Raw genomic sequence first — 115,343 nt, forward strand, 5'->3', positions numbered from 1 at the left:
ACGTCGATCCGTTCGCCGGTCTCGGCGTTGATCACGATGGTGGCGTACCGGTGGCGGCGCTTGAGCGCGAAGTCGTCCACGCCCAGCACCCGCGGCACCCGGCGCGGAGGCAGTGGCAGTCGCATGAGCATCCGCAGGGCGGTCTAGCGCGACACCGCGGTGGCCAGAGCCCGGGAGAGGCGGGCGCCCGCCCGGCCCGCTAACTCCTGCACTACGCTGCCGAGTTGGTCGGTGATCCGGTTCGTCCGGCGCTGGTAGCGCCCCAGCAGGCCGGGCACCTGCTCACGAAACGTCTGCCGCGGACAGCCCAGCACCGGGCACATCAGGCGCCGCACCCTTACCGACACCACCATCCGCCTGCCGTCCACCGCCACGTCCGCCACCGTCCGGCCGTGAAAGCCGTGCACCCGCCCGGTCGGCGTCCCGCACACCGGACATGGCACCGGATCATCGCGGGTACGCGCCACCACCCGGACCAGCTCACCCTCATCCGCCACACCCTCGATGACCAGGGCAGACAAACCCGAAAATCGGCGGAAGGTCGGCCACAGGGGTACGTCCACCTCGGCGAAGCCATCTTCGTCAGGCCGGGGGTCGGTGGTGGCCGTGCCGGTGCTTCCGATGCGGCGGATGCCGTCGCAGACGGTCGTGGACCGGCCTTCCGGGTGCATGTCGCAGAGGCGGACGAACACGTCGGCGCTGCGGGCGGAGGAGCGGAAGCGGATCCGGGCGACCGGCTCGCCGGCGACGACGACGACGTCTTCCAACGGCGTGCTGCGGAAGACGGTGACGTCGTCGCGGCGTTCGTGTGCGGTGCTGTCGGTGGGCCCTGCCTGCGGGTGCAGGCTGGGGCCGCCGACAGCGGGGGTGGGACTGTCGGGATCGTAGGTGTATCGGGTGCTGCCACCGCCCGGGAGGGCTGTACCGAGCAGGCCGGACGCGTGCAAGTGCCAGGGCCGCACGGTGGTTCCGGGCGGTGGCCGGGCCGGCAGGTCGTGCCACTGCCGGGCACCGGTGAGGTAGGCACGGACGGGCGCGACGCGGCTGCCGGGTGCGCCGGCGAAGTGCTCTTTCAGGAACGCGACGGACTCGGCGAAGGCAGGGCCCCCGCCGCCGGTGATGTGGTTCCAGGGGCCGACCGTCAGTCGCGGCGGCCGGCCCGCGGCTGCGAGCTGGGCGTAGTTGCGCAGCTGCCAGGGCAGGAAGATGTCGTACCAGCCGGTGCCCATGTACACGGGTGCGGTGACGTAGGGCACCGAGGCGGTGTGTGACTGCCGCGTCCAGTAGTCGTCGGTGAGTTTTTCGTGGGTGAGCCAGTCCTGGTACCAGTCGATCGGCTGGCCTGCGGCGGCGGTGTCGCCGGCGCCCAGCGGGAGCACGTCGAAGGCCTTGGCCAGCTTTCGGTCGGGCAGCCGAAGGACCGCCCGTATCGCGGCCAGTGCGCGGCGGCGGTCCATCAGGTCCATCATCCGCGACCAGCCGAGCGCGTTGCTCAGCGAGAAGGCTCCGTTGTCCCACGTGATCGCGCCGAAGTCGGGCATCGTGTTGATCAGGCAGAGCGCGTCGGGTGCGCTGTCAGGATCCTCGCGACGCATCCGGCCGGCCACTGCCCACTGCGTGTATCCCAGATAGCTCGGGCCGAAGGTCGCGACCGCGCCGGTGAACCACGATTGGCGCCGGACCCAGCGGTGGGTGGCCATCCCGTCGCGTTGCTCGCCGAGCTGGGGTGCGAACTTTCCCGCGAATCCCCAGGTGCCGCGGCAGCTCTGGACAACCACGGTGAACCCCTCGCGGGCGAGCGCCGGCGCACGGGTGATGACGCTTCCGCGGCCGTAAGGGGAGCGGATGACGACCGTGGGCAGTGGCGGGCTCACCTCGCCGACAGGCCTGTAGAGGTCGGTGATCAGCTCCACGCCGTCGTTCATGGGCACCCGCATTCCGCGCCGCAGGGTGAAGTCGTAGGGACCCGGGGTGACTCCTGGGAGCTGCCTGGACTGCAGCCGGCGGGACAGCAGTCGGCGGATACCGGTCAGTACTCGTCCTCCGATTACGGCACGGGGTGTGGGGCGATCAGGCCGGCTGCTGGGCGGCGATGGCGTCGCGCAGGCGTACCAGAGCCGGTAGCGAGGCGGGCAAGGCGGGGCCGCCTCGGCGACCAGCGCGGCGCCGGCGCGTGAAAGCGTTCGCACAGGTCAAGCTCCTTCGCGGAGACCCCTGTCACCGCCGCAGCGCTGCGGTTACGAGGCGGGCCCGGTGGAGGCGCGGACGACCAGCTCGGTGGCCAACTCCATGCGGGCGGGGCGTCGGATGCCGCTGTCTTCGCTCTGGGAAAGCTCGATCAGGTGCTTGACCGCTGCGGCACCCAACTCGGTGCTGGGTTGTCTGACGGTGGTCAGCCCGGGGCTGACGCAGTATGCCTCGGGCAGGTCGTCGAAGCCGATGACGCTGACGTCCTCGGGAATGCGCAGGCCTCGCGCGTTCAGCGTGTCGTAGATGCCGAGTGCCATGGGGTCCGAGCAGGCGAAGATTCCGGTGATCCCCGGATTCCTGTCGAGCAGGGTGTGGGTGGCGGCCGCCGCCTTGTCACGATTCCATCCGCCGTAGGTCACGGACACCGTGGCACTGCCGGCGGGTGCTGTGGCGGCTGCCGCGCGGAAGCCGTCGACGCGTGCCCGGCTGTAGAGATGACGGGCATGGCCGGCGACAATCCCCATCCGCTCGTGGCCAAGAGACAGGAGGTGCTCGGCGGCCATGCGGCCGCCGTCCCAGTTCGCCACGCCGATGCTTGCCACCCCTGACGGCGCCGTGCTCATCGGGTCGATCAGCACCACGGGGACGCCTGCGGCAAAGAGCGCGTTGAACTGCCGCGAGGTGGGATCGACCAGCGCCCCGATGGTGCCGACGGAGCGCCTTCTCAGGACCCGCGACACCCAGTCGCCGGCCGGCTCGGCGAGCGTCATGACGACATCCAGTCCCGCTGCCGCCGCCTCGCGCCCGACTCCGGCTGTCACCAGATTCGCCCATGACCCCTCGAAGTGGGTGACCACGAGTGTGAGCACGTTGGCCAAGCCGCTCTCGTACTGCACGCTTTCGATCTTGGCCCCGCCCGGGCGGGTGTAGCCGACGGCTCGCACGGCTTCCATGACCTTCGCCCGCGTCTCGGCCGATACGTCAGTTCCGCCGCGCAGCACCTTGGACACGGTGGGCACGCTCGTGCCGGCGGTCGCGGCGACCAATGACAACGTCGGGCGCGATCCGACGGGTCGGGGGGACATGGTGACAGGTTATCCAGCGAGGTAGAGGTCCAGGACTGCGGGCCGGTACTGGCGGGCACTTGAGCTGGCCGAACGACGAGCCTCATGCGGGGGGCGCCGAGGCTGGGGTGTACTCGAACCAGTCGAAGGCGACCACGCCCTCGGTGGCGTACATGCCGATGACGCGGCCGGTGAAGCCACAGGCGACCTCGGTGGACAGGTAGCGCCCGTCCAGCTCGACGAGTAGCTGGGCGTCCGCGTTATCAGGATCGCCTAGCCAGAAGGCGAGCGTGTCAGGACCGGTGGTGCCGCCGTCGGTGAGTTCGGGCGACGCGGGCACAAGGCCGGACGTGCGGATCGCGATGGTGAGGGTCAGCGGCCCGGGCGGGACCGGTCGGCGGGCCACGGCCTGGCGCAGCGGGCCGATCCGGGCGACGACGCGGGCCTCTCCTTCGCCGACCTCCAGTTCGTAGTGGTGGGCCTCGTCCATGCGCACGGCCAGGCCACCGCGTCCCGTACCCGGGTCGATCGCGGCGGTGACGCGGCAGTCGTGGTGCTGCTGGCGGCGGCCGACGAAGGTGTACCCAGGTCGGTCGAGGGTGTCGCCTGTGGCGCTGAGGACCAGCTGGCCGGGGCGCTCGGTGAGCGACCAGGAGCCGTCCTGGCGGGTGAACGGCGAGATCCAGTACGGTGCGAGAGCGGGCTCGTCGAAGTCGTCGCGGTCGGGCAGGGCCGGAACGGGGTGCCAGGGCCCGCCCGGCGCCGCGTGCCTCTCGGGTACGGGCGCGACGACCGGCCAGCCGTCCTCGCCCCACTCCACCGGGGCCAGGAACGTCTCGCGGCCGAGCACGTGCACGTCGGGCGTGAAGCCGCGGGGCCGGACGCCGAGCAGCACCATCCACCAACTGCCGTCGGGAGCCTGAACCAGGTCGGCGTGGCCGGTGTTCTGGATGGGGCGGGCGGCACCACTGTGGGACAGCAGGGGGTTGGCGGGCGCGCCTTCCCAGGGGCCACGCGGCGAACGGCCGCGGGCGACGGACACGCTGTGGCCGCGTTCGGTACCGCCTTCGGCGATCAGCAGGTACCACCAGTCGCCGATCCGATAGAGGTGCGGCGCCTCGGGGTACTTGAGGCCACTGCCGGACCACGTGGGGAACGGTCCCTCCAGCACCTCCCCCTTGACCAGGTCGATCCTGGCCATGTTGATGCCACCCGCGGGCCCGGAGAAGGCGCACCAGCAGGTACCGTCCTCCTCCCACGCCAGGTCGGGGTCGATCCCGTGCAGGTCGAGCCATACCGGGTCGCTCCACGGTCCTTCGGGCCGCTCGGCCGAGACGACGAAGTTGCCCCCGCCGTCGATATTGGTGTTGATGACCCAGTAACGCCCGTCGTGATGGCGGATGGTGGGGGCGTAGAGACCGCCGGACGCCTTGGAGCCCGGGAGGGGCAGCGGCAGTTGCCCGGGCCGGTCGAGCACATTGCCGATCTGCTCCCAGTGCACGAGGTCCTTGCTGTGGAAGAGCGGAAGCCCGGGGAAGTACTCGAAGCTGGAGCACACCAGGTAGTAGTCGTCATCGACCCGGCACACGCTCGGATCGGGGTGGAACCCGCTGATCACAGGGTTTTCGTACGTAGGCACAGAATGTGTTCCTTTCGAACCGCCCAGCGTCATGGAGCGAGAGTGGGCCGAGGCTGGTTGGCGGAATCCGCTTCGTGTCGTCGCTCAGCGGAGGGCGATCGCCGTCCATGAAACTGCCGGCAGCTCGATGGTGAGCACGCCGTCGACGAGCGTCGCGCTCCCGTTCGCGGACGGGGCCACCCGGTGCTGCTCGGCGAGCGTGTTCTTCGCGTACACGTCGGAGTCGGTGAGCGTGACCGCCTCGACGATGCGCGACGAGCCGAGGCTGCGCACGTCGATCACGACCTGCGCGGCCTCCTCCACGTCACGGTTGACGAGGAAGACCGCGGCCCGGTCCTCGTCGACGGTCGCGACGGCGTCGATGACGGATGCCTCGCCGTGGCGCGCCGTTTTGTACGTCGGCGCCTCGATCACAGGCCGGATCACCTCGCCGGAAGCAAGCCGGCTCGTGATCGAGAACGGGTAGAAGGTCGTCTGCCGCCAGGCCGGGCCGCCGGGCTCGGTCATGATCGGCGCGATCACGTTGACGAGCTGCGCGAGTGACGCCGAGGTGACGCGGTCGCTGCGCTTGAGGAGCGTCATCAGCAGGTTGCCGACGACGACGGCATCCGCCACCGTGTACATGTCCTCGAGTTGCCGAGGGGCGTGGCGCCACTCGTCGTTGACCTCCTCGGACGCCTGGTGCTCCTTGAGGTACCAGACGTTCCACTCGTCGAAGGAGACGTTGATCTTCTTGTTTGAGCGTTTCTTGTACCCCACGTGATCGGCGGTCGCGACAACGGTGTCGATGAAGTAGTCCATGTCGATCGCCGAGGCGAGGAAGGAGCCGAGGTCGCCGTCGTGCTCCTGGTAGTACGCGTGGCACGAGATGTAATCGACATAGTCGTAGCTGTGCTCGAGCACCGTGCGCTCCCAGTCGCCGAATGTCGGCATGCCGGACCCGGAGGAGCCGCAGACGACGAGTTCGAGGTCCTTGTCGGCCATCTTCATCGCGGCGGCGGTGCGGGCGGCGATCTTGCCGTAGTCGTCAGCCGTCATGAAGCCGGTCTGCCACGGTCCGTCCATTTCGTTGCCGAGGCACCACATGCGCACGTTGTGCGGGTCCGGTGTGCCGTTGGCGATGCGCAAGTCCGACAGCGCTGTGCCAGATGGGTGGTTGGCGTACTCGAGCAGGTCCAGCGCGGGCAGGATGCCTCGCGTGGCGACGTTGACCGCCAGCATCAGCTCGGAGTCGGTGAGCTCGAGCCACTTGGCGAACTCGTCGAGGCCGACCTGGTTCGATTCGAGCGAGTGCCAGGCGAGGTCACGGCGCACCGGGCGCTTGTCGCGCGGGCCGACCGAGTCCTCCCAGCGGAAGCCGGAGACGAAGTTGCCTCCCGGGTAGCGGATGGTCGTGCTGCCGAGCTCCCTGACGAGTTCGACGACGTCCATGCGGAACCCTTCATCGTTCGCGCTCGGGTGTTCCGGCTCGTAGAGCCCGGTGTACACGCAGCGGCCGAGGTGTTCGACGAACGAGCCGAAGGTGCGGCGTCGGACAGGAGCGATGACGGCCTGCTTGTCGAGCTTGATGTGGGCGCGGGGCAATGCAATGGTCCTTTCCCTGGGATGGCGCGGGCGCGCCGCGGGCTGAGCGATGCCGCCGATCGGCGGCCTGCCCCTGCCGGAGGTACGGCAGGGGCAGGCGTGAGACGGTCCGGTGCAGATACTGGTGGCGGTTTCAGCCCTTCACGGCGCCGGTGAGACCGCCGACGATCTTCTTCTCGAAGATCGCGAAGAAGATCAGTGCGGGCAGCATGGCGAGTGAGGTGAACGCGAGGACCCTCGCGGTGTCCACTGAGTACTGCGAGGAGAACTGCTGGACGCCGAGCGGCAGGGTGTAGTTCGCTTCCGAGTTGAGGATGTACAGGGGCAGGACGTAGTTGTTCCAGCTGCCGATGAACCCGAGGATGCCGACGGTCACCACACCGGGCAGTGACAGCGGGATCACCATGCGGAAGAAGAATCCGAGTCGGCTCGTACCGTCGATCGCGGCGGCCTCCTCGATCTCGTTCGGAATGGCTCTGAGGAACGGCACCAGGATGATGACGGTCGTCGGCAGGCCGAAGGCGATCTGCGGGATGATCACGCCGAACAGGCTGTCGACGAGGCCGAGGTCCTTGACGACGATGTACAGCGGGGTGATCGCGATGACCAGCGGGAACATCAGGCCGGCGGCGAACAGGGAATACATCGCGCCCTTGAGCTTGAAGTCGTAGCGCGCGAGAACGAAGCTCACCATCAGGCCGAGGGCGACGGTGCCGACGGTGCTCACGAGTGCGACGATGATGGAGTTCGCGAATTCGCCCCAGAACGTCACCGACTTCAGAACGCTGACGTAGTTGCCGGCGACCCAGGGGTGCGGCAGGCCGGCCGGGCTCGTGCTGATCTGCGAGTTGGTGCGGAATCCGCCGATCACGATGTAGAGCACCGGTGCGATGCAGACGCCGATGAAGAGGAGCGCGATGAAGTAGGTGAATGGATTCCCCCACTTCTGAGGCTTGTCACGGTTGCCGCGACGGCCGGTGGGCGCCTTCGGCGCCACGGCGGAGGACATCCCGGGGGTGGTGGTCGTCGCGCTCATCACACGGTCCCTTCGGTGACGGCACCCTTGAGGTCGCGGCGCAGGACGAAGCGCTGGTAGATCAGCGCGACGATGAGCGAGATCAGGAACATCACGACCGCGATGGCGCTGCCGTAGCCGTAGTTGCCCGCGTTGCGGCCTTGGGCGACCATGTAGATCGCCATGGTCGAGGTGCCCGCGGTGCCCGCGACGTACGGCCCCCAGATGATGAAGACGAGGTCGAACAGCTGCAGCGAGCCGATGATCGACAGGAACGCCCAGATGCGGATCGTCGGCCCCAGCAGTGGCAGCGTGATGCGGCGCTGGATCTGCCAGTAGGAGGCGCCGTCGAGCGAGGCGGCCTCGAAGAGCTCGTCGGGGATCGACTGCAGGCCGGCGAGCATCAGGATCACCGCGAAGCCGATGTACTTCCACGAGATGATGCCCATCAGCGTCCAGAGGGCCAGCTTCGGGTTGGAGAGCCATTCAGCCTGCAGGGAGCCCAGGCCCATGTGCTGCAGCAGGTCGTTGACGGCGCCGTTGCTCTGGAGCATCAGGCTCCAGCCGGTGCCGACGATGACCTCGGAGATGACGTACGGCACGAAGATCAGGACGCGGATGATCGAGCGACCGCGGATCTTCTGGTTGAGCAGGAGCGCGAGGGTGATCGCCAGCGGGCCCTGGATGACCAGTGAGAGCACCAGGATCAGGCCGTTGTGCGACAGCACCTGCTGGAACGCGGGGTCGGTGAGGATCAGCTTGTAGTTGTTCAGGCCGACCCATTCGGTGGGCGCCCCGTAGCCGTGCCACCGGTAGAAGCCGTAGTACGCAGCGAGCGCGACCGGGAAGATCACGAACGCCAGGAACATGAGGATCGCCGGTCCGGACAGGACCGCGATCTCGAGCCGCATCTTGGCACGGCCTCGGCGCTTCGCAGCCACTCGCGGCGAAGCCGGGGGCGCGGACTCGGCCGCGCCCCCGACTCGAGGCGTGCCCTGCGACTGGCGGCCGTGGGCCGCGTCAGTACCCAGGGTGTTGCTCATTGTCTGCTTACTCAGCCCTTCGCGGCAGCGGCGTTGGTGTCCTTGGCGATATCGGCGCCAGTGCCCTTGCCGGCCAGCAGGTTCACGACCGCCGTGTTCATGGCGTTGCCGACGTTCTGGCCGTACACGGTGTCAAGGAACATCATGGAGTAGGCGGCCTTGTTGAAGGCCTGCAGTGACGAGACGTTGTAGGAGTCGGTGACGACCGACTGCGCGTCCTTGTTCACCGGGATCGCGTAGAAGGCCTTGGCGTAGGCCTTCTGCTGGTCCTTGGTCACCAGGAATTCGAGGAAGCCGAAGGCTTCCTTCGGCGCGTTCTTGGACAGGGAGTATCCACCGCCGCCGCCCATGAGGGCCGTCGGGTCGCCCTGGCCGCCGGGCACGGAGGGGAAGGGGAACCAGCCCAGGTCCGGAAGCCCCTTATTGTTGGGGGTCAGGCTGGCGATCACACCAGGCTGCCAGGTGCCCATGAGCTCCATGGCCGCCTTGTGGTTCGCGACCATGCCGGCCGACGACCCGGCGCCCTGCTGCGACGAGGTCGTCAGGAAGCCCTTCTGGAAGGGGCTGACCTTCAGGAACTTGGACAGGTCGTCGCCGGAATTGGTCCAGCACGCGTCGTCGAACTTCAGCGACTCGGCGGCCCTGTTCAAGGTGTCCTGGCTGCACTCGCGCAGGGCGAAGTTGTAGTACCAGTGCGCGGCCGGCCAGGCGTCCTTGGCACCGACCGCGATCGGCGCGACGTCGATCTTCTTCAGCTTCGCGACAGCGTCCTCGAGCTCGTCCATCGAGGTCGGCGGCGTGCTGATGTCGGCCTTCTTGAACAGGTCCTTGCTGTAGTAGATGCCCTCGGGCTGCGTGTCGGTCGGCATGGCGTAGACCTTGCCGTCGATCGAATTGCCTGCGATGGCCGCAGCGCTCGCGTTCGCCTTGTCGGTGGCGGTGAGGTTCAGAGCCTGGATCTGGCCGGCGTCGACCATGTCCCGCATCTTGCCGCCGCCGCGCTGCAGAAAGATGTCGGGCGCGGAGTTCGAGTTGAGCGCGGTCTGCAGCTTGCCGTCGAAGTCCTCGTTCTGGACCGACTGGATCTTGATCGTGACGCTCGGGTGCAGCTTGTGGTACGCCTTCACGGCGGCCCTGAAGTAGTCATCCCCGGGACCGGGCTGCGCGTTCTCCCAGAAGGTCAGCGTGACCTTGCCTCCGGACGAGCCGTTGCCCCCGTCGGCCTCGTCGCCGCCGGCGCACCCGGTGGCGGCGAGTGCTATGGCCAAGCCGATCGCGGCAGCCGTCGCGCTGCGTGTCTTCCTCGTCATCGTGGAACTTCCTGATCTGTAGCCATGAACACGATGGATGCGACGCGAATAGTTTGCGCAAACTAATGGCCATCCGCGAAGCCGGTGCAATCTCTACCCCCTGAATTAGGCGGGTGGCCACCCTTAGTTTGCGCAGGTTGCTCAATCGTTACCGACGCAGAAGCCGGGGTAGTGATCAGTGCGGGCGACGCCGACCGGAGCGTCGGCGGGTGGAGCGTTGGCCGCCTTGACACCGTTTTCCGCAACTCCTTATGGTGCGCAGCACATTGAGCGAGAGCACGGCTGATGCCGTGCCCGCCCCGGCGCATCGCGCCCCCGAACCGCAGCAAAGGAACCGCCATCATGCGGATCGTCGTCCCCTGCCACTCGACAGCTCAGCTCTCCGACGCCTGGCGCTACTGCGTCGGCACCGGTCGGCTCGACCTGGCGCTGCGGCGTGACTACCAGGAGTCTCTCGATCTCGTCCAAAGGGAGATCGGCTTCCGGTTCATCCGGGGGCATGGCCTGCTCAGCGACGGGATGGGCATCCACCAGCCCTACGACCACGCCGGTGAGCGGCGCGTGCGTCACGCCTTCACCTACGTCGACCAGGTGGTGGACGCCTACCTGGAGTTGGGCATCGCGCCCTTCCTCGAACTCGGCTTCATGCCGTCCGGACTCGCCTCCGGCGACGACACCGTTTTCTGGTGGAAGGGCAACGTCACTCCTCCTCGCGACGAGAAGGAGTGGGCGGAGCTCGTCCGCGCCGTCATCGGCCATCTGGTCGACCGCTACGGCATCGACCAGGTGCGCCGGTGGCCGATCGAGGTGTGGAACGAGCCCAACCTGGCGCCGTTCTGGGCAGCGGACCAGGACGCGTACCACCGCTTCTACGAGGTGACTTCACTGGCGGTCAAGGAGGTCGACGCCGAACTCCAGGTCGGCGGTCCCTCGTTGGCCCCTGGTTACGAGGATGCGTGGATCCAGCGTTTCGCCGAGTTCGTCGAGGCCCGCGACCTGCCGATCGACTTCGTGAGCCGGCACGCCTATACCTCCGGGCCTGAGCAGCACGTGCCCTTCGGCGCGCATCAGACGCTCAAGCCGGCGTCGGCGCTGCTCGAGCAGTTCGGCGCCCCGCGGCGGCAGCTGGCGGGCACCAGGCTCGCGGACCTGCCGCTCCACATAACCGAGTTCAACTCCTCGTACCGACCGGACAACCCGATCCACGACACCGCGTTTCACGCGGCGTACCTCGCGCCGGTGCTGGCGAACGGCGGCGACGTCGCGGACTCCTTCTCGTACTGGACGTTCAGCGACGTATTCGAGGAGGTGGGCATCCCCACCGCGCTGTTCCACGGAGGCTTCGGACTGCTGACGCACCGCCAGGTCAAGAAGCCCACCTACCACTTGTACGCGTTCATGGCCGAGATGGGCGAGCAGGTGCTTGCCAGGGGCGAGGACCACCTGGTGACTCGGCACGGCGACGGCCGCGTCACCGTACTGGCCTGGGCGCCGGCCGACCCGACCGGCGGCAAGCCCGTCGACGGCCACACCGTCCGGCTGTCCCTGCCCGTTGGTGCCCCGGACGGGCACGGTTCCGCCTTCGCGCGGCGCCGCTCCGTGAGTGAGGACGCCGGTAACTCATGGGTCGCCTGGTGCGAGATGGGACGGCCGCTCGCGCCCAGCAGCCGCCAGCTCGACGCCCTCCGCGAGGCCGCCGAACCCACGTGCTCACACCGGAGCGTGCCCGTTGCCGGCGGGCGCGCGGACGTAGATCTTGTCCTGGCCCGCAACGAAGTGACGCTGCTGGAGCTCACCCCGGTCGTCGACGAGACACCGGAGTGGTGGAGCGACAACCGGCTGTTCGGCCTCGGCGCCGAGGCGCGGACGGGCTGATTCCGGTAGTAACACGAGGGCCCCTGGCGGATGTTGCGGTTTCTGTGACGAAAACCAAGCCCGCCGAGGGCCCTCAGGAAGCTGTCTACCAGGTTCGCCTGCCGGTGTCGAAGCGGACCATCGATCTGATCGCGTGACTCATACGTGCCCGCCGCAAGCAGCTGGGCACCCGCTGGCGGAAGGCCGCCCCTGGCCAGCAGGCTGTCCTCGCTCTCGCTCATCTCCGCCATGACCAGCGGCTCGCCGATCTGGCCGGCGGCAACGACATCGCCGCCTCCACCCTGCGCCGCTGGGTGCTGGAAGTGATCGGCCTGCTCTCCGCCCGGGCCCCGCGTCTGGACCGCGCACTGAAGAAGATCGCCTCCAAGGGCGGTGTCGTGGTCCTGCTGGACGGCCCCCTCATCCGCACCCGCCGCCGCACCGGGAAGGAGAACCGCAAGAACTCTTCCGGCAAGGCCCATGGCCTGCTGTTCCTCGCCCTGACCGATGAGAAGGGCAACCTGATCTGGATCTCTTCGGTCAAGCCCGGACGGTCCAGCGAGATCACCACCGCCCGCCACAACAAGCTCACCCGTCATCTCCGGGAAGCCGGCCTCGGCGCCCTGGCCGACCTCGGCTTCGTCGGCCTGGACGACGACCCCGACGACAACCCAGTGGTCATCACCGGCCGAAGGCCACCCGCAACCACCAGCTCACCACCGCCGAGAAGGAAGCGAACCGGCGGGCTGCAACGTGACGACCTTGGCGGTGATCCGCCGAGTCGGTCGCCGGTCCCGAGTGTTAATCCGATAGGAGAGCTTCGAGGAGTTCTTGGAATCCGGGCCTTCATGTGCCGGTCCGCCTCGCGCAGGCGCCTGACCTCTTTGTCAAGCTTCCGATGCACCTTCGCCGCCAGGACGACCAGGAACTCTTTGATCTTCGTGGGTGTGTCCGAGCATTGGCGGACTACGCTGCGCCGCACGTGCCATGTTCACTTGCTTCCGGGGCCCACCGCTGACATCAATCACCCCAGGCCAAGAAGATCCGAGCAAACGCGGGGGCCCTGACCCGTGGACCAGGGTCCACGCCTGGCTCGCAGTCTGGTCTGCACCGACTGCGACCCTCGCGCGGCGGTCGCGTGCCGGTGACTTCAGCGGCCGCCGTGGTCCAGGCAGTGACTCGGAATGCCGCTGCCGACGACTTCGAGGCTGTACGTCGCGAATGCCTCTGCGTCCCGCCCGTTGAACGTCGACGGCATGTCGTGGGCTAGGAAGCCCGTCGACCGCAGATTGATTGAGCGATAAGGTCATACGTATGCCAACCGAGCCGCAGCCCGCAACCCGTCTGTTCCCGCCACGCCTGCCCGCCGGTCGCTTGGGTGTTGTAGTCGTTGCCGAGCTCGTCGACCTCATCGTGACGGGCCAGTTGAAGGAAGGCGAGTTGCTGCCTCCGGAGGGTCCGCTGAGCGAACACTTCGGCGTGAGTCGCACGGTGTTGCGTGAATCGGTGAAGCGGCTCGAGGAGAAGGGCCTGGTGATCGTTTCCCAGGGTCGCGGCACCCAGGTGCGGGCGCAGGGCTACTGGAACATGCTCGATCCGGTGGTGCTGTCCGCGTTGATCGACAACGATGAGACGCTCGGTGTCCTTGACGAGCTGACGATCGTGCGGGCGAGCCTCGAGTCGGCGATGGCGGGCGCGGTTGCCGGTTCTCGCAGCGCGGAGGGGTTGAGGAGGCTGGAGAACGCGTTGACCACGATGCGTGAAAGCGAGTCCGAGACCGACTCCTTCCGGCAGGCGGACGTGATGTTCCACTACGCGCTCATGGAGATCTCCGGCAACCGGCTGGCGGAGAACATCGCCAAGCATCTGTACAAGCGAGCCGTGGAATCCAGCCGCTACCAGGGCATCGACCCGCCTGATGCGTTCGCACTGACACTGAAGGAACACTCGGCGATCGTCGATGCCATCTCAAGGAAGGACGTCGCCGCGGCCCAGAAGGCGATGCATGATCACATCCACGTCTCGTGGGAGCGTCGGCGGCTTCCCGACCACGCGCCACGGGCGCGCGGCCGGGCGCTGGATCAGGAGAGCGAGTAGACGTCGGCAGCGTTGCCGCCGAATACACGCGCGCATTCCGGGGCGGAAAGCCCGTGGAGCAGGGTTTCCAGAGCGGACTTCCAGGGCGCCGCTCCCCCGCCAAGTTCAGCCAACGGCCAGTCGGAGCCGTAGAGCAGACGCTCAGGGCCGAAGGATTCCAGGGCGATCGTCACCGGGACGGCGAGATCGGCTGCCCGCCATGATCCAGGGGCGAGGCCCGACGTGAGTCCCGAGACCTTCGCGACGACATTCGGTTGCCGCGCGAGCTCCCGCAGCCGGGACGCCCACGCGCTCCTGTCCTGCCCGGGCTCCGGCGGACCGCCCAGGTGATCGAGCACGAAGCGGAGTCCGCCGTGGCGCACGGCCAGGTGGGTTGCCTGAGGGAGCTGCCACTCACGCACGACGAGGTCGAAGCAGAGGCCCTCACGCTCGAGTACGGCGAGGCCCGCGCTGACCTCCTCGCGCGTCATCCACTCCGGATCCGGATCGATGTGGGCCAGATGCCGCACCCCGACGACGGGGACAGCAGCATCCATGCGGATCCGGTCGAGCTGAGGTCCGACCTCCGCCGTGAGGTCGACCCAGGCGACGAGGCCGGCGATGGCGGACGAGTCCAGCTTGGCGAGCCGGATGCTCTCTTCGAGGCTGTTGCTCGACTGCACGACCACGGCGCCGTGCAGTCCGGTCGAGGCCAGCATCTCGCTCAGATCGGAGGCGCCGAAGTCGCGGGCGATCGGCGCCATGGTCTCCGCGTCGATCCAGTCCTGCGGGTCCACGGCTCGGTCCCACAAGTGCACATGGGCGTCGATGCCGGCGTTCATTCGAGGTGCCACACTTCCTCCACAGGCTGCCACAGCGCCCCGGGATCACGTTCCTCGGCGATCCTCACCTGGCACGGGTCGGTGCGCGTCCACCATTCCTGCGAAACCGGGTCGTCGGCGATCCGTCTCATGTCTGCCTCGTGGTCCTCGCCGACGTACTCGTAGTAGGCGAACAGGGTGTCGCCGAAGATGAAGATGCTGTAGTTGCGCACGTTGCATTCGGTGAGCTTTCGCTCGACGCCCGGCCACACGGCCCGGTGCAGCGCCAGGTACTCCTCGCGCTTCTCGGGCCGCACGCCCACGACGAAGGCCCTGCGCTCAGGTCGACGGGTCACAAGAGTCGGCCTCCGCGGTACGACGGGTCGTCCATCACGTCCGGCTCGGCCACCAGCCGCAAGGCAGCCCGTTCGGGCCGGATGTGCGGTCCGGTCGCCGCGGGCCGGGGCGTCGCGGCACCGACCGGTGACATCCGGGACTCGTCGACTACGATCCCGATGCCCGGGCGATCACCCAGAACGATGCCTCCGTCGTCGAACTGCTGGTCGACGTCGAGACCGACGGGAAAGCAGAGGTCCTGGACTTCGACGGTCAGAAGGTTCGGCACGGCGGCGGCGGCGTGCGCCACCGGGTTCGCGTTGTACGCGACGGGGCTCACCGGCAGATCGTGGGCGTGCGCGAGCGTCGCGACGCGCAGGAAGTGGGTGATCCCCCACACGTTGCCGACCTGCACGATGTCGACCGCGTTGGCGTCCAGCAGGGGACGGTACTGCTCCAGTCCGGTCAGGTTCTCGCCGGTCGCGATCGCCGCGCGCACCTTCCCGCGCAGCGTGGCCATGCCGGCCGCATCCCAGCGGCGCAGCGGTTCCTCCACCCAGGTGAGGTCCATGCGCTCCTCGATGGCCGCGACGTACCGGGCCGCCTGGGCGTGGTTCCACGACTCGTTGGCGTCGAACATGAGCGCCGGCCGGCGGGAGTTGCGGCTGAGAACATCGCGCATGATCTCCAGCCGGGGCAGGTCGCGGTCGAGGTCGCGGCCGCCCTTGAGCTTGCCGGCCTTGAACCCGCGGTCCGCGAACCGGCCGTAGAGGTCGGCGAGGTCGTCCTCGTCCAGGCCGTACTCGAGACCGGACGCATACCCGGGGACGAAGCGCTCGCGAGCCCCGAGGGTTCGCCAGAGCGGCTCGTCGGCGGCCTTGGCCTTGATGTCCCAGAGGGCCATATCGACGGCGCCGATGGTGCCGAAGGTGGATCCCGAGTGACCTGCCTTGAACACCCAGTCGAGCATCCGGTCGTAGAGCGCCACGACCGACCGGGGGTCACCGCCCTCGATCGCGGGGAAGACGCGGGCGATGTCGGCGTGGGACCCGAGGCCGACTCCCTCGATCCCGGCGTCGGTCTCGATGATGAGGACGGGGACCGGCGTGGTGTGGCCGGACTGGACACCGTTGACGTCCCCGGTGATTCTGCCCCAGTCGTGAACGGTGCTCAGACTGCGATACCCGGTGATCTTCATCGGAGGTGGTTCTCCTTGCATATGCGAGCGGTCATTCCTTGGTCCCTCCTGCTGTCATACCCGCGACCAGGAATCGCTGGGAGAACAGGAAGACGACCAGGACGGGCAGGATCGACACGATCGTCCCCAGCGCCAAGGTGGGCAGCTGAACGGAGTCGGATCCCGCGGAGCTGGGATTGAAAGCCGGGGTTGACGCCAGGAGCGAGGTGAGCCCGACCTGGACCGGGTAGCCGTCGCTCGACGGCAGCATCACGAACGGGAGGAAGAAGTTGTTCCAGTTCTGCACGAAGCTGAAGAACGCCACCAGGGCGACGATCGGGGCGGCCAGCGGAAGGGCGACCCGGGTGAAGACCTGGAACCCGTTGCAGCCGTCGATGCGCGCGGCGGCGAGAATGTCACGAGGAATGCTGGTCGAGAAGTAGATGTAGGTGAGATAGACGCCGAATGGGAAGAACGACATGGGCAGGATCACCGACAGCGGGCTCCCGATCAGACCGATGCTGTTCAGCTCGAGGAAGATCGGCAGCACCAGTGCGGTGCTGGGGATCAGCATGACGACGAGCGTCAGCACGAGCAGCGCCTGCCGAAGCCTGAACTCCGTGAGCGCGAGCGCGTAGCCGGCGGGGATGCTCACGAGCAGCGTGATCACCAAAGCGCCGATCGCGTACAGCGCGGAGTTCCCGATCCAGGTCGTCACCGCACCGTCCTGGAAGTCGAACAGCTGATGCCAGTTGGTGACGAGGTCCGACCACGACCCGAGCGAGAACGGGTTGGCGACGACGAGCGTCTTCGAGGACTTCGTGACCGCGAGGAGCAGCCAGACGATCGGCACGGCGAAGAACAGGACGAAGACGACGAGCAGGACACCGAGGATGGACCGCCCGCTCCACCCGCTGAGGCTCGGCCGGCGGCGTTCGGCGGAGAGTGCTGCCATGGTCATTCCTTCTCGAAGAGGCCGCCGCGGGTCACGAACACCCAGGACAGCAGGAGTGCGACGACCAGCAGGATCAGCGAGATCGCGGCCGCGCCGTTGAAGTCGTTCTGCTGGAAGGCGTACTGGTAGGCCAGTTGGTTGAGCGAGTAGTCGTTGGGCACCACCGCGTTGCTGGCCTGGCTGAGCAGCTGTGGCTCGACGAACAGCTGGGTGCCGGCCGCGAGCGACATGACACCCATGTACGCGACCCACTTGCGCAGCATCGGAAGCTGGATCCGAAGCGCGATCTGGACGGCGTTCGCACCGTCGATGCGGGCGGCCTCGATCACGTCGGTACTGATGTTGTTGAGGGCGCCGTACATGATGATGATCCACCCGCCGGCCCCGGTCCAGAACGCGATGATCGCGAAGATCGCTGGAAGGTTGCCGGGCTGGATCACCTGCACGAAGCTGTCGAACCCCATCGCCCCGAGCAGACCGCTGACCGGGCTCGCCGTCGGATCGAGGACGAAGAGCCACAACAGGACGCTCGACGCGCCCGCGAGCGCGCCGGGCAGGTAGTAGACGAAGCGCAGGGTCGTGCTCACCCACCGCACACTGACGGCGTGGACCACCAACGCCAGGCCGACGACGAAGACGAGCAGCCCGAGGAGCCAGATGAGGAGATAGGTGGTCACGTGGAACACGGCCGGCCAGAACCGGAAGTCGCCGACGACCTTGGTGAAGTTGTCGAAGCCCGCGAATCCACCGTCGGCGTTCGTGAAGGCCAGCAGCACTGCGTAGAGCGAAGGGACGATCCCGAAGGCGACGGTGAGCAACGCGTAGGGCGAGACGAAGAGATAGCCGATCGGACTGCGGGCGAGGGCGCGGCCGGGCGGCCGGGCGCCACCCCGGCCTGACCGCCGACGCCCGGAGGCGTCGACGGTCGGCCGGCCACTCGGAGGAGCGAAGGTCATGTCACTTCACCTGGTATCCGTTGACCTTGGCCTGGTTCTCGATCGCCGTCTGCCAGGTCGGAAGCAGGTCCACGATCGACTTGCCGCCCGTGACCCCCGGGGTGATCGTCTTCGCCCATATCGCCTCCTGGCTGAACGTGGGGTAGCCCCAGCCGTCCCAGACCCGCGACGCCGCGGTCACCACCGGCTCCAGCGGGGTGGCGTAGTACTTGCTCGCCTCCTGCTTGGCGACCCACTTCTGCGCGGCGGGCGCGTACGCCGGGTAACCCGGTGCGACATCGACCTGGTAGTCGTCGGCAGTGGTGACGAACTGGACGAACTTCTCGGCGGCCTTCAGGTTCTTCGAGTGGCTGGAGACGAACCAGGTTCCGCCACCGACGTTGCCCGTCGCGGCCTCGCTCTCGCCCCTCCACGGCAACGGCGCGGCGACGCCGAGCTGCCCGGCCCGCACATTGAGCGACTGAGGGTTGTTGAAGATCGCGCCGGCGTACCAGGCCGGACCCGGCATCATCAGCACCTTGCCCGTGTACTTCTTCAGGAACTCGGGAGTGAACACGCTGACCACCGGCACCGTCCCGTTGTCGCGGAGGGTGTCGAGCATCGAGGCCGCGCGCTTGCACTCGGTCGAGTCGGTCTTCACGGTGACGGACTTGGGGCCGGTCACGTCATTGGCCTGGCACTTGCTCCCCCACATGAACACCTCGGGCGTCCAGGCGTCCCCGGTCGTACCGACGATGTAGCCGGGGTGCTCCTTGGCTACCTTCTCCCCGAGGGACTGGTACTCCTCCCACGTGGTCGGGAGGGCGTAGCCGAACTGCTCCAGCAGGGACTTGTTGTACCAGAGCACCGCCTGGGCGAGGTCGTTGCGCAGGCAGTACACGCGGCCCTCCACCGTGCAGGGGTTGAGCGAGCCCTCGGTGAAGTTGCTGAGCGTGTCCTTCGGAACCAGGCCCTTGTCCAGCACGGCCGCGAACGCCTGCTTGCCGGCGGTCTTCTGGCTGGCCCATGCCGCGTCGTTGTTCTGGCTGGAGAAGACGACGTCGGGCCAGCCGTCACCGGCGCGGTCGAAGAGCTGCACCTTCGTCCGGAAGGAGTTGGACCCGTTGGCCGACCCGTCATAGGTGACGACCTTGATCTTGGTGTCCGGGTTCGCCGTCTGGAACGCCTTCGCGGCAGCCTGTCGGTCCGCGTCTACCCAGACGGTGATCGTCGAGGAGGCCTCCTGCTTGGCCTCGGGAAAGCCGTAAGACCCGTTCGCCGAGCTGCCTTGGCCGCCGCAACCAGCGAGGGTCAGGAGCGCCGTCGCGGCGCCCATCACGGCGACGGTCGACGCCTTACGGCGCGAACGCACCACAGTTTGGATTCCGACCATGGGGAATGTCCTTGTCTTGTCGACTTCGTTGACGACTCTGCGCCAGGACTGTAGGGCATACGTATGATGTTTGTCACGGGCTTGAGGCGTATCACCTCGAACAGTTGTCGTTGTTCCGATCTTGAGGGGGCGCGCCGAACGGTAACCCCGATCAGGTGGTTGCCGTCGTCCGCTGGGCATGACGGCACGGCCGCTCCCCGGCCCGGGGTCGCGAAGCCTCGTTGCCGGGTCGCACGTGCTCACGGCAGCGGAGTCCAACTAGGCCGCCCCGGCGGTGATTGCGTCGCTCACCGATTCCGGGACGCGGCCGATCGCACCGGACCGTGTTCTGCGGTATCCCGGACATGACGGACGCGGAGTGGACCGTGGTACGGCTGCCGCCTCCGGTGCCCGGCCGGCCGCACGACCGGGGTGGGCAGCCGGAGGTGTACCGCTGCCGGACGGCACGGGACGCGGTCCGCCGTGTCGCCGAGCAACGGCATCAAGTGGAGGCGGTACCCGCCGGGTTCCCGCCGTGGGGCCGGGTCTGCGCGTTCCTCCTCCGCCGGCGCGATCGCCGGCCGGGCAGGGAGTTCCACGACCGGGTGCGCGCGGTGATCCGCGAAAGGACGGGGAGCGGACGGAGCCGACGGCCGGCGTCATCGACCCGCCGTCCGTCGCCGGATGCCGCGAACAACCCGGCGACCGAGGGCGCCGGCACCGGCTCGCCCAACCCGGACCGCCTCAACACCGTGCCGGCCGAGGCCTATGGCAGGGCCGCTGTCCGCGCACGGGTCGCGTGCGGGCGTCGGCCACCTCGGTGAGGTCGCCGACGCCGGCGGCGCGGAACAGCTCCGTCGTCTCCCCGAAGGGCGGCACGTGCCCGCCCGTCAGGCCGCCCGCACCGCTTCTTGCCGGAACGTTGTCACCACTGACGGGCGTTCGAGGAGCCTCACCGGCCGAGCCAGCCGCCGTCGACCGGCAGGACCGTCCCGGAGACGTAGCGCGCGGCGTCCGACGCGAGGAACACCGCGGCGCCCGCGATGTCCTCCGCCGTTCCCCACCGCCCCGCCGGTATCCGCTCGAGGATCGCGCGGGACCGGTCGGGGTCGTCCTGAAGCGCCTGGGTGTTGTCGGTCGCGATGTAGCCCGGGGCGATGCCGTTGACGGTCACACCGTGTCCGGCCCACTCGTTCGACAGCGCCCGGATCAGTCCCGCCGCACCGGACTTGGCCGCCGCATAGCCCGGTACGTTGATCCCGCCCTGGAACGAGAGCAGGGAGGCGGTGAAGACGATGCGCCCGTACCGCGCATCCAGCATCCGCCGCCCGAGAACCTGGCTGAGCACGAACGTGCTCGTGAGATCGACTTCGAGCACCTCGTCGAACCATTCCAGGGGGTGCTCGGCGGCGGGAGCGCGGCGGATGGTCCCGGCGTTGTTGACCAGGATGTCCACCGGGCGTTCGCCGGTGGCGAGTTCCTCGGCGAACCGGGTCACCTGCCGCCGGTCCGCGAAGTCGACGCGGTGTCCGGAGAACTCGCGGCCGAGCCCGCGCACGCGGTCGCCGATGGCGGACGACGCCGGATCGAGGGTGGCGGAGACCCCGACGATGTCGGCACCAGCAGCGGCCAGAGCCTCGGCGACGGCGAACCCGATTCCACGCTTGGCCCCCGTCACGACGGCGAGGCGCCCGGTCAGGTCGAACGGGTTCACGCCGCGCTCACCTCGACGAGCAGCTTCATCGCCTGCCCGGACTCGAGGACGCCGAAGGCCGATTCGAGCTCGCTCAGGGACACGATGCCCGTGATGAGCTTCTCGGCCGGGATGACGCCCTCGGCCACGAGCTCGACGGCGCGCTCGAAGTCGTGGCGCTGGTAGACCCGTGCACCGAGCAACCTCAGCTCCCGCCAGAACACGCGGTGCAGGTCGATGGGTTGCGGTCGCCCGTGGATGGCCACGACCACGAGCGTGCCACGGACCTTCGCCAGGCTGGTGGCGCCGAGCACGGCGGCGGCCGAGCCTGAGACCTCGAACACGACGTCCGCTCCGGCGCCGTCCGTCCACTCCTCCACCCAGGCGACCTGATCGACTGACGAGGGGTCCAGTGTCGTCAGCCCCATCTCCTCGGCTGCGGCCCGCCGGTTCGGGTCGATCTCGGCGATCACGACCTCGGCACCGAACGCGGCAGCGACGATCGCGATCAGAACGCCGATCGGGCCCGCCCCGATGACGACCGCCTTGCCGCCTGCGGCGAGTTCAGAACGCCTTACGTCGTGAACCGCCACCGCGACGGGCTCCACAAGCGCGGCGTCCCGCAGCGAGATCTCCGAGGGCAGCCGCACGAGTGTCGACGCCGGTACGTTCCAGTACTCCTGAAGGGCTCCGGGGCTGTCGATGCCGATGAAGTCCAGGTTCTGGCAGATGTGCTCGTTCCCCGCCCGGCAGGCCGGGCAAGTGCCGTCCCAGGCCAGCGGCATGACAGTCACCGCATCACCCACCGACCAGCCCTCCACGCCGGCGCCGAGGGCGGCGATCGTGCCCGACATCTCGTGCCCGATCGTCGCCGGCCTGCTGACCCGGCCGTCCATGTCCCCGTGGAACACATGGAGGTCCGTGCCGCAGATTCCGACGTACGCCACGGCGACTCGGACCTCCCCCGCCCGCGGCTCAGCCGGCTCCCGTTCCTCGACCGTCATCGTGCGCGCGCCTACGTAATGTGCCGCCAACATGCCGATCGGCTCCTCCCTCGCTATGACGCGGGCCGCACCGGCCCACAACACTGCGCAGCGTAACAGTAAACGTCATACGTATGCTGTCACCGTTATAGTCGCTCCCGTGACCAGCACACCACCGCCGCGCGACCACGCATCCATCGAACGGACGCTGCCGACCCGGGCACTGCGAACCGGGCACCGGCTCACCGAATTGAGCCTGGGTGCAGCCCAGTTCGGCAACCTGTTCACCGAGACGACCGACGACGAGTCGCATCGCGCCGTCGGGGCCGCAGTCGAGGAAGGGATCCGCTACTTCGACACCGCGCCGCATTACGGCCTCGGGCTGTCCGAACGCCGCCTGGGGGACGCCCTGCATGCGGCCACCCGGCGAGGGGGTGTGGTCATCTCCTCGAAGGTCGGGCGCCTGCTCGTGAACAGCCCGGACACGGCTCACCGGCTCGACGACGACGGGTTCGTCGTGCCGGCGGCGAAGAGGCGGGTCTGGGACTTCAGCCGCGACGGGATCCTTCGTTCCGTGGAGGAGTCGCTGGCGCGGCTCGGGACGGACCGGCTCGACATCGCCTATCTACACGATCCGGACGACCACTGGGGGCCGGCGTCGTCGAGCGGGATCGCCGCTCTGGCCGAGCTTCGAGACCAGGGCGTCGTCGGCGCCATCGGTGCCGGCATGAACCAGGCGGCGATGCCGGCCGAGTTCGTGAGGCGGACGGACGTCGATGTGGTGATGGTCGCGGGGCGGTTCACCCTTCTCGACCAATCGGCGCTGGACGACCTGTTGCCGGTCGCCGGCGCCCGCGGTGTCGGCGTCGTCGCCGCGGCGGTCTACAACTCCGGACTGCTGAGCAGTGCGGCCGTGGACGGCTCGGCGACCTACGACTACGGGGCGGCGCCGCGGGCCGTCGTCGAACGTGCCGCCCGCATCGCCGCGGTCTGTGACCGGCACGGCGTGGAGCTTCCCGCGGCCGCCGTCCAATATCCGTTGCGCCATCCCGGGGTCGTTTCGGTGGTGACAGGGATGCGCACTCAGGAACACGTGCGAAGCAATGTCGCGCGCTATCGGGCGGCGATCCCGGAGTCGCTGTGGGAGGAGCTGCACGTCACGGGGCTCGTCCCCGACCCGGCCCGGGCAAGTCGGTTCTCCAGGGCCTGAGTTAAACGTCATATGTATCTTGTCGCAAACATCATACGTATGCTAACTCTGTGGCGGACATCAACGCCCCCATCACAGGAAGCGATCGAACATGACATCGACGTCAGACTCGACACGCTCGGTGAGCAGACGATGGAGCCGCAGGGCGGGCACCCTCGCGGCGCTCGGCGCCTGCGCCGTCATCGCATCAGCGCTCATTCCCCTTCAGGCGCAAGCCGCGCCCCGGACGGAGTACTTCGCGGCGCCGGACGGCAAGGACGCCGGACACTGCAGCCAGGCGCAGCCGTGCTCGCTGGAACGGGCGCAGCATGTGGTCGGCCCGGCCGCCAAGCACGGTGACGTGGTCGTTCAGCTCGCCGACGGCACCTACCGCCTCTCCGAGCCCCTGCGGTTCGGGCCCGGCGACGACGGCGGCGACCACACCGTCCGCTGGACCGCCGCCCCCGGCGCCCACCCCGTCATCACAGGCGCCTCGAAGGTCACCGGCTGGTCCAAGTCCCAGGCGGGGTCGGGTATCTGGGAGGCGGACACCCCCAGCGGCCTCGACACCCGACAGCTCTACGTGAATGGCGTGATCGCCCCTCGCGCCGCCATCCGCCTGGCCAACGCGGACGTCACTCCCACCGCGACCGGTCTCACCATCAAGAACCAGGCCCTGAGCTACCTCGCCACGCTCCCCGACCAGGGGCGCATCGAGTTCGAGTCCCTCGGCGACTTCACGAATCGCTACTCGCCGGTTCAGAGCATCAGTGCCACCGAGATCACGATGGCGCAGCCGGCCTGGGACAACAACACGTGGGGCTGGGACACCGTCCAGAACTCGTTCCTGGCCGGTCCGAGCTGGTACCTCGACAACTCACTGAGCTTCCTGACCCAGGTCGGCCAGTGGTACATAGCCCCGGACGCCGGGAAGCTCTACTACAAGCCGGCGGACGGGGTCGACCCCAACCAGCTCGACATCGAGCTGCCCCGTCTGGAGACACTGGTCAGCATCGGCGGGACGTACGACAAGCCTGTGACCGGTCTCTCCTTCGAGGGCATCCAGTTCTCCGGTACCTCCTGGCTCGGCCCCTCGACCGACGGGTACGCGGACCAGCAGAACGGCCTCTTCATCAAGGGCGCCTACGACTACCGCCCCGCCGACGCCTTCACCAACTGCTCCCGCGGCTGCGAGATGTTCGAGCGAGCGCGCACCAACTGGTACCAGGAGCCCGCCGCCGTGCAGGTCTCCGCCGCGAGCCGCATCTCGTTCACCGGCAACACGTTCACCAACCTCGGCCAGTCGGCGCTGGGCATCGGAAACGACGCCAACGCCACGGCGACCGGAGTCGGGCTGGGCGCCGGCGACATCGACGTGGTCGGGAACCGGTTCATGGAGAACAGCGGGCACGGCGTCGCGGTCGGTGGCGTACTGCCCGACGCGCACCACCCCAGCGACCCGAGGATGACCAACCGGAACATCCAGATCGCCAACAACACGATCAATCGCGTGGCGGTGGACTACAAGGACAACAGCGGGATCCTCAGCACCTACGTCACAGGCGCCCGCATCCTGCACAACGAGGTCTCCAACGTCCCCTATGACGGCATCGACACCGGCTACGGCTGGGGCATCAACGACGCCGGGGGCTCGAACGACTACGTCGACCGCGGCTACTACAAGTGGAACACGCTGTACACGACGCCGACCACGCTCAAGGACAACCGCGTCGAAGGCAACCTCGTGCACAACACGAAGGCACGCTTCGCCGACGGCGGATCGGTCTACAACCTCTCCGCCAGCCCGGGAACCGTGGTCGCCAAGAACTACCTGTTCAACATCTCAGGAGTCGGCCTCTACCTCGACGAGGGCTCGCGCTCGATGACGTACGAGAACAACGTCGTCCAGAGCGGTTCCTTCCTCTTCACCAACGCGTACAGCCTCCGTAACAACACCAGCGACAACGTCATCCAGAACAACTGGTACAACTCGGGCGGAGCCTCGACGCCGAACGCCGCGGCTCACAACAACCAGCTGATCAACAACGCGAAGGTCACCGGCGCCAACTGGCCTGCGGGCGCACGAGACGTGATCTGCCAGGCGGGGGTCGCGCCGCAGTACCGGACGTCGCTCAACGCGAACCAGTTCGGCTTCAGCGGGTGCGCGGTTGGTGCACCGGTCGCACCCGGCCTCCGTACTTCCGGAGGTTCGGCCGTCAGCTCGTACTTCGGCCAGAGCGGCGGTGGATTCGGGATCGCGGCGGCGGGCGCCGACGTCTGGGGCGCCGGCGGTCAGCACGACGACCAGTTCGGCTCGATCTACCGGGCCGGCTCGTTCGCGGCCGACTCGAGCGTGTCCACCCGGGTCGTGTCGGTCAACGACGCCAACGCCTGGGCCAAGTCCGGGGTCATGGTCCGCAACGACATGACCAAGGCTGGAAGTTCGGCCGGGTACGCCGTCGTCGCGGTTACCGCCCGCAACGGCGTCGTGTTCGAGTGGGACACCAACGGTGACGGGTACCTGGACACCGACGCCCGCGCCAGCGTCGACATCTACCGCCCCATCTGGGTAAAGCTCACCCGGTCGGGCACGTCGTTCAGCGCCTCGTACTCCTACGACGGCGCCAACTACGTCCCGATCGCTCAGCCCGTGACGTTGGCCTCGGCCGCAGCGAAGCAGGACGCGGGCATCTTCTCCACGTCCCACGACGCCGCACAGTCAGCGATCAACCAGTTCGACTCCGGCTCCTTCACAGCCGCAATGATGCCGTAGGTGCCGCTCACGGTGGGTCGACGACAGGCGCGGCAAGGTGTTCTGTAGCGCGCCCGCAGCCTGAAGGTTCAGGTTCACGGACTCTGAGGGCTGGCCCATGAGAGGGCCAGAGCATCAAGCCCGACCTGTCGTCGGCCATCCGCCGCACGCCGAGCAATCAACGTTCCATCGCCTGTCAGCCACGTGATCGAGCACCGGACCAGCGGTGGCCACTCGGACCGGTGGGTCGAACTGACCGACGACGTGGCCATCCCCCTGCGCGAGCACATGGAGAAGTACCCGCCCGTGGAGGTGACCCGACCGTGGGGCGGCAAAGGCGGCGACCCGGTCACGGTGCAGCTGATCTTCTCCACTCGAGAGAAGACCGCAATTCAGTCGAATTGGTTCAACTCCTACCGCTGGAAGCCTGCTCTGGCGGCGGCCGGCCTCATTAAGCCCCTTGACCCCAACGCGAAGGGACGGCGCTGGGAAAAGTCCCGCGACATGATGATGCACGCCCTCCGACACCTGTACGCGTCGATGATGATCAACGGCGGGGTAGACGTATACACACTCGCGGATCGGCTCGGACACGCCGATCCTGCGTTTACTCTGCGTAAGTACGTGCACCGGATCGTGGGAGCTGGTTCTAAGATCCGCATCGCGGTCCGAAGCGCTTACGCGAGGGCCGCGTGACTCTGCACTGTTCGGCTTGTGCAACGACCGTGCAAGATGATCTTCGGTGGGTTCGTTTGCACAGGTCAGATGCGTTGTATAGGAGTTCCGGGACATCTGACCGGCGGGGTGTCGTGCCCCTTGGAGGCAAGGGGCACGACACCGCAACATGCCATCTGACCTGCGGCCCCGCCCACTGAGCCAACAGATGGTCCGGCACGCCCTTGTCTGCGAGGTAGGTGAAGCCGGACGCCCGAGTGTCGTACAGGCGCACCTGAAGTAGCCCCAGTAGCGCCATACTCCAGTATGCCCCTCGGCGGAGTTGCTCGATATTCCGAACCTCCCCCATCTCATCCACCAGGACGTAGCCGGAGTTGAGGTAATCCGGTCCGAGGGCCAACTTTTCCCTGGCCCGGAGAGACTTGTGGTCTGTTTGATCAGCGTGTTGTTGTAGAAGACGTTCTGCGGCCCGGAGGAACCGGCCCATTTGCCCGCCTTGGGACAGGCTGCCCACCAGATTGGATACCAGGTACCTTCGTCGATCTCGCCGCCTTCGCCGCCGCAGTTGCTTTCGCAGTTGGCCGAGCAGTGCTCGTAGGGCACCCGCGCCGTGTTCGGCTCGAACAGGTTGTTGTGCTCCCCGCCGCCGTGCAGATGCGCGCTCCGGGACTTTGCGCGCCGCGTCCCGGGCTCTGGGCTGATGGATGACCGGGTCGAACCTGCGGCGAGGTCCGTTACCGCCGGTTGTGGTGGAAGGGGAGGCTCAAGCCCAGGCGCCGGGTTCGGAGCCGCCGGGAGACGATCCGAACCGAGGTCCGCACCGGAAGGCGCGCGGCTTGCGTGAACACATGCGCGAATCACGATGTTTCTGTTCAAGTTATTGGCGCGTACATGCAGTACCATGCGCCCTCTGGCGATCTACTCAGAAGAGAGCATTGTGAAGAAGGCGCACATATGTCTCGTGGTGGCATGCACTCTCATGGCCGCCGCATGCGGGGGAAGCAGCACCTCCGTCAACACGTCCCGACTGACGGACCGGGAAAAGGAATGGGTCGAGTTTTCCTACGCTCACGAGAAGAGCGAAGACACCAAGCGAACGTGGGAACAACTGCCCGCTGAAGGTGTCAAGTCCTACCTGGATCAGCAGCGTACCCGCCTGTGCGGCGACACGGCGGCACTGATGCAGAGCCTGAAGGAAGCGGGCTACACGGCAGACGAAATGCAGGAGTACAAGAACAAGACGGCCGAACTCATCTGCTAAGGGCTGTCCCGTAATCCCTGGTGGATCAGCGCGCGGCGTCAGATGCGGTGCATCGCAAGGCGGAGGGGCGTCCTCATACGGGGTGTATTCGGGCGTTCCGACAACGCGGCGAGGTGCCACAGCTGTCGTCGTGCGCCCGCCAGGGATTACGGGACAGTCCTTAGCCCCCGTGGAGCGGATTGCCCGTCAAAGCGCACCAGGGGCAGACCATACGCTTGCAGCGAAGGTCCCTGCCGGCGACAGCAGGGACCTTCGCTCCGTGAACCGGATACCTGCTCTAGGCCACCGCGCCTCCGAGGATCCTCAGCGAGTACTTTTCATACGCCCGGTGCAGAACCATCGTCACCGGCCCCGAGGTGAATACCCCGCTGACGACGTACTCTTTCTTGTTTCCCGTCTCGGCGACCTTCTTCTCGTACAGAGAATCGGTCTCCTTCTTTGCCTGTTCGAGCCACGAAGATGCCTTGCCGTGGTCGATTCCCGCCACGTCGAGTCCCGTGCAGGAAGCGAGGAAGTCGAAACCATCGGATCGGTCGGTGCTGGTTCCGCACAGGAGAGACGACATGTTCTGGCGATCGGCATATCCGGCCGAGACCGTCAGCTCGTCCCCGACGCGCCCGTGGACATAAGTCCTCTTTTTCCCGTCGGGCATCTCCTGCTCAACGGGCTTGTCCAGCTTCAGCTTCCAGTCTTTCGAGAGCCCCGTGAGGAAGTCCTTCCCCGTGTATCCGGCGGCCATGGTGTCCGCCGCGCCGAGGCTGGGCCGCTTGTCGCCGGTTACCGCACGCTTCGGCAGATCGGCGGCACGCGGCGCAGTCCGCGTCCTGGACGGCTCAGGATGAGACGCTGCCGTCTTCGGACGCCCGGACGCTACCGTTCCGGGGCTGTTCTGGCTGCATGAGACGGCTCCCGCCGTGCCGATGACGACAGTCATCAGCACGGCGGGAACACGGAAGGCGGCGCGTATCACAAGCCACCGTCGTTGAGGTTGCACGCGCCGGGATCGGCGTAGTTGAACGGAACGAAGGCGATCGCGTCGAACACCACGTTGTCGTCTCCGGTGCCACCCCTTTGGATGTTGTCCATCTCGATCCGGCCACCCTTCCAGAAGCTGAAGGTGCCCATCTCGAACCAGGTGTCCCCGCCGGCGCTGCGGGTTCCCTGGTTGACATTGCAGTAGTCGGGATTGGCGCCACTCGTGTTGTCGCCAGGGATGAAGTCGTACCGGACGACCGCCTCCGCGCCGTGGCTGGGCAGGTGGACATAGACCTTGTAGCGCTCGCCGGGCTGGTCCCCGGACGGGAGCTTGTCCTGGTTGACCTGCCACTGGCCGGTGACCTTGTGGAAGGTCTCGCTGTATGCGTAGCTGTGCGTGAAGTAGACGTGGTGGTCGTACCCGGCGCCGAGCTGGTGAAGGTCGATGGGGGCGATGTAGGGGGTCGCGCGGAAGGTGCCGTCGTCCCTCAGCGTGGTGATGTTGTCACCGGCCTGGAGGGTGAACTTGCCGTCGTCGGCCCCCTCGAAGTCCCCGCAGTCGTAGGTGTCCTCGTGCTCTCCGAGGTCATCGACGATGATCGCGTTGGTGTAGACGCTCGGGTGGTCGATGCACGGGCCGTGCTCGTACTTGCTCTGGAGTGCGGGTTCTCCCGATCCGAGCGAGTAGCTGAGCTTCTCGGTGCTGGAGTTGTCGGTGCTCTGGGGCCCCATCCAGTCGACGGTGCCGTCCCAGTAGCACGCCTCGTTCCAGCTCGGGCACGGGTCGGCCGCGTTCGGGTCGCACGCGTTGAGTGACGGGTCGCAGAACAGGGTGCGAGGGGCGACCTTGATGACGCCGAACGGCATGTCCGCCTCGGAGTACGACTCTTCTCCGTCCCAGGTCATCTGCGGCGTTTCCGCCCAGCCGAAGATCTTTTCCGGATAGTTCCACTCGCCGGGGTGGGAGGCGTCGTCATAGCTGTAGCGCAGGAAGGGCTGGCGGTCCGCCGGGTAGCTCGGGTTGACCGGGTTGTTGAAGAAGCCCAAGCCGACGGCACCGGACGTGTAGACGCCGGAGTTGTAGCCCCACAGCGCCGTGTACCAGTTCTCGATGTAGGCCGGGCTGCCGTTGTTGATACCCATGCCCAGCGCCTTGAGCTGGTTCCACTTCTCGGCGAGGATGCCCAGACCGGCGGCGATGTTCGCCGCGTAGTCAGTGGTGACGGCGCCGGCGCGCAGGGTGTCGAGCGGCGGGTTGTGCTTCTCGGACATGCCGGTCGTCACCTGGGCGATGCCGTAGCCGCAGTCGGCCGTGGCCGCGTTGGGGTAGTCGTGAATGCCGTTCTTGTTGCCGTACCAGTCGGACTTGGTGACGTTCCCCGAGTCGCCGTTCATGGAGTGCCACGATGCCTGCTTGAAGTTGGACTCCTGGGCGAGGATGCCCAGCATGACCTGTGCGGGGATATCGCCTCCGCCGGTCAGTGGCGGCTTGGGGAACAGACCCTGCGGGGTGTAGGCGGCGAGGCCGGTGTCGTGCCAGTTCTGCGGGCGGGAGACCGTCAGGGTGCCGTGGACAGCCTGGTCGACCGCCCACTCGACCATGTTCGCGCTGGCCTGGAGCGCCTGGCGCTTGGGATCGTTGCGCTTGACTATGCAGGGGCTCTCCATCTCACCGACCTTGCCCCAGACGGCTGCACCGGATCCGGACAGGCACTGCGATTCCGGCCCGCCCTCACCGCAGGTGCGAGGGTCCTCGTCGTCTTCTCCGGTCACGGTGAACGCGGCCGGGTCCATCGGCTGCGAGGAATCCTGCTTCGGCCGCTTGCGGTCGGCGTCCACGAGCGTGGTGGCCTTCGCACCGGTCTTGAGCGCGGTCGCCTTGACCGTCAGCGTTCCGGCGCCCTCGTTCGAGGGCGAGCCGACGCGGCTGGTGACGATGCCCTTCATCTGCTCGGAGAACACCGAGTTGGTCACCAGGTGGCCCTGGCGGGAGATCCCGGCCACGCGGCCGTCCACCGCGTGCTTGGAAAGCCCCGGGGCCTTGCTGGTGTCGATCCCCTTCACGTCGCCGACGACCGCGGCGCCGTCGGCCGTGGCGAGGAGCTTGACCTTCCCCTTCGGGGCGCGGCCCAGTTCGGTGAAGTCCTTGCCGTTGAAGCGGGAGATGACGCTCTTCTCGCCGTCGACCGTGCCGACGTCCACGGTGCCGTTCTTCGAGGCGGTCAGTGCGAACATCGGGCCGGGCAGCGCGGCGACCTTGCGGGCGGACAGCTTCTTGCCGTTGCCCTTCAGGTCGACGAGGTCGCCGCCGAGCACGCCGACGGTGCCCGTCCGGGTGGGCGTGACATGCGTCAGATATCCGTTGACCGTGCGGCGGGAGGACACCGACCCCGTAGCCGCGTCGACGGATATCACCGTCGTCGAGCCGACGGACCTGTCGGTGGCCGAACTGGAGGTGAAGGCCACCTCGTCGCCCGTTCCGCATCCCGGTGTGAAGTACGCCAGTTGCACCCGGTCGGGAACCTCGGTGACCTGGCCGTCCGAGAGGCGGATCACCGCGGCGAACGCGCCGCCCTCGTACGCGCCGGGCTCATTGGACCATGCCGACGGGGCGTAGACCGCCGCCGCGTAGTTCCCCGATCCCGTGGTGCAGACATAGCCCGTCCACGGGCCGACGTCGGACAGCCCCTTGCGGTTGAGGCGGGCGATCTCGTAGAAGGAGAACCCGTCGCTCTCCCTCGCCGCGAGGATGTGCAGTCCCTCGGCGTCGCCGGTGGCCTGCACGATCGCGTCCGGTGAAGAGGCGTAGCCCGATCCCAGGTCCTCGCTGGGTGTGGAGAACAGGCGGGGCGTCGTGGCGGCCGCGGCGGCAGGGGCCACCGTGGTTTCCGCGGAAGCCAGCGGAACCAGGGCGGCGGATGCCGCCACCACGCTCATGGCTATGAGCGGGTTCATGGTGAAGTATTTTCTGAGACGTCTCTTGCGCATGATCTTCCTTACAGCCAGTCCGTGCACAGGCCGTGCACGAGCGGGAGGCTCGCGTCGACCGGCGTGTCCGAGGTCTTGTTGAGGTCGTCGATGACGTACTTCAGCGGCGCGGGATCGTACTGAGCATGGACGTCGTTCCAGCACGCCTTCGCGGTCGTGGTCTTCCAGTTCTGCATCTTGGTGTAGGCACCTGCCACGCCGTCGGCGAGAAGGCCGGCCGTGTCGTACTGCTCGATGCCGCCGTCGGGATCACGCGTCGTCCACAGCGTCAGGTACACGTAGTCGGGCGACGTGTCGAGATCGCGTGAGACCTTCGCCCATACCGCCTGGCAGTCCGGCGACCACATCAGCCGCACCGCGACCGACTCATCCGGCTCGGTCACCTGCTGAAGGATTTCGGCGTCGTCGTCACACCCCATCTGAATGGGGTCCTTGCCCGAACAGGCGGCTCGCCAGCAATCGGCCGCGGCTGCCGGGGACGCCTCAATTCCCTGAAAAAAGCCGGCCAGCAGCGTCAGTGCAGCCGCCGCCGGCCCCCATCTACGTATGCCGTGCACACACATCACCTCATATATTTTTTATCCGTGCCGCATCAACCGCAGCACGTATGGCGGTGTTCATCCTTGTTGTCCTTTTGTCACTTCGGGCGCCAGAAGGACACGCGCAGCTTACGCCAACAGCTAGGTAGATCAACGGAGTTGTATACCTCACCCACCTGCACCGATTCCTAAACTGGACGTATCGGGGCCGTGCATCTCATAGTTGGTGCGCGGGCCATAAAGTAGGGAGTGTCCGGCGGCGTTCCGAAGCGAACGCAAGGTGCATAGCCATCCGCTTGGGAATCTCGGAGCACGGAGGAACAATTGCTCCACGTCGGGCCATTCCAGTTCACCCAGGGGGAGCAAGCAGCTGTTCGACGACATGGGTGGCGAAGACGATTCGGCGCAATGGGCCCGGGTCGTTGCGGCCGAGTCCGTCGGCGGCCTCGCAGGTGCGGGCCTCTCGTACGTCGCCGGGGAAATGCGCGTGCGGCAACTGGACTTCATCGGCGGGACCGTCGCCGAGGCGGGTGGGCGGGCACGCGCATCCGGCCCGGCCGGTATGCGCCCCGCGGAGGCCGGGCCTGCACGGGAATGCCCCGCAGCTTCTTCGGTATCCTTTCAAGTTCCTGCTCTTTGACGCCTTTTCAGCTCTCTTCGGTAAGCTGCGCGTCCAGTTCGTCGAAGAGCAGCTCGCTGTGGTCGATCTGGCCGGTCCGGTACGCCGAGCGCGCCACCAGGTGCGCGGCAACCGGTCCGGTCATCAGCTGGAAGAACCCGATCAGGGCGAGCGTGGCGAGGTCCATGCCGCTGCGCAGCCGCAGGGCGACTCCGGCGAGGACCAGCAGCAGGCCGAGGCTCTGCGGTTTCGTCGCCGCGTGACTGCGCGACAGGACGTCCGGCAGCCGGAGCATGCCGACCACCCCGAGCAGGCAGATGACCGCACCGAGGAGGACGAGGACCGCACCGGCCGTGTCGGCGATCTGCAGCCAGACCTTCACTTCGTTCCCTGCTCCTTCTGCCGATTGCTGTTCGGCCGGTCGCGTGCGGCGATGAAACGGGCGATGCCCACCGAACCGGTGAACCCGAGAAACGCCAGCACCAGCATGATCGGGAAGTAGAACGCGTCCCGTGCCATCGCGGACTTGGCGCCGAGGCCCGCAATGATGAGAGCGGCGCACACGTCCAGCGAGATCGCCCGGTCCAGCATCGAGGGGCCGCGCCAGATCCGGGTGAGCAGAGCCGCCCCCGCGATGACGATCACCACGACCGCGGCGGTCAGCAGGACCTGGTCGACGGTCTCTGGCGCACTCATGAACCCGCCCCCGGCTCGTCCGTCCGTGGCGGCGCCGGCGGATGCAGTGGCGGGGGCGGCTCGGCCACGCGGGCGATCTCCTCGCGGGTACCGAAGGCCCGCACCGTCAGGCGCTCCATGCGCCAGACGGAGCGCCTGGCCGCGTCGAGCACGGCGGGCCGGTCCGCGTCGAGGACGTGGACGAAGACGGTGGCCGTGGCGCGGCGTACCTCGACGACCGCTCCGCCGGGCACGTTCGACACGGCTACGGCGGTCGCCGCGAGCATCAGGTCGGAGCGGCAGCGCAGCGGTACGGCGATGACGGCGGCCCTGTGCGGGAGGCCGACGAAGATCTGCCGGGTGACCTTCACGCCCGAGGTGTACATGTCGTAGAGCAGATAGCCGGCGAGGACCAGGATGCCCCATGGGTGCAGCCGGAGTCCCAGATCGACCTGGGGCAGCGGGAAGGCCAGACAGACCGCCACCGCGACGACCATGCCGGTCACCACGTTGGCCCAGCTCAGACTGGACCAGAGCAGCACCCAGATGACGGTGAGCCAGGCAAGCAGCGGAAGGTCGAGAACGCGCCGCCGGCGGCCGGCGAATTCGCAGCTGAAGGGCGGCAGGTCCGGGTTCCGGTAGGAGAACGTGATCCAGCGTTTCACCGGCCGAGCACCGCCTCGATGTAGGGGGAGCGCGCGAGGAGTTCGGCGGCCGCGCGGTCGGTGTACGAGGTCAGGGGCCCGGCGAGCACGGTGAAGGCGAGTCCGAGGGCGACGGCTGCCGCGGTGGCGGCGGTCATCGGCTTCGGCAGTCTCGTCGTGGTGGTGACGGCATGACCGTGGAGGGTGGCCGCCACCGCGAGCCCGGCGGGCTGGTGCCGGGGGACGGCCGGTTCGTCGCCGGTGCCGGGGATGTGGTCCGGGCCCGCGTCGCTCTCCTCGTCGCTGTCTTCGTCGCCGGACTCCAGGACCGTGCCGTCCGCGGCCTGGCCGGGAGGGGCGGCGCGCCAGAACGCCAGGTTCCACACCTTGGCCATCACGTACAGGGTGAGGAGGCTGGTCGCCGCCGATCCGACGACGAGGATCCAGGCCCAGGCGCCGCCGTCGGCGACACCGGCCCGCATGAGCCCGAGCTTGCCGATGAAGCCGGACAGCGGCGGGATCCCGGCGAGGTTCATGGCGGGAACGAAGAAGAGGACGGCGAGCATCGGGGCGGCCCTGGCCAGTCCGCCGATCCGGGTGAGCTCGGTGGTACCCGTACGGCGCTCGATCAGTCCGGCGACGAGGAACAGCGTCGTCTGGACGGTGATGTGGTGGGCGACATAGACGATCGCTCCGCCGTATGCGTCCTGCGAGGCGAGGCCGATACCGAAGACCATGAAACCGATGTGGCTGATGAGGGTGAAGGAGAGCAGCCGCTTCAGGTCGGTCTGGGCGACGGCTCCCAGGATGCCGATCACCATCGAGGCGAGTGCGGCCGCCATCAGCAGGTCGCCGAGCCGGTTGCCGGGGAAGAGCAGGGTTTCCGTACGCAGCATGCAGTAGACGCCGACCTTGGTGAGCAGACCCGCGAAGACGGCGGTGACGGGGGCGGGCGCGGTGGGGTAGGAGTCGGGGAGCCAGGCGGCGAGCGGGAAGACGGCGGCCTTGATGGCGAACACCATCAGCAGCATCGCCTGGATCAGGGTCTGCACCCCGAGCGGGAGTTCGCCGAGCCGTCCGGCCAGCTGGGCGAGGTTGGCGGTGCCGGCGGCCGCGTACGTCATGGCGATGGCCGTGAGGAACAGCATCGACGAGAAGAGCGAGATGATCACGTAGGTGGAGCCGGCCCGGACCCTGGGGCCGGTGCCGCCGAGGGTGAGCAGGACAAAGCTGGCCACCAGCATGATCTCGAAGCCGACATAGAGATTGACGAGGTCACCGGCGAGGAAAGTGCAGGAGACCCCGGCGACCAGGATCAGATACGCCGGGTGGAAGACCGCCACAGGTGTCTCTTCGTCGCGGTCGGCCATGCCCTGGCCGATGGAGTAGACCAGCACGCAGAGGGTGACGGCCGAGGAGACCGTCAGCATCAGCCCGGACAGCCGGTCGGCGACCAGAGTGATGCCGACCGGAGGGGCGAAGTCGCCGAGGTCGACGGTGAGCGGGCCGCGGGTGTCGGCGGCGATCATCAGGGCGACGGAGAGCGCGAGCACGGCGCTGAGCACGACGACGCTGATGAACCTCTGGAACTGTTTGAGGCGGGTACCGAAGGCCAGGCTCAGCCCGGTGGCGCAGAGCGGCAGCAGCACCGGCAGCGGGACGAGTGCGTTCACCCGGGGTCTCCTCGGTTCGCGTCTTCGGTACGGGCTTCGGCGTAGTCCTGCGGGTCGGCGCCCAGCACGTCGTGCCAGAGGTCTCCGGTGGCGTCCCTGCCCCGGGCCTGGAGGGCGCGGTCGGCACGCAGCCGGGCTCTCAGGCGCCTTCGTTCCTCCCGGTACCTGGCGCGTTCCTCCGCCGTGGGTTCGGCGGCGGACCGGTACTGCTCGCGCAGTTCGTCCCGTTCCCCCAGCACCTCGGCGCGCAGCGCGATACGCCGGTCCTCCAGGTCGTCGTGGACCTCGTCGGTGCCGTTCAGCTGATGGCTGCGGTACGCCATGGCGAGGAGGAACGCGGTGGTGGCGAGGGTGATGACGATCGCGGTCAGGGCGATGGCCTGCGGCAGCGGGTCGGTGACCTGCCACAGCGGAACGCCGTACAGAAGGGGCGCCCTGCCCGCCGATCCGGTGGCGGAGAGGACGAGCAGGTTGATCCCGTTGCCCGCGATCACTGCGCCGAGCAGGATGCGGGTCAGGGGGCGGGTGAGCATGAGGATGCCGCCGACTGCACACAGCACGGCGGCCGTGGCCAGGAGCGAGGCGCTGACCGTCATCCGGGGGCACCTCCGGTCTCCGGCGTCGTTCCGGGGCCCGCTTCCGCCTCGCCCGAACGCGCCTCTCCCGCTGCCGGCCGGCTCGCCTGCGCCCGTTCGGCTGCCGCCTTCTCCACCGCCGCCCGCTCGATCTGCCGGTCGATCCTGGAGCCGAGTGCGCGCACGATGTCCAGCACCACGCCCAGCACCAGCAGATAGACGCCGAAGTCGAAGAGGACCGGCGTGCCCAGGTGGAACGTGCCGAACACGGGCAGGTGGCCGTGGTACGTCCAGGCGTGCAGGACGGTCCCCCGGGAGAGGCCGAGCAGGGCCACACCGGTGGAGACGAACAGCCCGAGGCCGGTGAAGAGCCCCGGTTGCAGCGGTGCGGCCTCGGCGAGTTCGAAGCGGCCGCCCGCCAGATAGCGGGTGATCAGCCCGACACCGGCGACCAGTCCGGCGACGAAGCCGCCGCCCGGCATGTTCTCGGCACAGAACAGCAGATAGACGGAGAGCACCAGGATCGGGTGGAACAGCAGCCGGGCCACGACCTCGAAGACGATCGACCGGTGTTCGGGGGCGAGCGTCGCGCCGGCCGCGAGCCAGCTGCGCTCGGGGGCGCCCTCGTCGCCGTGCGGCACGCCGGTCAGCTCCTGTGCCGTGAGCGACCAGGCCGTGCGCGCCGGTACGTCCTCGCGCGGACCGGCGCCCTCGGTGCGGCGGTGCAGATAGATCAGGCTGGTCACGCCGATCGCCGCGGCGGCGAGGACGGCGGACTCCCCCATCGTGTCCCAGGACCGCAGGTCGACCAGGATCGTGGCGACGACGTCCTTGAGCCCGTGGTGCGCGGTCTCCTCGACCATGGCGGCGCCGGCGGGCTCGGCCGTACGTGCGGCGGCCGCGACCCACACGACGACGCTCAGGGTGGCCGCCGCGGCCAGCGCCACGGGGATGCGTACGGCGCGCCGCCAACTGCTGACCGACTCCTGGAAGTGCACCGGCATCCGCCGCAGCACCAGCACGAACACGATCATCGACACGGTCTCGACACAGAATTGGGTGAGCGCCAGATCGGGGCCGCCCTGGACGACGAAGAGCAGCGCGGTCCCGTACCCCGTCAGCCCGGCCAGGACCACCGCCTTCATCCGGCGGCTGACGGTGAGACAGAGCAGCGCGGCCGCAGAGGTCAGCGCAGCCACGGCGCCCTGCAGCGGAACGTCCCAGAGCCGTGGCGCCGCCGCCGCGTGCCACGGCCGGTCGACCACGAGCACGGCGAGCTGTCCGCCGAGCATGACGAGCAGGGTGGTGGCGAGGTACACGGAGAGCGAGCCGCGCTGGACGAAGCCGGTGATCTCCAGCGATGTGCGTTCCAGGCCGAGGAGCAGACGCCCGAAGACCCGGTCGGCGGTCGGCCAGGCGATCCGCCGGGAGAGCCGGGTGACGGAGTCGCGCGCCGCGAAGACCACCGCACCGGCGACCGTGGCGACGGCCGAGAGCAGCAGGGCCGTGCCGAATCCGTGCCAGAGCGCGAGGTGGTACGGATGCGCGGGTACGGGGAACTCGTCTGCGTACGCGCCGAGCAGCCGGCCGACCCGGCCGACGCCCGGTCCGAGCACCAGGCAGCAGAGTGCCAGCAGAGCGGGCGGGGCGAGGAACGCCCAGGTGACCCGGTGCACCGGGGTGTCCTCGACCCCGGGCTTACGGGCGAACGCGCCCCAGAGGAACCGTGCGGTGTACGTGACCGTCAGCGCCGAGCCCGCGACGGTGACGGCGAGCGCCCAGCGGTCCGCGGTGTCGCCGTGCAGCAGCGCGTCGAGCGCGGCCTCCTTCGCGGCGAAGCCGAGCATCGGGGGCAGTGCGGCCATGGACAAGGCGGCGAGCACGGCGACCGTGCAGACCTGCGGCAGCGCCCGGCCGATTCCGGAGAGTCTGCGCAGATCGCGGGTGCCGGCCGCATGGTCGATGATGCCGGTGACCAGGAACAGCGGGGCCTTGAACAGGGCGTGGGCCAGAATCATCGCCGCGGCGGCGAGAGCGGCGTCGCGGTTGCCGACACCGGCGAGCAGGGTGAGGAAGCCGAGCTGACCGACGGTGCCGTAGGCGAGGACGAGCTTGAGGTCGTTCAGCCGCAGCGCCCGCCAGCCGCCGAGCAGCATGGTCGCACCGCCGAGGACCAGAACGACGGGGCGCCAGACGGGGACGTCGGCGAACCCGGGGGCGAGCCGGGCCACCAGATAGACACCGGCCTTGACCATGGCCGCGGCGTGCAGATAGGCGCTGACGGGGGTGGGCGCGGCCATGGCGTTGGGCAGCCAGAGACTGAACGGCCAGATCGCCGACTTCGACAGTGCCCCGCACAGGATCAGCACGACGGCCACCGAGACGGCGAGGTTCGTGGCGGGCGGGTCGGCGAGGATCCCGGAGATCCGGTACGTACCGGCCGCCTGACCGAGGATCAGGAAGCCGACGAGCATCGCGAGGCCGCCGAGCGTGGTCACGGTGAGGGCCTGGAGTGCGGAGCGGCGGCTGTGCTTCTGCTCGCTGCTGTGGCCGATCAGCAGGTAGGAGAAGACCGTGGTCAGTTCCCAGAACACATAGAGCGTGATCAGGTCGTCCGCGAGGACGAGGCCGAGCATGGCACCCGCGAAAGCCAGCAGGTTCCCGGCGAAGCCGGCCAGCCCGGGGGTGGCGTCCGCGAAGTACGAGACGCAGTAGAGCAGGACGAGCGCGCCGATGCCGGCGGCGAGCAGCACCATGAGTTCGGCGAGCGCGTCCAGGCGCAGATCGACGGAGACGTCGTACGCCGGCATCCATTGCCAGGACGAGGTGACGGATCCGCCGGACGCCGCGGTGTTCCACTGCGTGGCCGCCCACACCGTGGCGGCCGCGGGCGGCAGCGCGAGTACGACGAACCCGCGGCTGCCCAGCCACCGCATCAGCGGGGCCGCGAACGCGGCGACGACGAAGTGGCAGACGATGAGCGCGGTCATACGGCCCCGGCGGGCGTCACGCGCCCGCCCGCGGAGGCGGTCCGGGGGCTGGGCGAAGCATCACGGGCAGAGGGCACTAAATAGAGATATATCCCCTGCACCGCATCACCCGTACGGCGCGCCGCGCCGATTCCGGCCCGCTGGGTCCCCGCGTGACGGCGCGGGGCCCAGCGGGCAACGGCCACGGGGCGCCGCTCACCCGGTCACGGGCGAACTGATGTATCCGGCCGAGGCGTTCGCCGGGCGGGTGCGGCATCTCGCCCGACGGGTCCGCTCACGGCAGCACGGCCATCCCGTCGAGCTCGACGAGCGCCTGTTCGTCCCAGAGCCTTGCCGCCCCGACGACCGCCATGGCCGGGTAGTCACGTCCCGCCAACTGCCTCCAGATCCTGCCGAGTTCGAATGCGTGTGCTCGGTAGTCGGCGACATCGGTGGCATAGACGGTGACGCGCGCCAGATCGGCCGGGGAGCCACCGGCCGCGCGCAGGGCGGTGAGCAGATTGGTGAGGGCCGTCGCGAACTGCTCGGGCAGCGTGTCGCCGATGACCTTGCCGTTCGGGTCGAGGGCGGTCTGCCCGGCGAGGAAAACGAGTTGACCACCGGTGGCCGTGACGGCGTGCGAGAAGCCGGTGGGCGGCGACAGTTCGGCGGGGTTGATCCGGTGGATCGGACTCATACGGACGGCTCCTGGTTTCCGGACGGCTCCTGCTGCGCGGCCGGCGTCGTCGCCGGCGCGTACAGCTCCTTGGCGATGATCGTGCGCTGGACCTCGCTGGCTCCCTCGTAGATGCGCGGGGCGCGCACCTCCCGGTAGAGGTGTTCGAGCAGGTGCCCCCGGCGCAGTGCGCGGGCGCCGTGCAGCTGGACGGCGGCGTCGACGACGTACTGCGCCGCCTCCGTGGCGTACAGCTTCGCCATCGCCGCTCTGCGCGGCACCCCCGGTTCCCCCGCGTCGTACGCCGCCGCGGCCGCGTACACCAGGAGCCGGGCGGCCTCGGTGCGGGTGGCCATCTCGGCGACCTGGTGCGAGACGGCCTGGAGATCCTTGAGCGGGCCGCCGAACGCGGTGCGCCGCGCGGTGTGGGCCAGCGTCGCGTCGAGGGCGGCGCGGGCCATGCCGACGGCGAAGGCGCCGACGCTGGGGCGGAACAGGTTGAGGGTGTTCATGGCGACCCGGAAGCCGCGGTCGGGTTCGCCGAGCATGTCGTCGGGCGTGACCGGCACCCCGTCGAAGGCGAGCGCCCCGATGGGGTGCGGGGAGAGCATGTCGAGCGCGGTGCCGGTCAGCCCCGGGCGGTCCGCGGGGACCAGGAAGGCGGTGACGCCGCGGGCTCCGGCGCCGGGCGTCGTACGGGCGAAGACGGTGTAGAAGTCGGCCTCGGGGGCGTTGGAGATCCAGCACTTCTCACCGGTCAGCCGCCAGCCGTCCCGGGCGTGCTCGGCGTGGAGAGCGAGCGCCGCCGCGTCGGAGCCGGCGCCGGGCTCGCTGAGCGCGAAGGCGGCGACGGCGCGGCCCGCGCGGACTTCCGGGAGCCAGCGTTCGCGGTGGGCCGGGGTACCCGCCTGGACCAATGGGTACGTGCCGAGTCCCTGGAGGGCCAGCGCGGTCTCGGCCTCCGTGCAGCCGCGGGCCAGGGACTCGCGCAGCAGACACAGCTCGAGGGCTCCTGAGGAGAACAGCCGGTCGAGCAGGCCCAGTTCGCCGAGGGCGGCGACGAGCGGGCGGTTGACGTGCCCCGGTTCGCCCTTCTCTGCGAGGGGGCGCAATTGCTGCTCGGCCAGGGCGCGCAGCTCCTCGCACCGGGCGGTCTGTGACGGATCGAGCGAGAATGCCGACATACCGGCGCCTCTCCTGGATCGTATCGCGAAGGATTGACTACCGTCATTCAAACGATACGCTCCAAGGGCGACAAGGGGGCGATCCGTTTGGACCCGAAGACCTCAGCGCACATCGACAGCTTCGCCAGAGAGCATCTGCCACCCCAGGACCAGTGGCCGGAACTGGTCTTCGGGCTTCCCGAGCTGGACTATCCGGACCGGTTGAACAGCGCCGCAGAACTCCTCGACACCACGGTCGCCCGTCTCGGACCCGACCGTCCCGCCTTCCATACCCCTGACGGCCCGACATGGACCTACGGGGAGCTCCAGGACCAGGTGGACCGGATCGCCCATGTCCTGACCTCCGATCTGGGCGTCGTCCCGGGCAACCGGGTCCTGCTGCGCGGCCTCACCACCCCCCATCTGGCCGCCTGCTGGCTCGCCGTCCTGAAGGCGGGCGCGATCGCCGTCACCGTACTGGCGCAGCAGCGGGCCCAGGAGCTCGCCACCATCTGTTCGATCGCCCGGGTGAGCCATGCGCTGTGCGACGCCCGGTTCGTCGACGACCTGGTGAAGGCTCAGGTGCCGGGGCTGCGGATCACGGCGTACGGTGGGGACGGAGCGGACGACCTGCTGCGGCTGGCCGAGCACCGGCCGGGGCCGTACCGGGCTGTGGACACGGCCGCGGACGATGTCGCGCTGATCGCGTTCACCTCGGGCACCACCGGGCGCCCCAAGGGCTGTATGCACTTCCACCGCGATCTGCTGGCCGTCGCCGACACCTTCTCGCACCACGTCCTGCGGCCGGGCCCCGACGATGTGTTCGCGGGAAGTCCGCCGCTCGGCTTCACCTTCGGGCTCGGCGGCCTGGTGGTCTTCCCGCTGCGGGCCGGCGGTTCGGCGCTGCTGCTGGAACAGGCCGGTCCGCGGCAGCTGCTGCCCGCGCTGGCAACCCACCGCGTCTCGGTCCTGTTCACCGCCCCGACCGCGTACCGCGTGATGCTCGACCATCTCGGCGAGCACGATCTGTCCGCGCTGCGCCGCTGCGTCTCGGCGGGCGAGAATCTGCCCGTGGCCACCTGGCGGTCCTGGTACGAGCGGACCGGTCTGCGCATCATCAACGGCATAGGGGCCACCGAACTGCTGCACATCTTCATCTCCGCCGCCGACGACGCGATCCGCCCCGGCACCACCGGGGTTCCCGTGCCCGGCTGGCAGGCGCGGGTGCTGGACCGGGACGGCCATCCGGTGCCCGACGGGGAGCCGGGGCTGCTCGCCGTGCGCGGTCCGACGGGTTGCCGCTACCTCGCCGACCCGCGCCAGGCGGAGTACGTGCGGCACGGCTGGAACTTCACCGGGGACACGTACACCCGCGACAGCGACGGCTACTTCCACTACGTCGCCCGCGCCGACGACATGATCATCTCCTCCGGGTACAACATCGCGGGCCCCGAGGTCGAGGACGCCCTGCTGCGCCACCCCCTGGTCGCGGAGGCCGCGGTGGTCGGGCAGCCCGACGAGCTGCGCGGCCAGGTCGTGGTGGCGTATGTGGTCCCCCGCGAGGGCGCCGCACCGTCGGCCGACGAGCTGCGCACCTACATGAAGGACGAACTGGCGCCGCACAAGTGCCCGCGCGTCATCGAGTTCCTGCCCACGCTCCCCCGGACCGCCACGGGCAAGCTGCAGCGATTCCGGCTGCGCACCGAGACGCGACCGAGCCAGGCCATAGAGTGATCACGTGGCCGAGTTGCACACCCCCCGATCCCTGATCGTCACCCTCTACGGTGCCTACGGTCGCACCCCCGGCGACGCACCGCTGCCGGTGGCCGAGCTGATCCGGCTGCTGAGCGCCGTCGGCGTCGACGCCCCCTCCGTACGCTCCTCCGTCTCCCGGCTGAAGCGGCGCGGCCTGCTCGTACCGGCACGGACCGCGAGCGGCGCGGCCGGGTACGCGCTGTCGCCGGACGCCCGCCAGCTGCTGGACGACGGCGACCGGCGGATCTACGCGCACCCTTCGCCACCGCTGCGGGACGGGTGGGTGCTCGCCGTCTTCTCCGTACCGGAAGCGGAACGGCACAAGCGCCACCTGCTGCGCTCCCGGCTCTCCCGGCTGGGTTTCGGCACGGCGGCGCCGGGGGTGTGGATCGCGCCCGCCGCACTGTACGACGAGACCCGGCACACCCTGGAGCGGCTGGAACTCGCTCCGTACGTCGACCTGTTCCGCGGGGAGCACCTCGGCTTCGCCGCCACGCGCGAGTCGGTGGCGCGCTGGTGGGACCTGGACGCCGTCGCCGGGCTCCACCTGGACTTCCTGGAACAGCACGAACCGGTGCTGCGGGCCTGGGAGTCGCGCACCGGCGAGCCGGAGGCGGAGGCCGCCTACCGCGACTATCTGACGGCCCTGGACTCCTGGCGGCAGCTGCCGTACGCCGATCCCGGACTGCCGGAGGAGCTGCTGCCGAAGGACTGGCCGGGGGGCCGGTCGGCGGAGGTGTTCGGGCTGCTGCACACCCGGCTGCGGGACGCGGGGGCGCAGTTCGTACGCGGTGGGCCGGGCGGCCCGTAAACCACGTGCACGGCACGGACCCGGCTGGTCATCATGGACCATGGCCCTGACCTTCACCGACCTCGGGAACCCGACGAGCCAGGGTGCCCCTCAGCGCATCGGCCACCGGCCGGTCCCGGACCGGCTGTTGATCACTGCGGAGTCGAAGTGACGGGCGGGGCCGGGGAGACACCGCCGGAACCGGGCCGGCTGATCGCCGCGAATGTGGTGCGGTGGCGACGGTACGGGGAGGGCGGGCAGGAGCTCAGGCCGGGCACCAAGTCCTACCGGGGCGGCTCGAAGGTGTATGTGATCGACACCTACGCGGGCACGGGCCACGAGGCGCTGACCACGATCGGGCGTGGGCGCCACACCGGCAGGTACATCACGATCGACATGGCGACGCGCCATCTGCACACGTTCCGGGCCGTGCCGGTCCACAGCCCGACCGTGCTGCGGCTCTGCCTGGAGGCGGACGTGGGCGGGTGCTGGGACACCCGGGGGGACGCCGAGGAGCTCGCCGCCCGGCTCGAAAGGACGGCGGCCGAGTACCGCGCGTCCTGGTGGGCCGGCGTGCCCCACCCCACCCCCTGCCGCTGCCACGACTGCTTGACCGGCGGGGCGCTCACCCCAGGGTGAGCCGTGGCTTCGGTGCGTCCGTGCGGCCGGTCGGCGGTGTGCGGCTGCCCGCGCGGTACGGCATCGGCCACGGGGCGCCGGGGCCGCTGTAGCCCTGTTCGGCCGCGGCGTGCAGGGTCCAGTGGGGGTCGTAGAGATGCGGGCGGGCCATGGCGCAGAGATCGGCGCGGCCGGCCAGCAGCAGTGAGTTGGCGTCGTCCCAGGAGGAGATCGCGCCGACCGCGATGACGGGAACGACCAGGGCGTTGCGGATGCGGTCGGCGTACGGGGTCTGGTACGAGCGGCCGTACTCGGGGCGTTCGTCGGGGACGACCTGGCCGGTGGAGACGTCGATGGCGTCGGCGCCGTGCGCGACGAACGCGCGGGCGATCTCGACGGCGTCGTCGGCCGTCGTGCCGCCGTCGGCCCAGTCGGTCGCCGAGATGCGGACGGTCATGGGCCGGTCTTCGGGCCACTGCGCGCGGACCGCGTCGAAGACTTCGAGGGGGAAGCGGAGCCGGTTCGTCAGCGGCCCGCCGTAGCCGTCGGTGCGGTGGTTGGTGAGCGGGGAGAGGAATCCGGAGAGCAGGTATCCGTGGGCGCAGTGGAGTTCGAGCAGGTCGAAGTCGCAGGTGGCGGCATGCCGGGCGGCCGCGGCGAACTGGCTGCGGATCACGTCGAGCCCGGCCCGGTCCAGTGCGTGCGGGACCTGGTTGACGCCTTCCCGGTACGGGATCGCGGAGGCTGCGGACAGCGGCCAGTTGCCCGCGTCGAGCGGCTGGTCGATGCCCTCCCACATCAGCCGGGTGGAGCCCTTGCGGCCGGCGTGGCCCAGCTGGATGCCGAGCGCCGTGCCGGGGGCGGAGGTATGGACGAAGTCGGTGATCCGGCTCCAGGCGGCGGCCTGTTCGGGGGTGTAGAGGCCGGTGCAGCCGGGGGTGATGCGGCCCTCGGCGCTGACGCACACCATCTCGGTCATGACGAGGCCGGCGCCGCCGAGGGCGCGGGCGCCCAGGTGGACGAGGTGGAAGTCGCCGGGGACGCCGTCGACGGCGGAGTACATGTCCATCGGTGAGACGACGATGCGGTTGCGCAGTTCCAGGCCGCGCAGCCGCAGCGGGGTGAACATGGGCGGGGTCCCGGGGGCGCAGCCGAACTCCTCCTCGACGGCGGCCGTGAAGCCGGCGTCGCGCAGCCGCAGATTGTCGTGGGTGACGCGGCGGCTGCGGGTGAGGAGGTTGAAGGCGAACTGGCGGGGTGCCTGGTCGACATACGTACCCAGCTCCTCGAACCAGCGCAGGCTCGCCGCGGCGGCGCGCTGCGTCGATTCGACGACGGGCCGGCGTTCGGTCTCGTACGCGGCGAGGGCGGCGGGCAGGTCCGGCTGTTCCTCGATGCAGGCGGCGAGCGCCAGGGCGTCCTCGACGGCGAGCTTGGTGCCGGAGCCGATGGAGAAGTGGGCGGTGTGGGCGGCGTCGCCGATGAGGACCGTGTTGCCGTGCGACCAGTGGGCGTTGACGACCGTGCGGAAGGTGAGCCAGGAGGAGTTGTTGGAGCGCAGCGGGCGGCCGCCGAGGGCGTCGGCGAAGATCTTGCCGCAGCGTTCCGTCGATGCGACGGTGTCCATGGCGTCGAAACCGGCCGCCCGCCAGACCTCCTCGCGCATCTCGACGATGACGGTGGAAGCACGGGCCGCGTAGGGGTAGGCGTGCAGCTGCATCACGCCGTGTTCGGTCTCGGCGATCTCGAAGCGGAAGGCGTCGAACGCGAAGTCCGCGGCGAGCCAGATATAGCGGTTGCGGTGGGTGGTGACGATGGGCCGGAAGATGCCCGCATGCGCCTCGCGGGTGGTGCTGTGCACCCCGTCGGCGGCGATCACCAGGTCGTGCGTCGCGGCGAGCTCGGCCGCGGAGGGGGCGTCGGCGCGGAAGCGGAGCCGTACCCCGAGGGACGCGCAGCGCTCGTGCAGGATCTCCAGGAGCCGGCGGCGGCCCAGCGCCGCGAAGCCGTGACCGCCGGACGTCTGGGTCCGGCCGCGGTGGATGATGTCGATATCGTCCCACCGTACGAATTCGGCCTGGAGCGCCCGGTACACCACGGGGTCGGCGTGTTCGATGCCGCCGAGCGTCTCGTCGGAGAGGACGACGCCGAAACCGAAGGTGTCGTCGGGGGCGTTGCGTTCCCAGACGGTGACGGAGCGCTCGGGGTCCAGGCGCTTGAGGAGGGCCGCGGCGTACAGCCCGCCGGGGCCGCCACCGATGACCGCAATCCGCCGCGTGTCGGACTTCATGGCGCTACCTGCCCTGCCATTTCGGCGGCCGCTTCTCCGTGAACGCGGCATGGAACTCGGCGTAGTCGTCGCCGTGCATCAGAAGGGCCTGGGTGGCGGCGTCCATTTCGACGGCGGCGGCCAGCGGCATGTCGAGTTCGGCGGTGAGCAGTGCCTTGGTCTGGGCGAGGGCGAGGGCCGGGCCCTCGGCGAGGCGGCGGGCGAGTTCCGCGGCGCGGGCGTCCGCCCGGCCCTCTTCGGCCAGCTCGCTGATCAGCCCGATGCGCTCCGCCTCGGGGGCACGGACCGGTTCGCCGAGCATCAGCAGCCGGGTGGCATGGCCGAGGCCGACGACGCGCGGCAGGAGATAGGCCGCCCCCATGTCGCCGCCGGAGAGCCCGACCCGGGTGAAGAGGAAGGCGAACCGGGCGGACGGGTCGGCGACACGGAAGTCGGCGGCGAGCGCGAGAACCGCACCGGCCCCCGCGGCGACGCCGTGCACGGCGGCGATGACGGGGAACGGGCATTCGCGCAGCGCCCGTACGACCTGTCCCGTCATGCGGTTGAAATCGAGCAGCTGCGCGGTGTCCATCGCGAGCGTGGCGCCGATGATCTCGTCGACATCGCCGCCGGAGCAGAAGCCGCGCCCCTCACCGGCCAGCACGAGGGCGCGCACGGAGCGTTCCCGGGACAGCTCGGCAAGGAGATCGCGCAGGTCGGCATAGGCACCGAAAGTGAGCGCGTTGAGTTTCTCGGGTCGGGCCAGGGTGACGGTGGCGACGCCGTCGGCCGTCGTCAGCCGCAGATGACGCCAGTCCTCGGTTCGGCGGGCGGAGCTGGGAAACGGGCTCATGGAGGGTGGTCCCCTTCAGCCGTCGGGCTGCTATCTGCTCTCGAAGTTATCACCATTACGTGACTCCCGTCACGAGTACGCGATAAGGGCGCTCCGGGGATGTGGCGAAGGTCCCGTCAGGAACGGACCGCAGTCCCTTGTCTGTGACGTTGCGCTTCGTATGGTTGAAAGCAAGAAGTCTTGAGCTCCAGACATCACGAGCTCCGGACCGCCTTGCCTCCGGAACGGACCTCCGCCTTGCCGCCCGATGGACCGATGCCCGCCTCCTGGCGGATCGCGCTGCCGCACTCCACAGCCGCAGTGCCCATCGCGCGCGGCCTGATCCGTACGGCACTGGCGGACATCGACTCCCCCGCCGGCACGACCGACACCGCCGAGCTCCTCACCGCGGAGCTGGTCGCCAACGCCGTGAAGCACACCGGCGGCGACGAGCCCGTCGAGCTGGTGGTGGAGCTTCTGGAGACCTCCTGCCAGGTCGAGGTCCACGACCGCGACCCGGCCCCGCCGGGCGATCTTTCCCGGCCGCGGCCGGGCAGCGAGCCGCCGGACCCGTGGCAGGAACACGGTCGCGGCCTGTTGCTGATCCGTACGCTCAGCTCGTCCTGCGGTCATCGCACGACGGAACACGGCAAGGCCGTGTGGTTCAGGCTGCCGCATCAGCAGGGGCGGTGAGGGGCGCTTCCCAGCGCCCCTCACCGCCCTTCAGCGCGTCCGCGGCGCCGCCCCACCGTGCCCCTCGGGGCCTCCTCGGCGCCCGTCAGTCCTGATCCGCGGCGGCCAGCCGCGAGCGGCTCCGGCTGTAGCCGGCGTACACCGCCGCGCCGACCATCAGGAAGACGGCGAACTGCACCCACGTCGCCCAGCCGGTCCCGTACATCAGATAGAGGCAGAAGAGGACGCCCAGGATCGGGCTGACCGGGTAGAACGGCACCCGGAAGGAGCGCTTCAGCCCCGGGTTGCTGCGGCGCAGCGCGATCACCGCGACATTGACCGCCACCATGATGGCGAGCGTGCCGATGGTCGTCAGATTCACCACCACGTCCAGGGACGCGAACGCCGCCGGGACGGCGAAGACGGTCGCCACGATCCAGGTGTTGGCGACCGGAGTCGATGTCCGCGGCGAGACACGCTCGAAGACGCGCGGGACCAGACCGTCACGGGACATCGACATCAGGATGCGGGTCTGCCCGTACATCACCGTGAGCACGACCGACGCGATGGCCACGACCGCGCCGAACGCGATGATGCCGCCGCCGACCGTCGAGTCGGTGACCTGGTCGACGATCAGCGAGAGTGCGGCCGGCTTGTCGGAGACGGCGTCCGCGCCGAGTGCGCCGATGGCCGTGAGGGCGACCACGCAGTAGAGCAGGGTGGCGACGCCGATGCAGATCAGGATCGCGATCGGGATGTTCCGCCGGGGGTTCTTGACCTCTTCGCCCGCGGTGGTGATGGCGTCGAAGCCGATGTACGAGAAGAACGCCAGCGAGGCACCGGCGGTGACCCCCGCCGTGCCGTGGGTGGCGAACGGCGTGAGGTTGCCGGCCTCGAAGGCGGTGAACGCGATGGCACAGAAGGCGATCAGAATGCCGATCTTGAGGATCGCCATCGCGGCCGTGGCGCGCGCGCTCTCCCGGACACCGCGCACCAGCAGGGTGGCGGCCATCATGATCACCAGGACGGCGGGAAGATTGATCACGCCACCCTCGCCCGGCCCTGCGGACAGGGCGGTGGGCAGGTGCCAGCCGACGAGGGTGTTCAGCAGTTCGTTGACGTACTGGCTCCAGCCGACCGCGACCGCGGAGACGGAGATGCCGTACTCCAGCAGGAGGCACCAGCCGACGAGGAACGCGATGCGTTCGCCGAGGGTCGCGTAGGCGAAGGAGTACGAGCTGCCGGAGACGGGGATCGCGCCGCCCAGCTCGGCGAAGGAGAACGCCGTGAAGACACAGGTGATCGCGGCGAGGACGAAGGAGAGGACGACCGCGGGGCCGGCCTCGGCGACGCTGTCGGAGAGGCCGACGAAGATGCCGGTGCCGACGATCGCGCCGATGCCGAAGCACACGAGCTGGAACAGGCCCATGGTGCGCTTGAGGCCGTGCCCCTCGAGGTCGGTGCCGGATTCGGCGACCAGCTGGTCGGGACTCTTGATGCGCAGACCGGTCCGGGGGGACAGACTCGGCGGGCGGAGCGGGCTCACGGGGATGATCTCTTCTCTGGTGGAGCGCGTGGGGGGCTCGTGCGCACGGAGCGGGTGGGGGGGCTCCGGCCCTGCGAGGGGGCCGCACGAAAATGGGGCTCGAGCGTGCGAGCTCGAACCCCACCAAGTGGAACCATGGTAGCCACTTCTCCGCATGTTCACCCAATTGGGCGCATGATCATGCAGCTCCGCGGTGCTGACGCGGCCGTGCGCCGCGCCGTCCCGGCCGTGCCGGTCAGGCGCCGGCCAGGGTCGCCACCAGAACGGCCTTGATCGTGTGCATCCGGTTCTCGGCCTCGTCGAACACGACCGAGTGCGCGGATTCGAAGACCTCGTCCGTGACCTCCAGCTCGGTCAGACCGTGGCTGGCGTGGATCTCGCGGCCGACCTTGGTGCCGAGGTCGTGGTAGGCCGGGAGGCAGTGCATGAACTTCACGTCGGCGTTGCCCGTGGCGTTCAGGACGTCCATGGTGACGGCGTACGGCGCGAGGGCCGTGATGCGCTCGTCCCAGACCTCCTTGGGTTCCCCCATGGAGACCCAGACATCGGTGACGACGAAGTCGGCACCGCGGACACCCTCGGCGATCTCCTCGGTGAGGGTGACGGTCGCACCGCTGGACTCGGCGAGCCGGTGGGCCTCCGCGACGATCTCCTCGGACGGCCAGTAGGCCTTCGGGGCGACTATCCGGACATCCATGCCGAGCAGCGCACCTGTGACCAGGTACGAGTTGCCCATGTTGAAGCGGGCATCACCGAGGTAGGCGAAGGCGATCCGCTCCAGCGGCTTGTCGCTGTGCTCGGTCATCGTGAGGACGTCGGCGAGCATCTGGGTCGGGTGCCAGTCGTCGGTGAGCCCGTTGAAGACGGGAACTCCGCCGTACGCCGCCAGCTCCTCGACGGCAGCCTGGCTGTCACCGCGGTACTCGATGCCGTCGAACATCCGGCCGAGGACGCGGGCGGTGTCCTTCACGGACTCCTTGTGTCCCATCTGGGAGCCGGCCGGGTCGAGATATGTCGTGGCGGCGCCCTGGTCGGCGGCGGCGACCTCGAAGGCACAACGGGTGCGGGTCGAGGTCTTCTCGAAGATCAGCGCGATGTTCCTGCCGCGCAGCCGCTGCACCTCGGTGCCCGCCTTCTTGGCGGCCTTGAGTTCGGCGGCCAGGTCGATCAGACCGCGGAACTCCTCGGCCGTGAAGTCCAGCTCCTTGAGGAAGTGGCGGCCTGCGAGGTCTATGGCCATGGTGGCTGCTCCTGGGTCGGGCGGAGATCGCACGGACAGTTGCTGAAAGTCTATACGAACGAACGCATCACTATACAGTCCCCTGCATCGGTGTGTCCGCCGCCGCTGTTCCGCCTCTGCCCCTCCTTCCCCACACAGGGCCGCGGACGATTCCTCACACGGGATCGCGGACGATCGGGCAGCTCATGCAGCGCGGGCCGCCCCTGCCCCGGCCCAGCTCGCTGCCGCGGATCTCTATCACCTCGATGCCCTGCTTGCGCAGATACGTGTTGGTGGTGGCGTTGCGCTCGTACGCGATGACGACACCCGGCTCGACGGCCAGCACATTGCAGCCGTCGTCCCACTGCTCCCGCTCGGCTGCATGCACGTCCTGGGTGGCCGTGAGCACACGGATCGAGTCCAGACCGAGGGCCGCCGCCATCGCCTTGTGCATGTGCTCCGGAGGATGGTCGGTGACCTTCAGGTCCCTCGGTCCGCCGCCCGGCTCGATGGTGTACGAGCGGAGCATGCCGAGCCCCGCGTACTGGGTGAACGTGTCGCCGTCGACCATCGTCATCACCGTGTCGAGGTGCATGAACGCGCGGCTCTTGGGCATGTCGAGCGCCACGATCGTCCGGGCGGAACCGGCGTCGAACAGTCCGCGGGCCAGCATCTCGACCGCCTGTGGAGTGGTGCGCTCGCTCATTCCGATGAGGACGGCGCCCTGGCCGATGACCAGGACATCGCCGCCCTCGATGGTCGACGGATAGTCGTCCTGCCCCTCCGACCAGTGGTGGAACACCCCCGCCTCGGGGCCGGTGAAGAGGGGGTGGTGGCGGTAGATCGCCTCGAAATGGACCGTCTCACGCTGCCGGGCCGGCCAGCGCATCGCATTGATGGACACCCCGTCGTAGATCCATGCCGAGGTGTCCCGGGTGAAGAGGTGGTTCGGCAGCGGACCGAGCAGGAAGTCGTCCAGGTCCATCACATGGAAGCGGACCGAGGTCGGCTCGCTGTGCCGCTCCAGGAACTCCCGCTTCGTCATCCCGCCGACCAGAGCCTCCGCCAGGTCGGCGGTGGACAGCTCCTCGAACGCGGCCCGCAGATGCTCGGTGGCGAGCGGGCCGTACTCCTTCTCCTCGAAGACCCGGTCCAGCACGAGCCGTTTGGCCACCGGGATGTCCAGGGCCTCACGGAGCAGATCGCCGAAGAGATGTACCTCCACGCCTCGGTCGCGCAGCACGTCCGCGAACCCGTCGTGCTCCTGGCGTGCGCGGCGCACCCACAGCACGTCGTCGAAGAGGAGCGCGTCCTTGTTGCTGGGGGTGAGCCGCTTGAGTTCGAGATCGGGGCGGTGAAGTATGACGCGGCGCAACCGCCCGGCCTCGGAGTCGACATGGAATCCCATGCCTCCATCCTCACCGCGCGGAGCACCCTTCACCCGGCGAATCGCCACCCCCACCTCTCTTTCGGATCAGAGGCGGGGGTCCACGGGCTCCGACTCCAGGGCGAGCACCGCGAAGACCGCCTCGTGGACCCGCCACAGCGGCTCCCCCTCCGCCAGCCGGTCCAGCGCCTCAAGACCCAGGGCGTACTCACGCAGCGCCAACGACCGCTTGTGGCCGAGGAACCGGGAGCGCAGCCGCTCCAGATTCTCCGGACGCGTGTACTCGGGGCCGTAGATGATCCGCAGGTACTCCCGGCCGCGCACCTTGATGCCCGGCTGGACCAGCCTGCCCTTCTCATCCCGGACGAGCGCCGCGAGCGGTTTGACGACCATCCCCTCGCCGCCGCGGCCGGTCATCTCCAGCCACCAGTCGACGCCGGCGCGGACCGATGCCTCGTCGCCGGTGTCGACGACCAGCCGCCGGGTGACCTGGAGCAGGCCGGTGGGGTCGTGCTCCACAAGCCGGTCCAGCCAGGCCAGCTGCTCGTCGTGCGGTACGGCGGCCAGCGAACGGCCCTGCACGGCAAGGATCTGGAACGGGGCGATCCGCACCCCGTCGAGGCCCTCGGTGGGCCAGCAGTACCGCCGGTAGGCGTCGGTGAACGCCGCCGCGTCAGCCGTCCGGTCCTGCTGCCGGGCAGCCAGGCCGGCGACGTCGACCCCACGGGCCGCCGCTGCCGCCAGCGCCGCGTTGGCTCCGGGGAGAACGGCGCCGGAGGCCGCGCCGACCGCCGCATACTGCGAACGCAGCAGCCCGCCGGCCTTCAGGGACCAGGGCATCAGCTCGGCGTCGAACAGCACCCAGTCGGTGCCCCACTCCTCCCAGAGCCCGGCGGCGGTGACAGCCGTGCGCAGCCTGCCGAGGATCACCTCGGTCAGGGCGACGTCGTCCAGGAACGGCCGTCCGGTACGGGTGTGCAGCGCCCCGGTCGGGCCCTCCACCCCGAACCGTTCGCGGGCCGCCCCCGCGTCGCGGCAGACCAGGGCCACCGCGCGCGAGCCCATGTGCTTCTCCTCGCACACGACCTGGGCGACGCCGTCCGCCCGGTACTGGGCGAAGGCCTCGGCCGGGTGCTCCAGGAAGCCCTCCTCGTGGGACGTCGCGGTCGGTGCCATGGTCGGCGGGAGGTAGCCGAGCAACCGCGGGTCGACGGCGAACCGGCTCATGACCTCCAGCGCCGCCGCGGCGTTCTCCTCGCGCACCGAGATGCGGCCCAGGTGCCGGGTCTCCACGATCCGGCGGCCCTGCACATCGGCCAGGTCGAGCGGCCGGCCCTCCCGGCCGCCGGGCGCCTCGGTGCCCAGCGGCTTGGCCGGCTCGTACCAGACCTTCTCGGCCGGAACGTCGACGAGTTCGCGCTCCGGCCAGCGCAGCGCGGTCATCTTCCCGCCGAAGACCGCACCGGTGTCCAGGCAGAGGGTGTTGTTGACCCAGGAGGTGCTGGGCACGGGAGTGTGGCCGTAGACCACGGCGGCGCGGCCGCGGTACTCCTCCGCCCACGGGTAGCGCACGGGCAGCCCGAACTCGTCGGTCTCACCGGTGGTGTCGCCGTACAGCGCGTGCGAGCGGACCCGTCCGGAGGTACGCCCGTGGTACTTCTCGGGCAGCCCTGCGTGGCAGACGACGAGCCTGCCGCCGTCCAGCACGTAGTGGCTGACGAGTCCGTCGATGAACTCGCGCACCTGCGCCCGGAAGGCCGGGTCCTTCTCGTCCTCCCGGTCCAACTGCTCGATGGTCTCGGCGAGTCCATGGGTGTGCTGGACCTTGCGGCCCTTGAGGTAGCGCCCCAGCTTGTTCTCGTGGTTGCCCGGCACGCACAGGGCGTGGCCTGCGGTCACCATGGACATGACGCGGCGCAGGACACCGGGGCTGTCGGGCCCGCGGTCGACGAGGTCGCCGACGAAGACCGCCGTACGCCCTTCGGGATGCGCACCGTCGACGTAACCGAGCTTGCCGAGCAGGGACTCCAGCTCGGAGCTGCAGCCGTGGATGTCACCGATGATGTCGAACGGCCCGGTGAGGTGACGGAGGTCGTTGTAGCGGCGCTCCAGCACCACTTCGGCGTGCTCGGCCTCCTCCTCGGTACGCAGGATGTGCACCTTGCGGAAGCCCTCGCGCTCCAGGCCGCGCAGCGAACGACGCAGCTCGCGGCGGTGGCGCTGGACGACGTGGCGGGGCATGTCGGCGCGGTCGGGGCGGGCGGCGTTGCGCGCCTGGCAGACCTCTTCGGGCAGGTCGAGAACGATCGCGATCGGCAGCACGTCGTGGCTCCGGGCGAGCTGCACCAGCTGCCTGCGGCTCTCTGCCTGCACGTTGGTGGCGTCGACGACGGTCAGCCGCCCGGCCGCGAGCCGCTTGCCCGCGATGTGGTGCAGCACGTCGAAGGCGTCGCGGCTGGCGCTCTGGTCGTTCTCGTCGTCGGCGACGAGGCCGCGGCAGAAGTCGGAGGAGATGATCTCGGTGGGCTTGAAGTGCCTGCGCGCGAAGGTGGACTTCCCTGAGCCGCTGGCCCCGATCAGAACGACGAGGGAGAGGTCGGTCACCGGCAGCCTGCGGTGCGCGCCGGGGCTCGACCCGCTGCCGGCGCTCTGCCCAGTGCCGGCGCTCGTCTCGGCGTCGGCGCTCGTCTCGGCTGGGGTGTCGTGCTCGGTCATGCTGCCTTCGCCTCCTTCTTCTCCGTGTCGTCCTCGGCGGACTTCGTGAACACAGCCATCTGCGTGGGCGGCCCCACCTCGGGGTCGTCGGGCCCCACCGGCACGAAGCCGACCCCGTATCCGTGCCGCTGCGCCACCGCCTGTGCCCAGCCCCGGAATTCCGCCCTGGTCCACTCGAAGCGGTGGTCGCCGTGGCGCGCATGCCCGGCCGGGAGGCTCTCCCAGCGGACGTTGTACTCGACGTTCGGCGTCGTCACGAGCACCGTCCGCGGCCGCGCCGAGCCGAACACCGCATACTCCAGCGCGGGCAGCCTCGGCAGGTCGAGGTGCTCGATGACCTCGCTGAGCACCGCCGCGTCATACCCCGCCAGCCGTTTGTCGGTATACGTGAGCGAGCCCTGCCGCAGTGTGACGCGCCCGGCCAGCCGCTCCCCCATCCGGTCGAGCCCCAGGCGGCGCGAGGCGATCGTGAGCGCGCGCATGGAGACGTCGACGCCGACGATCTCCGTGAAACGCACGTCCCCCAGCAGTGTCTTGACCAACTGGCCCTGTCCGCAGCCCAGGTCGAGCACCCGGCTCGCCCCGGCGGCGCGCAGCGCCTCCAGGATCGCCGTGCGCCGCTGCTCGGCGAGCGGCACCGGCTTCTCCTCGGTGTCCGTCGTCTCGTCCACGGCGTTGTCGACGCTCTCCACCGCGAGGTCGTCCAGCTCGGCGAGTCGCACCAGCTCCAGCCGCTCCATCGCCTGCCGGGTCAGCCCCCAGCGCCGGGACAGATAGCGGCTGGTGATCAGCTTCTGCTCGGGGTGGTCGGCCAGCCAGCCGTCACCGGCCCGCAGCAGCTTGTCCACCTCGTCGGGCGCGACCCAGTAGTGCTTGGCGTCATCGAGCACCGGCAGCAGGACGTACAGCTGCCGCAGCGCGTCGGCGAGCCGCAACTCGCCCTCCAGCACGAGGCGCACGTACCGCGAGTCGCCCCACTCCGGGAACTGTTCGTCCAACGGTACGGCCACGGCGTCCACGCTCGTCCAGTCGAGCGGTCCGAAGAGCTTCGACACGAGCTCCGGACCGCCGCGCGCCGGGAGTGCGGGCACCTCGATCCGCAGGGGCACGGGCGCCGCCGCCCGCTCGGGCAGGGAGCGGCACACCCCGTTCAGCGCGGACTTGAAGACCGTGCTCATCGCGACGGAGAGCAGCGAGGACGCTGCGTACGGACGGTCGTTGACGTACTGCGCGAGCGCCGCGTCGGGGGCGCCGCCCCGGCCCTTGCCCTTGCCTCGCCGCACCAACGCCACAGGATCCATCTCCAGCAGCAGCGCGGCCGTGCAGCGCTCGGCGGATGCCTCGGGGTAGAAGACATGCGCGGTGCCGTGGGACGTGGAGAACGTCTGCGCCTTCTCGGGGTGCTTGTGCAGCAGGAAGCCGAGGTCGGTGGCGGGTCGCTCCGGGGTGCCGGTCGTACTGATTGTCAGGAACACACGTCCGAGTATGGTCCGGTTCACTCGGCCCCCACCAGGCAATTTGTTGGTGTCTACGGTTCCGCCGTTCCTCCTGTCTCTCCCGCCCCTCCGGGCCGTCGTGTCCGTCGTGGCTCTCCTGGTCGTCCCGCCGGCCGCCCCGACCGTTCGGTGCGTCCCGTCCGTTCCCCCTCCAGCAGGCGGGCCAGTTCCGCGATCGGGCCGGGGCCGATCCGGCAGCAGCCGCCGACCAGCCGTGCGCCGGCCGCCTGCCAGCCCCGCACCCGGCGCGGGTCGAAGGTGGCACCGCCGGTCCACGCCCGGGCCTCGGCGTCCCAGCGCTCACCACTGTTCGGGTACACGACGACCGGCTTGCCGGTCACTTCCGCCGCCGTCTCCACCGCACGGTCCGCATCGGCCGGATCGCAGCAGTTCACCCCCATCGCCACCACGGTGCCGAGCCCCGCGGCAAGCCCGAAGGCCGACTCCAGCGACTGGCCGGCCCGGGTCCGGTCCCCCGCCACGCTGTAGGAGAGCCAGACGGGCAGCCCGCATCCCTCGACCGCTTGCAGCAGGGCCTCCGCCTCGTCGGTGTCCGGCACCGTCTCCAGCGCCAGCACATCGGGTCCTGCGGCGGCCAGCGCCTCGATCCGGGGCCAGTGGAAACGCGCCAGTTCCCGGACCGAGAGGCCGTACCGCCCGCGGTACTCGCTGCCGTCCGCGAGCATCGCCCCGTACGGGCCGACCGAGGCGGCGACCCAGATCTCCCGGTCCGTCGCGCCACCGGCCCGCCGGGCGAGCTCCACGCTGCGGGCGAAGAGCTCCGTCGCCCGGACCCGGCCGATCCCCCGCCGCGCGAACCCCTCGAACGTCGCCTGGTAGCCCGACGTGATGAGCACCTGCGCACCCGCCCGCACATAGGCCCGGTGCGCGGCCTCGATCTGCTGTTCCTCGTCGAGCAGCAGCCGGGCCGACCACAGCTCGTCGGACAGATCGCAGCCCTGCGCCTCCAACTGATTGGAGAGGCCTCCGTCGAGCAGGACCGTGGACTCGGCAAGCGCGGCGGCCAACGGCCGGGCGGGTTGCACAGGTGCTCCTCTCAACTGCTCGTGTTCACTTGCTGATCTGCGTCTCGGCCGGAACCGGCTCAGGTCAGCTGGGACTGGACCTGCGCGGAGATCAGCTCCAGGTGCTCGAGGTCGTCCAGATCGAGGATCTGGAGGTAGATCCGTGACGACCCGATCTTGCCGTAGCTGCCGATCTTGTCGACCACCTCGGCGGGCGAGCCCGCGAGCCCGTTCGCCTTCAGCTCCTCCACATCACGGCCGATGACCGCTGCCCGGCGGGCCACTTCGGCGTCGTTCCTGCCGACACAGACCACCAGGGCGTTGGAGTACACCAGGTCGTCCGCACTGCGCCCGGCCGTTTCTGCCGCGTCCCTCACCCGGCCGAACTGCTTCTCGCTGTCCTCGATCGAGGCGAACGGGATATTGAACTCGTCCGCGTACTGCGCGGCGAGCCGCGGTGTACGCGTCGCACCGTGACCGCCGATCAGGATCGGCACCTTGGCCTGGGCCGGCTTGGGCAGTGCGGGCGAGTCGGTCAGCTGGTAGTACGTGCCGTCGTAGCTGAACCTGCCGCCGACCTCGGTCCCCCAGAGGCCGGTGATGATCGCCAGCTGCTCCTCCAGCCGGCCGACCCTCTCCCTGGGGAACGGAATGCCGTACGCCTTGTGCTCTTCCTCGAACCAGCCTGCTCCCAGGCCGAGTTCCACCCGGCCGCCGGACATCTGGTCGACCTGGGCGACCTGGATCGCGAGGACACCGGGGAGGCGGAACGTCCCCGCGGTCATCAGCGTGCCGAGCCGGATCCGCTTGGTCTCGCGCGCCAGCCCGGCCAGGGTGATCCAGGCGTCGGTCGGGCCGGGCAGCCCGTTCCCCGCCCCCATCCGGAGGTAGTGGTCGGATCGATAGAAGGCGTCGAAGCCGAGGTCCTCGGCGGCCTTGGCGACTGCGAGCAGAGTCCCGTAGCTCGCCCCTTGCTGGGGCTCGGTAAAGATTCGAAGATCCATGGATCCATCCTGCACCTCCGAACGCCGGTCGTCCCTTCTCTCACTCGGTGCGCGGCGCCGCGGCGGAGCCGCGCATGGTCGGTCTCCGCGGCCAGGTGCGGACGTGTGCGCTCAGGGCGGTCGAGGACGGTCCGGGGCCGTCACTGCTGGCCGGCCGCCGAGCCCGCCGGTCCGCGGACCGTGCCGTACGGACCGTCCCGCCCTCTTCCGCGCTCCAGATCGTGCTGCCGCTCCCGGTCCTGCTCGGTCAGGCGCCGGAGCATCCCGTGCACCCGGTCAAGCGACTCGTCGGTGGCATCGATCGCCTCTATGCACTGCCAATAAAGACCCTCCTCGTCGGTGTCGCAGGCCACCGCGACAAGAGCCATCCCCACTTCTCCGAGCAGCGCGCCGAGTCCGGTCAGTGTCGCGCGCGGATCGGCGACCCCGGTGAGCTGCGCGGCCCGCACCTCACCGGTCCGCACCACCGGATGGTCAGGCGTCCCGCTGCCCCTCCCCCCGATCTCACTGAGCCCACGCGCCTCGCCACGCAACTCCTTCGGTCCGCTCGCCGCCAACCGGTCCCCGATCGCCTGGGCCAGCGCCTGCGCCTGCCAGGCCTCCCCCATGATGGACGGCGTGCCCCGGCTCTGCGCCAGAGCCCGACTGCTTACCCCTATGAGCCGCTCCGCGTCCATGCATTGCCCCCGTCCTACGAAAACCCGCTCACCTCATCCATTACCCAGAGTGAGGTGAGCGGCACCGAAAGGCCAGAGAATTTCGGAAATCTGTGGACACGAAGTCGATTGTGGATAAATCGATCACTCCGCAGAGTGACGATCTTGTGGTTCTGGGCGCTCGGATACAGGGAAGCGCCCCTCATTCCGGTCGATCTTCGCCGCCAGCGCCCCCAGCGCGTCGATTCCCAGCACCTCGCAGAACTGCAGCAGGTACGCGAGCACATCGGCGACTTCGTCCGCCACCCGATGCGCCGTCCCCGGCTCCTCCATGACACTCGCCGACTGCTCCGGCGTCAACCACTGGAAGATCTCGACCAGTTCGGACGCCTCCACGCTCAGCGCCATCGCCAGGTTCTTCGGAGTGTGGTACTGCTCCCAGTCGCGTGCGGCCGCGAACGCGGCGAGCCGTCGCTGCAGTGTCTGTACATCGAGTTCTGACGCAGCTCGCGGCTTGACCTGCATACTTTCCCCTCTCTCATGCTCCCTGGGCCGTCGTGGGGCCGTCATCGCTCTTCGGACCGTCCTCGAACGCCCGGTTGACGGCCTCCCGCGTGCGCCTTTCGCTGCTCGGCATCAGGTGAGTGTAAGTCCGCAGTGTGAAGCCGGGATCGTGGTGTCCCAGGTACTCCGACAGCGCCTTGATGCTCTCCCCCGCGTCCAGCAGCACGGACGCGTAGAAGTGCCTCAGCGCGTGCATGCCGTTCTCCCGACCGCGCGGCACCCCGGCCTTGTCGAGAGCAGGACGCCAGACCGCACAGCTGAAGACCACGCGGTGCACCGCCCGGCCCTCGACGCTGTTGGTTTTCGGTTCGGCGCGGGTGTTGTGCCAGCGGATGTAGGCGCCGATGGCGGCGTTCTGCTCGCTGTGGCTGCGGTGGTCGGTGTGGTTCAGCACGAAATAACGCAATGCTGTGAACTCCGACTCGATCCAGTTGAACCACGAGCCGTAGGTCGGAAGGAAGACCAGCTCGATGTCGTTCGCCGTGGCCCAGGCCCGGACGATGGGATGTTTGTGCGGGGAGAAGTTGTCCAGGACGATATACAGCTTCTCCCGGGCCATCGGACGCGCAGGGCCTTGAGCAGGTTCAGGAACTCCCGCCACCGCTTGCGCTGCCGGATCCGGTAGTACATCTTCCCCGTGCCCAGGTCGAGTGCGGCGAGCATGTACATGACGCCGTCATACCGGTTTTGGGTGGCCATCAGACGGCGGGGCGACCGCCGGGGTCGCCAGGCCTTGCCCTTGCGCGGCATCAGGTTGAGCGGGCCGAACTCGTCGACGCATACCGTCGGCGGGCGGGGCGTCGTACAGCTCCAGCACCCGGTGCATCTCGGTCAGGAAGTCCGGGTCGGTGGATGCCTTCCACGTGGTCGTGGTCTGCCAGGAGACCTTGCCCTCGCGCAGGATCCGACGCAGGGTCTCGCGGCTGATCGTGGGCACCACGGGGCGCTGGACGAGGTGCTCGGCGAGCTTGGCCAGGCTCCAGGTCGAGAACGCGGCGATTCCCCAGTCGGTGGGGGAGGTCCGGGCGATCAGGCAGATGCGCTCGCGCATCCGATCATTGATCGTCTTCGGGCGTCCCCCGCTCCATTTTGGGTCCAGCGCGTCGAACCCCCGCTCGTTGAACGCGTGGATGACATCGCGCACGTAGTCCTCACTGACCTGCATCAACGAGACGATGTCCCGCACAGCTTGGCCCTGGGCGGACATCATCACCGCGATCGCCCGCCGCAGCCTGACCGGGTCCTTCGCGGTGCGGCTGATCCGTTGCAGCCGCCGCCCCTCCTCCATGCTCACCGGCCGGACGAATACTCCCGGACGACGCCCCACGACCACCTCCAAGATCAGATCTTGGAGACAGCCTGCCGGGCAACGGACGACGGATCCATTACCGGGGCAACCATCCGAGACGAGCCACTGGCTGACGGTCACCGTGCCGACGACGATCCGGTGGTCTGAGCAGGTCGCGACGCCCGTGCAGGACGTCGAGATGGCGAGCGAGTCCTCGCTGTACGGTCCGGCCAACGCGCTTTCACGGACAGAAATGAGGTCAGTCTTCGTGTTTCCCCCACACGGCGGTGCCGCGCCGGGGGTGCCGTCCGCTGTCCACTTCCCGTAGCCGAGGCAGTTGCCCGTGTCGTTGTCGTCGAGCTCCCGGTACGCGCCGGTGTTATTGCCGTTGTTCGGTACGTCGAGGCTCGGCGCGTAGAACGAGTTCAGTCGGCCGTAGTGTGGCTGGGCGTTGAAGTCGCCCGCGATCAGGACCGTCTCGCCGGCGGTGTGGTAGTCCTCCAGCTTCTGCCGCACAGACTCCAGCTGGGCCACGTTGAACGACTGGCTCGTGGTGATGTGCGTCGTGCAGAACCGGGTTGCGGTGCCGTCGGTCAGCGGCGCGCACAGCAGGTTACGCTTCTCGGCTGTGCCGTCGTCCGGCAACGCGAGCCGGTCCGCTGCGCCCAGTGGCGGCTTGCTGAACAGCCCGTTGCCGAACGCCTCGCCGTTGCACACCGAGGCGTTGCCGGCCTGAACGAGCCATCGCAGACGACATCCTCAGCCCCAAGAAGAGCTGATCAAGCGGTTCGTTCACAGCTTCTGAACACGACGAACGGCCTGCACAACCCCAACGGGGTCACGCAGGCCCCCGAATTAACCAACAGCATCCGGTCCGGACGGGGCCGCCGGCGGGTTGACGTCCGTAGCAGGCCGGCGGCGGCCCCCGAGCGTCCGGCGCCCATTCACGAGTCGGGGGCGCCTTCGGTCCTGAGCCGCCGGCCATCGTTACCACGAACGGTATGAAAGAGCCAGATCAGCAGGGCCGCCGCCTCCAGCAGGACAGCCGGCCCCCACAGCCACCAGCCTCGCATCTCCGCCAGGGCATAGGTCATGCCCGACAACGGGACGGCCCCCGCTATGAACATGCGGATCACGCTGTTGATCCGGCCCGAGAGATGAACCGGGATGGTCTCCTGCCGGTAGGTGATGGACACGACGTTGCTCAGGCCCAGTGCGAAGGAATTGACCGACCAGGCCAGGATGATGACCCAGATCGGTGGCTCCAGCACCAGAACGCCGAATCCTGCGGCGGCCACCGCCTGGAACAGCAGGATTCGTGACTGGAGCGACCACAAGGGAAGCGCTCTGGGAGTCAGCTGCGCGCCCCATGCGCCGATGAAGAGGCCGATCGCCAGCGTCGCGCTGATCACGGTCGGGTTCGTGCCGCGGTCACCCATCAGGGTCACCAGGACCGATCCCAGTCCGCCGAGGGCCAGATTGGAGACGGCCATGCTGAGGACCAGCCACCCGATCTCCGGCTTCACCAGCCATCGGAAGCCGATGGCGAGGTCATTGCGCAGGCTCGTGTCCGCCGGCTCGACCGGAACCCGAGGGAGCCGCATCGCCCAGACTCCCGCGCCGGCGTAGAGCGCCGCGATACCGAGCGCCGCGTCGCGGGCGTCGAGGGCCGCCAGCACCACGCCGCCGCTCAGAAGGCCCAGCACCTTCGCGAACTCGATCGACGACGACACCCGCGCGACGACGCGGGCACGGTTGTCCGGGCTGATCAGCTCGGGGATGAGCACGAACTGGCTGCTGAGCGACGCCGCGACGCCGCCGAGACCGGAGAGGAAGAGGGCGCCGGCCACAACCCACTCCTGGTCCAGGAACAGTGCCGCGACCGCCACGCACACGGCCTGCTGGACCTGCGCCGCGGCGAACATGCCGCGGCGCTCGTACCGGTCGAGGTAGACACCGATGACCGGGGAGACGGCGTACGCGATGCCGCGGAACGCGAAGGTCAGGATCGCGCCGGCGACGGAGCCCGTGGCGCTGAGCACCGCCAGTGGCGCCACCAGCATGAGCCCGTAGTCCGCGACCTTCCCGATCACCGACGTGCCGATCAGGACGCGTACCACCGGGCGTTCGGCGGCCTCTTGGCCGGTGGCCGGCGTGTCGGTGTCCCTGCTGCTCTCAGGCACGGGGGGATCCTTCTTTCTCGACGACGGCCAGCACCTGCGCCAGTGCGGTGTCGAACTCCTCCTGCCCGGCGGCGCGCAGCACTACGACGTGTCCGTAGTCGGTCGCGTGCTGCACCGGTCCCGGGATGTCCGCGACGACGCGCCGGTAGGAGACCAGACCGGGCACCTCGCTCAGCGGTACGGCGAGGTCCTGGTCGTTGACGTTCTGGAACACGCCGATGACACCGTGCGTCGACCCGTCGGAGGCGCCCGGCCGGATCATGGGATCGAGGCCGCACTGGAGGCGTACCGCGGCGCGGACGAGGTCGACGCCGTGGGTCCGGGCGACGATGTCGTCGATACCGCCTCCCCCGGGACGCGCGGCGGCCTCGCAGAAGAGCAGACCGTCCTCGGTCACGAAGAACTCGGCGTGTGTCACACAGTCGTGCAAGCCCAGAGCCTGCAGGACCTGCTCGTTGAGGCTCAGCAGCGCGCTGCGCAACGGCCCGTCGGTGAGGACGACCGAGCCCTGGTAGGACATGCGGTCGAAGTGACCGGGCTGCTGCAGGTACCTGCTGGCCGAGGCGAAGACGACACGGCCGTCGTGGACCACCGCGTCGACATGGGCCATCGTGCCCTCGACGAACTCCTGCAGGAGCAGGTTCTCGGCCTGACCGCCGAGCCGGTCCACCGCCCCGGGAATGTCCTCCGCCCGGTCGACGACGACGACCTCCGTGGCACCCAGTCCCCAGCGGCTCTTGACCACCGTGCGTCCCGTCCACGGCAGCTCCGCAAAGCTGTACGTGGCCTCGGTGACCGGTGGACAGGGCAATCCGGCCGCCGCCACGGTCCGCGCCATGAGCAGCTTGTCGCGGTAGGGAAGGAGCTGCTTCTCGGTGGGACCCTCCAGACCGTGCCGTGCGCGCACCCGGGCGGCCATGAGCAGGTCCTTCTCGTGCAGGGAGATGATGTGGGTGGCCTGCCGGGTCCTCACCATCCAGTCGCAGACCGCCTCCAGCTGCCGGGGCTTGGTCATGTCCGTCACGACGACATCGGGAAAGGCTTCCCGGGACCAGGTCGCCAGGCCGCCCGCGTAGGTGCGGGTCAGCAGGGCGCGGTCCCATCCCGTGCCCGGGACGTGGGTCCCGCCGGTTCCGACCGTCCAGTCGAGCCGGTGCCGGTTCACCACGAGTGGCTTCATGTTGCCGTCCCCTCCGTTACCTCGATGACGCCGACGGTGAGCAGGTGGTCGACCGCGTCCCGCAGGATCTGGGCGTCGGGGGCGCGGACTTCGGCCGCGCCGAGCCGGCCGGCGGAGCTGAGCAGCGGGCCGACCTCGGAGCCCACTTCCGCGTCCACCCGCCAGGAGATGATGTCCGCCTCTCCCACCCGGTCGGGTCGCTCGAGTACGCGGGTGACGGTGCCGGCCGGTGCGGTGAAGAAGACGATGGCCGCTGCGCCGGCCACGGCCGGTCCTGTGCAGTCCCGGATCACGTCGTCGACTGCCGCGCGGCCCGATCCCTCCGGAACCAGCGACCACGCCAGCGACGCGCGTCTCCAGTCGACCCCGGTGGTGGCTTCGGCGAGGTCGGCGATCCCGTCGCCGCCGGGACGGTTGTGGGTCTCGATGACGCTCACTCGTCCGGGGCCGACCATGAGCTCGGTGTGCGCCGGTCCGTCGGTGATCCCCAGAGCGTCGAGCAGCTCGGTCGTGGCCCGTGTCACCCGCGCCACGTCGGCCTCGGTGAGGGACGGCGGTGGTGTCAGGTGCGCGACCTCGACGAATCCGGTGCTGATGCGCTTCTCCGCGATGCAGACGACTCGGTGCTCGCCGCCGACGCTGAGCGATTCCACGCTCACTTCGACGCCGGGAGCGAACGCCTCCACCAGCCCGTCGCGGAGCTCGTCCCCGGGCAGGCGGTCCAGGTCCTCGAGCGAACCGAGGCGCCGGATGCCGTGGCTTGCCGTCCCCAGGGCCGGCTTCAGCACGGCCTGACCGGCGTCCTTCAGGATCCGGGCCACCGCCTCGCGATCGGTCCCCGGCGCGGAGGGCAAGGACAGGTGCGGGGCGTGCGCCGCAAGGCGCTCGCGCATCCGGCGCTTGTCGCGTGTGCTCCATACGACGTCCTCGCCCGGTCCACGCAGCCCGAGCCGGTCGACGAGGCGTGCGGCCGGTATCAGGCCCTGCTCGGTCACGGAGACGACGGCGGTCGGCCGTGGTCCGACGGCCAGCACGTCGGCGAATGCGTCGACGGCCGCCAGGTCCGGGTAGTCCACGAGGTAGAACTGGTCGTCCTCCCCCCGCAGCACGTTCAGCAGGTCGGGAGCGGTCCGGTCGACGATCAGCAGCCGAGGGCTGACCGCCTGTCCGGCACGCAGGATGTTGGGGGACGCCCCGATGAGCAACAGGGCCATGTGTCTCCTCCGATCGTGACGTGGAGCGTGGAGCCCCACGTCCATGGGTGTCCGAGATCTGCTCCCGGGGATGGGGCCGTCAGGGCCGCGGGCGGGCGGCGGGAAGTCCTGCGACCGGAAGCTCCTCGACGGCCCCCGGCGCGGACTCGGCCCTCACCCCCAGCCCCGATACCGCCGTCACCGCCGCATGAACCTGGGGGTCGGCAGCCGCCCCCCAGCCGCACAGGTCCGGCACGAGGTGGGCAGGCACCAGCAGACGGCGGTGGACCGTCCCGGTGGCCGGATCGGTCGTCGCAGGACCGACGGCCGTGGCCACAGCCGCCATCCGCACCCGGGCGACGGCCGGGCCGTCCGGTCGGCGGTCCATCAGGTAGCCCAGGTGGACCGGCTGCGTGATCTCGATGTTCGTCTCCTCTCTGACCTCGCGGACCGCGGCCCTGGCGGGGTCTCCCCGTTCGTCGGGCTCCAGGGTGCCGCCGGGGAGACCCACCGTGCCTTTGCCGTCGACGTACGCGACCACGCGTCCGTCCGGTACGAACAGCCACACCCACGCCTGACGGATCGGAAGCCCGGCGGGGACGGGGCTCTCGTACCACGTCCACGCACCGCCGCTGTGCAGGGCGGGGGCGATACCGAACTGGTCCATGACCTCCAGAACCGGAGGAACGTGACCGTGCTCCGTCTGGGCCGTGCGTCCGTCGCGCCGCGCCCGGAGCGCGGCCAGCGCACAGCGGGCGTCGGCGGGGGACAGGGCAGAGGGCAGGTCCTCGGGGGCGACGAATACGTTCTGGCAGTCCTCGAGGAGGCGGTCGACCGTGCGGGGGCTGACGGTTCCTGCGTCCAGGATGTGCCGGACCGAACCGTCCGGCCGCCAGTCACACACCAGCAGTGCGCCCAGCCCCGGAGTGAGGCCGGTGGCCCGGCGGACCGCCCGCGCGGCCGCGGCGCGCGGAGACGTGTCCGCGCCGGTGCGGCCGGTGGGCAGTATGAGGGCACCGCCTGAAGAGGCCGTCAGCAGCAGGCGCCCGCCAGTGTCCGTGACGAGCGCCGAGACCTCGACGGAGCCTGCTTCTGGAGCGCTGTTCATGAACGTCCTCAGCCGAGGGTGTGGATGAGCGGGTGCCTGACCCTGCACGGCCCGGTCACGAGACCGGGCCGGCGGCGGCACGGGTGGCGAGCAGCAGGGACGTCGCGTCGGCGAGACGCCCCATGTCCTGTGTCAGCCGGTAGCAGGGCGTCCGGTCCGCCAGTCGCCGCAGCAGCCGGGTACGGCGGTCGGCGTGCGTAGCGGGGAACCAAGCGGCCAGGTAGGGGTCGTACTTGGTCGCGTTGTCCTCGACGTGCTCGCTCAGCGCCTGGTACGCCTCTTGTGGGGTCAGCCGGGTCATGTCCGGCCCGTCCGTCGCGGAGTCGAACCCGGGCAGGACGACCATGTCGACCCGGGACTCGGGCAGCAGGGACCGCCCCGTGACGTGGGCGAGTTCGGCGCAGCGCACCCAGACGGAGCCGGGCAGCCGGTCGCCAGTGTCGGAGTGGATGGCGTCGCGGGTGTGGTGGCGGCCGGGGAAGGCGTTGGTGGGGTGGCTGGTGTCCGACAGCAGGCTCAGGAGGGCCGGGGTGTCGCGGGCCAGGGCCAGCAGCGCGTCGGTGCGGACATTCACCGTGCGCGGAGAGCCGTAACCGGTGAGGGCACCGGCGTCGCCATCGGCGTCGGTGAGGACGAGGTCGTCGTTGGAGACGAAGTCGGCGCCTCCGTTGAGTAGGGCGCTGAGGATGCTGGAGGTCTTCCCGGAACGCTTGTGCCCGAGGAACGCGATGCCGGTGTTCTCGGCACGGACCAGACCGCCGTGCAGGAAGAGGTCTCCTCGCTCGTACGCCTGCCAGCGCAGCAGGTACCTCACCGAGCGGAGGAGCTGCTGGACCGTCCAGCCCTCGTCCTCGTTCGCCAGCGCCATCCGTCGCCGGGTGTCGTCGACCCACACCACGCGGTCCGGTTCGTACTCCGACTCCAGGACCATGCGCCGCCAGACGTCCTGGGACGGGGGGGAGTCGCAGACCCGGACGTGCGGCGCATGCACCGGACCATCGGCGGGCGCCACATCGATGTAGGGCGAGATCAACTGCGTGAGCCCAGCGATGACACCCGCGGGCGCGCTCACGTGGACGGAGGCACCGTAGGCAGAGGCAACCACCTGTCGGTCGCCGCTCATGGACGGGATCCCTTCGTAGGGCGGGCTGGTCGGGACGGTCATCCGACGGGGGACAGGGACTGCCAGAACGGATCCCGGAAGATCATCGACTTTCTCGGCCCCTTGGAGCCCTGGTACTTCCCGCGGTACAGGACGATGTCGCCCTGCGGCTTCCAGAAGGTCATCTGGGCGAGACGCATCCCCGGGAAAATCTTGAGGGGCAGGGTGGAGAACAGCTGGAACGTCACGGTGCCGATCGACCCGATGTCGATGAGATCGGCGGTGACGTGGACGAACAGGCCGGCGCGCGCCGTACTGGACTTCGCGTGCACCATCGGCACGAACTCCGTGCTGCCGACGATCTCCCGCGAGGAACCGAGGCAGAAGCCGAGCGGTTCGAGCAGCAGGCCGGTGCGGGGGATGGTGATCTCCTCCACGTCCTGCTCCTCCCTGGGGTCGATGACCTCGTTGCGGTAGCGCAGGATGGTGTCACCGAGCGTCAGATCGATGCTGTTGGGGTTGATGTGGTCGGGGTCAAAGGGAGTGACAGTGATGCCGTCACATTCGACCTGCCGTCTGATCTCTGGGCCGCTAAGGATCACTGCAACTCTCGCATTGCCGACGGGACCTGGTGGAGTTTGGACGGCATCGGGCGGTCGTGGCGCCCGTACCAGCCGATATAGGGGGCAGGACTGCCCTGGATGTTCCAGAACGACACTTGGCCGATGATCTGGCCGGGGTAGACATAAATGTCGAGCGCGGGCAGCAGTTCCAGCGTCCAGCGGTGGACCGCGCCCTGATGGCCGAGGTCCGCCGACAGCTGGACGAACAGTCCCAGCCGGCCGATGGAGCTGCGGCCGATCAGCGAGGTGACGTACCGGCCGCTGCCGATCCGCTCGAGTGTGTGCCCCAGGTAGAGCTGACCCTTGCGCAGCAGCACCCGGCCGTCCGCCGGCTCCAGCAGCTCCTGTCTGAACCCGTCGCTGCCGGAGTCGGCGTGCACCTGGTAGATCTCTTCGCCCAGGCGGTAGTTGTAACTGTTGGGATTGATCCGCTCGGTGTCGAAGGGATCGATGACGATGTCGCCGCTGGAGATGGCTTCCGCGATGGCCTGTCCGGTAAGGATCATCACATGACCACTGGCATGATCTCGGACTCCACTAGGTTCCTGAAGTCCACGTCGAGCGGTACGTCCGACCCCCACTTCTCCCAGTGTTCCTGCCGGTCGGGCTCGCGGACCGCGTAGAAGGAGAGAATGCCGAGCAGCCCCCACAGCTCGAAGTGCGGGACCATCTCGGCGTCGCCCTCGCAGAGCGTCGCCGAGGCGACGTCGAGAAACTTCTTGTGGAGCTCACCGCCCCGCAGATGCAGACTGACTGCCCCGACCGCGTGGGCGGGTGTGGACAGCCCGGCGATCGGGACGTTCAGCACGCGGAGGCGGCCGTCCGGTTCCACGACCCAGTTCTTCAGATTGGCGTCGGCGGAAATCGGCCTGAACGGGGCCGGGTTGCGCTTGGCCGCCGCTGCGAATCCGCCGTCCAGCCACCGGTCCACCGCGACAGCCACCTCGGTGCCCTCGTAGAACGGACGCGCCCGGTTCCAGTACCGGCGCCCGTAGTACTCCACGAACTCACGGTGGGTGGGCCAGGGGGTGGCGGACCGCTTGTAGAGACCGAACCCCTCGTACAGGCGAGGCAGATGGGCACAGGCGCTGACGTAGCGGCAGAGGTTGCCGACGATCTCGTCGTCGCACGGGGCGCTGCCGGCCTCCAGCTGGTCCGCGAGGTTCTGCCCCTCGACGAACTCGCAGAACGTCGCGTCGAACAGGTCTCCCTGGTCCGTCTCGAAGACCTTCAGGACACGTTGTACCGGAACGTGGTCCATGAGCGCCTTGTTCGCCCCGGCCAGGTAGCCCAGCGGGATGTCCGTGTCGGTGACATGCTTGGCGACGATGCGGCCGGCCTCCGGGGAGGACACCTGGAAGACGACGTTGTTCGTGTCGCTCAGCTGCGTGATCTGCGCATTGGGAAACTCGCTCTCGAGAAACTTCCGGAATGCACCCACATGAACTCCCGTTCTAGCTCTCATATCCGGGTAGCGCCCTGCTCTGCCGAGACCCGCCCGACGCTCTCCGGTGTCAGCTGTCCACAAAATGGCGACAGAGTGTCAGGTCACCCGCGGTCAGCTGATGTCGCCGCCATGTCGTGTCCCTGACCGGCAAGCACCTCGCCGAGTGCGACCACCTGCTGTTCGAGAGTCGCCAGGCTTCCCTCATTGACCAGCTCGAAGTCCGGGATCACCGACTCACCTCCGAGTTCGGTGGGGTGGTCGTCCCGGCCCGCCGTCTGGTCGCCGCGCCGCGCCTTCCGCGCGGAGCGCAGCGCGTCGGGAGCGGAGACCCTCACCAGCCGGAACCCTCCGGCAGCCAGCGGGCCGAGATCCACCGGCCGAGCGTCGTCGCACAGCAGGACATCGGCTCCCGACAGGGCCGCGGTCTCACATCTGCGGGCAAAATCCGCCACGAGGAAATCGGGGGAGATCCGCCGGAAATGGGAACCCAGGAAATTCAGCAGCGCACCGTCCTGCTGCCCCTGGGCCAGATCCTCGCCGAGCCGCCCGTAAAAGGCGTGCTGCACATCGTAGAGTGGCTGGGCGAGCTTCACCACCGAGACCTTCAGGCCGGCCGCCTCAAGTGCGGGTGTAAGGAAGGAGACGGTCGTCGACTTCCCCGCACCCGGCAGCCCGAAAAGAGCGACCCGCGAGATTGCACGCTCAGTGAGTGCCACGGTCGACTCACTCACTTCCGGCAGACGAACACCGAAGCCTGCTTGCTGATCTCAAAGTACCCGACGTTCGAGATCTGCTTCGCGACTGCCTCTTCCACAGCCGTGTACAGGTCGTCGATCATCGTCTGGGAAATGGTGTCCCCGGCGTGGGCCTTCACACCGAGCAGGCGGTGCCCGTTGCCGTAGAAATTCATGAACTGCTCCGCCTTGTCAAAACGCAGCGCGTCGACGTACGGCTTCTCCTCGACCGAGGCGAAGGTCCGGCTCAGAATTTCCTTGGCGTTGTCCAGCACCATGACGCCGCGTCGGCCGCGCGGCAACCGCTCGATGAAGTCGCTAGGGAAGCCGATGCGCTCCATCATCTCAAAATGCAGGTTATACATTTCGGGCATCGAGTGGCGGGTCTCGATGGTGACGATGGCGTGCCCTTCTGGGTGCAGGACCCGGGCCACCTCGCCCAGTACGAGGTCCGGGTCCTCGATGTAGTGGAAGATGTAGTTGGCCATGACTCGGCGGAACTTGCCCTCCTCGAACACCGAGAGGTCCTCGGCCCGGCCCTCGTGGAACGTCAGGGGCACCCAGGCGACGTTGACGTTGCGCTTCGCCAGTTCGAGCATCGCGGGGGAGACATCCACCGCCACGGCATAACCGCCGTAACGGAGCCGGCTGACCACGTCACGGAGGATGAATCCGTTCCCGCAGCCCAAGTCAAGCAGCGATTCGTCCCCATTCAGCGCGAGGCAGCGCAGAAGGTGGTCGATGTGGGCTTCGCTGTTCTGCCGAAAGACGCTGTGCGTCATCTGCTGGGTGGCCAGGGCAACATTGTTGCCGAAGTGCTCACGAATGTAATCCGCCCCGAAGCTGAACTGCCCCAACTGCGCTGCGTCCGTCGAGCTCTGCGTCACAAAGTCCTCCATGGAAGGGCAACCAATCGGCCAACTGCCAGTGGCGCGACCCTAGTCGGAGCGATCACTGCAATTCAAGACACACGTACGGGCAAGTTTTCCTTCGGAAAAGTGCGGAGTTGGGGCGTTGGGCCAATATGTACCTATTGATGTTTCTCGGCGAAACGATCCGGGGTGAGGTGGGATGATCCTGTCGCCGCGGGTCGCACCGGACAGTCGCAGCCGGCCGATGGCAGAGATAAAGCCTCTGGTCAGCAGCCTTGGTCTGGCGGGACGATCGGCCAAGGGGACCGGCCGGCAACCCACACCTGGGATCATGACTATTGACACCCGTCTGCGCACCCACCTAGATTGACGTGCGATCATGACCCGCGATGCAGTCGTGACTGAAACAAAGCATCGTTGAATTCGCTGTTCTCCGGATCGATGCCGTATCCGGCCATGGGGATTTTTGAATTGCGGCGGCAGCAGTTGTGGAGCGACGCCAATGACCCATGCATTGCCATTCTTGAGGCCGGCCGACGAACCATCCACCTACCGATTCCCTCGGGCCGGCTGACCGCAGCCGCTCTGCAGACCACTCGCTGAAGCCCTCTTGTCACTGGGGTGCACGCCCTCGGCCGTCTGCGCTCAGCCGGGCTCGCCCGCCACGGGCGACTCGCCGCTCGTGCGCTCACACCTACGGCGGCACACACCGGCACACACCGGCACACATACAGGGGAAGGGATTCCACTTGAACGACATCCCGGTCGACGACGCCGTCGGAACCGAGCCGGAGCACTACCTGCTGCTGGGCGACGTCGGTCTCCACTACCCGCTCGCGCCCCGGCCGGGCACACCCCTGGTCGTCGTGCGAATCGCACCGAGCCCCTTCAGCTCGGCCGGCCCTCAGGCTGTGGAGTACCTGAAGCCCCCGTCGACCACGACGCGGTGGGCACTGCTCCTCGACAGCGAACGCGAGGAAGTGATCCGGGAGTTCACCGAACCACTCGTGGTCTGGCGTGGGACGTCGATGGATCCGGACTTCGCCCGGGTCCTGGCCACGTGGCGGACATCCGGGGACCGGGCGGCAGACCTCGAGACGATCACACCGCTGGCGGTGCTGCGGGTGCATCGCGGCACCGGGCACGACCGCACCGAGGTCCTGATGTGCACCCGGATGCGCGAGGTGGGCGCCGTTTTCGCCCGGGTGGCCACGGTGGAACTGAAGGCCGGCGCCACCGTGCCAGAGATCGCGCGCGAGGCACTGACCCGGGCACACGAGCTGCGTGACCATGTGGCCGTGGAATGGCAGGAGTTCACTCACTTCGAGTCCGAAACTGAGATCGAGCTCAAGCTCGGGCTGAAGGAGAGGGTGTCCCCCTGGGGGCTGGCCTCACGGATCGCGTCCGTCGTGAGGGACGGCCGCTTGCCGGGGTTCCTTCCCGATGTGGGCAACGAACTGCAGCGCTGGCACTTTCAGCAGCACACCTTCGAAGTCCTCGACCCGGTCGCCGAGCGCGGCTACATCGCGTTCATCCGGAAGCCGTCGGGACGCTACGAGCTCAAGCACAAGGTCTTCGCGGCCGACGCGATGCGGCGCACCGAAACGTTCCGGCAGGGCCTCGAGATCCCGACGGGCGAGTTCGCCAGCGTTCTGGCGCGGGACTACAGCGAGTTGACATGGCGTCGGCTCCCGTCTTTCACCCGGTGCCGTTTCGACGTGAACGTGGAGTCGGTGGCCACCGGGCACTTCTTCGGGATCGAGATCGACGAGGTCGTCGTACCCGAGTACGACGCGGTTCTCCAGCAGGTCGAGCTCGAGTACCACCGCTCGCGCGTGCACGACGGGCTGGATCAGGCATCGATCGACACGGAGCTGTACCGGCTCGCGGACGTGGTCGGAGAGTGGCTGGCGGAGGCGGGCGTGACATCCGAGAAGACCTTCTACTCCAAGCTGTCGTTCCTCCGCGACTGCGTGGCCGGTGAGAGGCCCACGGTACGGCCCGTCGGATGACGGCCCAATGATCGCCTCACACCGACATCGATTACTGGAGGTGGACGAACGTGTTGTACCGGGCCTCACAGGTCGCAGCCGGCACGAGTGCCGGGGTAAGGCGTCTGGGGGAACTCGTCGAGGAGTTCACCCACCGTGTGCTGGACCCGGCGTTTCCCTGCGTGTTCGCACCCCGCCCCGTGCTCGAGGACACGCTGCTTGTCGGTCTGGCCGAGGCGGGCGCGGCGGCGGAGGCGGCAGACCTGCTCGCCGAAGCCGCGGGGGCGATCTCGAAGGAACCGGAGCAGATCGTCGTGATCTTCGCCGACCTGCCCGAGACCGGATCGCTCCCGGCGGAGCGGGAATTCTCGGCGGAGGTGCTGCGTCTGCTGCGGCGACTGGACCGGTACGACTGGCCGGAGGCGACACCGCTCGACCCGGAGGACCCCCGCTGGGTCTTCTGGTTCGAAGGCGTCGACTTCTTCTTCAACTTCAGCACGCCCGGCCATCGGGAGCGGCGCAGCCGGAACCTGGGACCGGCGTGGACCGCCGTCGTCCAGTCACGCTCGTCCTTCGACACCTTCGCGGGCGCGGACCACCGCGCACGCCTGCGCATCCGGGCGAGACTCGCCGAGTACGACGCCGTTCCGCCGCACACGGCGCTGGGTTCCTACGGCGACCCGGGCAACCGCGAGGCCCACCAGTACTTCCTGGGCGACGGGGTGGACCCGGGCCGGCCCCTGGTGCGGGTCGAGGATCTGCGGCCTCCCGAGCGGGACGAGTGACCGGGTCGACCGGCCGACAACAGGACAGACGCTCCGACCGTGTCCTCACCGGCGCCTGCGGGGCGGGAAAGCGGATCTGATGCGCACGATTGAACTCGCGGTGCCGCACCTGGTGCATGACGTCCTCGGACAGCGCGGCAGCGGAGAGCCGGTGTCTGGCAGGCTGCTACGGGGAGGCTTCACCGCCCCGTACACCGCCGAGGACATCGCGTTGCTCCGCACGCACGGCATGACGGCCGTCCTGGACCTGCGCAGCGACCGGGAGGCCGGCAAGCGGCCGCAGGACCTGCCGGCGGAGGCGCGGGTGAGCTACCGGCGGATACCCATCGGTGACGAGGCGTCACGACCGTTGCCGGACAACTGCGCCACACTGTCGGATCTGTACCTCCGGCACCTCTCGACGAACGGCCCCACGTTGGCCGAGGCGGTCGCGTACGTGGTGGAGCCCCGTGACGGTGCCGTGCTGGTGCACTGCCGGACGGGACGGGATCGTACCGGCCTCGTCGTGGCACTCGCGCTGGGCCTGGCGGGGTGGGACCGGCAGGCCGTGATGGCCCAGCATGCCGAGGCAGCCGAGGCGGTCGCCCCGGTTGTGGCCCGCCGGCGGGCGTCTTGGTCTGCCAAGGGCAAGGATGTGGAGTACTTCGATGCCATGAACACCGGTTCGGTCCCCGCGATGGCGCAGGCTCTGGACTGGATCACCGACCGGCACGGCACGGTGGCACAGTTCCTGGCCTCTCACGGGGCGCCCGCGGTTCTCGCGACGCACGCGGCGGAACGGCTGGGGCCGGGCCCGGGTTCAGTGCCGCCGACGCGCACATGACCGCCCGGGGTACGACGCCGCGTGAAGTGAACCCCGAAATTCCGACACCTGGACGCTGGATGTTTCGTCCACCTGGACGCTGGATGTTTCGTCATCCAGGGGAAGTGATCCAAGGTGGCAAAGCGGAAGAACTACCCCGAAGAGTTCAGGAGGGACGCGGTGCCGTTGGCCCGGTCCTCGAAGGACCGGTCGCTCACCGACATCGCCCGGAGTCTGGGCAGCCATCTCGAGACGCTGCGCAAGTGGATCCGCGACGACCGGGCCCTGGGTGTGTCCAGCGAGCGGGACACACCCAGGCCCGGCGGAGGCACATTGGCTGAAGCCGGTGAACAGTGCCTCATCTGGGGCGCGGCCGGGCCTGCCGGCGCTGGTGCGCCCATGGCGATCGCCAAGTACGGGAAGTTCATCAACTGATCCCTCCGGTCGGCTGTGCCGGGCGACGTTCTTGTCGCCCGGCACAGCCGACCAGCGAGGAAGGGAAGCTGAACAGGTGGCGATTTGACGGTGGGTAACGTGTTGTTCTGGTGGAAGGCCCTGGCGTTGGGTGCACGGCCACCTCGGTATTCGCTATCCGCTGGGATTACCCCGGTCTGGCTCAGGTTTCAGTCGCTCTCGTACGACAACGACCAATGACGCCCACAACCACGCAGCTCACCGGCAGGTTGCGGAGCGACGCCGCACCCCACCGAAGGGGCGATTCAAGACATCGAGTTCTGTCACGGGCACAGGTCTACCACCGTCGCACCGGCCGTCCCGCGGGCGGCAGCGGCGGCCTCCTCCGCGACCGTGCCCACGAGCCTGAGGTGTCCGGCCGCACCGATCGACGCCGCCAGAGCCAGCAGCTCCCGCCGCTGCCGCCCGTCCAGATCCCGGTCGAGTCCGTCGGCCAGGACGGTGAGGGTCTGCATGGCCGACGGCACCTCCCCCGCCGCCTCCATGGCCAGCACCCCCGGTCCGGTCAGAAGCACCAGGGCCAGCGCGAGATACCTCAACTCACCGTCGCCGAGCCGTTGCACCGGGGTGCGGTGCCCGTCCTCGCGCTCCACGACGGCGCGCACCGTCCCGTCCCGGAGCCGCTCGACGCCCAGCCCCGTCACCGTCCCCGCACATCCGGCGGCGGCCGCCGCGACGAGGCGGGCGTGTCGTTGGCCGCACTGGGTGTGGGTCCGTTCCAGTACCGCCGCAAGGTTGTCGCAGCCGCGGCGCAGCCGGTCCTCCCCGCTCGGCACCGGTGCCCGCATCCGCTGCGGCTGCGGTGTGCACGCGAAGACCGACCGCAGGGCCACCACCATCTGTTCGGCGGCGGCCAGGACCCGCAACTGCCCCTCGGTCGTGCCCGCGACCCGCAGCGGCAGCAGTGCCGTGCCGAGCACGTCGTCCGGCAGCGGCGCACGGGTCACCGGGACCACGCCTGCCGTGTGCCAGGCCGCCTGGACCGTCGAACGCCCGGGATCGCGGAGCGCGGTGGTGAGCAGGGTCTCCCCGCCTCCGGTCAGCCGCTCGCCGACGATCCGGAGGGTGGGTTCGGCCTGGACGGCGAGATCGAGCCGGACCGGACCGGCCGGGCCGTCGGCCGTACAGCCGATGCGGAAGCCGCGGCGGCCCTGCGCGTCGGGTCCGACCTGTTCGGGTACGTACGCCGCCGGGTCAGGGAACACCTCGGCGAGCGGGTCGCCGGCCCCGAGCCGGGCCAGGGCCTCGTATGCCCGCAGGGCAGTGGACTTGCCGCTGCCGGAAGCGCCGGTGAACAAGGTGAGCGGCCCGATCGGCAGGACGGTGCCGCGGTGCGAGGCGAAGGCGGACAGCCGCAGTTCGGTCATGACGGGACCGGCGGACCGGACGCCTCGGGCGGCGGACGCTGATCCGGAACGGATACCGGTGGCGGGGGCGTCGGGCGGCAGTGGGGTGCCCGCCGGGCAGAGTTCAGTCATGTGCGGACCGTACGCACCCCGTGGGGCGGCGAACCGTTCCGCCCGGACGACCTTCCTACGATCGGGGGACGCCGGCCGCCGCGACCCCCTCGACCTCCATGCCGACCGGCGACAGCAGGAAGACGTTCCGGTCGACCCGGTGCATTCCGCTGCCGAGGCCGAAGACCACACCGCTGGTGAAGTCCAGGACCCGCTTGGCCACATCGGTCTCGGCAGCGGTCAGATCGAGCAGTACGGGGATCTGTGCGATCAGGTACTCGGCCACCTCGCGCGCGTCCGCGAAGACCTGTACCCGGAGCACGACCATGCGGCGCTGCTCGACGGTCTCGTGGTCCTCGGGGACCGTGCGGTGGTCGACCCGGGACGGCCACTCGTTGCGGCTGCGCAGTGGTACGACCTGGGCCAGCCCCTCCCACTGCTCGTCCGTGACGTCGTACCTGCTCACCGGACCACCCCGTCCGTGCGTCGGTCGGCGTTGTGCCGGCTGTGCTGACTGTTCATCGGGCAATTCTCTCGCCCCTCACCCGTTTGGCGTACCAGCGACACGGTTCAGCGGGCGATCGATGCCTCCGGGGGACCTGTGGGCCCGGCGTCCGGGGTCATGTCGAGCGGGGTGAAGCGGACCGGCAGATGCACCAGGGCGCGGTGGAACGGACCGGGCCGCCACATCAGTTCGCCCGCCGGGACGGCCAGTTCCGCATCGCACAGCTGGCTGGTCAGCTGCTCGATCGCGGTCATGGCGATGAGCAGCGCCGGCTGCTTCGCCGGACATCGGTGCGGCCCCGTCGACCAGGCCAGATGGGCGCTGCCGCCGGAGCGTACGCCGGGGTCCGAAGGCGCGGGCGGCGACTGGGTGTTGGCCGCCGCGTAGGAGACCAGGAGCAGCTGTCCGGCACGCAGCCGGACGCCGTGGAACTCGGTGTCGTGGCGCGGGTAGTGGGCGGCCAGATTGGCCAGCGGCGGGTCCTGCCAGAGGACCTCGTTGATGGCCTCGTGGGCCGTCATCGCACCGCGTTGCAGCGAGCCGGCGTAGCGCGCGTCGGTGAGCATGTGCAACAGCGCGTTGCCGATCAGATTGGTCGTCGGGTCATGGCCCGCGCTCATCACCAGTGTGATCTGACGCACGGTCTCGTCGTTGTCGAGTCCGGCCGGGTGGCCGAGGAAGTACGAGGTGAGATCGCGGCGGGGCCGCGCGCGCCGGTCGGCGACGAGCCCGGTGACGACGGTGACGAGATCGGCGTACGCGGCGGCGGAGTCATCGGCGGAGTTGAACATCCCGCCGATGCCCTCGACGATCCGTTCGCGGTCCTCGGGTGCCACCCCGAACCAGGTGGTGAAGACGTGCAGAGGGAGCCGTCGGGCGTACTGGGCGACGAGGTCGCCGCTGCCGGAGGCGGCGAACTCCCGGATGAGCCGGCGGGCGACGCGGGCCACTTCGGCGCGCAGGAGGTGCGGCTCGATCATGGCGAGGCCGTCGTTGATGGCGTCGCGGTAGCGGGCGTGCACGTCGCCGTCGCTGAAGAGCGCGGTCGGCCGGTAGCCGAGCATGGGCAGGACCGGTGAGTCGGCGGGGACGGTGGCCTGCCAGGCCCGGGGGTCCTTGGTGAAGGTGTGGGTGTCACGCAGCAGATCGACCGCCGCCTGGTAGTCGGTGACCAGCAGGGCGTCGATGCCGGGGGCGATGCGGACGGGGGCGAGTGGGCCGTGCGGGCGCAGTCGCCGGTAGTGGCCGTGCGGATCGGCGGCGAAGTCGGGGCCGTACAGCGCGAGCGGCTGTGGCGGCGGTACGGAGCGGGTGGGCGGCGTCATGACGCGTCCTGAGGCTGGGGCAGGCGGGTCAGCACATGCTCGGCGAGGGCGATCAGGGCGTCGATGCTGCCGCGGCGCTCGCGGGCGTCGCACTGCAGCAGCGGGGTGCCGGGGTGCAGGTCGAGGTGTTTGCGCAGGACCTCGTCCGAGTGGACGGGGGCGTCCGGGAAGCAGTTGACGGCGACGGCGTAGGGCAGCCCCTGTTCCTCGACCATGTCCATGACGGCAAAGGAGTCGCCGAGCCGCCGGGTGTCGACCAGGACGAGGGCGCCGAGGGCGCCGCGCGCGATGTCCTCCCAGAGCGGGAAGAACCGTTCCTGCCCCGGGGTGCCGAACATGTAGAGCACCAGGTCGTCGAGGACGGTGAGCCGGCCGAAGTCGACGGCGACCGTGGTGGTGGTCTTGTCCGGCAGGCCGGCGGTGTCGTCGAGCCGGGAGCTGGACTCGGTCATCGCCTCCTCGGTGTGGAGCGTGGGGATCTCCGACAGCGTACGGATCAGGGTGGTCTTGCCCACGCCGAACGGACCCGTGACGACAAGCTTCATCAGGGTCCGGGCGGCAGACGGCAGATAGCCGATGCCGGTCCGGTCAGTGGAGGGAGCGGAGTCCAACGAGCAGCCTCTCGACGAGCGACCGGTCGAGCTCCCCCGCGCTGGGGATCGGCGGTCGCGTGTGCAGATGTCCGGCGGCCGCGAGGTCCGTGGCCAGGAAGACGGTGGCGCTGACCGGAAGGTCCAGGTGCGCCGCGCATTCGACGACGGTGAGGGCGCCCGGCGCCAGCAGTTCGCACAGACTGCGCTGCTGGGAGCCGGTGTCCTCGGGCAGCGCCGAGTCGGTGCGTACGAGCACGGCGAGCCGGTCGAGTGCGGGGCCGGTGGGCCGGGTCCGGCCACCGGTGACCAGGTAGGCGGGGATCAGACGGCGTCCTGGGCCGGGGGTCATGGCCGGGGCGCAGCGTCCGGCCGGCGGGCGGGCGCGTTCATCGCCCTGGTCAGCGCGGTGACCTGCACCTGCATCTGGTACGCGATGTCGCCCAGCTTGGCCCCGGGTTCCGCGAACAGCGCCAGGGTGGTGTTCTTCCCGGCGGGGACGACGACGGCGAAGCCCTCGTCGGACTCGACGACCGTCTGCGCCAGCCGTGGCGTCTCGACGTCGGTGAACGCCGTGGTGAAGGCGCGCGCCGCGGCATGCAGGGTGGCGGTCATGGCGGCGACCCGCTCGCCGGACGCGCGGTCCAGGCCGGGCGAGGCCCCTTCGACGAGGCCGTCGCCCGTGGCGACCACGGCGTGCTGCACTCCGGGCAGGTCCAGCAGAGGCGCCAGCACCCATGCGAGGTCACCGACGGTGGGGGTAGGGGTGCTCACGTCGCGTCGTCTCCTTGATCGTTCCGGTCGTCCTGATCGTGTTCGCTGTCCGCTGCCGGCGGGGCGGCGGCGCTGCGGCCGCTGAGGGTGCCCTGCTGGAGCGCCGACCAGGACGCCTCGGCCTGCTCGGGGGTACGCAGCCGCGGCGGGCCGACCGGGGCCGCGGGGGTGGTGGGAGCGGACGGTACCGCTGTCGCACGCGGCGCACGGCGGCGCCTGCTGGGCAGTCCGGACGGTTCCTCCCGGACGGCGGGCTCCGGCTCGGCCGCGGCGGGGGCGGCGGTGTGCGCCTGCACCGGCTTCGGGGCGAGGGCGGAGAGGCTGCGGTCGTCGTCCTCCAGCACCGTCAGCAGGTGCGCGGGGACCCGCAGGATCGTACGCATCCCGCCGAACGGCGAGGCCTCGATGTGGCAGCTGAGACCGTACTGCACGACGAGCCGGCCGACGACGGCGAATCCGGTCTTCGGCGGATCGCCCAGCTCGGTCAGCAGTACTTCGGAGGGGCCGGCCAGCAGGGCACGGGCCCGCTCCAGCGAGTCGTCGTCCATGCCGATGCCCGCGTCGTCGACCACCAGGAAGGCACCGCGGCCGCCGCTCTGCTGGACCGTCACCTGTACGTCGGTCTCGGGGTGCGAGTAGGCGGTGGCATTGGCCAGCAGCTCGGCGAGGGCGATCGCGAGAGGCTCGGCGGCACGGGCGGCGACGGCGAGCCGCTCGTCGCGCAGATGGTTGGCGACCTTGATGCGCTCGTAACCCGCCACCCGGGACTGGGCGCCGAGCACGATCTCGACGAGCGGCGAGTTCTGCCGGGCCAGGCCCGGCCAGGCGTCGCAGAGCACCGCGGTGGCCTGGGTGCGGCGCAGCGCCAGTTCGTTGCGGAAGTCCAGCTGCAGGATCCGCGGGTCGTCGTACTCGTGCTGCAGTTCGTGGAGCAGATGCTGGGACTGGTTGAGCAGGGACTGGATTTTGGCGGAGGTGCCGCGCATCGCCGCCCGGGCGGCGGCGTCGACGCGCTGCCGCTCCTCGATGACCGCCGTGCGGGCTGCCTGTACCGCCTCGGTCAGCAGCCCCGCGGCGCCGCCGTCGACCTCGGCCGCTTCCCGCAGGCCCGGGACGGGCGCGCTGGGGTGGGAAAGGGCGAGGGCGGCGGCGGGTATCCGCTTCCGGGCGAGCTGCCGGATCTCTTCGGTCAGGGCGGCAGTCCGGGCGTCGGCCGCCTTCGTCTGCCGTTCGGCCAGCTCGACGCGGCCCCACGCGATATGGGCGTCACGGGACGCGCTCTGGGCGTGCACCACGGCCGCCACGGCTGTGACGACGGCGATCAGCGTCACGATCCATGCCATGCCGTCACCGCATTCCTGTTGTCGGGTCGGTCTCCCGGCCCGGGCGGCGGGAGATCCGGCTGTCAGCCGGCGCGGCCTGGCGCCTCACGGGACTGCTCCCCTTCCTGAGCGGAGAGAACCTGGGCGGAGGAGCCCTCAGCGGAGAGAGCCTGGACGGAGGAGTCCTCAGCGGCACACTCTCGTGCGACGACAGCGACATCGGTCATCACCTGCAGCACACCGGGCAGTTCGGAGCCGTCGAGATGCCGGTACTCGCTGCCGATGGTCACCACGAGCCGCTCGGCCAGCCCGAGTTCGGGATGGCGTGCCTCGCCGATCACCCGGCGGGCCGCTTCCAGCGCGGGTACACCGGCTGCGTGCAGGGCGTGGGCACGCTCCTGTACGTACGCGAGGTAGCCGATGTGGGCGCGCACCCCGGCCTGATCGAGGACCGGGCCATGGCCCGGGACGATGGTCTCGGCGCCGGTGGCCAGCACCTGCTCACAGGCGGCGATCACGTTGGCGAGCGGACCGGCCCAGTGCACGGGGTGGTCGCCCGGCTGCTGCGGTGTGGAGCCGAAGATGACGTCGCCGCTGAACACGGTGCGCTGCGCGGGCAGGTGCACGATCAGGTCACCGGTGGTGTGCGCGGCGGGCAGGGCCGACACCTGGACCGGGTACTCCCCGAGGGTGAGTTCGAGCTCCCCGGTGAAGTACGTGGTGGGCTGCACGGGTTCGGTCTGCGACCAGTCGAACATCCCGAAGTGGCGTGCGAGGTAGCCGCCGAGCGGGGTGGTCGGATCGCCGGCCCGGACCAGCGCGTCCTGCTGCTTCGGAGTGGGTTCGTAATGGATGTGTTCCCGGGCCTCGCGGGTCGCGATGATCTCCGCGTCCGGGAGGACGCCCGCTCCCCAGAAGTGGTCCCCGTTTGCATGGGTGACGATCACCCGGCCGATGGAGACACCGTCGGGCAGACGCTTCGTGGACGCGGCCAGGAACTGGCCCGCGAGCACGGGGTCGTAGGGGGTGTCGATCCAGATCGCGCCACGCGGCGAGGTGAGCAGGCCGCAGTTGGCGAGGCCCCAGCCCCGCTTCGGCGGAAGCCAGGCATACAGGTCCCGCCCCAGCTCGACGAAGTCTCCACCCGTGATCGACATGGACGCGATTATGCCGACCCGGATCCGGCCGCGCGTTCGAACCCGGCCGCCATGGACCCCGGTTGGCGCAAAATCGCCGGTCGTGCTCGACGGCGGCGGCGGAGTGGTGACGGTACGAGACCGGCTGCCGGGAGCTCCGTACGACATCTTCCGGACGATCCGCTTCATTTCACCCGATGGTGTCACGCAGCGCGGCGATGGCCGATCGAGCCGTCGCCGCACCGGATTGTGCCGATTACCCACCGAGCATGGCTGAAAACAGATGGGGGAAAACCTCCGGTGCGAGCGCCGGTCGGCGCGGGGTGCACGAGGTGCGCATGAGACCCGTCGGACAGGGCCGAAGCCCTGTCCGGCGGGTCCCGGTCAGATTCCGGCTGGAAGGTTCTGGCGGACCTGACCGCGTTCGAAGTACGCGATCAGCTCGGGGTCGAGGGCCGGCACGTCGTACGGTGCACCGCCCTCACGCAGCGAGCGGGTCGCGAGCACACCGGCGGCGACGCTCATGCGGGCGGCGACCGGGGAGGTGTCGGTGACGCCGCCGTCGCGGACGAACCGGCAGAATTCCTCCATGATCCGGCTGTCCCCGCCGCCGTGCGAGCCGTCCGCCTCCGGCACCCGGTAGGTGATGTCGGCCTCGGCGCGGTAACCGCTGGGACCGGTGTTCCAGACCTTGACCTCGTCACCCGGGCCGTCGCCGAAGTTCTCCAGCCGCCCCTCGGTGCCGATGACGGTGTAGTTGCGCCAGTAGTCCGGAGTGAAGTGGCACTGCTGGTACGCGGCGACGACGCCGTTGTCGAGCTGCATGTTCATCACCGAGACGTCCTCGACGTCCACGATGTGGTGCAGATCCTTGCGGGCCGTCGGCGGCCAGTCGAACTCCCGCAGCCAGTTGTCCGGACGCGGGGTGCCCGCCTCGCGGCGCGGCAGACCACCGTAGACGAGGAGGTCGCCGAGGGCGTTGACCCGGCGGGTGTAGCCGCCGGCCAGCCAGTGCAGGACGTCGATGTCGTGCGCGGCCTTCTGGAGCAGGAGGCCGGTGGTGCGGGTCCGGTCGGCGTGCCAGTCCTTGAAGTAGTAGTCGCCGCCGTAGCCGACGAAGTGCCGCACCCAGACGGCCTTCGGCTCGCCGATGTCGCCCCGGGCGATGATGTCGCGCATCAGCCGCACGACTCCCATGTGGCGCATGTTGTGGCCGACGTAGAGCCGAGTCCCCGTCTCGTACGCGGCGCGCAGGACGTTGTCGCAGCTCTCGACGGTGATCCCGAGCGGCTTCTCGACGAAGACCGCCTTGCCGGCCCGCAGGGCGTCGATGGCGATGGCCTCGTGGGTGTCGTCCGGGGTGGCGATGACGACCGCGTCGAGGTCGTCCCTGCCGAGGAGCAACTTGTAGTCCTCCACCGCGACGTCGGTGCCGAAGCGCTCGGCCTCGCGCTCCCGCACCTCGGGGTCGAGGTCGCAGACGGCGGTGATCGCCGAACCCTTTCCGGGGTGGTGGGCGGAGATCGCGATGGAACGGCGGAGGCCGAGCCCGATGACGCCGAGGCGCAGGTCTGACACGGGAGTCCCTTCTCTCTGTGCGGGGTGGTGCGGGCGGAGACTGCTTACCGGCGATCGAGGCCTCGTACTCCGCGCGCATCTCGTCGCCGCCGCCGGAGCACCACTTCTTCACCCGGTCCGGAAGACGGAGACCGGCTTGCGGGCCGCGCCGACGTCCTTCTGACAGTCGCTCATGACGGTGGTGAGCGAGCCACCCTTGCCGGTGTACGTGTCGGCACCGCACCGTCGACGGGGCAGCCGCTCTTCCGTCGCGGCGACAGTCACATCGTTCACGAGAGTGCGCACCGATGGCAAGAGTTGTTCATTTCTCGGGCGCGACGAACATCTGCGGACATCCGAGATCGGGGAAATGCAACGGACCCCGGCCGACGCCGCATTGCCGGACACAGCCGACGGACTCACGGCCGCGTCAGCGTGCACCCGATGCTCGATCGTGCACGGGGTGCGCACATCTCACCGCATCCAGCGCCCTCGGACAGCCGTCACACAGCGATGACGGTGACGCCTGCCTCGGTGAAGCGGGCCGTCGCCTCGGCGGTGATGCCGGTGTCGGTCACCAGGAAGTCGACCTGGCCGAGATCGCAGACCCGGGCGAAGGCACGCTTGCCGATCTTGGAGGAGTCGGCGGCCACGACCACCCGCTGCGCCTGCTCGGCGAGCAGCCGGTTGATGCTGGCCTCGCCCTCGTGGTGGACGTACGCCCCACGCTCGGTGTCGATCGCGTTGACGCCCAGTACGGCGACGTCCAGGGTGATCTCACCCAGCACGCCGCTGGCCAGCGGGCCGGTGAGCTCGTACGACTGGGGCCGGGCCACGCCCCCGGTCACCACGATCTTTATCTGCGGCCGGATCACCAGCTCGTTGGCGATGTTGAGGGCGTTGGTCACCACCGTCAGCGTCGGCTGGCCGCCGATCCCGGGACCGGTGTCACCCACGAGGTCGGAGCGCACGGCCAGCGAGCGGGCGACCTCGGTGATCGTGGTGCCACCGGTCAGTCCCACGACCTCGCCCACGGCCACGAGCTCGGACACCGCGCGGCCGATGGCCTGCTTCTCCGGGGCGTGGCGTCCCGTCTTGTAGCGCAGCGCCAGCTCGTACGAGACGCCGTGCGCGACGGCGCCACCGCGGGTACGGGTGAGCAGATGCTGCTCGGCGAGCTGGTCCAGGTCACGTCGGATGGTCGCGGCCGAGACATCCAGCGCCGTCGCGGCTTCCTCGACCTCCACCCTGCCGTGCTTCCCGACCAGCTCCAGCAGCGCGTTCCACCGGGCATCCCTGGACAAGTGAACTCTCCTTACGGCTCCGGGATTCGAGCACCCATCCCCTTGGGCACGGTCACCGGACACGCGCAAGCGTCGCACAAGGCTCTGATCAGTCAAGCCTCCTGCAACAAGAATGCTTGATAATGCTTGCAGTTCACCTATAACGTGCGTGAACGAGCATCCCATCACCTGTACGGAGTGCAAAAGTGTCGTTTGTCGAGATTGAGACAGCCAGTCAGCCGGAGTGCTGGCGTCGCGCCGCCGACCTGGCACCGAGCCAGTCGGCCGCCCTGCCCTCCACCGGCGAGCGCATCGCGGTCGTCGGCTGCGGCACGTCGTTCTACATGGCTCAGGCGTACGCCGCGCTCCGCGAGGGATCCGGGCAGGGCGAGTCCGACGCGTTCGCCGCATCGGAGTTCCCCTTCGGCCGTCGCTACGACCGGGTCGTCGCGCTCACCCGCTCGGGCACCACGACCGAAGTGCTGGACCTGCTGGGCCGGCTCCGCGGCGTCACCCGTACCGTCGCGATCACGGCCGACCCGAACACCCCGGTGATGACCTCGGCCGACGATGTCGTCGTGCTCGACTTCGCCGACGAGCAGTCCGTGGTGCAGACCCGGTTCGCCACCACCGCGCTCACGCTGCTCCGCGCCCACCTGGGGCTGCACTCCGACGCCGTGGTCCGCGACGCGGAGACCGCGCTCGCCGAACCGCTGCCCGAAGGCCTCGTGGACTGCACCCAGTTCACCTTCGTCGGTCGGGGCTGGACGGCCGGCCTCGCCAACGAGGCCGCGCTCAAGATGAAGGAGGCGTCGCTGTCCTGGACGGAGTCGTACCCCGCGATGGAGTACCGTCACGGCCCGATCAGCATCGCCACCACCGGCACCGCCACCTGGACGTTCGGCGCCGCGCCGAACGGCCTCGCGGAGCAGGTGCTGTCGACGGGTGCCCGCTGGGTGGAGAGCGGCCTGGACCCGCTGGCCGAGCTGGTCCGCGTACAGCGCCTGGCGATCGCGCGCGCCGCCGCCGCCGGCATCGACCCGGACAGCCCGCGCCACCTGACCCGCTCGGTGGTCCTCGCGGACGCCTGAGCGGCGAACGGACATCGTCGAGCGCGCACGCCGTTGCCCACAACGGCGTGCGCGCGGCGGCGCGTGCGAGGGCCTCGCCACGCCGGTACGGGGCAGTGGGACCGGCGTCCTCGCCCTTGCCGGACCGGGAACGCGCGCCGGACAGAGGTCAGGCCTCCGTCGGGCGACCGCTCGGACTTCCCTCTTCCGGCACGGTTCCCGTCGGGTTCCCCGGCCCGGTGATCCACCCCAGCCGGGCCGCCTGCCATCCAAGTTGGATCCGGCTGGTGGCGGCGGCACGGTCCATCAGATCCCGCACCCGGCGCTGCACGGTCCGTCTCCCCATCCTCAGCTGCCGGGCGATACCGGCGTCGGTCAGTCCGGAGAGCAGCAGCGTCAGCAGCTCGATGTCGTCGTCCGTCAATTCGCTGAGCGGCTGGACGGCCATGGGATGCAGGGGCAGTGCGGACTCCCACACCAGCTCGAACAGCGTGACCAGCGCGTCCAGCAGCGGGCTGGGGTGGATATGTACGACCGGATGTGTACACGCTTCGCCCGAGCGCATCGCAAGGAGGGCCGTCGAACCGTCGACGATGACCATCTTGACCGGCACATGATTCAGAACCCGGCCATGCTCCCCCGCCTCCGCGTACTGGAGGACCTCCTCTCGCGACCCGTCCGCCTCCAGCCCCAGCCGGTCGTAGACGGTCCGGAACCTCACCCCCGCCGCCAGCTGTTCGATCTCGACCTCGTTGACGCTTTCGGACACCAGGTACGGCGGGGCGTCGAACCGTACGACCTCCCTGCGGGCCCGGGCCTGGATCTGCTGGTACCGCAGCGCCACCTCCTCGTCGGGGACGATCTCGGCCATGTCTCCCGAGAAGACGTCCGGGCGAGGCGCACTGCGGTACTCGTCCGCGAGCCGGTCCAGAGCCCCGCGGGCCTTCGTCAGCTCGGTCATCCGCGCCAGGAGCAGCACCTCCCCCGCTATGTCCGGAGGGGACGGAATCAGCTGTGCGGGCTGATCGTCGGTGGTGGTCACCAGCCCTCGGTCGACGAGTCCGCCGACCGCATCCTCGACGTGCCCGGCACCGAGGCGGAGAAGGTGCCGGATCCGGTCCGCGTCGGTGCGTCCTGTCCGAACGAGCAGTTCGTACACCTGCGACTCGTTGGTGCTCAGACCGAGTGTCTCCAGCATCTGCGTACTCTCCCCTCGCAGGCTCCCGAGGAGCCCCCTTCACCTATGCAGTGCATCACGGCGTGCCCGGAGCATCCGTGAACGCGATGACAATACGGCCGTTTACGCAGGCAGGGCGCCCGGCGCAGGGAATTTCTCATCCCTGCGCCGGGCGCCCGGTGGTGTCCGACGTACGTCTGGTTCAGAACCTCACTTGAGGGCGTAGGCCCGGGTGATGGTCTGGACCGTGCGGCTGCCCGCGGAGTCCCAGACCTCGGTCTTGAGGGTCACGAAGCCGTTGGTGTCGGCCAGCTTGGGGTGCCACAGCAGTGCCTGGAAGGAGTTGTCGTCCTTGCGCAGCATCGCGGCGGACTTCCAGGTGGCGCCGTCGTCGTAGGAGACGGAGACCTTGGCACCGGCGACCGCTGTGGAGCCGGCCCAGCCCTTGGGGCGTGCCGCGTTCACGGTGAAGGTGTACGGCAGTCCGGCCCGTGCCTGGTTGAGCACGTTCAGCGGCAGGTCGTAGTCGAGCAGGATCACGGGCATGGACTCACAGACCTTGGGCGTGGGAATGAACGCCGTGTCGCAGTCCTTGATGGCCACGGTGGTCGGTGCCGCCTGGCTGAAATTCCACTCCGTGTGCATCTGGCGGCCCAGGGTGACGCCCGGGACGTCGGTGTTCAGCTTCTGGTCGAGGACGTACCGGTAGTCCGCCTTCTCCTGCGCCAGCTGGCCGAAGCCGGTGATCGGCTGCCCGTTGAGGTAGTAGCTCCAGGTCCCGGTCAGGCCCGACAGGGTGTGGGTGGGATCGTTGTCGGCACCGTTCCAGCCGGGGAGTTTCTGCCAGACGTCGGAGCGGCAGAACAGACAGGGCCCGAACTCGTACTGGGACACGCGCATCGGCGCGTCGAACCAGCTCCGGGTGTAGGACTTGCCCGGGGTGAGGTAGGTGGCGCGCTGGCCGTTCATCGTCCAGGTGGAGGAGTTGAAGCTGGCCGACACGCTCGGCTGGTACGTCACCCCGGTGCCCGCGAGGAAGTAGTCGTCGCGGGTGGTGCCCTGGTAGAGGGGCTGGCCGACGGAGACGGTGCTCACCTGCAGGGGACCCCAGACGTTCATGTACTCGGCGCCCAGGCGCCGGGCTCCGTCGGAGTGGAACGTATTGGTGACCTTGGCGAAGGCCTTGACGTCGACGGTCTTGGCCAGGTCGGCGGGGATCCGGTCGTCGGTGAAGTGCGGGTTGTAGGTGTAGCCCGACTCCAGGACGCCCGTCAGGGCGATCCGGACCTTGTCCTTGGCCAGCAAGCCCTTGAGGGTTGCTGCGTTGTCGTACGTGGCGTGGGCGACCGGGATGGTCTGGCCGGCGGGGACGCCGCTTCCGCTCGGCCCGGGAACGGCAGGGGCCACGATCATCGCGACGGCTCCGGCGGCCGCGGCCCTGACGGCCTGGTCGTCGGCCTTGGTGACGTCGGCCACGGAGACCAGAACGGTCTTGCCCTTGACGTCGGCAGCGGCGAAGTCCTGCTCGGTGCCGGCGCCCAGGTCGACCAGCTCGGTGCGCTTGGTGCCCTCGAAGCGCTTCGCGTTCACCGCGGACTTCAGCGGGAGGGTCACGTGCCCGGGGCCCGTCACCTCCAGCTGGACCAGCGGTTCGCGCCGGGCCAGGGCGGTCTCCAGGCGCAGCGCGCCGGTGGTGGCGCCGGCACTGGGGATGGCACCTTGCCTGATGTCGCCGAGGTTGAGCAGGTTGCCGATGCCGGAGAAGTTGGCGTGGCCGTTTGCGGTGCCGTCGTCACGGACGATGAACGTGGTCACCTGGCCGTTCTCCAGGGGCCGGTTCTCACCCTTGATCTTCACGCTGAGGTCGGTGGCGGTGGTGCCGTCGACGGTGAAGGTCTGGTCCCGGTCACTCACCTCGATGTTGGGCACGTCGAACAGGTCGGCCGCGTAGGAGACCGCACCCCCGGCGGGGCCCGCCGAGTAGAGCGAGCCCTCGATGGAGTACTTGCCGAGCGGTACCGACAGGGTGGTGGTGCCGTTGTCGTACAGGGTCTGGCTCTGCCAGACGTTGTTGTCCATCCCGTGCAGGGTGAACCTGAGTGCCTTGGGGGTGTTGCCGAATCGGTCGGTGACCTTCAGCGTGACATCGTGCTGCTCGACGGAGGTGACGAAGCCGAGCGCGGCGTGCACCGACTCGCCGCTGTCGGAGGTGGCGGTGACCGACCCGCCGTACTGGCCGGCCTTCAGGCCGTTGTTGTCGAGCGTGACGACGACCTCGGCGGTGCCGCCGGCCGGTACGGTGACCCGGCCGTCGGACAGGGCCGCTCCCGACAGCGACAGCGTGCCGGACGGGACCGCGGTTCCGCTCGCGTCCTTGGCGGCGGCCGTCACGGTCACCACGGTGTCGGTGGCGGCGTCGTTGCGCAGCGTCAGGGTGCGGCTGCGGGTGGGGTACGTACCCTTCTGCCACGGGATCACGCGGAAGTCAGCCGTACCGGACAGCTCCAGCGACGGGTCGAGCGCGGCGGGGATGTCGACCCGGCCGTAACCCTGCTGGTAGACGGTCTGGTCGGCAGCGGACTTGGCGTGCGCGGTCAGTGCCTCCTTGATGCGCTGCCCGGTCCAGTCGGGGTGGCGTTGCTTGAGGATCGCAGCGGAGCCGGCCACATGCGGGGTGGCCATCGAGGTGCCGCTGAGCGTGGTGTAGTCGGTACCGACCGGAGTGCCCAGGTTGGTGCCTGCGGCGCGGGCGGCGACGATGTCCACACCCGGGGCGGTGATCTCCGGCTTGATCGCCATGTCGCCGAGGCGCGGGCCGCGGCTGGAGAAGTCGGCGAGCGCGTCGGACTTGTCGACGGCGCCGACGGTGAGGGCCGCGTCGGCGGCGCCGGGGGTGCCCAGGGTGCTCTCGCCTGGGCCGCTGTTGCCGGCGGCGATGACGAAGAGGGTGCCCGAGGAGGCGCTGAGCGAGTTGACCGCGCTGGTCAGCGGGTCTTCACCGGGGGCGTCGGGACCGCCGAGGCTCATGCTGATGACGTCGGCGCCCTGCTCGACCGCCCACTCCATGCCGGCCAGGATGCTGGAGTCCGCGCCCTGGCCCGAGTTGGACAGGACCTTGCCGATCAGCAGGTCGGCGCCGGGGGCGACGCCCTTGTACTTGCCGTCGGAGTTGGCGCCGCTGCCCGCGATGGTGGATGCGACGTGGGTGCCGTGGCCGTGACCGTCCTGGACCGTCTGGCCGTTGACGAAGCTCTGGCTCTGGACGATCTCGGACTTGATGTCGGCGTTGTTCAGGTCGGCACCGGTGTCCAGCACGGCGACCTTCACGCCCTTGCCGTCGTACCCCTTGGCCCATGCCTCCGGGGCGCCGATCTGCGGCACGCTCTTGTCCAGTGCGACCTTCGCCTTGCCGTCGTACCACAGCTTGCTCACCCCGGCGGTGCCCGGCGTGACCGCCGCCCCGGCGCTCCTGGTGAGCGAGCGGGCGGGCTTGACGGCCTGCCAGAAGCCCTTCGCGCTGTGCTTGTCGACATGCACCGCGGACAGCCCCAGCCGAGGCATGACCCGCTCGCTGTCGCTGCCCGGCAGGTCCTCGGTCTTCTGCTTCAGGGCAGCGGCGGTCGGCTTCCCCTGGAAGTCGACGATGGCAGGAACCTCGTCGGTCTTCGCGTCGCCGTAGCCGTCCCTGATCATCCGGCTGACGTTGAACAGCTCGCCGTCCACCGTGCTGGAGGCGAGGGCGGCCATGGCGTCCTCGGGGTAGACGTACAGGTCGCCGTTCTGTCCGCTGGAGGTCTGGAACGACTTGGACGTTCCAGCGCCGGAGAGGATGTTCACCGACTGCTTGCCGTCCGGCCCGGTGGTCAGCGCGACCGTGTCCCCGGTGACCAGGGTCACCGTCGAGGTCGTCGACCCCTTCTGCTGCGTGGACGGTGCGCCCGAGGCGCTCGGGCCGGTCGGCGGCGGCACGGCTGCTACCGCCCCGGGCAGGCTTGTCAGTGACAGGACGACCGCCGCTGCCGCCGCACCGACGGCAGCGGTACGCCGCCGTCTCTCGCGGGTTGTACGCATCAGGACTCCTTACGCAGGCTCAACAGGCATGCGCGTCAGAAGAACTGATGCTCGGTCGCATCACAGCCAACCAACCGAACGTCCGGACGTTGCCGCGCACGCCGGAAGCTAATTGCGTGTAGACCGCAAGATCCAGATGCAGAGTGGCGACTCTGTGCCAGATGGCGCCTTGTCGCCACACGGGGCTGCCCAGATGTCCGCTCTGCAACCGCGAAGGGGCCCGCCGGCCTTCACGGCCGCGGGCCCCCGGACGCTCACCGCCGAAGCGGGTCTGGCTGCCGTCACTACTCCTCGAAGTAGGCGTCCAGAACTGCGTCGAGTTCCTGCTCCCACTCCTTGAGGCTGCTCCTGGCTGCCGCCTCGACCTCGGCGTTGAACCAGCGGCGGGTCGACATGTGGACGGTGACCGTGAACCGCCGCCCGAACCGGGGGACCTTCACCTCGACCGCGCCGATTTCGTCCCAGCGGAAGTCGGCCTCCTGATCGTCCAGCGTGAACCGGACGCCGTCACGGTCCGCGGTGATCGAACCCCGGCGGTCGCTGACCTCGAACACCGGCCCGTCCGCCGCCTTCTCGCCCTGCTCGACCTTCTCCTCTCCCTCCTTCTCCCCGTCGTCCCGGGCCGTCGCTTCCGCCACGTCCGGGGCCTCGCCTGAGACGGCGGCCTCTCCGGCGGCCGGTCCCTCGGTCGCGGCGTCCACGGGCGCCGGCTCCTGGGTCTTCTCCTGCTCCGCGTCGGGCGCCCCGGCAATGCTGGGGGCCGTGAGGCCAGGGATGTACGCCGGGTCTGTCCCTGCGGCGTACGCGGGCTGAGTCTTCGGATCTATGCGCTGCTCCACGGCGGGCAGTATGGCCGACGAACCTGTACGAGACCAGCGAACTCCGACCGGCCCGCCGACCTCTCGTGAAGTCACCGCCGAACGGGTCACGTCGGCGGAGGCCGAACCGGCGGCAGAACGGCCCGCGCAGCATCCGCACCCGGGAGCCGGGGATGACGCCCGCTGTCAGGTCCGCCCGATTCACGACGGATGCACCGTCAGGCGGCCCGCCGGCCGCCCCGGACGGGACTCGGCCTGCCCTCGGGTACCGGCAGCAACCGTCCGCGGATCCGGCCGGCGCTCGACTACTCGGCCGCAACCCCGATGTCGAACCAGGTCGTCTTGCCGCGCCCCGCCGGTGAACTGCCCCAGTCCCCGGCGAGCGCGTCGACGATCAGCAGGCCGCGCCCTGACTCGGCCTCCTGGTTGTTCTCCTCGTCCGCGACGATCGCGGTGGGCACCGGCGGGTGCGGGTCACTGTCACGGACCTCGACCCGGATCCGGTCCGGATACTCCCGCAGTCGCAGCTCCACCTCGCTGTCTGCGTGGATCAGAGCGTTGGTGACCACTTCGGACGTCAGCAGTTCCATGGTGTCCAGCAACGGCTCCATGTCCCACTCGCGCAGCAGGTCCCGCAGGAAGTCCCGGACCTGGGCGACGCCCTGCAGGTGGTGACGCTGCACCGACATCCGGGCCATCCGCCGGTGCTCCCGGGGCTGCGCTCCCTCGTACCGCACGAGCAGCAGGGCCGCGTCGTCGGCGAGGACCCGCCATCCGCGGCGGTCCTGGACGAGGCGGTCGGCCAGCACCTCCAGGTTCTCGCCGCAGTGTTCGGCGAGCACCCGGCCGAGCTTCTCCATCGCCGCGTCCGATCCGAGGAGCCGCCCGTCCAGCAGACCGTCGGTGAACAGCGCGATCACCGACCCCGCCGACACCTGCGCCTCGCACTGCTCGTACCGGGCATGTGTGTCGACGCCGAGCGGCGGCCCCACCGGCAGCTGCCTGGCACCGCCTTTGCCGCCCGCGTCGACGATCAGCGGGTGCGGGTGGCCCGCGGTCGCCGTGGCGGCGGTCCCGCTGGTCAGGTCGAGCCATACGCAGCAGCAGGTGGCGTAGAGATCCGTGTCCAGCCCGGCGAGCAGCCGATTGCTCCGCTCCAGCACGGTGGCCGGATCGTGTCCTTCGGCGGCGTACGCCCGGACTCCGCTGCGCAGTTGGCCCATCACCGCCACCGCCTCCAGGCTGTGGCCCTCCACATCACCGATGACCAGGCCGATTCCGCCGCCGGGCAGCGGAACGATGTCGTACCAGTCACCACCCACTTCGGCCCGTTCGGTCGCCGGCAGATAGCGGGCCGTGGCGACCGCCTCGGTCAGGTGCGGGAGGCTGCGGGGCAGCAGGCTGCGCTGCAGGGTCTGGGTGAGCGCCTGCTCGGACTCGTACGAGCGCGCCCGTTCCAGGGACTGGCCCACCTGCTCCAGCATGATCGTCAGTACGGCGAGCTGTTCGGGAGCGAACGGAGGTGCCGGCTCCGGGAACTCCAGGACGCAGCAGCCCATGGCCCGCCCGTTGGACACCAGCGGGAGGTAGGCGCGGGCCTGGGCCTCCGGATCGGGGTCGACATCGGGATAGGTGTCGCGCAGCGCCTGGGCCGACGGGAAGGACTGGATCTCGATCGCGCGGAGCGTGTCCGTCTCCGGGGTGTGCCGGGACAGCAGTGTTCCCTCCACCCGCTGGACCGACTCGCGCGAGAACCCTGCGGCGCCGACCACATGCAGGCGGCCCTGCTCGGCGAGGCACAGCATCACCGCCTGGCCGCCGAAGGGCCGGACCACCTGGGTGTCCGTGGCTGACAGGACGTCCCGGATGTGCACCGCGGCCGCGAGCTCGGCGGCGAGCCTCTGCAGCTGGTACAGGAACGTGCTGCCCGTCGGCTTGGGCACCACGGACTCGGCCGCGGCCCCGCGAACCACGTCCCTTGCAGTTCCCTGCGACGGGGCGCTTCCGTCACGTGCCACCTCGGCGATGAACAGGGGGACGTACGGTGCCTTCATCGACGCGCCCCGGCCCGCGAGGTCCGTCAGCTCGACCGCCAGGTCGTCCGCAACGGTCTGGAGGTAATCCAGCGCCTCGTCGGCCACCGGCCGGGGCGGCACCCAGCGCACACTCAGCACACCGAACCGGCTCCGTGCGGTCCGCACCGGCGCGGCGGCGACCATCATCGCGTAGGGGTTGTGGAGGAAGAGCGCGGGAGAGCGGCGGGTGAGCTCCCGCAGTTCCCTGTTCTCGAACAGCACCACCTTCCCCGCCTGGTGCGCCCGCGCCGAGGCGTAGTTCGAGTCGTCCGCCGCCATGCCCGACGGAACGGTGAAGCTCAGGGTGGTGTCGACCATCATCGCCGCCCCCAGCGCCCGGCCGTCCTCGGTCAGCAGGTAGGCGGTGCACGTGCTGCAGTCGAGACGACGGTTCAGACGCCGCAGCGCGGCGGCGATGACGTGGTCACGGCACGTCATCGGCGGCCCGGTCGGCCCGTTGGGGCGTGCCGCGGAGGATGGGGAGTCCATGAGTTCCGCCCCGGGGCGTCGGCGACAGGTGCGGGTGCGGCGTCCCGCTGCACGGCGGCATGCGCCGTACCACTTTCAGTATGGGAGCAGATCGGCCGGTCCGCGTCCTCGCCTACGCCGTCCCGGTCACCGCAGGCCATCCGTGCCCGGACACGCACCGAGGGGCGGGCCCATGACCTCGTGGAGTCCACTCTGCGTGTGCGTACCGTCGCGGACGGACGGGTCCGGACCACCGCTCCCCCGCCGGACCGACGGACGGTGCGGTGGCCCCGGACTGGACTTCGTGCCCGTCAGGCCGACCGGGGCGCGGGCTGGAGAACGGCGAAGGGCGCGCCGAACGGGTCGGCGAGCCAGGCGATCCGGCCGACGTCCGGGATGTCCGACGCCGGCATCACCACCGATCCGCCGTTCGCCGCGGCCTTCGAGACGGTGGCATCGGCGCCCTCGGCGTGGAAATACGGCACCCAGAGCGGCTCCATGCCCTCCTGGACCTGGACGAGGCCGCCGAAACTCGCGTCCTCTTGATCACCGTCCGCGGCGGACAGCACGGTGTAGGGCATGCCGGGGGCCTCCATGTCCTGGCTGCGCCACCCGAAGAGCGACCGGTAGAAGGCCGGCGTCGCGGAGGCGTCCCCGGCGTGCAGTTCGACCCAGCACAGCGCGTCGGGCTCCGAGGTCTTCTCCAGGCCCTGGACGGCAGCGGGCTGCCAGACCGCGAACTCGGCGCCACCGGGGTCGGTGAACTGGGCCATCCGTCCGGCTTCCATGACGTCGAACGGCTCGGCCCGTACGGTCCCGCCGTTCTGCTCGACGGCTTTGGCCGTCGCGTCGGCGTCGGGGGTCTGGAAGTACACCGTCCAGGCCGGACTCGCCCCCTCGTGCGTGAGCGGGCCGACGGCCGCGACGGTCCTGCCGTCCTTCTGGAAGAAGCCGTAGCCGCCGGCCTCGGGTCCGGCCGATTCGAAGCTCCAGCCGAACACCGCGCCGTAGAAACGCGCGGCGGCCGGGATGTCGGGGCTGCCGAGGTCGAGCCAGTTGGGTGCGCCGGTCACGAAATCGGTGCTGAGCATGGTGGTGTCCTCCTTCGACGGATCGACGCGGGGCCGGTCGCCGGGGCCGCGGTCACGCTGCCGCATCGGCCTGACCGGGTCCCCCGCGGGTCGCCCCGGGCGTGGTCATGGCCATCTGACACCCAAAGTCCGGGGGACCCGGGATGGACGCTCCGCAGTTCCCCGAACGATGCCGGCCGGGCTCGCCCGAAGGGTCCCGGCCGGGGTTCTCCGAACGGACGGACCGTGCCGGCCCGGCGCGAGGCCACACACCGCATACGCCCCGCGAACACCCCGTAAGCGATCTTCTTAGGAAAACGGGACACAGTCTGCGTACAACCCTTGCGCGCCATGCGCTGTCATACACGGCGCCGGACAAGGAACGGGCCCTATCCGGCCACCCCCGCGCCCCCCGAGCAAGCCCGGCCCTTCGTGAGCCAAGGAGCCGCTCATGCGCAAGAACCGCTCGGCCGCCGTCGCGGCGGCATCGTTCCTCCTCGTGGCAGGGGCGGCCATCGCCACGGCCCCGTCCGCGTACGCCGGTACCCCCGGCGGCACGCATGCCAACGACCGCAACACCGACTTCAACGGAGACGGGTACGACGACGTGCTCGTCGGCTCGCCCGGAGCCGCGATCGGCGGGCACAAGGGCGCGGGAATGGTCACCGTGCAGTACGGCGGGCCGAAAGGCATGGGTACCACCCGGGTCAAAACCTTCAGCCAGAACACATCGGGGGTGGCCGGAGCCGCCGAGGCCGGCGACAACTTCGGCAAGGCGGTGACCACCGGCGACCTCGACGGCGACGGCTACGACGACGCGGTCGTCGGCATCCCCGGCGAGGACATCGGTTCCGTCGCCAACGCAGGCGGCATCGTCGTCCTCTGGGGCACGCCCAAGGGGCTCAGCGGGACGGTGAGCAACTGGCTGGAGGCCGAGGAACCCAACGTGGGCAGCCTGTTCGGCTCCTCTCTCGCCGCTGCCCGCTTCTCCGACTTCACACCCGGTGACCTGCTGGCCGTCATGGATTCGGCGGGTGAGACGACTTACTGGTTCGAGCGGGCCACCGGAACCTCCGCACAGCGGACGGCCCCGCAGTCGAGGCGTGCGCAGCATCAGCCGCGGCTGGCCCTCGGCGCTTCATCGGGGAAGGCGCGCGCCGGGGCCGCCGCCGACGAGCCGGACGGTCTCCGGGCCGTTTCGCTGACAACCGGCGACTACGACGACAACGGCTACGCCGACCTGATCATCTCCGGCACCAGCGTGGGCAGTGAGCCGGGCCACGGCTGGTCGTACGTCGTGCCCGGCACCGCATCGCTCGACGAGCCGCTTCCGATCTACGCGCTGCGGGGCGGGCCGGTCGCCGCCTCCGGCGACATCAACGGCGACGGCTACGACGATCTGGCCACGGGCGAGCCGCACAGCCCGGACGACGGCGGCGCGACGATGACCGGCGGCGTGGTCGGCATCTACTACGGCGGTCCCGCCGGACTCGTGGGCGAGGACGGACCGGTCAGGCCCCCCGTCTGGTGGACCCAGGACTCGCCGGGTGTCCCGGGAGTCAACGAGAAGGGCGACGGCTTCGGCACCGACCTCTCCCTCGGCGACACGAACAAGGACGGCTTCGCGGACCTGGCGATCGGCATCTCCGGCGAGGACATCGGCACCGTCGCCGACGCGGGCGCCTTCACCGTCCTGCGCGGTTCGGCCCGCGGCCTGACGGCCACCGGCGTGCTGTCGGCGAACCAGGGCACCGCCAACGTCCCGGGCAACGTGGAGAAGGGCGACAAGTTCGGCGGCCAGGTCTCGTTCACCGACCCCAACGACGACGGCCGGTTCGGTCTGCTCGTCTCGGCACCGGGCGAGAACACGAACGACGGCTTCGTCTGGGTGTTCTCCGCGGGCACGAGCGGGCTGACCACCTCCGGTTCCTGGAGCTACGGCGCGGGCGACTTCGGCGGCCCGGTGACGGACTCGCTGTACGGGGCGGCGATCGACGAGTGACAGGTGGCCGGTGCCCCGACGGAGTCCGGGGCACCGGTGCCGTTCCCGGACGCATGGGTGCCGCACCGCATCAACTGCGGCTCCTGTGGCTCTCCTTGGCGGGCCGGCGGATCTTCTCGCATGGGAAACACTTGACGGAAGATTGACCGCTTGCACGGATCGCCCGGGCAGCCGGGCCGCTACGGTCCCTCCCATGTCTCCCAGACCCCCGGCCCTCCCGGTCCTCCCGTACCGCAAGCCGACGCGCGGGCGCGACTACTGGGTGCTCGACGACGTACTGCCGGACGTGGACGCCACCCGGGAGCGCTGCCTGGCCAGGGACGACTGGACCGAGGGTTATCCGCACAGGCCCGAGAGCTGGCCGGGGCTGCGCGCCATGCCGGGGCTCGAGCCCGGCGAGCTGGAACGGGTGGAGCGGCTGGTGAGGAAGGCGACCGGCGCCCGGACGATCTGGGCCGAACAGCCGTCCGGGGGCGGCACGTTCAACCACAACTGCGTCCAGGTCGTCGGCGAGGGCGAATGCGAGCCGCGCCCCCACACCGATTCGCGGACCCTGTGCCGCTATGCCGCGGTGCTCTATCTCAACCCTCGGACGCCCGAGGACTGCGGGACCAGCTTCTACCGCCAGAGCCTGCCCGGTGGAGTCCTCGGCGGCAACCAGGTGACCGCGCCGCACAACAACCTCGTCGACGCACTGGGGACCCGATTCGTGTCACCGGACTCCTTCGTCGAGGACGTACGGGTCCCGCACCGCTACAACCGGCTGCTGCTCTACTCGGCCCATATGATCCACAGTGCCACCGGTTACCGGGGCCGCACGCTGGAGGAGAAGCGCATGACGGCCGTCTTCTTCTGGAAGGCCTGATCCACGGCCCACGGTAGTACGCGCGCCGTACTGAAGGAAAAAGACGTGGACGACGTCACCGAGTTCAGGGACCTCTCCCCGACCACCCTTGCCGACGTCCTGGGACGCGGCCAGGTGATGGACATCGGCGTACGTCCGCCGTGGCCCGCGAACCCGCGTGTGGCCGGACCCGCGTTCACCGTGCGGTGCCCTCCGGGCGACAACCTCATGCTTCACGCGGCCATCCATCGCGCGGAGCCCGGCTCGGTCATCGTCGTCGAAGCGGGCGACGTGGACTACGCGCCGGCCGGAGGGAACGTCTGCGCCGTCGCGCAGCGCCGAGGGATCGCAGCGATCGTGACCGACGGTGTGATCCGTGACCTCGCCGAGGTGCGCGCGATGGGCTTCCCCGTCTTCGCCAGGGGAGTCATCCCCATCCCCGGAACCAAGAAGGCCGTTGAGCCGCTCAACCGCCAAGTGCGCTGCGGTGGGATGCAGGTGGACGTCGGCGACATCGTGGTGGCCGACGAGGAGGGCATCGTGGTCACTCCCCATGCGCGTCGGGCTCAGGTACTCCATCGGGTTGCGCTACGTCAGTGACCGGGGAGCAGCCGGGCCCCGGCGTTCGGCAGCTTGCTCCACCAGTGGCCGTAGCGGCGGTACACCTCCGGCTCGCGGTCGGCGAGGAAGGAGGCCAGCGAACGTGCCTCGACGGCGAGTTGCTCCCAGACCTCGTCCGGCAGGGGGTGGAAGGCGGTGGCCTCGATTCCGCCCTCGGCCGGACGCCACACGCCGGCGACATGGCCGTCGGCCAACAGGGTCGGCAGCACGTCACCGTTCACGCGTATGACGAGCGGACGGTAATCCGGCGGGATGACACGGCTGCGGTCGGAGTAAGCCAGCAGGATGCTGTCCCACATGGCCATCAGCCGGGGCGGTGCCGTCGTGTCCCCGTCCGGACGCGGCGCGCCAGGGATGTCGAACAGCTCCTCGCCGTCGGGCCCTTCCAGCCGCTCGAGCTCACCGGCGAGAGCCTGCAATGCCTTCCTGGCTCTGGCCCGCTGCACCAGCGCGAACTGCGCCACGTCCGCCACCGACGCCGGCCCGAATCCCTGGAGATACCGCAGGACCAGCTTCCGCAGGGACTCGGCGGACACGTCCGGGTCCGCCAGCACCGGTCTGGTCCGGGGTGCGACGTACGACGGACGGTGGCCGAACGACCAGGGGGGCGCGGTGGGGGCGTGCAGCAGCGGAGCGTAGTGCCGCAGGCCCCACCACGCTCCGGACTTCGGCGGTGCACCCAGCCGTTGTTCGAGCCAGTTCTCGTACTCCGCGGCTGTCCGGGGCCGGTCGGCGAATGCCAGCAGCTCCGGAACCAGCGTGTCGGCGTCCTCGACGGTCAGCCCCGACGCCATGAAGCGGCCACCCAGCCTGGCAGCACGCAGCGACGGCTGCATGGCCTCGTGGAAGACCTTGTGGTCGTCGGCGTGGACGGCATGCAAGGTGATGCGCATCAGGGTCGACTTGACGACCGTGTGGTCGGCGAAGTGGGCATCGAGCCGGGCCGGTTCGAAGTCGGCGACCCTGTTCCACAGCGCGAGGTAGGGCGAGGCCGCCTGCTGTGCCTGCAGCGCGACCACGCGCCGTACCGCGTCGGCGACGCCGGATGCCTCCCGCCGCAGCAGCAACTGCCGGGCGAGCGTGGAGCGGTTGAGCTCTCGTGCAGTGATCCTCATGCCTGGATCATCTCGCCGATCGGGCGGCGCAGTGGCCGACCGCAGTTCGACGCCGAGTGCCGCGCCCCCGGACGGCGCGGATCGGCTCGGTACCGAGGCCGGTGGACCGACTGATCCGCGACCCGTCGGCCAGCTGCCGGTGACCCGTTCGGGCAGGAGTTCCTGGGCACGGCGGATCCGCACGCCCAGCGCGGCGAGCAAAAATCACGTCCTGGGAGCCCGTGTGCGCGAAGCGGTCACGCCATGCCGCGCAGGCGTCGGCCACGACGCCTCCTGCGGCCGGCTCCCAGGGCTTGCCGACGATCCACTGCTGCAGATCGATCAGGGCACGTGCCGTGCGTGTACAGGTTCGTGCTCCCCCATGGCGGACACTCCATCAGGGGGAGACACGGCCCGGCGGGCCCTTGCCCCTACAGCAGCCCTTCCGCGAGCGGCCCCAGGGAGAGGGCCGGCAGGAAGTTGAGCAGCGCCAGGATGAGGGCGGCGCCGGTGGCCAGGGCGACGAAGTTGATGCCGCGGGCCTGGAGGGTGCCGGCCGTGACGACGCCCGGCTGCTGGCGGGCCAGCCGTCCGGCCAGGGCGAGCAGGAACACCATCGGGACGTAGCGGCCGATCAGCATCGCCGCTGTCATCAGCAGATTGTGGAAGTCGGTGGCGCCGTTGAAGCCGGCCATCGCGCTGCCGTTGCTGTTGACGTTCGAGGTGTAGGCGTACGTCAGCTCGGTCAGGCCGTGCGGCCCTGCGTTGCCCATGGACGTCCGGCCCTCGCCCAGCGCGGCCGCGAGGGCCGTACAGCCGAGGATGGCCGTCGGGGCGACCAGCGCGTACAGGACGACGTACCGCATCTCGCCGAACCCGATGCGTTTGCGCAGGTACTCCGGGGTGCGGCCGACCATCAGACCGCCGACGAAGACCGCGACCATGACAGCCATGATCAGGCCGTACAGGCCGCTGCCGGTACCACCGGGGGCGATCTCGCCGAGCATCATCGCCGACAGCAGCACGCCACCGCCGAGGCTGGAGAAGCTGTCGTACGACGCATTGGCCGCGCCGTCCGCCGATCCGGTGGCCGCCACACCGAAGAGGGTGGAGCCGGGGATGCCGACGCGGGTCTCGGTGCCCTCGTACTGCCCGCCGACCGCCTCCGCCACGGTGCCGTTGTGGACGCTCTGCGCGAGGTTCCCGGCCGCCAGGAGCAGGCCGAAGAGGATGCCGACGACCGCGAGCAGTGTCCAGCTCTGCCGCAGGGAGCCGATCATGCGGCCGTACGTGCGGATGAAGGCCGTCGGGATCAGCAGCATCAGCACGATCTCGATCGCATTGGTGTACGCGGACGGGTTCTCGAAGGGGTGCGCACTGTTGGCGTTGAAGACGCCGCCGCCGTCGCCCGACAGCAGCTTGATCGGTTCCCAGGAGCCGACCGGGCCACCGAGCAGGGTCTGCTGTCCGCCCGCCACCGTGCCGACGGTATCCGCGCCGCCGAGGCTCTGCGGCACGCCCAGGGCGATCAGGATGATCCCGAAGACGATGGCGAGGGGCAGGATGATCCGGAAGATCGTACGGATCAGGTCGGTCCAGAAGTTGCCGAGCCGGTCCGTGTCCCGGCGCACCAGGCCCCGGATCAGGGCCAGTGCGGCACAGATGCCGACGGCCGCGGAGGCGAACGCCTGGGTACCCAGGCCCGCCATCACCGCGAGGTGGCCGGTGGTGGACTCGCCCGCGTAGTTCTGCCAGCTGGTGTTGGTGGTGAAGCTGACGGCTGTGTGCAGGGCGAGCCGCCAGGGCATGCCCTCGTGCCCCGTCGACCAGGGCAGCTTGCCCTGGAGGGTGAAGAGTGCGAACAGCGCGGCGATGCTCGCCAGGGTGAAGGCGAGCAGTGCGAACAGGTAGTGGCGCCAGTTCTGTTCGCGGTCCGGGTCGATGCCGCAGATCTTGTAGAGGACTCGCTCGGTGCGTCGGTGCGGGCCACCGTCGAGTGCCTTGGCCATGTAGTCGCCGAGCGGGACGTGCAGTCCCACGACGACAGCGAGGATCAGCGTGGCCTGGAGCCAGCCGTACATGTTGTTCAGGCCCCCTTCGCGGGGTGGGTGCGGTCGAGTGCGGCGTTCAACCGGACGGCGTTCACGGCGGGTTCACCGAGAATGCCGAGCCCGCGGCCGGCGGTGTACGTGTCGACGAGCTTGCGCACGGCGGTTTCGGTCATGCCGCGTTCTCGGGCGACGCGCGGGGCCTGGAGCCTCGCGTACGCGGGGCTGATCTGCGGGTCGAGTCCGCTGGCGCTCGCGGTGACCGCATCGGCCGGGACCTCGGGATGCGCGGGCGCGTTCCCTCGGACAGGGGTGACCACGGCCTTGCCGTAGTCGGCGCCCGGCTTGGCGCACTCGACCTGCACGCCCTCGTAGGAGGTGCGGAACGGCTTTGCGGGGCATGCCTGGTTGAGGCTGACGACGCGGGTGGCCCTGCCGGTGGTGCCGTCCGCACGGAAGACGCCGAGGACGGCGCCGACGCCGTCGTCCGTGCAGTACGGGCGTGAGCCGTCGACGTGTTCCAGGTCTGCGACCGCCGTGCTGCGCGCGCAGACCTGGGTGAGCAGGCTCTGCTTGCCGTCGGAACCGTCGCTCCTGGTCGCCAGGACGTCCACGGTGGATTCCGGGCCGAGGTTTCCGGCCGCCGAGGCCGAGGCGTCGTATCCGGTGCCGGCGTTGGAGGGCCGGGTCTGGAAGTAGTACGGGATCGGCTTGCCCTTCTTGTCGAGGAACGACTGGCCGATGAGCTCGCTGCCGGCTTCATTGCCGTCCGCAGCGGTGAGTTGCGAGCCCTGTGCGCTGCTTCGCAGTCCCGGAATCCGGGCGATCGCGGTCATCGCCAGCGGGTAGGCGAGTCCCACGAGCAGGGTGAGCACGATGACGACCCGGATCGCCGCCATGTGGTGGCCGACCCAGGCGGGCATCCTGGAGAGGAGGTTCATGGTCAGATCCCGGGGATGAACTGGACGATGGCGACGTCGATGAACTTGATCGCGAGGAAGGGCAGGATGAGACCGCCCACACCGTAGATCCACAGATTGCGGGTGAGCAGGGCGTCGGCGCTGCTGGGCCGGTAGCGGACCCCGCGCAGGGCCAGCGGGATCAGCGCGACGATGATCACGGCGTTGAAGATGACGGCCGAGAGGACCGCGGACGTCGGCGAGTGCAGGCGCATCACATTGACCGCATCGAGCGCCGGGTAGACGCCACCGAACATCGCCGGGAGGATCGCGAAGTACTTGGCGATGTCGTTGGCGATGGAGAAGGCCGTCAACGCGCCCCGGGTGATGAGGAGTTGTTTGCCGATCTCGACGATGTCGATGATCTTGGTGGGGTCGGAGTCGAGGTCGATCATGTTGCCGGCCTCCTTGGCGGCCGACGTCCCGGTGTTCATGGCCACGCCGACATCCGCCTGCGCCAGCGCGGGCGCATCGTTGGTGCCGTCGCCGGTCATGGCGACCAGATGGCCGCCGGCCTGCTCCTTCTTGATGAGCGCGAGCTTGTCCTCGGGCGTGGCCTCGGCGAGGAAGTCGACGACACCCGCCTCCTCCGCGATGGCCTTCGCGGTGACCGGGTTGTCTCCGGTGATCATGACGGTACGGATGCCCATGCGGTGCAGCTCGGCGAACCGCTCCTTGAGGCCGGGCTTGACCACGTCCTTGAGGTGGATGACGCCGAGCAGCCGGGCGGGGCCGTCCCCTGCGGACTCGGCGACGGCGAGCGGGGTGCCGCCGGAGGCCGAGACCTGCTCCACACAGGAGTCGAGGGCCAGGGGCACGGCGCCCCCGTTCTCCTCGACCCAGGCTGCCACCGCCGCCGCCGCGCCCTTGCGCAACCGTCTGCCACCGGGAAGGTCCACGCCGGACATCCGGGTGGTGGCGCTGAAGGGCACCCACTCGGCGTGTGCGGGTGCGGCCTGCCCGGCGCCGAACTGAGCCTGCACGTACTCGACGATCGAGCGGCCCTCGGGCGTCTCGTCGGCGAGGCTCGACAGCAGGGCGGCATAGCCCAGTTGACGGCCCGTCACCGCCTCGACCGGGAGGAGCGCACTCGCCCGGCGGTTGCCGTAGGTGATGGTGCCGGTCTTGTCGAGCAGCAGGGTGTTCACATCGCCCGCGGCCTCGACCGCCCTGCCGGACATGGCCAGCACATTGCGCTGCACCAGCCGGTCCATGCCTGCGATACCGATGGCCGAGAGCAGGCCGCCGATGGTCGTGGGGATCAGGCACACCAGCAGCGACACGAGGACGATGCCGGTCACACCGTCGGCGGTGAGCGCCGTCGTGTCGTGTGCCGCAGCCATGACGTCCTTGGAGAAGATCGCCATCGGCTGCAGGGTGACGACCGCGACCAGGAAGACGAAGGTCATCATGACGAGCAGCAGGTTGAGTGCCAGCTCGTTCGGGGTCTTCTGCCGGCCCGCCCCCTCCACCAGGGAGATCATCCGGTCCAGGAAGGAGGCGCCGGGCTCCTGCGTGATCCGCACGACGATGCGGTCGGACTGCACGCGTGTGCCGCCGGTGACGGCCGAGCGGTCGCCGCCCGACTCGCGGATCACGGGCGCGGACTCGCCGGTGATCGCCGACTCGTCGATGCTGGCGACACCCTCGATGACGTCGCCGTCGCCGGGAACCAGCTCCCCGGCCTCGACCACCACGATGTCGCCCCGCAGCAACGCACCCGCGTCGACGGCCTCTTCGACGTATGTGCCCTCGGCAGCCGACGGCTCCCAGCCCACAAGCCGCCGGGCGACCGTCTGGCGGCGCATGCCACGCAGGGTGTCGGCCTGGGCCCTGCCCCGGCTCTCGGCAACGGCCTCGGCGAGGTTCGCGAAGATCACGGTGAGCCACAGCCACACGGTGATCAGCCAGCCGAACCCGGACGGGCGGGCGATCGCAATGCCCGTGGTCAGCGCCGCACCGATCTCGGTGACGAACATGACGGGGTTGCGGGCCAGGGCCACAGGGTTGAGCTTGCGCAGCGCGGCCGGCAGGGCCGGACACAGCTGCTTCGGGTCGAGCAGCCCGGCGCCGATGCGCCGGACCGGGCGGGCCTCGGACGCCGAGGGACGCACGACGTCACCCGGTTTCTCGCCCACGGGGGCGGGCACGCTCATCAGAAGCGCTCCGGCTTGATCAGGGCCACCACGAGGTAGGCCAGCAGGGCGATCGCGACGATCGGCCCGACGATGTTCTCGGCAGTCACGAGGACCTCACATGTCACGCTTGCGGAGCGTATGGATACGGATCATTGGGGCGCCTCCGGGCGAGGGCCGGGCCGTCACCCGCCCGGAGGCGGTCTCGGAGAGCGGCGCGGGCTACAGGCCCACGTCGCGGCTGCGGATGTCGTCCATGGACTCGCGGCGGACGAGGAGGCGGGCGTGGCCGCCGTCCACGGCGACCACCGGCGGGCGGCCCACCAGGTTGTAGCCGGAGGCCATGGACAGGTGGTAGGCACCGGCCACGGGCACCGCGAGCAGGTCGCCGGGTCGTATGTCGGAGGGCAGTTCGACGTCGGTCGCGAGGACGTCCCCGGCCTCGCAGTGGCGGCCCACCACGGTCACCGCGATCGGTTCCGCGCCGCTGTGCCGGCCCACCAGGCGGGGCGCGTACCGCACGCCGTACAGCGCGGGCCGCGGGTTGTCGCTCATTCCGCCGTCCACGGCCACGAAGGTGCGGTCGCCCGTGCGTTTGACGGCGAGCACGTGGTACAGGGCGACCCCGGCCGGTCCCGCGATGGCGCGCCCCGGCTCGATGATCAAACGGGGCACGGTGAGCCCGGTCGCCGCGCACGCCTGGACGAGCTCCGCGCGGACCTTGCGGGCCAGGGTGGTCAGGTCCAGGACCGGCTCGCCCGGCCGGTAGGCAATGCCGTGGCCGCCGCCCAGATCGAGCTCGGGCAGGATCAGACCGTGCTGCTCGCGCAGCCGGGCCATGAGGTCGACCATGCGCCGCACGGCAGCCAGATAGGGCTCGACGCTGGTGATCTGTGAGCCCAGGTGGCAGTGCAGGCCCGTGAGTTCGAGCTGCGGCTGATCGAGTATGCGGGCGATGGCGTGCTGGGCGTATCCGTCGTTCAGGGACAGGCCGAACTTCTGGTCGTCGGTTCCGGTGCGGATCTTCTCGTGGCCGCCGGCGCTGATGCCGGGCACCACCCGGACCATCACCTTCTGATGCCCGTCGGGCCCGACCGCCGCGGCCAGCCGCGCGATCTCCGACGGGCTGTCGATCACGATGCGCCCGACGCCCAGGCGCAGCGCGGTTTCCAGGTCGTGGGGGGATTTGGCATTGCCGTGCAGCACGATCCTGCCGGGCGGGAACCCGGTGGTGACGGCGAGTTCCAGCTCACCGGCGGAGCAGACGTCGAGCCCGAGGCCCTCCTCGTCCATCCAGTGGGCCATGGCACGGCAGAGGAACGCCTTGGCCGCGTAGAGGACTTCGGCCTCGGGGAAGGCGTGCCGGTAGGTGCGGCAGCGCTCGCGCACCTCGCCCTCGTCCAGTACGTAGGCGGGGGTACCGAAGCGGTCGGCGATCTCGGCGAGCAGTACGCCGCCCACGGCCAGCTCGCCCTGGCGGGGCTCGGTGGTGGAGGCGGGCCACACCGACAGTTCATCGACGGTGGTGGCGACAGCGGGTTCGTGAACAGTGGTCATCGTGCGGTCCCTTCTCAACCGATCCACAGCGACAGTGCCGAGACGAGTGCGGCGGCGCCGGTCACCCGCAGCACACCGACGGCCTGCGGATCCCATGTGTGCTCGCGTGAGCGCGGCGACGAGGGCCTCTTCGGCGTGAGGACGACGGGTTCCGCCGGCACAGGGGCCGGGGCCGAGAGCAGGGGGTCCACCGTGACGGTGGTGACTCCGAGCGGCTCGGCCAGCGCGCGCAGTGCGGGCTCGGAGAGCCTGATCCAGGCCTGCTCGGCGCCGAGCGTCGCGGTCAGTCCCCGCTCGGAGGTGAAGCCGACGGCCGTACGGCCGCCGAGGGGGGTGCGGAAGAACCGGGCCGCACACCCGGCTGGCCCCGGCCGAACGGGAACGAACAGCGGTCCGGCCGGGAACCGTTCGGAAGGCTCCGGGTCTTCACCGCACAAGAGATCTGTCATGGGATGCCTCCTGGAGGATCCGGGGTGATGCGTGCGAGGAACGGGACCGCCCCGGACGCGGGGAGGCGGACCGGGACGTGTCGCAGACGCTATGCCCGCCCCCACCTGCTCTCCGCCACCTCATGACGGGATGCTGACGGTGACCGGGCCACCGCTGACGGGATGCTGACGCGGCAGGCGAACGCCCCTCGCGGAGGGCGTCAGAAGAACGCCAAGAAGGACCGCACCAGGTGTTGGAAAGTTCCGGACCAGGAGTGAGATGGAAGTGGCCCCTTGCGGACCACCTGCGGGAAACCACTCGCGCGCAGGCGAAGAACAGCGGAGTCATGCCTGATGCAGTGGCCCCTGCGGACACTCATGGCGTGGCCGGCGTGAGCGGCCCCTGGGCAAGCGCTCCCGCCCTCGCGCGCCGGAGTCCTCCCACCGCGCTCGGCGACGCCTTCGGCGGTGACGGCCCAGAGGTGCCGATGCACGCGAGCCTCGCGCGGGAAACCCGGACCGGGCAGCCCCCGACACCGACCTGACCGCGGACAACAGGCCGACATCCTGCGTTCACCCTCGCTTTCGCGGGTGCTGGCCCGGTGATCCGGGGAGGGACCTACGTTCGGCCGAATGAGAGCGGCGGAGGGCACGGTCCGGGGATGGACGCGACGTGGCATGTACGGCTCCGCGCTGCTGTCGGCGGGTGCGTGGGGCGCCGGCGCGCTGCCGCAAGGCGTGCGGGACGGGGTGTGGGGAGCACCGGGTCCGCTCCTCACGGCGGTGGGTGCGACGGCGGCGTATGCCGGACTCGGCCTGCTGGTATGGGCCTGGTGGCAGTTGGGCATGCTGTTGCGCGCCGGTGCGGTGATGAGCCGGAGGCAGCAGTGGACCACGCTGGGATGCTGGGCGTTGCCGCTGCTGCCCGCACCGCTGCTGTTCAGCGCTGACGTCTACAGCTACATGGCCCAGGGTGCGCTGGCCCTGCGCGGCTGGAACGTCTACGAGGTCGGCCCGACGGCACTGGGCGGCCCGCTCGCCGCCAATGTCCCGGAGCTGTGGCGGGACGCACCGGCGCCGTACGGGCCGGTGTCCGTGCTGGTGAGCCGAGCCGTGGTGTCGGTGACCGGGGAGCATCATGTGGTCGCCACGGTCGTGGGGCTTCGGCTGGTGGCGCTCGCCGGGCTGGCCCTGCTGGCGTGGTCGGTGCAGCGGCTGGCGGTGCGGACGGACGCCGGCGGTGGAGGGGCCTGGTGGGCGGCGCCGCTCAATCCACTGATGGTCGCGCACGTGGTGGGCGGGGCGCACAACGAGGCACTGATGGTCGGACTGATGATGGCCGGTTTCGTGGCCTTTCGCTCCGGGCGATGGGGCCTGGGTACTGCGGTGCTGATGGGGGCCGTACTGGTGAAGGCCCCCGCCGCGGTGGCGTTGGGGTGTGCCGCGATGGTGGCGGTGGCAGCGCAGCCGGGTTGGCGGCGGCGCTTCGGCCGTGCTCTGGGAATCGCCCTGGTGGCCGGCGGCACGCTGTGGCTGGGTGTGACCCTGTGCGGCCAGGGCTGGGGGTGGCTGCGGACCGTGCGTACGCCGACCGAGGTGTACACGCTGCTGTCGGTGAGCACGGACGTGGGCCGGGTGCTGGAGTGGACCGCGACCGCGGTGGGATGGAACGCGGCTCCGGGGGCGGTGACCGCGGCACGTCTGGTCGGGACGCTGGTGGGACTCGGCGCGGTGGCGTACTGCGTGGGGCGTGCTCCCCGCTACGGGGCGGAACGCGCTGCGGCCATGGGGCTGTTGGCCCTGGTGATATGCGCTCCCGCGGTGCAGGTCTGGTACCTGCTGTGGGGCGGGGTGCCACTGGCCGTGGTGGCGTGGCGCACTCTGGCGGATGCCCGGCTGAAGGCGGCGGTGGTCGCTCTGCTCCTGCTGGTGCTTCCCGCAGGCCGGGGGCCCACCTGGACCTACTCGGTCGCCGCTGTCATCGGAGGGTCGGTGACCCTGGTGTTCCTGGCATGGACGGCTCAGCACAGTCGCGAACAGACAGCCCTCGCCATGACCGGAGCCGCCGAATCAAGCCGGCTCCCGGCGCCTTCGCCCTGATGGTGACGTGAAGACTGCGCCCCTGCCGGCAGAGGTCCTCCGGCCGGGGCTTTCCCGGGCATGCGCCCGCGATCGAGCGAACCTCTGGAGGGCACAACCATGACAACCACCGTGGACGACAACGCCGTTCCGCCCAGTGGCCGGGAACCGCAGGAACCACAGGTTCGGTGGCCACCACTGCCGGCGGTGCGGAACGCACTGGCCCGCCGGGCGACATGGGTGCTGGCCGTGTGTTCCCTGGTGATGCTGCTGCTGGTGTGGATCCCCGCGTGCACCCGTTCCGGCATGGTGGATCTGCGGGTCTACCGCACCGGTTCCACCCATCTGCTCTCCGGCGACCTGTACGCCTTCCGGCTCCACCTGCCCGGCCCCGACATCTTCCCGCTGCCCTTCACCTACCCCCCGTTCGCCGCCGCCCTCTTCCTCCCCCTCTCCGCGCTGCCGTTCCCGCCGGCGGCCGCCGTCTGGACCGCGGCCTCGCTCCTGGCTCTGGTCGTCTTCGTTCACGGCAGCCTGCGCCTGGCCGCCCCGGACACACCGCCCGAGCAGCACCGGCAGCGGGTACTGCTGTGGAGCGCCGCCCTGATGTGGACCGAACCGGTCACCACCACACTCGCCTTCGGGCAGATCAATCTGCTGCTCGCGGCCCTGGTCGTCCTCGCTGTCCGGCATCGCGCGGCAGCCGCGGCGGGATTCGGCGTCGGAATCGCCGCCGCGATCAAGCTGACCCCGGCGGTCACCGGTCTCTACTTCCTCCTGCGCGGGCGCTGGACGGCTGCCGCGTGGTCGGCCGTGGCGTTCTTCGCTATCGCGGCGATCGGATGGTGGCTGGTGCCGGGGTCCTCCCGCGACTTCTGGCTCCATGCGGTGAGCGATGCCGCACGCGTCGGCCCCGTCGGATCCGGCCTCAACCAGTCGCTGCGCGGGGCGCTTTCGCGCTCACTCGGCCATGATGTGGGCATGTCCGCCCCGTGGTGGACGGCAACCGCCCTGGTGGGTGTGCTGGCACTCTTCGCCGGGGTGCGCAGCGCACAGCGGTCCGACCGGCTCGGCTGCCTCCTCGCGGTGCAGATCTTCGGCCTCCTCGCCAGCCCCATCTCATGGTCCCACCACTGGGTCTGGGCCCTCCCCGCCCTGTTCTGGCTCCTCCACACCCCGCACCGCACTCGTTGGCGCGCAGCCGCCCAGGCCGCCTGGGCCACGGCGCTGCCCTGCCATCTCGCTTTCTGGCTGGTACAACTCCACCCCCGGATCACCTCGTTCGACTACTCATGGCCCCTCGCCGTGCTCGGCTGGGCCTACCCCGCGTGCGCACTGCTCACCCTCGTGGCTCTGACCTCTGCGGCCGCCCCGCCCCCGGCTTCCCCGCACGCCGGGGAAGCGGGCCGCCCACTGTCGCTCTTGCGGCTCAAGACTGCCGGGCGCGTTCCGAAGTAGCCGTAACGGGTTCGGTGCCGGCGTAGTCCCGTCCCGGAACATTCACCGCTCGGCTCAGCCTCCCCCGGCCCGGAGGCCCGTCACGCAGCACCGGCTCGCGGCCGGCACCACGTCCTGGTCGTTGCGCCGGGCCGACGCTGTCCGGACGTACTTCATGAGCTGCCGGAACGTGGTGGCAGACGGGGACCGAGTGGCCCAAGTCGCTCTGGAAGGAGGAGAGTTCCTCCGTTGACAGGTGACGTTTCGTGCTCGAACATGAGCCGAATCAAGCACGGTCTTGCATTTCACGGCACAGATTCCATGACCCGGTCGGCCGAAGGACACGAGGCGTGCCCATGCAACCACGAAGGTCCGGAGCTCGATTCGCCGCACTCACCCTGGCGTTCGCCGCTGCGGCGGCCGGGCTCGCAGGTTCACCGGCCGCCGCCCGGTCGGCACAGGCGACAGGCGGCGCGACCGGGGGCGCGACACCGACGATCACCGACGGCGCTTCCCGCTGGGGCCCGTCCGGCCGAAGGGTGAGCGCCGCTCGCCCCGTACGGCGGGTCCGTTGCCCGCACTGCCGCACTCCGTAGGCGCCACTCGCTACCCGCCCGACCCGGGAGGATCTTCGTGAACGACCGTCGAGGTGTCACCCGCAGACGTCTTCTCACCGGTACGGCCGCACTCGGCGGCGCCCTGCTGGTCCTGTCCGACCCGGGTGTCACGGCGGCCGTGCCCGTGGGCGCCGGCAAAGGTTTCGACACGGCGCCCGCCGAGGCGGCCCTGCGGCGGCTGCTGCCCAGGCACCACCGTCAGGTCGCGCTCCGCGCCATGACCGGCGCCGGCGACCGGTTCCGGGTGACCGGCACAAGCGGGCGGATCGTCGTCGAGGGCACCAGCCCCGCCGTCCTCCTCACCGGCGTGCACCGCTACCTCCGCGACGTCGCCCATGCCTCCGCCTCCTGGAACGGCGAGCAGCTGAACCTGCCGCGCCGGCTGCCCGCCCCCACCGCGGAGATCACCGCCTCGGCGAACGTGGCGCACCGGTTCGTCTTCAACGACACCAACGAGGGCTACACCGGCCCTTACCGCAGTTGGGAATCCTGGCAGCGGGAGCTCGACGTGCTCGCGCTGCACGGCTTCAACTCGGTCCTCGTCACGGTCGGCGCGGACGCCGCTTATTACGACACCTTCCGTACCTTCGGCTACTCCGAGGCCGAACTGCTGTCCTGGATCCCCGCCCCGGCCCATCAACCCTGGTGGCTGCTGCAGAACATGTCCGAGTTCGGCGGCCCGGTCAGCAGAGGGCTCCTCGAACGCCGCGCCGACCTCGGCCGAAGGATCGCCGACCGGGTGCGCGAACTCGGCATGACTCCGGTGCTGCCCGGCTGGTTCGGGACCGTCCCCGACGGGTTCCCCGGGAAACACCCCGGCGCGGTGGTCGTCCCCCAGGGAACCTGGGGTGCCTTCGAACGGCCGGACTGGCTCGACCCGCGCACCGACGCCTTCACCGAGGTGGGCGCCGAGTTCTACGCCCGGCTCGAAGGGCGGCTCGGCCAGAGCTCCCTGTACAAGATGGACCTCCTCCACGAAGGCGGACAGGCCGGCGACGTCCCCGTCGGCGAGGCCGCACGCGCCGTCGAGACCGCCTTGCAGACCGCGCATCCCGGCGCGGTCTGGGTCATCCTCGGCTGGCAGACCAACCCGCGCCGCGACATCCTCGACGCCGTCGACACGTCCCGCATGCTGATCGTCGACGGCCTGTCCGACCGGTACGCGACGGTCATCGACCGCGAGAGCGACTGGGCGGGCACCCCGTACGCGTACGGCAGCATCTGGAACTTCGGCGGGCACACCGCCCTCGGCGCGAACACCCCCGACTGGGTGGAGACCTACCCGGCGTGGCGCGACAAGGAGGGCAGCAAGCTCGCCGGGATCGCCGCGATGCCCGAGGGCGCCGACAACAACCCGGCCGCGCTCGCCCTGCTCACCGACCTCGCCTGGTCGCCCGGCACCCTCGACCTCGACGACTGGTTCGGACGGTGGGCCACGTCCCGGTACGGCGGCGCCGACCCGCACGCCGCCGCGGCCTGGCAGGTGCTGCGCGACACCGCGTACGGGATGCGCCGCGCCGACTCCTGGAGCGAGGCCCCCGACGGACTGTTCGCGGCGCGGCCCGGCCTCACCGCCGGCAGCGCCGCCTCCTGGAGCCCGGCCGCCGAACGCTACGACACCACCGCCTTCGACCGCGCCCTCACCGAACTCCTGAACATCGCACCGCACTTGAGGGAAAGCTCCGCCTATCGCCACGATCTGCTCGACGTGGCCCGGCAGGTCCTGTCGAACCGCAGCCGGATCCTGCTGCCGCAGATCAAGGCGGCGTACGACGTCGGCGACGCAAGACTGTTCCGGCAGCTGACGAAGACCTGGCTCGACTGGATGAACCTGCTGGACGAGGCGCTTGCCACCTCCCCGCAGCACCTGCTCGGACGCTGGCTCGCCGATGCGCGCTCCTGGGGTGCCGACGGGGCGGAGAAGGACCGGCTCGAGTACGACGCCCGGTCCATCCTCACCACCTGGGGCGGCCGGGCCAGCAGCGACGAGGGCCTGCACGACTACGCCAACCGCGAGTGGTCCGGCCTCGTCGCAGGGCTCTACCGCACCCGCTGGCAGACGTACTTCACGGAGCTGGCCGCCGCGCTCGCCGAGAACCGGCGGCCCGCGGACATCGACTGGTTCGCCCTGGACGACGCGTGGGCACGCGGCCACGACCCGTATCCGGTGCGGACGTCGGGCTCGATCCAGTCCCTCGCACGCCGCGTCAGGGACACCCTCGCCCACGGCGCCCACCAAGCCGCGCTGGCGGTGTCCGCCCGGCAGGGCGCGGTCGCCGAGGGACTCCCGGCCACCGTCGAGGTCACCTTCACCCATCGCAACGGCTTCACCGCGGCGCAGGACGTCACCCTCTCCCTCGACCTCCCGGACGGCCTCACCGCCGAGCCGGACGGCCCGGTGACCACCACGTCCGTGGCTTCCGGCGCCTCGTTCACGGGACGCTTCACGGTCTCCCTCACCGGCGCGGCGCGCGACCCGGTCGTCCGGGTACGCGCCGACGCGGCCTACCGGACGGGCCGTTCCGCGGGCACGGCGGTCGGAGCGGTACGCCTCATGGCGGGCACCGGGGTCCAGGAGCCGTACCGAACGGTGTCCTTCAACGACGCGGTCTTCGGACAGTCGGGCGAGGCCTTCGCGATCGAGGGGGCCGGAGCCGATCTGTGGGGTGCCACCGATGAGTTCGGCGCGGTGTACCGCGCCGGCGCCTTCGCCGACGGCACCTCGGCATCCGTGCGGATCACCTCCCAGGACCCCACTGGCGGCTGGGCCCGGACCGGACTCATCGTCCGCGACGATCTGACCGGGAGCGGCTCCGCGGGATACGTGAACCTCGCGGTCACACCGTCCAACGGGTGTGTGCTCACCTGGGACTCGGACGGCAACGGATCCCTCGACTCGATCGCGACGGCCGGCGGCTCCGTGACGGCCCCCGTCCATCTGCGGCTCACCCGCGAAGGGATCGCGTACAAGGGCGAGTTCAGCACGGACGGCAGCACGTGGACCGCGGTCGGCACCGCGACACCCGGCAACGCCGCCGCCACCCAGGATGTGGGCGCCTTCATGACCGCCGCCA

The 115,343-nt window shown here is 69.7% G+C and carries 95 protein-coding genes and 2 pseudogenes (2 of these 97 running past the window's edge); 23 read left to right on the plus strand and 74 right to left on the minus strand.

Features of this window, described 5'->3' with window-relative positions; translation table 11 throughout:
* From OG878_RS09865 to OG878_RS09900, 8 genes and pseudogenes are all read right to left on the minus strand, one after another.
* A pseudogene (locus tag OG878_RS09865) lies at positions 1–563 on the minus strand (transposase family protein) (its annotated part extends 13 nt beyond the left edge of the window); the annotation flags it as partial.
* A pseudogene (locus tag OG878_RS09870) lies at positions 537–1,937 on the minus strand (CocE/NonD family hydrolase); the annotation flags it as partial. The pseudogenes OG878_RS09865 and OG878_RS09870, both read right to left, overlap by 27 nt.
* 300 nt (positions 1,938–2,237) lie before the next feature.
* Positions 2,238–3,275 (minus strand): LacI family DNA-binding transcriptional regulator, encoded by a 1,038-nt coding sequence (locus OG878_RS09875; protein ID WP_277324744.1) that lies wholly within the window; start codon positions 3,273–3,275, stop codon positions 2,238–2,240.
* An 82-nt stretch (positions 3,276–3,357) separates the two neighbouring features.
* Positions 3,358–4,893 carry a glycoside hydrolase family 43 protein gene (locus OG878_RS09880; RefSeq protein WP_328886428.1) on the minus strand — a complete coding sequence of 512 codons (1,536 nt, stop codon included), beginning with the start codon at positions 4,891–4,893 and terminating at the stop codon, positions 3,358–3,360.
* An 84-nt stretch (positions 4,894–4,977) separates the two neighbouring features.
* A complete protein-coding gene (gene arfA, locus OG878_RS09885; RefSeq protein ID WP_328885164.1) occupies positions 4,978–6,477 on the minus strand; it encodes an arabinosylfuranosidase ArfA in 1,500 nt (499 codons plus the stop codon).
* 133 nt (positions 6,478–6,610) lie between these two features.
* Positions 6,611–7,513, minus strand: coding sequence for a carbohydrate ABC transporter permease (locus tag OG878_RS09890; protein ID WP_328886429.1), 903 nt, complete (start codon positions 7,511–7,513; stop codon positions 6,611–6,613).
* Entirely contained in the window at positions 7,513–8,403 is an 891-nt protein-coding gene (locus OG878_RS09895) for a carbohydrate ABC transporter permease (RefSeq protein ID WP_328886430.1), read from the minus strand. Before OG878_RS09895 ends, OG878_RS09890 begins: the two co-directional genes overlap by 1 nt.
* A 143-nt stretch (positions 8,404–8,546) precedes the next feature.
* Complete coding sequence (locus OG878_RS09900; protein ID WP_328886431.1) at positions 8,547–9,845, minus strand: ABC transporter substrate-binding protein; 1,299 nt, start codon at positions 9,843–9,845, stop codon at positions 8,547–8,549.
* 342 nt (positions 9,846–10,187) lie between these two features.
* Between OG878_RS09900 and OG878_RS09905 the strand changes: the two genes are divergently transcribed.
* From OG878_RS09905 to OG878_RS09915, 3 genes are all read left to right on the plus strand, one after another.
* On the plus strand, positions 10,188–11,720 hold the full coding sequence (locus OG878_RS09905) for a GH39 family glycosyl hydrolase (protein WP_328886432.1): 1,533 nt from the start codon (positions 10,188–10,190) through the stop codon (positions 11,718–11,720).
* A gap of 293 nt (positions 11,721–12,013) precedes the next feature.
* Complete coding sequence (locus OG878_RS09910; protein ID WP_328886433.1) at positions 12,014–12,766, plus strand: hypothetical protein; 753 nt, start codon at positions 12,014–12,016, stop codon at positions 12,764–12,766.
* Positions 12,767–13,013: 247 nt separating this feature from the next.
* A complete protein-coding gene (locus OG878_RS09915) occupies positions 13,014–13,796 on the plus strand; it encodes a FadR/GntR family transcriptional regulator (protein ID WP_277324753.1) in 783 nt (260 codons plus the stop codon).
* Here the strand turns inward: OG878_RS09915 and OG878_RS09920 are convergent.
* From OG878_RS09920 to OG878_RS09955, 8 genes are all read right to left on the minus strand, one after another.
* Positions 13,781–14,617 (minus strand): amidohydrolase family protein, encoded by an 837-nt coding sequence (locus OG878_RS09920; RefSeq protein ID WP_328886434.1) that lies wholly within the window; start codon positions 14,615–14,617, stop codon positions 13,781–13,783. The two genes, OG878_RS09915 and OG878_RS09920, sit on opposite strands and share 16 nt — an antisense overlap.
* On the minus strand, positions 14,614–14,952 hold the full coding sequence (locus tag OG878_RS09925; protein WP_328886435.1) for an L-rhamnose mutarotase: 339 nt from the start codon (positions 14,950–14,952) through the stop codon (positions 14,614–14,616). The genes OG878_RS09920 and OG878_RS09925 overlap by 4 nt, the downstream gene beginning before the upstream one ends.
* Entirely contained in the window at positions 14,949–16,130 is a 1,182-nt protein-coding gene (locus OG878_RS09930; RefSeq protein ID WP_328886436.1) for a mandelate racemase/muconate lactonizing enzyme family protein, read from the minus strand. Before OG878_RS09930 ends, OG878_RS09925 begins: the two co-directional genes overlap by 4 nt.
* A gap of 31 nt (positions 16,131–16,161) precedes the next feature.
* Positions 16,162–17,064 carry a carbohydrate ABC transporter permease gene (locus tag OG878_RS09935; RefSeq protein WP_328886437.1) on the minus strand — a complete coding sequence of 301 codons (903 nt, stop codon included), beginning with the start codon at positions 17,062–17,064 and terminating at the stop codon, positions 16,162–16,164.
* 2 nt (positions 17,065–17,066) lie between these two features.
* Entirely contained in the window at positions 17,067–18,020 is a 954-nt protein-coding gene (locus OG878_RS09940; protein WP_328886438.1) for a carbohydrate ABC transporter permease, read from the minus strand.
* Between the two features lies 1 nt (position 18,021).
* Positions 18,022–19,392: an ABC transporter substrate-binding protein gene (locus tag OG878_RS09945; RefSeq protein WP_328886439.1), complete on the minus strand. Its 1,371-nt coding sequence runs from the start codon at positions 19,390–19,392 to the stop codon at positions 18,022–18,024.
* Between the two features lie 931 nt (positions 19,393–20,323).
* Positions 20,324–21,085 carry an SDR family oxidoreductase gene (locus tag OG878_RS09950; protein WP_328886440.1) on the minus strand — a complete coding sequence of 254 codons (762 nt, stop codon included), beginning with the start codon at positions 21,083–21,085 and terminating at the stop codon, positions 20,324–20,326.
* Complete coding sequence (locus OG878_RS09955; protein WP_328886441.1) at positions 21,082–22,101, minus strand: zinc-dependent alcohol dehydrogenase; 1,020 nt, start codon at positions 22,099–22,101, stop codon at positions 21,082–21,084. The genes OG878_RS09950 and OG878_RS09955 overlap by 4 nt, the downstream gene beginning before the upstream one ends.
* A 154-nt stretch (positions 22,102–22,255) precedes the next feature.
* Here OG878_RS09955 and OG878_RS09960 point away from each other — a divergent pair, with 154 nt between their 5' ends.
* The 4 genes from OG878_RS09960 (at position 22,256) to OG878_RS09975 (ending at position 27,924) form a co-directional block, all read left to right on the plus strand.
* Positions 22,256–23,257: an aldo/keto reductase gene (locus OG878_RS09960; RefSeq protein WP_443049247.1), complete on the plus strand. Its 1,002-nt coding sequence runs from the start codon at positions 22,256–22,258 to the stop codon at positions 23,255–23,257.
* Positions 23,258–23,348: 91 nt separating this feature from the next.
* Entirely contained in the window at positions 23,349–26,009 is a 2,661-nt protein-coding gene (locus OG878_RS09965) for a right-handed parallel beta-helix repeat-containing protein (protein ID WP_328886443.1), read from the plus strand.
* Positions 26,010–26,192: 183 nt separating this feature from the next.
* Complete coding sequence (locus OG878_RS09970) at positions 26,193–26,684, plus strand: tyrosine-type recombinase/integrase (protein ID WP_328886444.1); 492 nt, start codon at positions 26,193–26,195, stop codon at positions 26,682–26,684.
* A 916-nt stretch (positions 26,685–27,600) separates the two neighbouring features.
* On the plus strand, positions 27,601–27,924 hold the full coding sequence (locus OG878_RS09975; protein ID WP_328886445.1) for a hypothetical protein: 324 nt from the start codon (positions 27,601–27,603) through the stop codon (positions 27,922–27,924).
* A gap of 277 nt (positions 27,925–28,201) precedes the next feature.
* Here OG878_RS09975 and OG878_RS09980 read toward each other — a convergent pair whose 3' ends face one another.
* From OG878_RS09980 to OG878_RS10035, 12 genes are all read right to left on the minus strand, one after another.
* Positions 28,202–28,858, minus strand: coding sequence for a hypothetical protein (locus OG878_RS09980; protein ID WP_328886446.1), 657 nt, complete (start codon positions 28,856–28,858; stop codon positions 28,202–28,204).
* A 32-nt stretch (positions 28,859–28,890) separates the two neighbouring features.
* A complete protein-coding gene (locus tag OG878_RS09985; RefSeq protein ID WP_328886447.1) occupies positions 28,891–31,887 on the minus strand; it encodes a hypothetical protein in 2,997 nt (998 codons plus the stop codon).
* An 8-nt stretch (positions 31,888–31,895) separates the two neighbouring features.
* Positions 31,896–32,450, minus strand: a complete 555-nt coding sequence (locus OG878_RS09990; RefSeq protein WP_328886448.1) for a DUF2690 domain-containing protein — start codon at positions 32,448–32,450, stop codon at positions 31,896–31,898.
* A gap of 325 nt (positions 32,451–32,775) precedes the next feature.
* Positions 32,776–32,922 (minus strand): hypothetical protein, encoded by a 147-nt coding sequence (locus OG878_RS09995; protein WP_328886449.1) that lies wholly within the window; start codon positions 32,920–32,922, stop codon positions 32,776–32,778.
* 151 nt (positions 32,923–33,073) lie between these two features.
* A complete protein-coding gene (mnhG, locus tag OG878_RS10000; RefSeq protein ID WP_328886450.1) occupies positions 33,074–33,427 on the minus strand; it encodes a monovalent cation/H(+) antiporter subunit G in 354 nt (117 codons plus the stop codon).
* Positions 33,424–33,741 (minus strand): monovalent cation/H+ antiporter complex subunit F, encoded by a 318-nt coding sequence (locus OG878_RS10005; protein ID WP_328886451.1) that lies wholly within the window; start codon positions 33,739–33,741, stop codon positions 33,424–33,426. Before OG878_RS10005 ends, mnhG begins: the two co-directional genes overlap by 4 nt.
* Positions 33,738–34,385: a Na+/H+ antiporter subunit E gene (locus OG878_RS10010; RefSeq protein WP_328886452.1), complete on the minus strand. Its 648-nt coding sequence runs from the start codon at positions 34,383–34,385 to the stop codon at positions 33,738–33,740. Before OG878_RS10010 ends, OG878_RS10005 begins: the two co-directional genes overlap by 4 nt.
* Positions 34,382–36,037 (minus strand): Na+/H+ antiporter subunit D, encoded by a 1,656-nt coding sequence (locus tag OG878_RS10015; RefSeq protein WP_328886453.1) that lies wholly within the window; start codon positions 36,035–36,037, stop codon positions 34,382–34,384. Before OG878_RS10015 ends, OG878_RS10010 begins: the two co-directional genes overlap by 4 nt.
* Entirely contained in the window at positions 36,034–36,633 is a 600-nt protein-coding gene (locus tag OG878_RS10020) for a Na(+)/H(+) antiporter subunit C (protein ID WP_328886454.1), read from the minus strand. The genes OG878_RS10015 and OG878_RS10020 overlap by 4 nt, the downstream gene beginning before the upstream one ends.
* Positions 36,630–39,602, minus strand: a complete 2,973-nt coding sequence (locus OG878_RS10025; protein ID WP_328886455.1) for a Na+/H+ antiporter subunit A — start codon at positions 39,600–39,602, stop codon at positions 36,630–36,632. The genes OG878_RS10020 and OG878_RS10025 overlap by 4 nt, the downstream gene beginning before the upstream one ends.
* Positions 39,603–39,876: 274 nt before the next feature.
* Entirely contained in the window at positions 39,877–40,278 is a 402-nt protein-coding gene (locus tag OG878_RS10030; RefSeq protein WP_328886456.1) for a RidA family protein, read from the minus strand.
* Positions 40,275–41,441 (minus strand): acyl-CoA dehydrogenase family protein, encoded by a 1,167-nt coding sequence (locus OG878_RS10035; protein ID WP_328886457.1) that lies wholly within the window; start codon positions 41,439–41,441, stop codon positions 40,275–40,277. The genes OG878_RS10030 and OG878_RS10035 overlap by 4 nt, the downstream gene beginning before the upstream one ends.
* Before the next feature lie 87 nt (positions 41,442–41,528).
* On the opposite strand from OG878_RS10035, the gene OG878_RS10040 reads away from it, so the two are divergent.
* From OG878_RS10040 to OG878_RS10050, 3 genes are all read left to right on the plus strand, one after another.
* On the plus strand, positions 41,529–43,154 hold the full coding sequence (locus OG878_RS10040) for an AMP-binding protein (RefSeq protein ID WP_328886458.1): 1,626 nt from the start codon (positions 41,529–41,531) through the stop codon (positions 43,152–43,154).
* 4 nt (positions 43,155–43,158) lie between these two features.
* The gene (locus OG878_RS10045; protein ID WP_328886459.1) at positions 43,159–43,986 is read left to right on the plus strand and encodes a PaaX family transcriptional regulator; all 828 of its coding nucleotides are present in this window, start codon (positions 43,159–43,161) and stop codon (positions 43,984–43,986) included.
* A gap of 147 nt (positions 43,987–44,133) precedes the next feature.
* Positions 44,134–44,604, plus strand: coding sequence for a hypothetical protein (locus OG878_RS10050; protein WP_328886460.1), 471 nt, complete (start codon positions 44,134–44,136; stop codon positions 44,602–44,604).
* Here OG878_RS10050 and OG878_RS10055 read toward each other — a convergent pair.
* Together OG878_RS10055 and OG878_RS10060 are read right to left on the minus strand one after the other, a co-directional pair.
* A complete protein-coding gene (locus tag OG878_RS10055) occupies positions 44,591–46,873 on the minus strand; it encodes a bifunctional salicylyl-CoA 5-hydroxylase/oxidoreductase (RefSeq protein ID WP_328886461.1) in 2,283 nt (760 codons plus the stop codon). The two genes, OG878_RS10050 and OG878_RS10055, sit on opposite strands and share 14 nt — an antisense overlap.
* A 4-nt stretch (positions 46,874–46,877) precedes the next feature.
* Positions 46,878–47,705: an enoyl-CoA hydratase family protein gene (locus OG878_RS10060; protein ID WP_328886462.1), complete on the minus strand. Its 828-nt coding sequence runs from the start codon at positions 47,703–47,705 to the stop codon at positions 46,878–46,880.
* A 237-nt stretch (positions 47,706–47,942) separates the two neighbouring features.
* Between OG878_RS10060 and OG878_RS10065 the strand changes: the two genes are divergently transcribed.
* Complete coding sequence (locus tag OG878_RS10065; RefSeq protein ID WP_328886463.1) at positions 47,943–48,377, plus strand: ATP-binding protein; 435 nt, start codon at positions 47,943–47,945, stop codon at positions 48,375–48,377.
* 85 nt (positions 48,378–48,462) lie between these two features.
* Here the strand turns inward: OG878_RS10065 and OG878_RS10070 are convergent, their stop codons facing one another.
* From OG878_RS10070 to OG878_RS10175, 21 genes are all read right to left on the minus strand, one after another.
* Positions 48,463–49,902, minus strand: coding sequence for an amino acid permease (locus OG878_RS10070; protein ID WP_443049085.1), 1,440 nt, complete (start codon positions 49,900–49,902; stop codon positions 48,463–48,465).
* Positions 49,903–50,137: 235 nt separating this feature from the next.
* Positions 50,138–51,142 (minus strand): ornithine carbamoyltransferase, encoded by a 1,005-nt coding sequence (gene argF, locus OG878_RS10075; protein ID WP_328886464.1) that lies wholly within the window; start codon positions 51,140–51,142, stop codon positions 50,138–50,140.
* A 154-nt stretch (positions 51,143–51,296) separates the two neighbouring features.
* Positions 51,297–52,529, minus strand: a complete 1,233-nt coding sequence (locus OG878_RS10080; RefSeq protein ID WP_328886465.1) for an arginine deiminase — start codon at positions 52,527–52,529, stop codon at positions 51,297–51,299.
* 66 nt (positions 52,530–52,595) lie between these two features.
* The gene (locus OG878_RS10085; protein WP_328886466.1) at positions 52,596–55,223 is read right to left on the minus strand and encodes a polynucleotide kinase-phosphatase; all 2,628 of its coding nucleotides are present in this window, start codon (positions 55,221–55,223) and stop codon (positions 52,596–52,598) included.
* Positions 55,220–56,698 (minus strand): 3' terminal RNA ribose 2'-O-methyltransferase Hen1, encoded by a 1,479-nt coding sequence (locus OG878_RS10090; protein ID WP_328886467.1) that lies wholly within the window; start codon positions 56,696–56,698, stop codon positions 55,220–55,222. The genes OG878_RS10085 and OG878_RS10090 overlap by 4 nt, the downstream gene beginning before the upstream one ends.
* Positions 56,699–56,751: 53 nt before the next feature.
* Complete coding sequence (mmuM, locus tag OG878_RS10095) at positions 56,752–57,765, minus strand: homocysteine S-methyltransferase (protein ID WP_328886468.1); 1,014 nt, start codon at positions 57,763–57,765, stop codon at positions 56,752–56,754.
* Between the two features lie 59 nt (positions 57,766–57,824).
* The gene (locus OG878_RS10100; protein ID WP_328886469.1) at positions 57,825–58,748 is read right to left on the minus strand and encodes an LLM class F420-dependent oxidoreductase; all 924 of its coding nucleotides are present in this window, start codon (positions 58,746–58,748) and stop codon (positions 57,825–57,827) included.
* A gap of 140 nt (positions 58,749–58,888) precedes the next feature.
* Positions 58,889–59,425: a DUF6099 family protein gene (locus OG878_RS10105; protein WP_328886470.1), complete on the minus strand. Its 537-nt coding sequence runs from the start codon at positions 59,423–59,425 to the stop codon at positions 58,889–58,891.
* Positions 59,426–59,548: 123 nt separating this feature from the next.
* On the minus strand, positions 59,549–59,929 hold the full coding sequence (locus OG878_RS10110; RefSeq protein WP_328886471.1) for a nucleotide pyrophosphohydrolase: 381 nt from the start codon (positions 59,927–59,929) through the stop codon (positions 59,549–59,551).
* A gap of 13 nt (positions 59,930–59,942) precedes the next feature.
* A complete protein-coding gene (locus OG878_RS42235; protein ID WP_443049086.1) occupies positions 59,943–60,527 on the minus strand; it encodes a transposase in 585 nt (194 codons plus the stop codon).
* Between the two features lie 117 nt (positions 60,528–60,644).
* Complete coding sequence (locus OG878_RS10125; RefSeq protein WP_328886472.1) at positions 60,645–61,973, minus strand: helix-turn-helix domain-containing protein; 1,329 nt, start codon at positions 61,971–61,973, stop codon at positions 60,645–60,647.
* Between the two features lie 227 nt (positions 61,974–62,200).
* A complete protein-coding gene (locus OG878_RS10130; protein ID WP_328886473.1) occupies positions 62,201–63,439 on the minus strand; it encodes an MFS transporter in 1,239 nt (412 codons plus the stop codon).
* The gene (locus OG878_RS10135; RefSeq protein WP_328886474.1) at positions 63,432–64,619 is read right to left on the minus strand and encodes an ATP-grasp domain-containing protein; all 1,188 of its coding nucleotides are present in this window, start codon (positions 64,617–64,619) and stop codon (positions 63,432–63,434) included. The genes OG878_RS10130 and OG878_RS10135 overlap by 8 nt, the downstream gene beginning before the upstream one ends.
* Positions 64,616–65,833, minus strand: coding sequence for an ATP-grasp domain-containing protein (locus OG878_RS10140; protein WP_328886475.1), 1,218 nt, complete (start codon positions 65,831–65,833; stop codon positions 64,616–64,618). The genes OG878_RS10135 and OG878_RS10140 overlap by 4 nt, the downstream gene beginning before the upstream one ends.
* 79 nt (positions 65,834–65,912) lie before the next feature.
* Entirely contained in the window at positions 65,913–66,920 is a 1,008-nt protein-coding gene (locus OG878_RS10145) for an NUDIX hydrolase (protein WP_328886476.1), read from the minus strand.
* Between the two features lie 55 nt (positions 66,921–66,975).
* A complete protein-coding gene (locus OG878_RS10150; protein ID WP_328886477.1) occupies positions 66,976–68,043 on the minus strand; it encodes a hypothetical protein in 1,068 nt (355 codons plus the stop codon).
* Positions 68,044–68,081: 38 nt separating this feature from the next.
* A complete protein-coding gene (dcd, locus tag OG878_RS10155) occupies positions 68,082–68,624 on the minus strand; it encodes a dCTP deaminase (RefSeq protein WP_328886478.1) in 543 nt (180 codons plus the stop codon).
* Positions 68,621–69,151: a dCTP deaminase gene (locus OG878_RS10160; protein WP_328886479.1), complete on the minus strand. Its 531-nt coding sequence runs from the start codon at positions 69,149–69,151 to the stop codon at positions 68,621–68,623. Before OG878_RS10160 ends, dcd begins: the two co-directional genes overlap by 4 nt.
* Entirely contained in the window at positions 69,151–70,086 is a 936-nt protein-coding gene (locus OG878_RS10165) for a hypothetical protein (protein WP_328886480.1), read from the minus strand. Before OG878_RS10165 ends, OG878_RS10160 begins: the two co-directional genes overlap by 1 nt.
* 107 nt (positions 70,087–70,193) lie before the next feature.
* A complete protein-coding gene (locus OG878_RS10170; RefSeq protein WP_328886481.1) occupies positions 70,194–70,808 on the minus strand; it encodes a hypothetical protein in 615 nt (204 codons plus the stop codon).
* Positions 70,809–70,819: 11 nt separating this feature from the next.
* Entirely contained in the window at positions 70,820–71,713 is an 894-nt protein-coding gene (locus OG878_RS10175; protein WP_328886482.1) for a class I SAM-dependent methyltransferase, read from the minus strand.
* A 734-nt stretch (positions 71,714–72,447) separates the two neighbouring features.
* Here OG878_RS10175 and OG878_RS10180 point away from each other — a divergent pair.
* From OG878_RS10180 to OG878_RS10195, 4 genes are all read left to right on the plus strand, one after another.
* Entirely contained in the window at positions 72,448–73,710 is a 1,263-nt protein-coding gene (locus OG878_RS10180; protein ID WP_328886483.1) for a hypothetical protein, read from the plus strand.
* Between the two features lie 50 nt (positions 73,711–73,760).
* Entirely contained in the window at positions 73,761–74,474 is a 714-nt protein-coding gene (locus tag OG878_RS10185) for a YqcI/YcgG family protein (RefSeq protein WP_328886484.1), read from the plus strand.
* Positions 74,475–74,553: 79 nt separating this feature from the next.
* The gene (locus tag OG878_RS10190) at positions 74,554–75,297 is read left to right on the plus strand and encodes a tyrosine-protein phosphatase (protein WP_328886485.1); all 744 of its coding nucleotides are present in this window, start codon (positions 74,554–74,556) and stop codon (positions 75,295–75,297) included.
* 114 nt (positions 75,298–75,411) lie between these two features.
* A complete protein-coding gene (locus OG878_RS10195; protein ID WP_328886486.1) occupies positions 75,412–75,711 on the plus strand; it encodes a transposase in 300 nt (99 codons plus the stop codon).
* Positions 75,712–76,013: 302 nt separating this feature from the next.
* On the opposite strand, the gene OG878_RS10200 is transcribed toward OG878_RS10195, so the two are convergent.
* The 8 genes from OG878_RS10200 to OG878_RS10235 form a co-directional block, all read right to left on the minus strand.
* Positions 76,014–77,228 carry an AAA family ATPase gene (locus OG878_RS10200; protein ID WP_328886487.1) on the minus strand — a complete coding sequence of 405 codons (1,215 nt, stop codon included), beginning with the start codon at positions 77,226–77,228 and terminating at the stop codon, positions 76,014–76,016.
* A gap of 55 nt (positions 77,229–77,283) precedes the next feature.
* Complete coding sequence (locus tag OG878_RS10205; protein WP_328886488.1) at positions 77,284–77,673, minus strand: cell division protein SepF; 390 nt, start codon at positions 77,671–77,673, stop codon at positions 77,284–77,286.
* 104 nt (positions 77,674–77,777) lie between these two features.
* On the minus strand, positions 77,778–79,037 hold the full coding sequence (locus tag OG878_RS10210) for a cytochrome P450 (RefSeq protein ID WP_328886489.1): 1,260 nt from the start codon (positions 79,035–79,037) through the stop codon (positions 77,778–77,780).
* Positions 79,034–79,648, minus strand: coding sequence for a GTP-binding protein (locus tag OG878_RS10215; RefSeq protein ID WP_328886490.1), 615 nt, complete (start codon positions 79,646–79,648; stop codon positions 79,034–79,036). Before OG878_RS10215 ends, OG878_RS10210 begins: the two co-directional genes overlap by 4 nt.
* Positions 79,626–79,979 (minus strand): DUF742 domain-containing protein, encoded by a 354-nt coding sequence (locus tag OG878_RS10220; RefSeq protein ID WP_277328944.1) that lies wholly within the window; start codon positions 79,977–79,979, stop codon positions 79,626–79,628. The genes OG878_RS10215 and OG878_RS10220 overlap by 23 nt, the downstream gene beginning before the upstream one ends.
* Positions 79,976–80,401 carry a roadblock/LC7 domain-containing protein gene (locus OG878_RS10225; protein ID WP_328886491.1) on the minus strand — a complete coding sequence of 142 codons (426 nt, stop codon included), beginning with the start codon at positions 80,399–80,401 and terminating at the stop codon, positions 79,976–79,978. Before OG878_RS10225 ends, OG878_RS10220 begins: the two co-directional genes overlap by 4 nt.
* Positions 80,398–81,744: an ATP-binding protein gene (locus OG878_RS10230; RefSeq protein ID WP_328886492.1), complete on the minus strand. Its 1,347-nt coding sequence runs from the start codon at positions 81,742–81,744 to the stop codon at positions 80,398–80,400. Before OG878_RS10230 ends, OG878_RS10225 begins: the two co-directional genes overlap by 4 nt.
* 62 nt (positions 81,745–81,806) lie before the next feature.
* Positions 81,807–82,880, minus strand: coding sequence for an MBL fold metallo-hydrolase (locus OG878_RS10235; protein ID WP_328886493.1), 1,074 nt, complete (start codon positions 82,878–82,880; stop codon positions 81,807–81,809).
* Between OG878_RS10235 and OG878_RS10240 the strand changes: the two genes are divergently transcribed.
* Complete coding sequence (locus OG878_RS10240; protein ID WP_328886494.1) at positions 82,870–83,136, plus strand: hypothetical protein; 267 nt, start codon at positions 82,870–82,872, stop codon at positions 83,134–83,136. The genes OG878_RS10235 and OG878_RS10240 overlap by 11 nt on opposite strands.
* A 107-nt stretch (positions 83,137–83,243) precedes the next feature.
* On the opposite strand, the gene OG878_RS10245 is transcribed toward OG878_RS10240, so the two are convergent.
* The 3 genes from OG878_RS10245 to OG878_RS10255 all read right to left on the minus strand — a co-directional run bounded on the left by OG878_RS10245 (position 83,244) and on the right by OG878_RS10255 (position 85,720).
* Positions 83,244–84,437, minus strand: coding sequence for a Gfo/Idh/MocA family protein (locus OG878_RS10245; protein ID WP_328886495.1), 1,194 nt, complete (start codon positions 84,435–84,437; stop codon positions 83,244–83,246).
* 108 nt (positions 84,438–84,545) lie between these two features.
* Entirely contained in the window at positions 84,546–84,710 is a 165-nt protein-coding gene (locus OG878_RS10250) for a hypothetical protein (protein ID WP_328886496.1), read from the minus strand.
* Positions 84,711–84,919: 209 nt separating this feature from the next.
* Complete coding sequence (locus OG878_RS10255; RefSeq protein WP_328886497.1) at positions 84,920–85,720, minus strand: DeoR/GlpR family DNA-binding transcription regulator; 801 nt, start codon at positions 85,718–85,720, stop codon at positions 84,920–84,922.
* 185 nt (positions 85,721–85,905) lie between these two features.
* Between OG878_RS10255 and OG878_RS10260 the strand changes: the two genes are divergently transcribed.
* Positions 85,906–86,790, plus strand: a complete 885-nt coding sequence (locus OG878_RS10260) for an SIS domain-containing protein (RefSeq protein ID WP_328886498.1) — start codon at positions 85,906–85,908, stop codon at positions 86,788–86,790.
* A gap of 148 nt (positions 86,791–86,938) precedes the next feature.
* Here OG878_RS10260 and OG878_RS10265 read toward each other — a convergent pair whose 3' ends face one another.
* The 5 genes from OG878_RS10265 to OG878_RS10285 form a co-directional block, all read right to left on the minus strand.
* On the minus strand, positions 86,939–87,967 hold the full coding sequence (locus OG878_RS10265; RefSeq protein WP_328886499.1) for a TrmB family transcriptional regulator: 1,029 nt from the start codon (positions 87,965–87,967) through the stop codon (positions 86,939–86,941).
* Between the two features lie 189 nt (positions 87,968–88,156).
* Positions 88,157–92,017 (minus strand): S8 family peptidase, encoded by a 3,861-nt coding sequence (locus OG878_RS10270; protein ID WP_328886500.1) that lies wholly within the window; start codon positions 92,015–92,017, stop codon positions 88,157–88,159.
* Between the two features lie 284 nt (positions 92,018–92,301).
* A complete protein-coding gene (locus tag OG878_RS10275; protein ID WP_328886501.1) occupies positions 92,302–92,856 on the minus strand; it encodes a hypothetical protein in 555 nt (184 codons plus the stop codon).
* A gap of 284 nt (positions 92,857–93,140) precedes the next feature.
* Positions 93,141–95,399, minus strand: coding sequence for an ATP-binding SpoIIE family protein phosphatase (locus OG878_RS10280; RefSeq protein ID WP_328886502.1), 2,259 nt, complete (start codon positions 95,397–95,399; stop codon positions 93,141–93,143).
* 290 nt (positions 95,400–95,689) lie between these two features.
* Positions 95,690–96,469 carry a VOC family protein gene (locus tag OG878_RS10285; RefSeq protein ID WP_328886503.1) on the minus strand — a complete coding sequence of 260 codons (780 nt, stop codon included), beginning with the start codon at positions 96,467–96,469 and terminating at the stop codon, positions 95,690–95,692.
* Between the two features lie 430 nt (positions 96,470–96,899).
* On the opposite strand from OG878_RS10285, the gene OG878_RS10290 reads away from it, so the two are divergent.
* From OG878_RS10290 to OG878_RS10300, 3 genes are all read left to right on the plus strand, one after another.
* Positions 96,900–98,450, plus strand: a complete 1,551-nt coding sequence (locus OG878_RS10290; protein WP_328886504.1) for an integrin alpha — start codon at positions 96,900–96,902, stop codon at positions 98,448–98,450.
* Between the two features lie 193 nt (positions 98,451–98,643).
* Complete coding sequence (locus OG878_RS10295) at positions 98,644–99,315, plus strand: DUF6445 family protein (protein WP_328886505.1); 672 nt, start codon at positions 98,644–98,646, stop codon at positions 99,313–99,315.
* Positions 99,316–99,360: 45 nt separating this feature from the next.
* Positions 99,361–99,894, plus strand: a complete 534-nt coding sequence (locus OG878_RS10300; protein WP_328886506.1) for an RraA family protein — start codon at positions 99,361–99,363, stop codon at positions 99,892–99,894.
* Here OG878_RS10300 and OG878_RS10305 read toward each other — a convergent pair.
* From OG878_RS10305 to OG878_RS10335, 7 genes are all read right to left on the minus strand, one after another.
* Positions 99,888–101,030 (minus strand): winged helix DNA-binding domain-containing protein, encoded by a 1,143-nt coding sequence (locus OG878_RS10305; protein WP_328886507.1) that lies wholly within the window; start codon positions 101,028–101,030, stop codon positions 99,888–99,890. The two genes, OG878_RS10300 and OG878_RS10305, sit on opposite strands and share 7 nt — an antisense overlap.
* A gap of 410 nt (positions 101,031–101,440) precedes the next feature.
* Complete coding sequence (gene kdpA, locus OG878_RS10310) at positions 101,441–103,090, minus strand: potassium-transporting ATPase subunit KdpA (RefSeq protein ID WP_328886508.1); 1,650 nt, start codon at positions 103,088–103,090, stop codon at positions 101,441–101,443.
* Between the two features lie 5 nt (positions 103,091–103,095).
* On the minus strand, positions 103,096–103,998 hold the full coding sequence (locus OG878_RS10315) for a potassium-transporting ATPase subunit C (protein ID WP_328886509.1): 903 nt from the start codon (positions 103,996–103,998) through the stop codon (positions 103,096–103,098).
* A 2-nt stretch (positions 103,999–104,000) separates the two neighbouring features.
* Positions 104,001–106,172, minus strand: coding sequence for a potassium-transporting ATPase subunit KdpB (kdpB, locus tag OG878_RS10320; protein WP_328886510.1), 2,172 nt, complete (start codon positions 106,170–106,172; stop codon positions 104,001–104,003).
* Positions 106,172–106,279, minus strand: coding sequence for a K(+)-transporting ATPase subunit F (gene kdpF / locus OG878_RS10325; RefSeq protein WP_328886511.1), 108 nt, complete (start codon positions 106,277–106,279; stop codon positions 106,172–106,174). The genes kdpB and kdpF overlap by 1 nt, the downstream gene beginning before the upstream one ends.
* 94 nt (positions 106,280–106,373) lie before the next feature.
* The gene (gene lysA / locus OG878_RS10330; protein ID WP_328886512.1) at positions 106,374–107,708 is read right to left on the minus strand and encodes a diaminopimelate decarboxylase; all 1,335 of its coding nucleotides are present in this window, start codon (positions 107,706–107,708) and stop codon (positions 106,374–106,376) included.
* Positions 107,709–107,722: 14 nt separating this feature from the next.
* A complete protein-coding gene (locus OG878_RS10335) occupies positions 107,723–108,157 on the minus strand; it encodes an SAV_915 family protein (RefSeq protein ID WP_328886513.1) in 435 nt (144 codons plus the stop codon).
* Between the two features lie 612 nt (positions 108,158–108,769).
* Between OG878_RS10335 and mptB the strand changes: the two genes are divergently transcribed.
* The 3 genes from mptB to OG878_RS10350 all read left to right on the plus strand — a co-directional run.
* A complete protein-coding gene (gene mptB, locus OG878_RS10340; protein WP_328886514.1) occupies positions 108,770–110,236 on the plus strand; it encodes a polyprenol phosphomannose-dependent alpha 1,6 mannosyltransferase MptB in 1,467 nt (488 codons plus the stop codon).
* Positions 110,237–110,335: 99 nt separating this feature from the next.
* A complete protein-coding gene (locus OG878_RS10345) occupies positions 110,336–111,673 on the plus strand; it encodes a glycosyltransferase 87 family protein (RefSeq protein ID WP_328886515.1) in 1,338 nt (445 codons plus the stop codon).
* Positions 111,674–112,285: 612 nt separating this feature from the next.
* Positions 112,286–115,343 carry the 5' portion of an alpha-N-acetylglucosaminidase gene (locus tag OG878_RS10350; protein WP_328886516.1) on the plus strand. It continues 53 nt past the right edge of the window, so only the first 3,058 of its 3,111 coding nucleotides appear in the window; the start codon lies at positions 112,286–112,288; its stop codon lies beyond the right edge, outside the window.

The sequence above is a fragment of the Streptomyces sp. NBC_00316 genome (assembly GCF_036158715.1).
Classification (GTDB): domain Bacteria; phylum Actinomycetota; class Actinomycetes; order Streptomycetales; family Streptomycetaceae; genus Streptomyces.

Excerpts from the sequence above, each read along its gene's own strand:
- kdpB (WP_328886510.1), bottom strand. The coding sequence starts at position 106,172 with ATGAGCGTGCCCGCCCCCGTGGGCGAGAAACCGGGTGACGTCGTGCGT.
- OG878_RS10060 (WP_328886462.1), bottom strand. The coding sequence starts at position 47,705 with ATGAGCCCGTTTCCCAGCTCCGCCCGCCGAACCGAGGACTGGCGTCAT.
- OG878_RS10085 (WP_328886466.1), bottom strand. The coding sequence starts at position 55,223 with ATGACCGAGCACGACACCCCAGCCGAGACGAGCGCCGACGCCGAGACG.
- OG878_RS42235 (WP_443049086.1), bottom strand. The coding sequence starts at position 60,527 with ATGGCCCGGGAGAAGCTGTATATCGTCCTGGACAACTTCTCCCCGCAC.
- OG878_RS10295 (WP_328886505.1), top strand. The coding sequence starts at position 98,644 with ATGTCTCCCAGACCCCCGGCCCTCCCGGTCCTCCCGTACCGCAAGCCG.
- OG878_RS10150 (WP_328886477.1), bottom strand. The coding sequence starts at position 68,043 with ATGAGCGGCGACCGACAGGTGGTTGCCTCTGCCTACGGTGCCTCCGTC.
- OG878_RS09890 (WP_328886429.1), bottom strand. The coding sequence starts at position 7,513 with ATGAGCGCGACGACCACCACCCCCGGGATGTCCTCCGCCGTGGCGCCG.
- OG878_RS09985 (WP_328886447.1), bottom strand. The coding sequence starts at position 31,887 with ATGCGCAAGAGACGTCTCAGAAAATACTTCACCATGAACCCGCTCATA.
- OG878_RS10105 (WP_328886470.1), bottom strand. The coding sequence starts at position 59,425 with ATGGACGCGGAGCGGCTCATAGGGGTAAGCAGTCGGGCTCTGGCGCAG.
- OG878_RS09955 (WP_328886441.1), bottom strand. The coding sequence starts at position 22,101 with ATGTTGGCGGCACATTACGTAGGCGCGCGCACGATGACGGTCGAGGAA.
- OG878_RS09900 (WP_328886431.1), bottom strand. The coding sequence starts at position 9,845 with ATGACGAGGAAGACACGCAGCGCGACGGCTGCCGCGATCGGCTTGGCC.
- kdpA (WP_328886508.1), bottom strand. The coding sequence starts at position 103,090 with ATGTACGGCTGGCTCCAGGCCACGCTGATCCTCGCTGTCGTCGTGGGA.
- OG878_RS10080 (WP_328886465.1), bottom strand. The coding sequence starts at position 52,529 with ATGGGATTCCATGTCGACTCCGAGGCCGGGCGGTTGCGCCGCGTCATA.
- OG878_RS09935 (WP_328886437.1), bottom strand. The coding sequence starts at position 17,064 with ATGGCAGCACTCTCCGCCGAACGCCGCCGGCCGAGCCTCAGCGGGTGG.
- OG878_RS10005 (WP_328886451.1), bottom strand. The coding sequence starts at position 33,741 with ATGAGTGCGCCAGAGACCGTCGACCAGGTCCTGCTGACCGCCGCGGTC.
- OG878_RS09920 (WP_328886434.1), bottom strand. The coding sequence starts at position 14,617 with ATGAACGCCGGCATCGACGCCCATGTGCACTTGTGGGACCGAGCCGTG.
- OG878_RS10140 (WP_328886475.1), bottom strand. The coding sequence starts at position 65,833 with ATGGCCCTGTTGCTCATCGGGGCGTCCCCCAACATCCTGCGTGCCGGA.
- OG878_RS09980 (WP_328886446.1), bottom strand. The coding sequence starts at position 28,858 with ATGACTGTCGTCATCGGCACGGCGGGAGCCGTCTCATGCAGCCAGAAC.
- OG878_RS10020 (WP_328886454.1), bottom strand. The coding sequence starts at position 36,633 with ATGACGGTCAGCGCCTCGCTCCTGGCCACGGCCGCCGTGCTGTGTGCA.
- OG878_RS10220 (WP_277328944.1), bottom strand. The coding sequence starts at position 79,979 with ATGACCCCCGGCCCAGGACGCCGTCTGATCCCCGCCTACCTGGTCACC.
- OG878_RS10235 (WP_328886493.1), bottom strand. The coding sequence starts at position 82,880 with ATGTCGATCACGGGTGGAGACTTCGTCGAGCTGGGGCGGGACCTGTAT.
- OG878_RS10230 (WP_328886492.1), bottom strand. The coding sequence starts at position 81,744 with ATGGCATGGATCGTGACGCTGATCGCCGTCGTCACAGCCGTGGCGGCC.
- OG878_RS10025 (WP_328886455.1), bottom strand. The coding sequence starts at position 39,602 with ATGACCGCGCTCATCGTCTGCCACTTCGTCGTCGCCGCGTTCGCGGCC.
- OG878_RS10290 (WP_328886504.1), top strand. The coding sequence starts at position 96,900 with ATGCGCAAGAACCGCTCGGCCGCCGTCGCGGCGGCATCGTTCCTCCTC.
- OG878_RS10200 (WP_328886487.1), bottom strand. The coding sequence starts at position 77,228 with ATGACTGAACTCTGCCCGGCGGGCACCCCACTGCCGCCCGACGCCCCC.
- OG878_RS09930 (WP_328886436.1), bottom strand. The coding sequence starts at position 16,130 with ATGAAGATCACCGGGTATCGCAGTCTGAGCACCGTTCACGACTGGGGC.
- OG878_RS10270 (WP_328886500.1), bottom strand. The coding sequence starts at position 92,017 with ATGCGTACAACCCGCGAGAGACGGCGGCGTACCGCTGCCGTCGGTGCG.
- OG878_RS09940 (WP_328886438.1), bottom strand. The coding sequence starts at position 18,020 with ATGACCTTCGCTCCTCCGAGTGGCCGGCCGACCGTCGACGCCTCCGGG.
- argF (WP_328886464.1), bottom strand. The coding sequence starts at position 51,142 with ATGGCCATAGACCTCGCAGGCCGCCACTTCCTCAAGGAGCTGGACTTC.
- OG878_RS10145 (WP_328886476.1), bottom strand. The coding sequence starts at position 66,920 with ATGAACAGCGCTCCAGAAGCAGGCTCCGTCGAGGTCTCGGCGCTCGTC.
- OG878_RS09965 (WP_328886443.1), top strand. The coding sequence starts at position 23,349 with ATGACATCGACGTCAGACTCGACACGCTCGGTGAGCAGACGATGGAGC.
- OG878_RS10315 (WP_328886509.1), bottom strand. The coding sequence starts at position 103,998 with ATGAACCTCCTCTCCAGGATGCCCGCCTGGGTCGGCCACCACATGGCG.
- OG878_RS10135 (WP_328886474.1), bottom strand. The coding sequence starts at position 64,619 with ATGAAGCCACTCGTGGTGAACCGGCACCGGCTCGACTGGACGGTCGGA.
- OG878_RS10100 (WP_328886469.1), bottom strand. The coding sequence starts at position 58,748 with ATGGATCTTCGAATCTTTACCGAGCCCCAGCAAGGGGCGAGCTACGGG.
- OG878_RS10160 (WP_328886479.1), bottom strand. The coding sequence starts at position 69,151 with ATGATCCTTACCGGACAGGCCATCGCGGAAGCCATCTCCAGCGGCGAC.
- OG878_RS10265 (WP_328886499.1), bottom strand. The coding sequence starts at position 87,967 with ATGCTGGAGACACTCGGTCTGAGCACCAACGAGTCGCAGGTGTACGAA.
- OG878_RS09945 (WP_328886439.1), bottom strand. The coding sequence starts at position 19,392 with ATGGTCGGAATCCAAACTGTGGTGCGTTCGCGCCGTAAGGCGTCGACC.
- OG878_RS10285 (WP_328886503.1), bottom strand. The coding sequence starts at position 96,469 with ATGCTCAGCACCGATTTCGTGACCGGCGCACCCAACTGGCTCGACCTC.
- OG878_RS10110 (WP_328886471.1), bottom strand. The coding sequence starts at position 59,929 with ATGCAGGTCAAGCCGCGAGCTGCGTCAGAACTCGATGTACAGACACTG.
- OG878_RS10210 (WP_328886489.1), bottom strand. The coding sequence starts at position 79,037 with ATGACGCCGCCCACCCGCTCCGTACCGCCGCCACAGCCGCTCGCGCTG.
- OG878_RS10035 (WP_328886457.1), bottom strand. The coding sequence starts at position 41,441 with ATGTCGGCATTCTCGCTCGATCCGTCACAGACCGCCCGGTGCGAGGAG.
- OG878_RS10190 (WP_328886485.1), top strand. The coding sequence starts at position 74,554 with ATGCGCACGATTGAACTCGCGGTGCCGCACCTGGTGCATGACGTCCTC.
- OG878_RS10305 (WP_328886507.1), bottom strand. The coding sequence starts at position 101,030 with ATGAGGATCACTGCACGAGAGCTCAACCGCTCCACGCTCGCCCGGCAG.
- OG878_RS10335 (WP_328886513.1), bottom strand. The coding sequence starts at position 108,157 with ATGACAGATCTCTTGTGCGGTGAAGACCCGGAGCCTTCCGAACGGTTC.
- OG878_RS09915 (WP_277324753.1), top strand. The coding sequence starts at position 13,014 with ATGCCAACCGAGCCGCAGCCCGCAACCCGTCTGTTCCCGCCACGCCTG.
- OG878_RS10055 (WP_328886461.1), bottom strand. The coding sequence starts at position 46,873 with ATGAAGTCCGACACGCGGCGGATTGCGGTCATCGGTGGCGGCCCCGGC.
- lysA (WP_328886512.1), bottom strand. The coding sequence starts at position 107,708 with ATGACCACTGTTCACGAACCCGCTGTCGCCACCACCGTCGATGAACTG.
- OG878_RS09905 (WP_328886432.1), top strand. The coding sequence starts at position 10,188 with ATGCGGATCGTCGTCCCCTGCCACTCGACAGCTCAGCTCTCCGACGCC.
- OG878_RS10030 (WP_328886456.1), bottom strand. The coding sequence starts at position 40,278 with ATGAGTCCGATCCACCGGATCAACCCCGCCGAACTGTCGCCGCCCACC.
- mptB (WP_328886514.1), top strand. The coding sequence starts at position 108,770 with ATGAGAGCGGCGGAGGGCACGGTCCGGGGATGGACGCGACGTGGCATG.
- OG878_RS10345 (WP_328886515.1), top strand. The coding sequence starts at position 110,336 with ATGACAACCACCGTGGACGACAACGCCGTTCCGCCCAGTGGCCGGGAA.
- OG878_RS10280 (WP_328886502.1), bottom strand. The coding sequence starts at position 95,399 with ATGGACTCCCCATCCTCCGCGGCACGCCCCAACGGGCCGACCGGGCCG.
- OG878_RS09990 (WP_328886448.1), bottom strand. The coding sequence starts at position 32,450 with ATGTGTGTGCACGGCATACGTAGATGGGGGCCGGCGGCGGCTGCACTG.
- OG878_RS09895 (WP_328886430.1), bottom strand. The coding sequence starts at position 8,403 with ATGCGGCTCGAGATCGCGGTCCTGTCCGGACCGGCGATCCTCATGTTC.
- OG878_RS09875 (WP_277324744.1), bottom strand. The coding sequence starts at position 3,275 with ATGTCCCCCCGACCCGTCGGATCGCGCCCGACGTTGTCATTGGTCGCC.